This is a genomic window from Streptomyces sp. NPDC002446, assembly GCF_053595675.1.
In genome coordinates this window covers 1-115,343 of record NZ_JBSFYC010000012.1, presented here as the reverse complement: position 1 = coordinate 115,343, position 115,343 = coordinate 1, and the positions used below count along the sequence as shown (strand labels likewise).

General features: G+C 71.6%; 95 protein-coding genes and 2 riboswitches (1 of these 97 running past the window's edge). Of the genes, 46 read left to right on the top strand and 49 right to left on the bottom strand.

The window, feature by feature from the left end; all coding sequences use genetic code 11:
* From ACWD6P_RS10130 to mnmA, 8 genes are all read right to left on the bottom strand, one after another.
* A protein-coding gene (locus ACWD6P_RS10130; RefSeq protein ID WP_451443570.1) for a methionine synthase crosses the window boundary here: on the bottom strand, positions 1-657 show its 5' portion. 357 nt of this gene lie to the left of the window's left edge; 657 of the gene's 1,014 nt are visible here — the first part of the coding sequence; its start codon is at positions 655-657; its stop codon lies off the left edge, out of view.
* 91 nt (positions 658-748) lie between these two features.
* Positions 749-2,170 (bottom strand): MFS transporter, encoded by a 1,422-nt coding sequence (locus ACWD6P_RS10125; protein WP_451443569.1) that lies wholly within the window; start codon positions 2,168-2,170, stop codon positions 749-751.
* Positions 2,171-2,293: 123 nt separating this feature from the next.
* Positions 2,294-2,683: a MarR family winged helix-turn-helix transcriptional regulator gene (locus tag ACWD6P_RS10120; RefSeq protein WP_451443593.1), complete on the bottom strand. Its 390-nt coding sequence runs from the start codon at positions 2,681-2,683 to the stop codon at positions 2,294-2,296.
* A gap of 134 nt (positions 2,684-2,817) precedes the next feature.
* Positions 2,818-3,507 carry an SDR family oxidoreductase gene (locus tag ACWD6P_RS10115; protein WP_451443568.1) on the bottom strand — a complete coding sequence of 230 codons (690 nt, stop codon included), beginning with the start codon at positions 3,505-3,507 and terminating at the stop codon, positions 2,818-2,820.
* A gap of 89 nt (positions 3,508-3,596) precedes the next feature.
* Positions 3,597-4,139 (bottom strand): LOG family protein, encoded by a 543-nt coding sequence (locus ACWD6P_RS10110; protein WP_451443567.1) that lies wholly within the window; start codon positions 4,137-4,139, stop codon positions 3,597-3,599.
* Positions 4,140-4,236: 97 nt separating this feature from the next.
* Positions 4,237-5,613 carry an NADP-specific glutamate dehydrogenase gene (gdhA, locus tag ACWD6P_RS10105; RefSeq protein ID WP_451443566.1) on the bottom strand — a complete coding sequence of 459 codons (1,377 nt, stop codon included), beginning with the start codon at positions 5,611-5,613 and terminating at the stop codon, positions 4,237-4,239.
* Between the two features lie 407 nt (positions 5,614-6,020).
* A complete protein-coding gene (locus ACWD6P_RS10100) occupies positions 6,021-6,743 on the bottom strand; it encodes a VC0807 family protein (protein ID WP_451443565.1) in 723 nt (240 codons plus the stop codon).
* A 208-nt stretch (positions 6,744-6,951) separates the two neighbouring features.
* Positions 6,952-8,091 (bottom strand): tRNA 2-thiouridine(34) synthase MnmA, encoded by a 1,140-nt coding sequence (gene mnmA / locus ACWD6P_RS10095; protein WP_451443564.1) that lies wholly within the window; start codon positions 8,089-8,091, stop codon positions 6,952-6,954.
* Between the two features lie 45 nt (positions 8,092-8,136).
* Here mnmA and ACWD6P_RS10090 point away from each other — a divergent pair, with 45 nt between their 5' ends.
* Complete coding sequence (locus ACWD6P_RS10090; protein ID WP_451443563.1) at positions 8,137-8,871, top strand: N-acetylmuramoyl-L-alanine amidase; 735 nt, start codon at positions 8,137-8,139, stop codon at positions 8,869-8,871.
* 15 nt (positions 8,872-8,886) lie between these two features.
* On the opposite strand, the gene ACWD6P_RS10085 is transcribed toward ACWD6P_RS10090, so the two are convergent.
* Positions 8,887-10,056 carry a cysteine desulfurase family protein gene (locus ACWD6P_RS10085; protein WP_451443592.1) on the bottom strand — a complete coding sequence of 390 codons (1,170 nt, stop codon included), beginning with the start codon at positions 10,054-10,056 and terminating at the stop codon, positions 8,887-8,889.
* Positions 10,057-10,192: 136 nt separating this feature from the next.
* Here ACWD6P_RS10085 and ACWD6P_RS10080 point away from each other — a divergent pair, with 136 nt between their 5' ends.
* Positions 10,193-11,041, top strand: coding sequence for an alpha/beta fold hydrolase (locus ACWD6P_RS10080; RefSeq protein WP_451443562.1), 849 nt, complete (start codon positions 10,193-10,195; stop codon positions 11,039-11,041).
* Positions 11,042-11,096: 55 nt separating this feature from the next.
* Here ACWD6P_RS10080 and ACWD6P_RS10075 read toward each other — a convergent pair whose 3' ends face one another.
* From ACWD6P_RS10075 to ACWD6P_RS10055, 5 genes are all read right to left on the bottom strand, one after another.
* A complete protein-coding gene (locus ACWD6P_RS10075; protein ID WP_451443561.1) occupies positions 11,097-15,596 on the bottom strand; it encodes an SAV_2336 N-terminal domain-related protein in 4,500 nt (1,499 codons plus the stop codon).
* The gene (locus ACWD6P_RS10070; RefSeq protein ID WP_451443560.1) at positions 15,593-16,606 is read right to left on the bottom strand and encodes an AAA family ATPase; all 1,014 of its coding nucleotides are present in this window, start codon (positions 16,604-16,606) and stop codon (positions 15,593-15,595) included. The genes ACWD6P_RS10075 and ACWD6P_RS10070 overlap by 4 nt, the downstream gene beginning before the upstream one ends.
* A gap of 43 nt (positions 16,607-16,649) precedes the next feature.
* The gene (locus tag ACWD6P_RS10065; RefSeq protein WP_451443559.1) at positions 16,650-18,836 is read right to left on the bottom strand and encodes a VMAP-C domain-containing protein; all 2,187 of its coding nucleotides are present in this window, start codon (positions 18,834-18,836) and stop codon (positions 16,650-16,652) included.
* Entirely contained in the window at positions 18,833-19,273 is a 441-nt protein-coding gene (locus tag ACWD6P_RS10060; protein ID WP_451443558.1) for a CU044_2847 family protein, read from the bottom strand. The genes ACWD6P_RS10065 and ACWD6P_RS10060 overlap by 4 nt, the downstream gene beginning before the upstream one ends.
* A 137-nt stretch (positions 19,274-19,410) precedes the next feature.
* Positions 19,411-20,259 (bottom strand): thioesterase family protein, encoded by an 849-nt coding sequence (locus tag ACWD6P_RS10055; RefSeq protein ID WP_451443557.1) that lies wholly within the window; start codon positions 20,257-20,259, stop codon positions 19,411-19,413.
* 104 nt (positions 20,260-20,363) lie between these two features.
* Between ACWD6P_RS10055 and ACWD6P_RS10050 the strand changes: the two genes are divergently transcribed.
* A complete protein-coding gene (locus ACWD6P_RS10050; protein ID WP_451443556.1) occupies positions 20,364-20,999 on the top strand; it encodes a trimeric intracellular cation channel family protein in 636 nt (211 codons plus the stop codon).
* Between the two features lie 25 nt (positions 21,000-21,024).
* Here the strand turns inward: ACWD6P_RS10050 and ACWD6P_RS10045 are convergent, their stop codons facing one another.
* The 9 genes from ACWD6P_RS10045 to ACWD6P_RS10005 form a co-directional block, all read right to left on the bottom strand.
* The gene (locus ACWD6P_RS10045) at positions 21,025-22,455 is read right to left on the bottom strand and encodes a M1 family metallopeptidase (RefSeq protein WP_451443555.1); all 1,431 of its coding nucleotides are present in this window, start codon (positions 22,453-22,455) and stop codon (positions 21,025-21,027) included.
* Positions 22,456-22,558: 103 nt separating this feature from the next.
* The gene (locus tag ACWD6P_RS10040; protein ID WP_451443554.1) at positions 22,559-23,674 is read right to left on the bottom strand and encodes an ABC transporter ATP-binding protein; all 1,116 of its coding nucleotides are present in this window, start codon (positions 23,672-23,674) and stop codon (positions 22,559-22,561) included.
* A complete protein-coding gene (locus ACWD6P_RS10035) occupies positions 23,671-24,825 on the bottom strand; it encodes an ABC transporter ATP-binding protein (protein WP_451443553.1) in 1,155 nt (384 codons plus the stop codon). The genes ACWD6P_RS10040 and ACWD6P_RS10035 overlap by 4 nt, the downstream gene beginning before the upstream one ends.
* Positions 24,822-25,832: an ABC transporter permease gene (locus tag ACWD6P_RS10030; protein WP_451443552.1), complete on the bottom strand. Its 1,011-nt coding sequence runs from the start codon at positions 25,830-25,832 to the stop codon at positions 24,822-24,824. The genes ACWD6P_RS10035 and ACWD6P_RS10030 overlap by 4 nt, the downstream gene beginning before the upstream one ends.
* Before the next feature lie 78 nt (positions 25,833-25,910).
* Positions 25,911-27,662, bottom strand: coding sequence for an ABC transporter substrate-binding protein (locus ACWD6P_RS10025; protein WP_451443551.1), 1,752 nt, complete (start codon positions 27,660-27,662; stop codon positions 25,911-25,913).
* A 93-nt stretch (positions 27,663-27,755) separates the two neighbouring features.
* A complete protein-coding gene (locus tag ACWD6P_RS10020; protein ID WP_451443550.1) occupies positions 27,756-28,754 on the bottom strand; it encodes an ABC transporter permease in 999 nt (332 codons plus the stop codon).
* Between the two features lie 414 nt (positions 28,755-29,168).
* Positions 29,169-29,969: an enhanced serine sensitivity protein SseB C-terminal domain-containing protein gene (locus ACWD6P_RS10015; RefSeq protein WP_451443549.1), complete on the bottom strand. Its 801-nt coding sequence runs from the start codon at positions 29,967-29,969 to the stop codon at positions 29,169-29,171.
* Between the two features lie 73 nt (positions 29,970-30,042).
* The gene (locus tag ACWD6P_RS10010) at positions 30,043-30,840 is read right to left on the bottom strand and encodes an enhanced serine sensitivity protein SseB (protein WP_451443548.1); all 798 of its coding nucleotides are present in this window, start codon (positions 30,838-30,840) and stop codon (positions 30,043-30,045) included.
* Between the two features lie 107 nt (positions 30,841-30,947).
* Positions 30,948-31,673 carry an AAA family ATPase gene (locus ACWD6P_RS10005; protein WP_451443591.1) on the bottom strand — a complete coding sequence of 242 codons (726 nt, stop codon included), beginning with the start codon at positions 31,671-31,673 and terminating at the stop codon, positions 30,948-30,950.
* A gap of 227 nt (positions 31,674-31,900) precedes the next feature.
* Positions 31,901-31,996: riboswitch (glycine riboswitch) on the top strand.
* A riboswitch (glycine riboswitch) is annotated at positions 31,997-32,114 on the top strand.
* Between the two features lie 33 nt (positions 32,115-32,147).
* Here ACWD6P_RS10005 and gcvT point away from each other — a divergent pair.
* The 7 genes from gcvT (at position 32,148) to ACWD6P_RS09970 (ending at position 39,311) form a co-directional block, all read left to right on the top strand.
* Positions 32,148-33,275 (top strand): glycine cleavage system aminomethyltransferase GcvT, encoded by a 1,128-nt coding sequence (gene gcvT, locus ACWD6P_RS10000; protein ID WP_451443547.1) that lies wholly within the window; start codon positions 32,148-32,150, stop codon positions 33,273-33,275.
* A gap of 130 nt (positions 33,276-33,405) precedes the next feature.
* Positions 33,406-33,783 carry a glycine cleavage system protein GcvH gene (gene gcvH / locus ACWD6P_RS09995; RefSeq protein ID WP_451443546.1) on the top strand — a complete coding sequence of 126 codons (378 nt, stop codon included), beginning with the start codon at positions 33,406-33,408 and terminating at the stop codon, positions 33,781-33,783.
* 77 nt (positions 33,784-33,860) lie between these two features.
* Positions 33,861-35,120: a serine hydroxymethyltransferase gene (gene glyA / locus ACWD6P_RS09990; protein WP_451443545.1), complete on the top strand. Its 1,260-nt coding sequence runs from the start codon at positions 33,861-33,863 to the stop codon at positions 35,118-35,120.
* Positions 35,121-35,358: 238 nt separating this feature from the next.
* Positions 35,359-37,011, top strand: coding sequence for an APC family permease (locus ACWD6P_RS09985; RefSeq protein ID WP_451443544.1), 1,653 nt, complete (start codon positions 35,359-35,361; stop codon positions 37,009-37,011).
* A 105-nt stretch (positions 37,012-37,116) separates the two neighbouring features.
* Positions 37,117-38,499, top strand: a complete 1,383-nt coding sequence (locus ACWD6P_RS09980; RefSeq protein ID WP_451443543.1) for an L-serine ammonia-lyase — start codon at positions 37,117-37,119, stop codon at positions 38,497-38,499.
* Between the two features lie 153 nt (positions 38,500-38,652).
* On the top strand, positions 38,653-38,922 hold the full coding sequence (locus ACWD6P_RS09975; protein WP_451443542.1) for a hypothetical protein: 270 nt from the start codon (positions 38,653-38,655) through the stop codon (positions 38,920-38,922).
* Positions 38,919-39,311, top strand: a complete 393-nt coding sequence (locus ACWD6P_RS09970; RefSeq protein WP_451443541.1) for a type II toxin-antitoxin system VapC family toxin — start codon at positions 38,919-38,921, stop codon at positions 39,309-39,311. The genes ACWD6P_RS09975 and ACWD6P_RS09970 overlap by 4 nt, the downstream gene beginning before the upstream one ends.
* Positions 39,312-39,333: 22 nt before the next feature.
* Here ACWD6P_RS09970 and ACWD6P_RS09965 read toward each other — a convergent pair whose 3' ends face one another.
* Both ACWD6P_RS09965 and ACWD6P_RS09960 read right to left on the bottom strand, forming a co-directional pair.
* A complete protein-coding gene (locus ACWD6P_RS09965) occupies positions 39,334-39,630 on the bottom strand; it encodes a hypothetical protein (RefSeq protein WP_451443540.1) in 297 nt (98 codons plus the stop codon).
* Positions 39,631-39,822: 192 nt separating this feature from the next.
* The gene (locus ACWD6P_RS09960) at positions 39,823-40,551 is read right to left on the bottom strand and encodes a phosphatase PAP2 family protein (protein ID WP_451443539.1); all 729 of its coding nucleotides are present in this window, start codon (positions 40,549-40,551) and stop codon (positions 39,823-39,825) included.
* 243 nt (positions 40,552-40,794) lie between these two features.
* On the opposite strand from ACWD6P_RS09960, the gene ACWD6P_RS09955 reads away from it, so the two are divergent.
* From ACWD6P_RS09955 to ACWD6P_RS09940, 4 genes are all read left to right on the top strand, one after another.
* The gene (locus ACWD6P_RS09955; RefSeq protein WP_451443538.1) at positions 40,795-41,223 is read left to right on the top strand and encodes a BlaI/MecI/CopY family transcriptional regulator; all 429 of its coding nucleotides are present in this window, start codon (positions 40,795-40,797) and stop codon (positions 41,221-41,223) included.
* Between the two features lie 418 nt (positions 41,224-41,641).
* Positions 41,642-42,196, top strand: a complete 555-nt coding sequence (locus tag ACWD6P_RS09950; RefSeq protein WP_393497956.1) for a GH25 family lysozyme — start codon at positions 41,642-41,644, stop codon at positions 42,194-42,196.
* A gap of 109 nt (positions 42,197-42,305) precedes the next feature.
* Positions 42,306-43,136, top strand: coding sequence for an ammonia-dependent NAD(+) synthetase (gene nadE, locus ACWD6P_RS09945; RefSeq protein ID WP_451443537.1), 831 nt, complete (start codon positions 42,306-42,308; stop codon positions 43,134-43,136).
* Positions 43,137-43,314: 178 nt separating this feature from the next.
* Complete coding sequence (locus ACWD6P_RS09940) at positions 43,315-43,671, top strand: hypothetical protein (RefSeq protein ID WP_451443536.1); 357 nt, start codon at positions 43,315-43,317, stop codon at positions 43,669-43,671.
* A gap of 14 nt (positions 43,672-43,685) precedes the next feature.
* Here the strand turns inward: ACWD6P_RS09940 and ACWD6P_RS09935 are convergent, their stop codons facing one another.
* From ACWD6P_RS09935 to ACWD6P_RS09905, 7 genes are all read right to left on the bottom strand, one after another.
* Positions 43,686-44,528, bottom strand: coding sequence for a cytochrome c biogenesis CcdA family protein (locus ACWD6P_RS09935; RefSeq protein ID WP_451443535.1), 843 nt, complete (start codon positions 44,526-44,528; stop codon positions 43,686-43,688).
* Positions 44,525-45,301 carry a DsbA family protein gene (locus ACWD6P_RS09930; RefSeq protein ID WP_451443534.1) on the bottom strand — a complete coding sequence of 259 codons (777 nt, stop codon included), beginning with the start codon at positions 45,299-45,301 and terminating at the stop codon, positions 44,525-44,527. Before ACWD6P_RS09930 ends, ACWD6P_RS09935 begins: the two co-directional genes overlap by 4 nt.
* A 56-nt stretch (positions 45,302-45,357) precedes the next feature.
* Positions 45,358-45,759 carry a hypothetical protein gene (locus ACWD6P_RS09925; protein WP_451443533.1) on the bottom strand — a complete coding sequence of 134 codons (402 nt, stop codon included), beginning with the start codon at positions 45,757-45,759 and terminating at the stop codon, positions 45,358-45,360.
* Positions 45,760-45,869: 110 nt separating this feature from the next.
* The gene (locus tag ACWD6P_RS09920) at positions 45,870-46,397 is read right to left on the bottom strand and encodes an ATP-binding protein (protein WP_451443532.1); all 528 of its coding nucleotides are present in this window, start codon (positions 46,395-46,397) and stop codon (positions 45,870-45,872) included.
* A gap of 276 nt (positions 46,398-46,673) precedes the next feature.
* Positions 46,674-47,441 carry an enoyl-CoA hydratase/isomerase family protein gene (locus ACWD6P_RS09915; protein ID WP_451443531.1) on the bottom strand — a complete coding sequence of 256 codons (768 nt, stop codon included), beginning with the start codon at positions 47,439-47,441 and terminating at the stop codon, positions 46,674-46,676.
* 113 nt (positions 47,442-47,554) lie between these two features.
* Positions 47,555-48,796, bottom strand: a complete 1,242-nt coding sequence (locus ACWD6P_RS09910; RefSeq protein ID WP_451443530.1) for a L,D-transpeptidase — start codon at positions 48,794-48,796, stop codon at positions 47,555-47,557.
* 190 nt (positions 48,797-48,986) lie between these two features.
* Positions 48,987-50,297: an Ig-like domain-containing protein gene (locus ACWD6P_RS09905; RefSeq protein WP_451443529.1), complete on the bottom strand. Its 1,311-nt coding sequence runs from the start codon at positions 50,295-50,297 to the stop codon at positions 48,987-48,989.
* A gap of 260 nt (positions 50,298-50,557) precedes the next feature.
* Between ACWD6P_RS09905 and glgX the strand changes: the two genes are divergently transcribed.
* The 11 genes from glgX (at position 50,558) to glgB (ending at position 73,577) form a co-directional block, all read left to right on the top strand.
* Positions 50,558-52,813, top strand: a complete 2,256-nt coding sequence (gene glgX, locus ACWD6P_RS09900) for a glycogen debranching protein GlgX (RefSeq protein ID WP_451443528.1) — start codon at positions 50,558-50,560, stop codon at positions 52,811-52,813.
* Positions 52,814-52,897: 84 nt separating this feature from the next.
* A complete protein-coding gene (locus tag ACWD6P_RS09895; protein ID WP_451443527.1) occupies positions 52,898-54,793 on the top strand; it encodes an ABC transporter ATP-binding protein in 1,896 nt (631 codons plus the stop codon).
* The gene (locus ACWD6P_RS09890) at positions 54,790-56,700 is read left to right on the top strand and encodes an ABC transporter ATP-binding protein (protein WP_451443526.1); all 1,911 of its coding nucleotides are present in this window, start codon (positions 54,790-54,792) and stop codon (positions 56,698-56,700) included. The genes ACWD6P_RS09895 and ACWD6P_RS09890 overlap by 4 nt, the downstream gene beginning before the upstream one ends.
* A 24-nt stretch (positions 56,701-56,724) precedes the next feature.
* On the top strand, positions 56,725-58,509 hold the full coding sequence (locus ACWD6P_RS09885) for an ABC transporter transmembrane domain-containing protein (RefSeq protein WP_451443525.1): 1,785 nt from the start codon (positions 56,725-56,727) through the stop codon (positions 58,507-58,509).
* A complete protein-coding gene (locus tag ACWD6P_RS09880; protein WP_451443524.1) occupies positions 58,506-60,374 on the top strand; it encodes an ABC transporter ATP-binding protein in 1,869 nt (622 codons plus the stop codon). The genes ACWD6P_RS09885 and ACWD6P_RS09880 overlap by 4 nt, the downstream gene beginning before the upstream one ends.
* A gap of 321 nt (positions 60,375-60,695) precedes the next feature.
* Positions 60,696-62,963 (top strand): M4 family metallopeptidase, encoded by a 2,268-nt coding sequence (locus ACWD6P_RS09875; RefSeq protein ID WP_451443523.1) that lies wholly within the window; start codon positions 60,696-60,698, stop codon positions 62,961-62,963.
* A 287-nt stretch (positions 62,964-63,250) separates the two neighbouring features.
* The gene (locus ACWD6P_RS09870; RefSeq protein WP_451443522.1) at positions 63,251-64,882 is read left to right on the top strand and encodes a M4 family metallopeptidase; all 1,632 of its coding nucleotides are present in this window, start codon (positions 63,251-63,253) and stop codon (positions 64,880-64,882) included.
* Between the two features lie 737 nt (positions 64,883-65,619).
* Entirely contained in the window at positions 65,620-67,623 is a 2,004-nt protein-coding gene (locus ACWD6P_RS09865) for a maltotransferase domain-containing protein (RefSeq protein ID WP_451443521.1), read from the top strand.
* Positions 67,620-69,338, top strand: a complete 1,719-nt coding sequence (gene treS, locus ACWD6P_RS09860; RefSeq protein WP_451443520.1) for a maltose alpha-D-glucosyltransferase — start codon at positions 67,620-67,622, stop codon at positions 69,336-69,338. The genes ACWD6P_RS09865 and treS overlap by 4 nt, the downstream gene beginning before the upstream one ends.
* Before the next feature lie 328 nt (positions 69,339-69,666).
* Complete coding sequence (locus ACWD6P_RS09855) at positions 69,667-71,148, top strand: maltokinase N-terminal cap-like domain-containing protein (RefSeq protein ID WP_451443519.1); 1,482 nt, start codon at positions 69,667-69,669, stop codon at positions 71,146-71,148.
* Between the two features lie 26 nt (positions 71,149-71,174).
* Positions 71,175-73,577, top strand: a complete 2,403-nt coding sequence (gene glgB / locus ACWD6P_RS09850) for a 1,4-alpha-glucan branching enzyme (protein ID WP_451443518.1) — start codon at positions 71,175-71,177, stop codon at positions 73,575-73,577.
* Positions 73,578-73,658: 81 nt separating this feature from the next.
* Here the strand turns inward: glgB and ACWD6P_RS09845 are convergent, their stop codons facing one another.
* Positions 73,659-75,065 carry a cation:dicarboxylate symporter family transporter gene (locus ACWD6P_RS09845; protein ID WP_451443517.1) on the bottom strand — a complete coding sequence of 469 codons (1,407 nt, stop codon included), beginning with the start codon at positions 75,063-75,065 and terminating at the stop codon, positions 73,659-73,661.
* A 144-nt stretch (positions 75,066-75,209) separates the two neighbouring features.
* Between ACWD6P_RS09845 and ACWD6P_RS09840 the strand changes: the two genes are divergently transcribed.
* The 8 genes from ACWD6P_RS09840 (at position 75,210) to ACWD6P_RS09805 (ending at position 85,317) form a co-directional block, all read left to right on the top strand.
* Positions 75,210-76,877, top strand: coding sequence for a sensor histidine kinase (locus tag ACWD6P_RS09840; RefSeq protein ID WP_451443516.1), 1,668 nt, complete (start codon positions 75,210-75,212; stop codon positions 76,875-76,877).
* 37 nt (positions 76,878-76,914) lie between these two features.
* The gene (locus ACWD6P_RS09835) at positions 76,915-77,604 is read left to right on the top strand and encodes a response regulator (protein WP_451443515.1); all 690 of its coding nucleotides are present in this window, start codon (positions 76,915-76,917) and stop codon (positions 77,602-77,604) included.
* A gap of 93 nt (positions 77,605-77,697) precedes the next feature.
* Positions 77,698-79,062, top strand: coding sequence for an extracellular solute-binding protein (locus tag ACWD6P_RS09830; protein WP_451443514.1), 1,365 nt, complete (start codon positions 77,698-77,700; stop codon positions 79,060-79,062).
* Positions 79,059-79,976, top strand: coding sequence for a carbohydrate ABC transporter permease (locus tag ACWD6P_RS09825; RefSeq protein ID WP_451443513.1), 918 nt, complete (start codon positions 79,059-79,061; stop codon positions 79,974-79,976). Before ACWD6P_RS09830 ends, ACWD6P_RS09825 begins: the two co-directional genes overlap by 4 nt.
* 39 nt (positions 79,977-80,015) lie before the next feature.
* Positions 80,016-80,849, top strand: coding sequence for a carbohydrate ABC transporter permease (locus ACWD6P_RS09820; RefSeq protein ID WP_451443512.1), 834 nt, complete (start codon positions 80,016-80,018; stop codon positions 80,847-80,849).
* Between the two features lie 101 nt (positions 80,850-80,950).
* The gene (locus tag ACWD6P_RS09815; RefSeq protein ID WP_451443511.1) at positions 80,951-81,652 is read left to right on the top strand and encodes a helix-turn-helix domain-containing protein; all 702 of its coding nucleotides are present in this window, start codon (positions 80,951-80,953) and stop codon (positions 81,650-81,652) included.
* 197 nt (positions 81,653-81,849) lie between these two features.
* On the top strand, positions 81,850-82,650 hold the full coding sequence (locus tag ACWD6P_RS09810) for an ABC transporter ATP-binding protein (RefSeq protein WP_451443510.1): 801 nt from the start codon (positions 81,850-81,852) through the stop codon (positions 82,648-82,650).
* Between the two features lie 75 nt (positions 82,651-82,725).
* Complete coding sequence (locus ACWD6P_RS09805) at positions 82,726-85,317, top strand: ABC transporter permease (protein ID WP_451443509.1); 2,592 nt, start codon at positions 82,726-82,728, stop codon at positions 85,315-85,317.
* Positions 85,318-85,412: 95 nt separating this feature from the next.
* On the opposite strand, the gene ACWD6P_RS09800 is transcribed toward ACWD6P_RS09805, so the two are convergent.
* Positions 85,413-86,363 (bottom strand): SUMF1/EgtB/PvdO family nonheme iron enzyme, encoded by a 951-nt coding sequence (locus tag ACWD6P_RS09800; protein ID WP_451443508.1) that lies wholly within the window; start codon positions 86,361-86,363, stop codon positions 85,413-85,415.
* Between the two features lie 62 nt (positions 86,364-86,425).
* Positions 86,426-87,199: an aminotransferase class IV family protein gene (locus tag ACWD6P_RS09795; protein WP_451443507.1), complete on the bottom strand. Its 774-nt coding sequence runs from the start codon at positions 87,197-87,199 to the stop codon at positions 86,426-86,428.
* A gap of 426 nt (positions 87,200-87,625) precedes the next feature.
* Here ACWD6P_RS09795 and ACWD6P_RS09790 point away from each other — a divergent pair, with 426 nt between their 5' ends.
* From ACWD6P_RS09790 to ACWD6P_RS09770, 5 genes are read left to right on the top strand one after another with little or no spacing between them, the layout of a single operon-like run.
* Positions 87,626-88,651, top strand: coding sequence for a radical SAM protein (locus ACWD6P_RS09790; RefSeq protein ID WP_451443506.1), 1,026 nt, complete (start codon positions 87,626-87,628; stop codon positions 88,649-88,651).
* A complete protein-coding gene (locus ACWD6P_RS09785; protein ID WP_451443505.1) occupies positions 88,648-89,283 on the top strand; it encodes a dTMP kinase in 636 nt (211 codons plus the stop codon). The genes ACWD6P_RS09790 and ACWD6P_RS09785 overlap by 4 nt, the downstream gene beginning before the upstream one ends.
* The gene (locus ACWD6P_RS09780) at positions 89,276-89,785 is read left to right on the top strand and encodes a hypothetical protein (RefSeq protein ID WP_451443504.1); all 510 of its coding nucleotides are present in this window, start codon (positions 89,276-89,278) and stop codon (positions 89,783-89,785) included. Before ACWD6P_RS09785 ends, ACWD6P_RS09780 begins: the two co-directional genes overlap by 8 nt.
* Complete coding sequence (locus ACWD6P_RS09775; RefSeq protein WP_451443503.1) at positions 89,782-90,573, top strand: STM4013/SEN3800 family hydrolase; 792 nt, start codon at positions 89,782-89,784, stop codon at positions 90,571-90,573. The genes ACWD6P_RS09780 and ACWD6P_RS09775 overlap by 4 nt, the downstream gene beginning before the upstream one ends.
* A 21-nt stretch (positions 90,574-90,594) precedes the next feature.
* The gene (locus ACWD6P_RS09770) at positions 90,595-91,044 is read left to right on the top strand and encodes an NUDIX hydrolase (RefSeq protein ID WP_451443502.1); all 450 of its coding nucleotides are present in this window, start codon (positions 90,595-90,597) and stop codon (positions 91,042-91,044) included.
* Between the two features lie 184 nt (positions 91,045-91,228).
* On the opposite strand, the gene ACWD6P_RS09765 is transcribed toward ACWD6P_RS09770, so the two are convergent.
* A complete protein-coding gene (locus ACWD6P_RS09765) occupies positions 91,229-92,254 on the bottom strand; it encodes an ATP-dependent 6-phosphofructokinase (protein WP_451443501.1) in 1,026 nt (341 codons plus the stop codon).
* Positions 92,255-92,486: 232 nt separating this feature from the next.
* Between ACWD6P_RS09765 and pta the strand changes: the two genes are divergently transcribed.
* The 3 genes from pta (at position 92,487) to pyk (ending at position 97,323) form a co-directional block, all read left to right on the top strand.
* Complete coding sequence (gene pta, locus ACWD6P_RS09760) at positions 92,487-94,583, top strand: phosphate acetyltransferase (RefSeq protein ID WP_451443500.1); 2,097 nt, start codon at positions 92,487-92,489, stop codon at positions 94,581-94,583.
* A 39-nt stretch (positions 94,584-94,622) separates the two neighbouring features.
* Entirely contained in the window at positions 94,623-95,834 is a 1,212-nt protein-coding gene (locus tag ACWD6P_RS09755) for an acetate kinase (protein ID WP_451443499.1), read from the top strand.
* A 61-nt stretch (positions 95,835-95,895) separates the two neighbouring features.
* Positions 95,896-97,323 carry a pyruvate kinase gene (gene pyk, locus ACWD6P_RS09750; RefSeq protein WP_451443498.1) on the top strand — a complete coding sequence of 476 codons (1,428 nt, stop codon included), beginning with the start codon at positions 95,896-95,898 and terminating at the stop codon, positions 97,321-97,323.
* A gap of 100 nt (positions 97,324-97,423) precedes the next feature.
* On the opposite strand, the gene ACWD6P_RS09745 is transcribed toward pyk, so the two are convergent.
* The 4 genes from ACWD6P_RS09745 to ACWD6P_RS09730 all read right to left on the bottom strand — a co-directional run bounded on the left by ACWD6P_RS09745 (position 97,424) and on the right by ACWD6P_RS09730 (position 101,687).
* Positions 97,424-98,728, bottom strand: a complete 1,305-nt coding sequence (locus ACWD6P_RS09745; protein ID WP_451443497.1) for a hypothetical protein — start codon at positions 98,726-98,728, stop codon at positions 97,424-97,426.
* Positions 98,718-99,278, bottom strand: a complete 561-nt coding sequence (locus ACWD6P_RS09740) for a DUF6114 domain-containing protein (protein WP_451443496.1) — start codon at positions 99,276-99,278, stop codon at positions 98,718-98,720. Before ACWD6P_RS09740 ends, ACWD6P_RS09745 begins: the two co-directional genes overlap by 11 nt.
* Before the next feature lie 211 nt (positions 99,279-99,489).
* A complete protein-coding gene (locus ACWD6P_RS09735; protein WP_451443495.1) occupies positions 99,490-100,107 on the bottom strand; it encodes a DUF6230 family protein in 618 nt (205 codons plus the stop codon).
* Positions 100,108-100,715: 608 nt separating this feature from the next.
* A complete protein-coding gene (locus ACWD6P_RS09730) occupies positions 100,716-101,687 on the bottom strand; it encodes a tetratricopeptide repeat protein (protein ID WP_451443494.1) in 972 nt (323 codons plus the stop codon).
* A gap of 262 nt (positions 101,688-101,949) precedes the next feature.
* On the opposite strand from ACWD6P_RS09730, the gene ACWD6P_RS09725 reads away from it, so the two are divergent.
* On the top strand, positions 101,950-102,588 hold the full coding sequence (locus ACWD6P_RS09725; RefSeq protein ID WP_451443493.1) for a TetR/AcrR family transcriptional regulator: 639 nt from the start codon (positions 101,950-101,952) through the stop codon (positions 102,586-102,588).
* A gap of 75 nt (positions 102,589-102,663) precedes the next feature.
* Here the strand turns inward: ACWD6P_RS09725 and ACWD6P_RS09720 are convergent, their stop codons facing one another.
* Complete coding sequence (locus tag ACWD6P_RS09720; protein ID WP_451443492.1) at positions 102,664-103,671, bottom strand: GDP-mannose 4,6-dehydratase; 1,008 nt, start codon at positions 103,669-103,671, stop codon at positions 102,664-102,666.
* On the bottom strand, positions 103,668-104,834 hold the full coding sequence (locus ACWD6P_RS09715; protein WP_451443491.1) for a UDP-N-acetylglucosamine--N-acetylmuramyl-(pentapeptide) pyrophosphoryl-undecaprenol N-acetylglucosamine transferase: 1,167 nt from the start codon (positions 104,832-104,834) through the stop codon (positions 103,668-103,670). The genes ACWD6P_RS09720 and ACWD6P_RS09715 overlap by 4 nt, the downstream gene beginning before the upstream one ends.
* Before the next feature lie 57 nt (positions 104,835-104,891).
* Here ACWD6P_RS09715 and ACWD6P_RS09710 point away from each other — a divergent pair, with 57 nt between their 5' ends.
* Positions 104,892-105,626 carry a response regulator transcription factor gene (locus tag ACWD6P_RS09710; protein WP_451443490.1) on the top strand — a complete coding sequence of 245 codons (735 nt, stop codon included), beginning with the start codon at positions 104,892-104,894 and terminating at the stop codon, positions 105,624-105,626.
* Positions 105,623-107,026 (top strand): sensor histidine kinase, encoded by a 1,404-nt coding sequence (locus ACWD6P_RS09705; protein WP_451443489.1) that lies wholly within the window; start codon positions 105,623-105,625, stop codon positions 107,024-107,026. Before ACWD6P_RS09710 ends, ACWD6P_RS09705 begins: the two co-directional genes overlap by 4 nt.
* Before the next feature lie 72 nt (positions 107,027-107,098).
* On the opposite strand, the gene ACWD6P_RS09700 is transcribed toward ACWD6P_RS09705, so the two are convergent.
* From ACWD6P_RS09700 to ACWD6P_RS09690, 3 genes are all read right to left on the bottom strand, one after another.
* Positions 107,099-107,458, bottom strand: coding sequence for a hypothetical protein (locus tag ACWD6P_RS09700; RefSeq protein WP_451443488.1), 360 nt, complete (start codon positions 107,456-107,458; stop codon positions 107,099-107,101).
* 41 nt (positions 107,459-107,499) lie between these two features.
* Positions 107,500-108,615 carry a WXG100-like domain-containing protein gene (locus ACWD6P_RS09695; RefSeq protein ID WP_451443487.1) on the bottom strand — a complete coding sequence of 372 codons (1,116 nt, stop codon included), beginning with the start codon at positions 108,613-108,615 and terminating at the stop codon, positions 107,500-107,502.
* Positions 108,616-108,709: 94 nt separating this feature from the next.
* The gene (locus ACWD6P_RS09690; RefSeq protein WP_451443486.1) at positions 108,710-109,048 is read right to left on the bottom strand and encodes a hypothetical protein; all 339 of its coding nucleotides are present in this window, start codon (positions 109,046-109,048) and stop codon (positions 108,710-108,712) included.
* Between the two features lie 288 nt (positions 109,049-109,336).
* On the opposite strand from ACWD6P_RS09690, the gene ACWD6P_RS09685 reads away from it, so the two are divergent.
* Positions 109,337-109,855 carry a hypothetical protein gene (locus tag ACWD6P_RS09685; RefSeq protein WP_451443485.1) on the top strand — a complete coding sequence of 173 codons (519 nt, stop codon included), beginning with the start codon at positions 109,337-109,339 and terminating at the stop codon, positions 109,853-109,855.
* 77 nt (positions 109,856-109,932) lie between these two features.
* Here the strand turns inward: ACWD6P_RS09685 and ACWD6P_RS09680 are convergent, their stop codons facing one another.
* From ACWD6P_RS09680 to ACWD6P_RS09665, 4 genes are all read right to left on the bottom strand, one after another.
* Positions 109,933-111,633, bottom strand: a complete 1,701-nt coding sequence (locus ACWD6P_RS09680; RefSeq protein WP_451443484.1) for an acyl-CoA mutase large subunit family protein — start codon at positions 111,631-111,633, stop codon at positions 109,933-109,935.
* A gap of 172 nt (positions 111,634-111,805) precedes the next feature.
* Positions 111,806-112,138: a DUF3817 domain-containing protein gene (locus tag ACWD6P_RS09675; protein ID WP_451443483.1), complete on the bottom strand. Its 333-nt coding sequence runs from the start codon at positions 112,136-112,138 to the stop codon at positions 111,806-111,808.
* 64 nt (positions 112,139-112,202) lie between these two features.
* Positions 112,203-112,712, bottom strand: coding sequence for a MarR family winged helix-turn-helix transcriptional regulator (locus ACWD6P_RS09670; protein WP_384432075.1), 510 nt, complete (start codon positions 112,710-112,712; stop codon positions 112,203-112,205).
* A gap of 93 nt (positions 112,713-112,805) precedes the next feature.
* Positions 112,806-114,101: an MFS transporter gene (locus ACWD6P_RS09665; protein WP_451443482.1), complete on the bottom strand. Its 1,296-nt coding sequence runs from the start codon at positions 114,099-114,101 to the stop codon at positions 112,806-112,808.
* A gap of 74 nt (positions 114,102-114,175) precedes the next feature.
* Here ACWD6P_RS09665 and ACWD6P_RS09660 point away from each other — a divergent pair, with 74 nt between their 5' ends.
* Positions 114,176-115,156 (top strand): DUF5937 family protein, encoded by a 981-nt coding sequence (locus tag ACWD6P_RS09660; RefSeq protein WP_451443481.1) that lies wholly within the window; start codon positions 114,176-114,178, stop codon positions 115,154-115,156.
* The last annotated feature ends 187 nt before the right edge of the window (positions 115,157-115,343 follow it).

Here is a 115,343-nt window from a genome sequence, read left to right as displayed (position 1 = left end):
GGAGTGGACGACCACGGGGCCGCCGTCCGCGACCGCGACAAGGCCGCGCAGCGCGTCCTCCACGACCGCCCGGTCCACGGCCCGGTGGGTGCGGTAGCCGCTCGCGGTCCGCACCCGCCCCTGGAGCACGGCCGTCAGCGACGGCTCGTCGAGCTGCAGCACGACCCGCGCGCCCGGCACCCGCCGCCGTACGTCCGCGAGATGGCCGCGCAGCCCCTCGGCCAGCGAGGCCGCGAGGTCCCGGCAGGCCCCGGGGTCGCCGAGGGCCGCCTCGCCGCCGCGCAGCTCCAGGGCGGCGGCCAGCGTCCAGGGCCCGACCGCCGAGACCTTCAGCGGGCCCTCGTACCCCTGGGTGAACTCCTCCAGGGCATCGAGGTCCTCCCCCAGCCAGGAGTGCGCGCGCCGGGTGTCACGGCCGGGCCGGTCGCTGATCCGCCAGCCGCTGGGCTCCACATGGCCGTAGACCTCGACGAGCAGCCCGAGGGTCCGCCCGATCATGTCGGCGCCGGGCCCGCGCGCCGGGAGCTCCGGCAGGTACGGGAAGGCCTCCAGCGACCCCGTGACCGTCTTCGCCGCCTCCCGCGCGTCGCCGCCCGGCATCGACCCGATCCCGGTCGCCGCACCCGCGGCCCACTTCTGCGTGCTGTTCTCGCTCACCCAGGAAGGGTATGCGGCGGCGGGGCGGACGCGCCCGGCAAGGGTGTGCGGCCGAGGGGGGTGCGCCGGGGCACGGGGGCGGCCCGTACCGTCAGCCGCGGTGCCGGATGCCCAGCCGGCCGGCCACCGCCGCGAGTGCCAGTGCGCCCGCCGTCAGCGCGAAGGCGTAGGTCGCGCCCAGGTAGCCGCCGCCCGCCCCCGTCAGCACCGCGCCCATCCCGGCGATGCCGACCAGGGAGCCGATCTGCCGGTTGGCGTTGAGAGTCGCGCTGCCGATATCGGCGTGCTCACGGCCCGCGGCCGCCATCAGGACACCGGTCATCGCCGGGGAGCTGACCCCGCTGCCGATGTTGGCGACGGCCAGGATCAGCGCGATCGCCCAGTACGGCAGGCCGGGCCCGAGGAGCAGGAAGAGCAGGACATAGCCCGCGGCGGAGAGCGCCAGGGAGGCGGTGAGTGCGGTCCGGTTGCCGATGCGCGGGGCGATCCGGGCGTAGAGCATGTTGCCGAACGGGACGACCAGAACGGCCGGCAGCATCTGCAGCCCCGCGGTCACCGGACTCGCGCCGCGCGCCGTCTGGAGGAAGAGCCCGAGGACGAACAGCGCCCCGTAGAAGGCGAAGTTGAAGAGGAAGCCGACCAGGTTGGCCGCGGAGAAGCTGCTGTCCGCGAAGAGCGAGACCGGCAGGACCGGGGTACGGGCGGCCCGTTCGCGGACCACGAATCCGGCCGCCGCGAGCGCCGCCACCGCGAACGCCGCCAGGACGAGGGGCGCGGACCAGCCGAGGTCGGGCCCCTCGATGAGCGCGAAACTGAGTGATCCGAGGGCGAGCAGGCCCAGGACGTGGCCGCTGCCGCCGAGCGCCGAGGCGCGGGCCGGGACCGCCGCGACGACCCGCCGGGTGAGCAGCAGCCCCACGATGCCGATGGGGAGGTTGACCAGGAAGATCGAGCGCCAGCCGAGGGTTCCCACCAGCAGGCCGCCGACGGTCGGGGCGAGTCCGACGGACGTGGAGACGATCGCCGACCAGAGGCCGAGGATCTTCGCCCGGCGCGCCGGCTCCGGGAAGGCGTGCATCAGCAGCGACAGCGAGCTCGGCATGAACAGGGCCGCGCCCGCGCCCTGTACGAAGCGGGCCGCCACCAGGACGGCGCCGTTCGGCGCGACGGCGCCCAGGAGGGAGGCGGCGGTGAACACGGCGAGCCCGATGAGGTAGATCCGGCGGGCACCGAACCGCTTCGCCAGCGAGCCGGCGAGCAGCAGCAGCGATGCGAAGGCCAGGACATAGCCGTCGACGACCCAGGTGAGGCCGGACATGCTCAGCCCCAGCCTGGCCCGCAGGTCGTTCGAGGCGACGTTCATGATGCCGGTGTCCAGGCTGGCCATCACGAACCCGAGCGCCAGGACGAGGAGTTGGAGCCCGCCGACGGGCCGCCGCCGGGGCCGGCCGGGGGTCGGTGCGGGCTGCTCCCCATGCGCCGTGCCGCGCGGCGCCGCCTTCTGATTGATCATGCATTTAGTTAAAGCTGTAGCTATCTCGGGGGCAATGATTACAGCTATAACTTTACTGAATGCATACGGAACCCCGGACGAGCCCGCGCAAGGTGGCTCAGCCGTCCCGCCGCGTACAGCCGTTCAGCCGTCCCGCCCCAGCGCCTTGAGCAGGTCGTCGCGCAGCGCGGCCCGCTCCTCGTGCGAGAGATGGTCCAGCGGCGACGCGGTGCCCATCCTCCGCAGCAGGTCGAGCCGCAACTCCCGCCCCGCCTCGGTCAGTACGAGCTGCTTGGCCCGGCCGTCCAGCGGATGCGGCTGCCGTACGACCATGCCCTGCTTCTCCAGCTTGGAGATGACATAGGTGACGTTCGGCGGTTCGCAGCACAGCACCCCGGCCAGCTCCCGCGCGGTCTTCGGCTCGCCGAGCTCCTCCAGCGCCTTGGCCTGCGTCGGCGTCAGATCCAGCTCGGCGATCCGGCTGCGCTGATGGGCGTCCAGGCGGCGGCCCAGCTCCGTGACGAGCCCCCGGATCTCCCGGAACCCGCACCCCGCCGCCGCGGTCGACTTCGCTTCAGTGGTCACTCATGCAGCGTACGTCGCCGCGGCGCGGAGCAGCGGTGGCCGTGGCGGGCCCGCCGTCCCGGCGCACGGGCCGTCTGCGGCGGTCAGCGCCCCGGGCGCACCGACACGTCGTTGATCTCCGCGTCCCGCGGCAGATCGATGGCGGTGATGATCGCCGTGGCGACCGACTCCGGGTCGATCCAGCGGGACGGGTCGTACTCCTTGCCCTCCTGCTGGTGGGTGCTCTCCTGCATCGGCGTGGCCGTCCGTCCCGGGTAGACCGAGGTCACCCGGACACCGTTGCCGTGCTCCTCCGCCCGCAGCGAGTCTGCCAGCGCCTTCAGGCCGTGCTTGCTCGCGGCGTACGCGCTCCAGTTGGCGTGCGCGTTCAGGCCAGCACCCGAGTTGACGAAGACGACATGCCCCTGGGCGACCCGTACCAGCGGCAGCAGCAGCCGGGTGAGCTCGGCGGGCGCGACGAGGTTGGCGGCGAGCTGCCGCTGCCAGGCCTTGGCCGGCAGATCGCCGACCGCGCCCAGCTCGATGACGCCCGCGATGTGCTGAAGGGAGTCGAGACGGTCCGGCAGCGGCTGCTGCCCGAAGGCCCAGGACAGCTTCTCGGGGTTGCCGAGGTCACCCACGAGCGTGCGGGCGCCGGGGAACTGCGCGGCCAGCTCCTTCGCGCGGACCGCGTTGCGCGCCAGCAGCCACAGGTCCTCCCCGCGCTCGGCGAGCCGCCGCGCGACCGCCGCTCCGATGCCCGACCCTGCGCCCGTGATCAAGTGCGTACCCATGCTGCCGATCCTAACGAGCGGCCGGGCCGGGGACGGGGACACGGGGCGGCGGACGCCGCCGTCGCGGCCTGCCGGGCGGGATGGGCCGCTCAGCCCTGGATGCCCGCCCGCTCCTCCAGGTAGGCCAGCGCGCCCACGCCGTCCGCCGCGAAGAAGACCAGGTCGGACAGGGGAATCGGCAGGAACCCCTCGGACTCCATTCGCTGGAACTGCTGCCGCAACCCGTCGTAGAAACCAGCGGTGTTCAGCAGCACCACCGGCTTGGTGTGCATCCCGTGCTTGCGCAGCTCCAGGATCTCGGTGGCCTCGTCCAGCGTGCCCGTACCGCCGACCATGATCACGATGGCGTCGGCGCGCGCCAGCATCTGCGCCTTGCGTTCGGCGAGATCCTTGGTGACGACCATCTCGTCCGCGTTCGCGCGCGCCTTGTGCGCGAGGAACTCCACGGAGACGCCGATCAGCTTCCCGCCGGCGTCCTGCACCCCGTCGGCCATGACCTTCATCAGCCCGGTGTCCGAGCCGCCCCAGACCAGCGCATGGCTGCCCTTGCCGATCAGCTCGGCGAACTGGCGGGCGGGGATGACATAGCGGTCGTCGAGGTCGGCGGCGGAGCAGAAGACACAGATGTTCATGCGCCTCACCCTACGAGCCGGGACCCGGGCCCGGGGATGGACCGGGGAAGGACCGGGGAAGGTCGCGACCCCGGCCCGGCCCCCGGCCCCCGCCCCGTCAGATCAGCCCCTGGTCCAGCATCGCGTCCGCCACCCGCTCGAAGCCGGCGATGTTGGCGCCCGCGACATAGTCGCCCGGCAGGCCGAAGCGTTCGGCGGTCTCGTAGCAGGTGCGGTGGATACCGCGCATGATCGCCGCCAGTTCGCCCTCCGTACGGTCGAAGGACCAGGCCTCGCGCGAGGCGTTCTGCCGCATCTCCAGCGCGCTGGTGGCGACCCCGCCCGCGTTGGCGGCCTTGCCGGGGCCGAAGGCCACACCGGCCTCCTTCAGGAGCGTGACCGCTTCCGGCGTGGTCGGCATGTTCGCGCCCTCGGAGACTGCCTTGACGCCGTTGCGGACCAGCACCCGGGCGGCGTCCGCGTCCAGCTCGTTCTGGGTCGCCGACGGCAGCGCCACATCGCACGCGACATCCCACACCCGGCCACCGGGAACGTAGCTGGCCGACACCCCGCGCCGCTCGGCGTACGCGCTGACCCGGCCCCGCTCGACCTCCTTGATCTGCCGCAGCAGCGCGAGGTCGATGCCCTTCTCGTCGACGACATAGCCGCCGGAGTCCGAGCAGGTCAGCACGTTGGCGCCGAGCGCCTGAGCCTTCTCGATGCTGTAGATCGCGACATTGCCGGACCCGGAGACCACGACCTGCTGCCCGTCCAGCTCCTCCCCGCGCTGCTGGAGCATCTCCTGCGTGAAGAGCACATTGCCGTAACCCGTGGCCTGTGTACGGGCCTTGGAGCCGCCCCAGGCCAGTCCCTTGCCGGTGAGCACCCCGGCCTCCCAGCGGTTGGTGATCCGCCGGTACTGGCCGAAGAGATAGCCGATCTCGCGGCCGCCGACACCGATGTCGCCCGCCGGTACGTCGGTGTGCTCGCCGAGATGGCGGTGCAGCTCCGTCATGAACGACTGGCAGAAGCGCATCACTTCGGCGTCCGACCGGCCGTGCGGATCGAAGTCGCTGCCGCCCTTGCCGCCCCCGATGTTCAGCCCGGTCAGGGAGTTCTTGAAGATCTGCTCGAAGCCGAGGAACTTCACGATCCCCAGATTCACGGAGGCGTGGAAGCGCAGCCCGCCCTTGTACGGGCCGAGCGCGCTGTTGAACTCCACCCGGAAGCCGCGGTTGACGTGAATCGCCCCGGAGTCGTCCTGCCAGGGAACCCGGAACATGATCTGCCGCTCGGGCTCGCAGATCCGCTCCAGGATCTTCGCCTCGGCGAACTCGGGACGGGCGGCCAGCACCGGGGCCAGCGTCTCCAGCACCTCCAGAGCCGCCTGGTGGAACTCGGGCTCCCCGGGATTGCGCCGGACCAGCTCGGCGTAGAGGGCCGCCGGCCCACCCCCGCGAACGCCCGTCTTGACCTCGGATTGAGCAGTCGACATGACTTCCGTTCCCTTCGTGGCCGAGGAAAGGCCGCCCGCAGTGCGGACCGAGACGCCCCCTCGCACGGCGTTCAACTCCCCGCGAGCCCTCGGCGTCACCGGTCCCCGGCTCAGCTGTCTCTGACGTCCATCGCTCCGCCGACACTATGCGCCGACCCCACCGGGCGGCTGTGGGATGGGCGACACCTCGCTCCGGTATGCCGATCCGCCAGCTCCGCCACCGTCCCGGCCGCCCCCTCCCCCGCGGCATGAGCGCAGGTCAGCGCATCACCACCGCCACCTGGAGGCGCACCCTCCGGCGCGCCGTGTGCGGCACCTCACAGCGGGGGCCGGCGCGCCGGCGCCGTACGCCATGTCGCGCGCGGGGCCCTGGGCCAGCGGTTCCGCGAAGCCACCCGACTGCCGGACTACCGGGCCGCTGCGGCAACTGCCTCCGGTTCTGCGTGAGTTGGCGCGGCGTTGCGCTCGATCTCGGCCTTGACCATCTTCTCCATCGGGTCGGCGCAGCTGCCCCCGGCGACGACGGTGGCCAGGAGGATGGCCACCACGGTCAGCACCGTGCCCAGCCAGACCATGGTGTGCACCGGCAGGGTGTATGCGCCGACGACCTTCAGCACGCACTCCGTCAGCAGCAGGCTGCCCCATATCGCCGAGAACCTCCGCTCGGCCCGCCGGAAGCGCTCCGAGCCGGCCATCAGCCGCTCCCAGGCGGCGTTCCCGGCCGCGCTCCCCTTGGTGACCCACGGCTTGAGCCCCGCGGTCATCAGCGGCCGCTTCGTCCGCACGGAGAGCAGGACCGCGAGGCCGACGGTGCTGCTCACGGCGCTGTCCTTGGCCAGCATCAGCCGCGCGTCACCGGCCACCGCGCTCATCGCCAGCCCGACGACGTTGACGATCAGGATCAGCAGGGCGAGGCCGTTGACCCCGCGGCCGGCGATGACGCCCCACGCCGTACGCAGCGCGGGCACCACGCTGCTCCAGCCCAACGCGGCCACCGTGCTCAGCCCGAACACATCGCTGAGGAGGTAGAACGAGGCCACCGGAATCCCCGCGTCCACGATCAGCGGCGCAAAGCTCTGGACGAGCGGATTGCCCGGCTTGCCCTCGGCGACTGACTGGTTCCGACTCACGGCGTACTCCCCCACGTTGGACTGTGCACTGCTGCTGGTGCCGCTGATCTCGCGGCACCTTCAGCTTCGTGCACGGCCCGAGCCGGCGGCAGTTCCGTCTGTCCTGCGTTCGGCATGACATTTGTCAGTGGTCACCGCCGCCGTGACGCGGGACGACGTGGGACGACGTGGGACAAGGCGGAACGCCGGCCGGCGCCCCCGGCGCCCGTCAGGCTCCGGAGGTCGCTGCCCGCGCCCGGCGCTCCGTGGTGGCGATCGTCGCCGAGCCGACCACCCGTGTGCCGTCGTAGAGGACGATCGCCTGGCCGGGGGCCACACCGCGGACCGGCTCGGTGAAGGCGACCTGGAGTTCGCCGCCGTCGGTCAGCTCTGCGGTGACCTCGGTCTCGCCGCCGTGGGCGCGCAGCTGCGCGGTGTACGCGGCGGGGCCGGCAGCCGGGGGGCGGCCGCACCAGCGGGGGCGGATGGCCGTGAGGGCCGTGACGTCGAGGGACTCGGCGGGGCCGACGGTGACGGTGTTGTCCACCGGGGAGATGTCCAGGACATAGCGCGGCTTGCCGTCGGGGGCGGGGCGGCCGATGCGCAGGCCCTTGCGCTGGCCGATCGTGAAGCCGTAGGCGCCCTCGTGGGTGCCGACGCGGTTGCCGTCCTCGTCGACGATGTCGCCCTGGGCCGCGCCGAGCCGCTTGGCGAGGAAGCCCTGGGTGTCGCCGTCGGCGATGAAGCAGATGTCGTGGCTGTCCGGCTTCTTGGCGACGAACAGGCCGCGGCGGGCGGCCTCTTCGCGGATCTCGGCCTTGGTCGTGAGGGTGTCGCCGAGCGGGAACATGGCGTGCGCCAGCTGGCGGTCGTCGAGGACGCCGAGCACATAGGACTGGTCCTTGGCCATGTCGGAGGCGCGGTGCAGCTCGCGGCTGCCGTCCTCGTTCACCACCACCGTCGCGTAATGGCCGGTGCACACCGCGTCGAAGCCGAGGGCGAGGGCCTTGTCCAGGAGGGCGGCGAACTTGATCTTCTCGTTGCAGCGCAGGCACGGGTTCGGGGTGCGCCCGGCCTCGTACTCGGCGATGAAGTCGTCGACGACGTCCGCGCGGAACCGCTCGGCGAGGTCCCAGACGTAGAAGGGGATGCCGATGACGTCGGCGGCGCGGCGGGCGTCGTGCGAGTCCTCGATCGTGCAGCAGCCGCGGGCGCCCGTACGGAACGACTTCGGGTTCTCGGAGAGCGCGAGATGCACGCCGGTCACATCATGGCCGGCCTCGGCGGCGCGGGCCGCGGCGACGGCGGAGTCGACGCCGCCGGACATGGCGGCGAGTACGCGGAGGCGGCGGGGGGCGTCATCAGTCATAGCCCGTCCAGAGTAGACGGAACCGCCGACAGCGCGGAAAGCGTTATGCAGCGCATGGGGAGAACGGCTGGACAGACGGGTGGCGAGGGCGACGGCGCAGGCGGCGCGTCCGGCGTCACACGGCGGCGGGCGCTGTGGCTCGCGGGCGGCGGGACGGTGGCCGCCGGGGCCGTGGCGCTGGCCGCGCGCGACGAGCTGCGGCACTGGTGGTGGCAGCTGCCGTGGAACGACACACCGCGCAAGCCGGGCGAGGTCGACTACCGGGGCGCGCGGTGGGTGGCGGCGTCCTCGTGGAACTACCGGCTGGCCGACCGGCCCTCGGACTACGACGTCGACCGGGTGGTCATCCACGTCGTGCAGGGCAGCTTCGCGACCGCGCTGAAGGTGTTCCGCAACCCGCTGCACGAGGCCGCCGCCCACTACGTCGTCCGCAAGGACGGGCAGGTCGCCCAGGCGGTGCGCGAGCTGGACGTGGCGTTCCACGCGGGGAACCGGGGCTACAACGAGCGGAGCATCGGGATCGAGCACGAGGGGTTCGTGGACCGCCCGGAGTCGTTCACGGCCGCCATGTACGCGTCGTCGGCCCGGCTGACCGCGGGGATCTGCCGCCGGTACGGGTTCCCCGCCGACCGGGAGCACATCGTGGGGCATGTGGAGGTGCCGGGGACGGACCACACCGACCCGGGGCCGCACTGGGACTGGAGCCGCTATCTGGAGCTGGTCCGCGCGGAACTGCGCAAGCCGGAACGCCCGCCCCGCCCGGCGAGCACGCCCGGCTGACCCATCGGAGAGGCCCTAGCTCAGGCCCGCGCTGCGCGCCCGCTCCACCACCGGGCCGATCGCCTGGGCCAGGGCCGCCACGTCCTCCGCGGTCGAGGTGTGCCCCAGCGAGAAGCGCAGGGTGCCCCGGGCGAGGTCCGGTGACATGCCCGTCGCCAGCAGGACATGGCTGGGCTGGGCCACACCGGCGGTGCAGGCCGAGCCCGTGGAGCAGGCGATGCCCTGGGCGTCCAGGAGGAGGAGCAGGGAGTCGCCCTCGCACCCGGGGAAGGAGAAGTGGGCGTTGGCCGGGAGGCGGCCGGCGGGGTCCGGGTCGCCGCCGAGGACGGCGTCCGGGGCGGCGGCGCGGACGGCCTTGATCAGGTCGTCGCGGAGTGCGCCGATGTCGCGGGCGAAGTCCTCGCGGTGCGCGGCGGCGTACCGGCCGGCGGCGGCGAAGGCGGCGATGGCGGGGGTGTCGAGGGTGCCGGAGCGCACCTGCCGCTCCTGGCCGCCGCCGTGCAGCACCGGCACCGGGGCGTACTCACGGCCCAGCAGCAGGGCGCCGACGCCGTACGGGCCGCCGATCTTGTGGCCGGATACCGTCATCGCGGCGAGCCCGGAGGCGGCGAAGTCGACCTCCAGCTGGCCGAACGCCTGCACCGCGTCGGCGTGCAGCGGGACCCCGAACTCCCTGGCCGCCTCGGCGAGTTCACGGACCGGCTGGATGGTGCCGATCTCGTTGTTGGCCCACATGACGGTGGCCAGCGCGACATCGGCGGGGTTGCGGGCGATGGCCTCGCGCAGCGCGTCGGCGTGCACCCGCCCGTAGGTGTCGACCGGCAGCCACTCGACCCGGGCGCCCTCCTGCTCGGCGAGCCACTCCACGGCGTCCAGGACGGCGTGGTGCTCCACGGGGCTGGCGAGCACACGGGTGCGGGCCGGGTCGGCCGCCCTGCGCGACCAGTACAGGCCCTTGACCGCGAGGTTGTCGGCCTCGGTGCCGCCCGACGTGAAGACGATCTCGCTGGGGCGCGCGCCGAGCGAGTCGGCGAGGGATTCCCGCGCCTCCTCGACGGTGCGCCGGGCCCGCCGGCCGTCGGCGTGCAGCGAGGACGCATTGCCGGTGACGGTCAGCTGGGCGGTCATCGCCTGCACCGCCTCCGGGAGCATCGGGGTGGTGGCGGCGTGGTCGAGGTAAACCATGGTGCGCACGATTCTACGAGCTGGCGCGGCGGGCCCCGGGGGCGCATGCGCAGCGCGCGGGAGCGCCGTACGCCGGGGCGCTTCGACCGTCCGGAAGGCTCGACAGCCCCTGTAAGGAGTCACTAGCCTGACACTCATGACAGAGTGGCTTCTGGACCGCACCTTCCGCACCTCGGCGGGCGACGACGTGCGCTGGGCCGTCCTCGGTGCGGGCGACGCCGCGGCGCCGCCCGTCGTCCTGCTGCACGGGACGCCGTTCTCGTCGTACATCTGGCGGGGCCTCGCCCGCGCCCTCGCCGCGCGGCACCGGGTGTTCGTCTGGGACATGCCGGGCTACGGCGCCTCCGGGAAGCGGGCCGGGCAGGACGTCTCGCTCGGCGCGCAGGCGCGTGTGTTCGGGGAGCTGCTGGCGCACTGGGAGCTGGCCGGCGAACGGTCCCGGCCGGCCGTCGTCGCGCATGACTTCGGCGGTTGTGTCGCGCTGCGGGCGCATCTGCTGCACGGCGCGCGGTACGAACGGCTGGCGCTGGTCGACCCGGTGGCGCTGGCCCCCTGGGGCTCGCCCACGTACCGGCTGCTGGGCGGCCACCCCGACGTCTTCGGGCAGCTGCCGGCCGCGCTCCACCGGGCGCTGGTCCGCGAGTACCTCTCCTCCGCGAGCCATCCGGGCCTGCATCCGGCCGTCCTCGACCGGCTGGCCGAGCCCTGGTGCACGGACGAGGGGCAGCCGGCGTTCTACCGGCAGATCCAGCAGAACGACCAGCGCTTCACCGACGAGATCCAGGGGCGTTACGGCGAGATCGAGCTGCCGACGCTGATCTGGTGGGGCGCGCAGGACACCTGGATCCCGGTGGCGAAGGGGCATGAGCTGGCCTCCCGTATTCCCGGCGCGCAGCTGCGCGTCATCGAGGGCGCGGGGCATCTCGTCCCGGAGGACGCGCCCGCGGAACTCGCCGCGGCCGTGGCGGGGTTTCTGCGACCGTAGCGGGGCCCTAGCTAGGGGTGGGCGAACGGATTCCGTAGGGGATGCCGGGCGCGCCCTAAGGCGTAAGGCGCCGGGCCAGTTCCATGAGCCGATTGGTGAGGTCGTGGACCGTGGCGGCCGCGTCGAGGGTGTCGCGGTCGGGGGGCGGCTTGGGCAGGGCCTCGCGGGAGGTCACCGCCTCCAGGGAAGCGCACAAGGGCGTGAATCCGGTGCACGGGGGGCGGCCCGTGCGGGCGAAGTCGGCGGTGTGGGCGGCGAGTTCGGCCTCCAGGGCGGCGAGGGTGGCCAGGGCCGGCTCGCTGGGCGCGGTCTTCGTCCTGAGCCGGTCGCGCAGCAGGCCGACGGCCGCCGTCAGGTCGCGCAGGACCGTGCCGGTGGTCGCGGTGTCCGCGGTGCGCGACGCCCGCGGTCTGCGCGGACCGCCGGCCGAGGGGGCCGGCGTGTCCCGTAGCAGCGCCCGCACGCCCTCGGCCTCCGGGGCGCCGAACGCCTCGTAGACGCCGAGCGCGTCGCGCCAGTGCGCCTGGCCGCCCTGCTTGCGGCCAAGCGCGGTCTCGGCGTGCCCCAGCGCGGTCAGCGCGTCGGCGCGCCACCGCTCGCCGCCGGGCACCAGCAGCCGCTTCGCCGCGTCCTGACCTGCGGACGCCGCCTCGTTGGGCCGGATCAGCGCGACCATCTCCTGGGCCATCCGGCAGCGGACGCGGCCCGCCCACAGACGCTGCCCGTCGTCCTCGAAGAGCGGCAGCGCCTCGAACAGCGTGCGGAGCGCCTCGGTGTGCCGGCCGGCCGACGACAGCGCCTCGGACAGCGCGTACAGGCCGTGTGCCAGGCGCGGGGAGCGGCCGCCGTCGCGGCGGTGGATGTCCACGCTGCGCTCGGCGAACAGGAGGGCGTCCCCGCTGTTGCCGACCGCCGCCCACAGCCGCGCCAGGGCGGCGAGCGCGACGGCCTCGCCCGCCTCGTCCTTGCGGTCGCGGCAGTGCACACAGGCCGTGGTGAGATACCGCCCCGCTTCGTCGTGCCGCCCCTGGTGGAGGGCGATGACACCGCGGAGGTACGGGGCACGGGCGCGGGTCAGGGCATCGCCGGAGCGGTCCGCCAGCTGGTCCGCGCGCCGCGCCGCGGGCTCGGCCTCGGTGATCTTGCCCAGGGCGAGGTAGGCCTCGGCGAGCGCGACCCGCGCCCGGCCCTCCGCCTGGCCGTCGCCCTTCGCGGCCGCCCGCTCGGCCACGGTGCGCGCGGCCGTCTCGAACGCGGCGGAGCCCGCCCCGCAGTCCGCCGTCGCCTGGGCCAGCAGGAGCAGGTCGGCGGCGGGCCGCAGGAGGGCCGGGGCGCGGAGCGCCGCCTGGCGGACGAGCGCGAGGAGGTGGGGCACCTCGTCGGCCCAGGCGGCCAGCTCCTCGGCGGCATCCTTCGGCTCGGGCAGGGACGGGGAGGAGACGCGGCCGAGGCGGCTCAGCCACCGCTCGCCCGGATACCGGGACTCGTGCAGCCGGCGGCCCATGGCCAGATACAGCTCCAGCAGCCGGGAGAGCGCCTTGTCGCGCCGGTCCCGGGGCAGTTCGCGATCGGCGATGCCCTCGGCGAAGGCCCGCAGTCCGCCCAGGTGGCGGTAGTGGCCGCGGGCCGTCCGCTCCACCGCGCCGATCGTCTGCAGCGCATACAGATGCGTACGGGCCCGCTTCGGTGTCGTGGCCAGCAGCGCGGAGACGGCCGGGAGCGACAGCGCGGCGCTCTCGGGAACGGCCAGGAGGCAGAAGGCGCGCATGGCGTCCGGGTCGAGCTGGGCGTCGAGCCACCGCAGCAGCAGGTGCTCGGGCAGCGCGGCGTGCGCCTCGGTCGCCGGCAGCCTGGTCAGCGCGAGGTCGCCGGTGAGCCCGTCGAGTTGCGGGCGGCTCCGGCCGGTGAGCAGTACGGCGCCGGCCCAGCTGCCCGGTTCCCCCAGCAGGCCGGCGAGCTCCTCCTCGTCGTCGCAGACGCCGTCCAGGACCAGCAGAACCCGCCGCCGGCCCAGCACCGCGCGGCAGTGCGCCCACCGCTCGGGGCCGGCCTCCCGCATGTCGACGAAGAGCAGCCCGTCGGGGAAGTCCCCGGCGACCTCGTGCGCGACCCGCAGCGCCAGCGCCGTCTTCCCCGCCCCGGGCGGCCCGTGCACGGCCCAGCAGGGCTTCTCGGCGCCGGTGTCCCGCAGCGCCGCCGCCAGCTCGGCGATCTCCCGCGTACGGCCGAAGAAGTGCTCGGGGACGGGCGGCAGGGCCGCGGAGCCGTCCTCGGCCAGGGGCCGGTAGCGGCCGGCCAGGAGGTCGGCGCGCCAGCGTGCCAGGCGCTCGCGGGGCGCCTCGGCGATCTCCTCCGGGAGGCCGGAGAGCGGCTCCCCGTCCCACAACGCCAGGGCGGCGTCGCCCAGTTGGCGCGCCTCGGCCGGGTCTGCGGCGTTGCGGGCGTGCGCCACCAGCCGCTCGGCCAGGTGTAGGTCGAGGGCGAAGTCGGGCGCACCGCCGTCGGGGCGGCGCAGCCCGTAGCCGTCGTCCGCGTCACCGGCCACCAGGTCCCAGGCGAGCGCCCGGCCCAGCCGGGTGGCGTGGTCGTCCAGCAGCCCGCGGGCCGCCAGCGGCGGCGCAACGCCCCAGATGTCGGCGATCAGTTCGTCCGCCGTGGCCGTGTGGCCGGGCCGGAGCAGCAGACAGGCCAGCAGCGCCCGCGCCCCCCGGCTGTCCAGGGAGACCTCCGTCTCCTCCCGCCAGGCACGCACCGGGCCGAGCACCGTGAAGCGCAGCGGCGACGCCGGCGGCTCGGGCGCCGGCCGGGGCCGCGGCCCGCCGGTGCCGGCCGCCGGCTGCTCCGGCACCACGCCGCCCATCCGTTCCAGCACCGGACTGGCGAGTACGGCGAACGCCCGGGCCGACGCCTGCAGCCGCAGCTCGCCCTCCTCGTCGCCCATCAGGACCGGGAAGTCCGGCAGCCGTCCCAGATAGGGCTCCAGGGAACGGCCGACCGCCTCGACGACCTCCACGGCCTGTTCGGTGCCGAGCCCGCTGAACAGCAGCTCCCGTACGCCGGGGCGGAAGTCGTAGACGGGCTGGGGCGGTCGGCCCGCCGGCGGTGCGCCCAGGGCGCGGTCCAGGGTCCTGGCGGCGGCCGTGTCGCGTAGCTGGTCGGTGCGCTCCAGCAGGCCGCCGAGCAGGATCTCCGCGACGTGTGTGGGCCCGGCGTCGCGCATCGTGGCGGCGCGGACCAGCTGCATCAGCGGGGTGGTCAGCGGACGGACCGCGGAGAGGCGGACGGCGAGGCGGTAGGCCTGGGGCGAGAACGCGCCGCGGAAGTGGGCCAGCAGCTCCTCGGCGGTGCCGTGCGGTTCGGGCGGCGCGCCGGCCGGCGCCGCCTCGTCCAGCAGCGCCGTTTCGAGCAGATGCGGCACTCCGGGGCGGGTGAGGAGCCCGGCCCACTGCTCCAGCGCGGAGGCGGTCGGGTGCAGGACGGGCAGCGCGAGCCGGCCGTGCGCCTCCGGGTCGGGCTCGCCGCTGAGCGGATCGCAGACGGTCAGCCGCCCGACGGGGTCGAACTCGCCGGGCGCGGCGAGGAGTCGGGACCGGGCGTCCAGGGCCGTGCCGCGCCACAGCCGGCGGGGCAGCGGGTTGAGGACGGCCACCGGGCCGCCGCGGCTCCATGCGGACAGGGCGCGGACGGCCCGCGGGCCGCGCCATCCGGGGTTCGTCCCGTCGGTGAGGAGGAAGGTCACCGCCGCGCCCGCGGCCTGCCGGCCCAGCAGGGGGCCGCCGGGGTCGCCGGGGTCGACGGGGTGGACCTGGACGGAGCGGAAGGCCGTACTCCGGGTGAGCAGTGCGCGGAGTTCGGCGGCGAGCGAGCCCCACACCTGCATGGACGGCGAGCAGTCCACCAGCAGCACGGCCGACCAGCGCCGTTCCTGCTCCGGGCGGGCGACGACATCGAGGAAGCCGGTCTCGGCGGCGAGGCGGACGGTGGCCTCGATGTCGGTGACGGTGCGGTGCGGGTGGTCGCGGGAGCGGCGCAGCGGGCGCAGCGCACGGCCCAGCTGCTGGGCGTCGGACAGTGCGCGCTGCCCGGGGACCCGCGCGGGGCGCGCGCGGTCCGCCCCCGGGGCGCCGCCCTGGCTCCCCATGGCGTACAGCGCGCGGCGGGGCGGCCCTGCGGGGGCCGGGGGCCCGGCGGGCTCATGGCGGTCGACGGGGTCGGCCTGCTCGGCGAGGTCGCCGGGGCCGGTCTGGTGGGCGGAGGCGTGCGGGCCGGTGGAATCGTGCGGGCCGGTGGGGTCCGCGGACTCCGGGTGCGCGGCGGTCCCGGCGGCCTCCGCGTGATCGGCGGGGACGGCGGGCGCGGAGCCGTCCGCGCCCAGGGGCCCGGGCGCGGCGCACTCCTCCTCCCCCGGTGTCCCCCGCCCGCCCGGCTCCTCCGTCTTGCGGGATGCCTCCGCGCCCCCCTCCATCGCCCGCGCCAGCCACAGCACATCGAGGAGTTCGGTGGCTCCCAGGTCGAATCCGGCGGCGGACATCGCCTGTCTGAGTCGGTCGATCATGGCGACATGGGCTCGTCGAGGCGGTGCAGAACGGCGGCGAGGAGCTCTTCCCTGGTGAGGTCGGCGCCGCTGATGCGCAGATGGACGGCGGCCAGCAGCTGGTCGGTGGCCAGGGTCTGGGTCTTGGCGCGCTGGTGGAAGACCTCGATGAGGTCCTCGGCCGCGGCGAGGGCCCGCTCCCCGAGGTTGTGCTCGATGATCTTCCGCAGCCGGTCGCCGGTCGGCTCCGGGAGGTCCAGCCGTACGCAGCGGCGCATGAACGCGGGCGGGAAGTCCCGTTCGCCGTTGCTGGTCATGATGACGATCGGGAAGTGGGTGCAGCGCACCACGCCGCGCCGGACCGTGACCCGCTCGCGGCTTCCGCTCAGCAGGACCTGGACCTCCTGCTGGTGCTCGGGCAGCCGGGCCAGCTCCGGGATCTCGAACTCGCCCTCCTCCAGGACGACCAGCAGGTCGTTGGGCAGGTCGATATCGGCCTTGTCGAGCTCGTCGACGAGCAGTACCCGGGGGCGGTCGGCGGCCAGCGCGCTGCCCAGCGGGCCCAGGCGCAGGTACTGGCCGATGTCGCCGGCCGCCGCGGCGCGCCGGGCCCTGGGGCGGCGGCCGGAGCCGCGGGGCGCCTCGCGCTCGCGGCGCAGCGAGGCCTCGCGCAGCCGGCCCACGGCGTCGTAGCGGTAGAGGGCGTCCTGGAGCGTGGAGCGGCTGTTGACCGACCAGCGCAGTACGTCACCGAGGCCCAGCTCGTCGGCGACGGCGCGGGCCAGTGAGCTCTTGCCGGCGCCGGGGCGGCCGGTGACCAGCAGCGGGCGGTGCAGATGCAGGGCGGCGTTGACGACGGAGATCTCGTTGCGCTCCAGGAGGTAGGGCGCGGGGGCCGCCGTGCCGCGGGTGGCCGGAAAGCGACGCCAGGGCGGCGGGGCGGGCAGTTCGGAGGGGCCGCGGAAGACCCACCAGTCCTCCGGCTCCGGCTCCAGGCCGTCGGGGGCGCCTGCTGCGCTCTGTCCGGTCACCGCGCGTTCTCCTCGTTCATGGCGTGCGTCCGCACACGGGCGTTCATGGCTGTGTCAACACCCAGGCGTCGGGGGCGAGTTGCGGGGGCCGGTGGTCCGGCGCGTCGTACAGCAGGGACAGCCGGCGGCCGTGGTGGGTGACGCTCTCGGGCTCGGCCATGGCCTTGGCCCGCTCCAGGCGCACCACTTCGGGGACCTCGGTGTGGTCGGCGCCCTCCACCAGGGCCAGCAGGTCCTGGGCGATGTGTGCGCCGTGTTCGGCGCGGTGCCACAGCACGGTGTGCACACCGGCCTGGACGCACTGGCGCAGCAGCGTGCCGTGGTGGTGCGGTTCGCAGCACACGATCACCGTGCCGGCGTCGCGGTGCACCTCCAGCTGGGCGCGGGCGACCTTGCGGTCGGTGTGCCGGTGGTCGAGGACCAGGCGCTTGGCGTGCGGCAGGGCCGCGGTGCGCTGTTTCCAGCCGGCGTAGCTCTCCCGGGAGCGCTCGGTGGTGCGCACCACCACCCGGCGGGTGATGCCCGGTGCGAACGGCCCGTCCTCGTCGCTGTCGGGCGACTCCCAGGAGTCGACGTCGAGTCCGAGCCAGGCGGGCGGCAGGAAGTACTCCACCAGGGCGGTCTCCGGGTCCTCCCGCACCTCGGTGCGCAGCACCCGGCGGATGTCGTCGACCACCTGCTCGCTGCCCGCCTCCGCGTCCCGGACCAGCGCGAGGCGGTGCGCCTGGCCGTCGGCGAAGGTCCAGATCTGATATGTGAAGCGGCGCCCTGTGGGGGTGGGCAGCAGCTCCACCTGGACGCGCGGGGCGACGGCGCACGGGCGCGCGCCGGGGGCCGGCGGGGCGGCGGCAAGGCCGCGCGGCGGCGCCGAGGCGGCCTCGACGTCGGCACGGAACTGGCTGATCGCGGCCTCGTCCACCCCCGACCGGGCGGCCACCCGCTCGACCCAGGCGTCCAGGTCCTCGGCCGGGTACACCTCTCCGGCGGCGCGCTCCTCGACGCTGATCCGCACCACCCCTTGCAGCAGCGGCGGCACCGGCGCGCCGGTCGTGGAGCTGAAGCCCTCCAGTGCGTCCATGGCGTCGGCGAGGCCCGCGACGGCGGGGAGTTCGGGGGCGTGCGGCAGTACGCGTTCGAGCAGGGCGCGGGGGTCCGTACGCGTGCAGTGCGCCAGCAGGCCGGACAGGTCACGGCGCTGATGGGTGGTCAGGTACTCGCCGGGGCGGACCGTGTGGGCGGCGCGGCGCAGCCGTTCCCAGTCCTCGCGGGCGCCGTAGGGGCCGGTTCGGGCATGCGGGTCGTACGGGCCGGCCGGCGCGGATGGTTCGTAGTCCCTGACCAGGTCGAGGAGTTCGGGGATGCCGCGGCGGACGCCGACCGCGAGGCCGACGAGCCGTTCGAGGTCGGCCGCCTGGCCCGCCGAGGGTCTGCCGAGCCGGGCGGCGAGCCGCTGTTCGCAGGCCAGGACCGCCTCGCGGCCTTTCAGCACCCGCTCCAGGGCGGTGAGCAGCTGCTGTACGCCGCGGCGGGCGGTGGGCACCGCCGAGGGCGGGAGCGCGGGGAGTTCGGCCTCGATGGCGGGGACGCTGATGGCGTACATCGTCGCCGGCGGTGTGCCGGGGGCCGGTGTGCCGGGGGCGCGGTGCACGGCGGCGACCAGGCCGACGACGGCCTGCCGCTCGCGGTCCCACAGCGGCCCGCCGCTGAAGCCCTCGGTGACCTCGGCGCCGCCGAGCACGTCCAGCGCGATCCAGGGCGGCGCCGAGACCCGGGGCACCGCGCGGACCGTGGGCAGCGGATTGCCGCTGGCCCATAACGCGATGGTCTCGCCCGCGTAGTTGTGCTGCAGGAACGGCGCCGGCTCGGCTCCCGGCGGCGGGGCGTCCGTCAGCTCCAGTACGGCGAGATCGCCGTGGTAGGGCAGCTGGCCGGGCCGGACGGGGTCGTTGCCGAAGGCCCTGGCCCGCGGGGGCACCCACATCTCCCGCACCACCCGGGCCGAGAGGTCGGTGGCCGCGGCGACATGCGGGAGCCGGAGGGTGACCGTGTCGCCCGGTCCGGGGGTGTGCTGGGTGAAACGGTCCCTGCCCAGTGCGCTGTTGACGACATGGGCACAGGTCAGGACGAGCCGCTCGGCGACCAGTACGCCCGCGCCGACGGCCCGCTCGCCGTCCCGTACGGAGGCGAAGGACAGCTGGAGCGGGAGGTCCGGACCTGCGCCCGCGATCACGGTGCCGCCCCGCCCGGTTCCCCCGTGTCCTGGGTGAGGTTCCAGGTGGCGGAGACCTTGAAGCTCGCCTCGCCGTTGCCGGAGAACACGCCCAGGCGCAGATCGGATCCGAGGGTGACGCCGAACTCCACGGTGACCTCGTCCGGGCGGTGCGCACCGCTGGAGATCGAGCGGTGGATCTGGCCGAGGACGCCGCCGAGCGGACGCAGGGCCTCCTCCAGGACCTGTCCGCCACGGGTCAGCGCACGGCCCATCCGGCCGTCCACGCTGACCGGCTGGGCGGAGCCGAACGCGTCGGGAAGCTCCAGTCCGCCGTCAGCGCCGTCCTCGGCGGTGTGCGCGGAGCGGCCCTCGCCCGACGGGGCGCCGGCAGCCGGCTCTTCGGCCCGCAGCCATACGACGGTCCCGTCGTCCATCTTCAGTGCCACGTCCCCCATGTCGATCAGTCTGACATGGGGCACAGGGCCCACGCGCGCACTTTTGCGTCACTCTCCGCCCTTCCATACCGGTGGCCACCTGCGAAAAGAGGCCTCCACAGGGGCCGGCACGGCAGGTTCCGGCCAGGCGTGCCGCCCTATGCCGAAAGCAGGACCCTGGCCAACTGGCGTGATTGCGCCACCAGTCGGTCCTCGGTGTCCCAGACCTCCGCGTCCTCCTCCAGGAAGCCGCCCGCCAGATTGCGGGTGGTGATGGCGACCCGCAGCGGGCCGGGGGCGGGACGGCGGCGGATGTGGGTGGTCAGTTCGACGGTGGGGACCCAGCCGGACAGGCCCATGTCGAAGGCGGTGGGCGGCAGCGCGTCGACGGTCAGCAGGAGCGAGAGCGGGTCGGGCTCCCGGCCGTCGGCGAGACCGAACCAGGCGCGCATCTCGCCCTTGCCGGACGGCGTCCCGACGGCCCAGCCCGCGGTCGCCGGGTCCAGCCGGAGCGCGAGGCGGTCGGCGATGGCGGTGCTGCCGGGGATGGCGGGGCGCTCGCCGGGGGCGCTGTCGGCGCCCAGGCAGTGCTCGTACGGCGGGATGGCGGGCGGCTTGGCGGTCGTGCGCACGTCGTCGGGCAGCGCGCCGAGGTCGCCGTACGAGGCCAGCACCCGCAGCCGCTCGACCTCGCTGCCGTCGTCGGCGAACTGCACCAGGCTGGCGGTGCCGGTCGACATCGTGCGGCCGGCCCGGACCACCTCGGTACGGATCACGGCGGGGCCCGGGACCGAGGCGGTGAGGTAGTGCGCGGTGACCGACATCGGGTCGGGGTGCGGCAGGGCGTCGCCCAGTGCCCGGCCCATGAGGGCGAGCAGATAGCCGCCGTTGACCGCCTGGATGATCGTCCAGCCTGCGGAGAGGTGCGCGTCGTAGACGCCGGGCGCGCGCCGGGTCACCGCGGTGTCGCGGTCGAACTCGCTGTTACCGATGGTCGCCATTGCCATGGCGGCACGCTACACCGAATAGTTACCGACCGGTAGTGTCAGTTTTAACGATCGTGAACGACCGGGAGCGGAGGCGTCCCTTCCGGGCTGCGATGATGAGCGCCATGCTGCATGTGCTCTACCTGGTCGGCGTCTCCGCCTTCGCCGCGAGCGGGGTGCTGGCCGCCTACCGCGCCAACATGGACCCCTTCGGCGGCCTGGTGCTCGCCTTCGCCGCCTCCATCTCCGGCGGGACGCTGCGCGATCTCATCCTCAACCGGCAGCCGCTGTACTGGACGCACGACTGGGTACTGCTGACCGTGATCATCTCGGTCGGCGTCGGCACCATGGTCTATCTGCGGTTCTGGTCGCTGCCCCGCAAGGCGCTGCTGGTCGTGGACGCCATCGGGCTCGCCGTCGTCACGGTCATCGGCGCCCGCGCCGCCATACAGGCGGGCGCCACCCCGCTCGCCGTGATCATCCTGGCCGTGCTGACCGGGGTCGCCGGCGAGGTCATCCGCGATGTGCTGTGCGGGGAGTTCCCCCCGCTGCTGCTGCGCGAGGACGTGTACGCGATCGCCGCGCTGGCCGGCGGCTGCTGCTATCTGCTCCTGCACCACCTCGGCACGGGCGCCACCCCCGCCGCGGCGATCTCGGCGGGGGTGGTCTTCGCCCTCCGGATGGGCGCGGTCTACCTGGGGCTGCACCTGCCGCGGCCGCAGCAACTGCGGCCGCGGCAGGGCCCCAAGGACACCGACTGACCCGGCCGGGGAACGCCTACAACGCCTACTTCCCGGGCAGCGCCGGCTTGCGGGCCGTGTACAGCCAGGCGTCGAAGAGATCGTCCAGCTGCTGGCCCGAGATCTTCTCGGCCAGCTTGATGAACTGCGAGATCTCCGCGTTGCCGTAGCGGTGCTGACGCGTCCAGGTGGGCAGCAGGTTGAAGAACGCCTTGTCGCCGATGCGCTCGCGCAGCGCCTGCAGCGTCATCGCGCCCCGCTGGTAGACGGCGCGGTCGAACATCGTGTCCCGCTGCGGATCGCCGACCTTGATCTTCCAGAACGGGTCGTCGGCGGGGCGGGAGGCGTAGGCCTTGCGGAAGGCGTCATGGGCGCTGGTGCGGCCCTTGTGCTCCTCCCACAGCCACTGGCTGTACGTGGCGAAGCCCTCGTTCAGCCAGATGTTGGGCCAGGTCTTCACCGACACCGAGTCGCCGAACCACTGGTGCGCCAGCTCGTGGACGATGGTCGTCTCGTCGCGGACGGCCGAGTAGACCGGCTTGGACTGCACCTCCAGCGAGAAGCCGGCCTGCGGCATGTCGTCGACGATGGCGCCGGTCTCCTCGAAGGGGTACGGGCCGAACACCTTCGACCAGTAGTCGGTGGCCTCGGCGGTGATGCCGTAGACGTCGACCTTGCCGGTGGGCAGCGTGGGGTCGGTGGCGACGTAGATGGGGATGCCGCCGGGGGTGGTGCCGGTGCGCACGTCGAACTTCCCGATGGTGGCCGTGGCGAGGTACGTCGCCATCGGCTTGGTCTCGCGCCAGTGGGAGTACGAGCGGTCCCCCTTGACGTGCGAGGAGACCAGACGGCCGTTGGAGACGCCGGTCAGCCCCTTGGGGGCGTCGATGCGGATGTCGTAGGTGGCCTTGTCGCCGGGGTGGTCGCTGGAGGGGAACCACGTCGAGGCGGCGTTCGGCTGGCAGGCGACGAAGACGCCGTCCTTGGTCTTCATCCAGCCGTAGTCGGAGCCGAACAGGATGGGACCGCCGAGCGGCTTCGGTATGCCGCCGTAGGTCACCGTCACGGTGAACCGCTCGCCCTTGCGCAGACGGGCCGCGGGGGTGACGGTGATCTCGTCCCCGGACCTGGTGAAGGCGGCCTTCCGCCCGTTCACCTTGACCGCCTCGACCGTGAGCTTGTGCAGGTCGAGATCGAAGGTGCGCAGACTCTCGGTGGCCTTGGCCTTGAGGGTGGTACGGCCGTCCAGGAGGCCGCTCTCGGGGTCGTAGCTGACGCCGAGGTCGTAGTGCAGGGCGTCGTAGCCGCCGTTGCCCAGCTTGGGGAAGTACGGGTCGCCGACCCCGGGAGCGCCGGGCGTTGCGCCGGGCGCGGCCGCGGACACACCGGACGCGGTGGCGAGGGTGGCGGCCGAGGCGACCGCGATGGCGAGGGCGATCAGGCGGGGGGTGCGACGCACGGAACGGGAGAGTGCCACGAGCCGTCCTTTCGAACACGCGAATGAATGATCAATCGCGCCAACTCTGCACTCTCCCGCCCTGTTTCGCCCGGGATTTTCCCAAGTCCTCAGGTGTTAATGATCACTTGAGGGCCTTACCGGCCGCGGCCGGCTCGGCCGGGGCGTTCTCCGGATGGTGGCAGGCCACCTGGTGCCCGGTCCGCAGCGCGACGAGCGGCGGTTCGGTGGTGGCGCACACCTCGGTCGCCTTCCAGCAGCGGGTACGGAACCGGCAGCCGGAGGGCGGGTTGATCGGCGAGGGCACATCGCCCTTGAGCAGGATCCGGTCGCGCTGGGTGCGCCGCTTGGGGTCGGGCACCGGCACGGCGGACAGCAGCGCCTTGGTGTACGGGTGCATCGGCTGCTCGTACAGGCCCTTGCGGTCGGCCAGCTCCACGATCTTGCCCAGGTACATCACCGCGATCCGGTCCGAGACGTGCCGGATGACCGAGAGGTCGTGGGCGATGATGACGTACGTCAGGCCCAGCTCCTCCTGGAGGTCGTCCATGAGGTTGACGACCTGGGCCTGGATGGACACGTCCAGCGCGGAGACCGGCTCGTCGGCGACCACCAGCTTCGGCTTGAGCGCCAGCGCACGGGCGATGCCGATGCGCTGCCGCTGACCGCCGGAGAACTCGTGCGGATAGCGGTTGTAGTGCTCCGGGCTCAGGCCCACCAGCTCCAGCAGCCGCTGCACCTCCTTCTTCACCCCGCCCTCGGGCTCGACGCCCTGGAGGCGGAAGGGGGTGGAGACGATCCCGCCGATGGTGTGCCGGGGGTTCAGCGAGCCGTACGGATCCTGGAAGATCATCTGGACGTCGCGGCGCATCGGCCGGAGCTTCCCGGCCGACAGATGGGTGATGTCCGTGCCCTGGAACTCGATGGAGCCGCCGGTCGGCTCGTCGAGCCGGGTGATCAGCCGTCCCATCGTCGACTTGCCGCAGCCGGACTCGCCGACCACGCCGAGCGTCTCGCCGGGCCGGACGTCGAAGTCGATGCCGTCGACCGCCTGCACCGCCCCGACCTGCCGCTTGAGCAGGCCCTTGGTGATCGGGAAGTGCCGTACCAGACCGCGGACCTTGAGCAGCGGCTCGGCGTCGGAGGCGGACCGGGCGGCGGGCTCCTTGGCGCTCTGGGCCGCCGCCGGCTCCTTCTGGAGCGGGATCTTCTTGTTCTGGTCGTCAGTCGTCTCGGTCACAGCTTCGGCGCAATCTCTTCGGTCCAGATACGCTCGCGCTCCTCAGGCGCCATGTGGCACGCGGAGAAGTGCCCTCCCCCGCCGGCTACGCCCCCATTGGCGGGGGTGCCCCCACTGCCGGCCTCGCGCAGCTCGGGGCGGACCGTACGGGTGAGGTTGTCCTTGGGCACATCCGCGTACGGGCAGCGGGGGTTGAAGGCACAGCCGGACGGGACGTTGATCAGGCTGGGCGGGGAGCCCTTGACCGGGATCAGCCGCTCGGTCTGGTCGCGGTCGATGCGCGGCATGGAGCCGAGCAGGCCCCAGGTGTAGGGGTGCTGCGGCTGGTAGAAGACCTTCTCGGCCGGACCGCGCTCGACGCACCGCCCGCCGTACATCACCAGCAGGTCGTCGGCGAGCTCGGCGACCACCCCGAGGTCGTGGGTGATGATGATGACCGCCGAGCCGAACTCCTTCTGCAGATCGCGGATCAGGTCCAGGATCTGCGCCTGGACGGTGACGTCCAGCGCGGTGGTCGGCTCGTCCGCGATCAGCAGCTCGGGGTTGTTGACCAGCGCCATCGCGATCATGGCGCGCTGGCGCATACCGCCGGAGAACTGGTGCGGATGGTCGTCCACCCGCTTGTCGGGCTGCGGGATGCCGACCCGGTCGAGCATCTCGATGGCCCGCTTGCGCGCGGTCTTCTTGTCGACGTCGTTGTGGACGCGGTAGGCCTCCATGATCTGGTTGCCGACCGAGTAGAACGGGTGCAGCGCGGACAGCGGGTCCTGGAAGATCATCGCCATCTCGCGGCCCCGCAGCCGGCGCACCTCGTCCGGGTCGGCGGAGACCAGCTCCTTGCCGTCCAGCCAGATCTCGCCGGACATCCGCACCCGGCTGCGCTGCTGGCGCGAGGCCCGGTGCAGGCCCATCACGGCGAGCGAGGTCACGGACTTGCCGGAGCCGGACTCGCCGACGATGCCGAGCGTCTTGCCCTTCTCCAGGCTGAAGGTCAGCCCGTCGACGGACTTCACCAGGCCGTCGTCGGTGGGGAAGTGGACCTTGAGGTCCCGCACCTGGAGGAAGGCCTCGGTCCGCGGGGCCGCCTCGGTGGGCGCCGCGGCGGACCCGGCCGCCGCGGCCTTCGTCTTGTCCTCGGAGGAGTCGGTCACGAGAGCCTCACCCGCGGGTCGACGGCGGCGTACAGAACGTCCACCACCAGATTGCAAATGACGATGAAGAACGCGGCGAGCAGGGTGACGCCGAGAATGTTCGGCAGGTCGTTGGCGGTGATCGACTGGACCGCGAAGGCGCCGACTCCCTGGAGCGAGAAGACCTGTTCGGTGATGAGCGCACCGCCGAGCAGCAGGCCCAGGTCCATGCCGAAGACCGTGATGATCGGGGTGAGCGCGGCGCGCAGGCCGTGCCGTACGACCACCTTGCGCTCGCGCAGGCCCTTGGCGCGGGCCGTACGGATGAAGTCCTCGCTCAGCGTCTCCAGCATGCCCGCCCGGGTGAGCCGGGCGTAGAGCGCGGAGTAGAGGAAGGCCAGGGTGACCCAGGGCAGGACCAGGGTCCGGGCCCACAGGAACGGATCCTCCAGCAGCGGTACGTAGTCGCTGCGTTCGAAGATCGGCCACTGGTAGGTGAACAGGGCCAGCGCCAGGGCGCCGGTGAAGAACATCGGGAGGGAGACACCGGCCAGCGCGACGCCCATCGCCATCCGGTCGAAGACCGAGCCGGGGCGCAGCGCGGAGAGCACGCCGGTGGCGACACCGGAGACGACCCACAGCACGGCCGCGCCGGCGGCCAGCGAGAGGGTCACCGGGAGCCGGGACTGGATCTCCGGCCAGACCTCGATGTGCGTCTTGAAGGAGTAACCGAAGCACGGCACGTTGCACTTGGCCGCTTCCGGACCGAACTTGTAGTCGACGCCGACGAAGATGCCCTTCAGGAAGTCCCAGTACTGCTCGTACACGGGCTTGTCCAGGCCGAGGTTCTTCTTCACCGCGGCGATGTCCGCGGGCGTGGGGGCCTTTCCGATGTACTGCTGGGCAAGCTGGTCGGTGGTCTGCCCGGCCAGTTTCGGCAGCAGGAAGAAGATGCCGAAAGTGACCGCGCTGACGATCAGCAGCAGGATCACTGCGCTGATCAACCTGCGGATGATGTACGAGAACACGGGGATGCGGCGTCGGCGCCGCGGACCGGCCCAGACCGGCCCGCGGACACCAATGCCTTCACCTGCCTTCCAGGGCTGCTACTTCTTGACGCCGATGTTGAGGTAGTCGTACTGACCGCTGAAGGCCGAGGTGGACACCATGTTGGTGGCCTTGGGCGAGCGGTACATCAGGACCTTGAAGTAGGTGAGCGGGACCAGCGCCGCCTGCTCCATCGTCTTCTTGTCGATCTCGGCGTACGCCTTCTCGCGGGCCGCCTTGTCGGTGTTGGCGATGGCGGTCTCGAGCAGCTTGTTGATCTCCGGGTCGTCCAGCTCCGACAGGTTGGTGTTGCCGGACTTGCTGATCGCCTTGCCGTTGAGGATCTGCTGGAGGTAGCCGTAGCCGGTCGGGAAGTCCGAGCCCCACTGCATCATGATCAGGCCGACGTTGTTCTTCTTGTTGAACTCCGGCACACCGGCGTAGTCCGAGAAGTACTTGCTGGTCGGGTACGACTGGATCTTGGCCGTGACGCCGATCTTCTTCAGCGACTCGATGACCGAGGTGGCCGCGTCGACCTCGTCCTGGCGGTCGTTGCGGGCCAGGATCGTGGTGGTGACCTTGCCGGCGCCGCACTTGTCCCAGTGCTTCTTGGCCTCGGTCAGGTCCAGCTTGTCGCCGTTGTACTTCTGCGGGTACAGGTCGTACTTCTGGTAGCCGTCGATGTCGGTCGGCAGGACCGTGGACGCCAGCTCACCGCGGATCGGGCCGCCGAGCGAGGTCTGCACGGCCTTCTTGTCGATCGCGTACTCGATGGCCTTGCGGCACTCCAGCTTGTCGAACGGCTTCATCGTGGTGTTGATCGCCGTGTAGACCAGGCGCTGACCGAGCGCGTTGTCGGTGTTGGCCTTCTCCTTGGGGTCCGTCAGGAGCTGGGCCTGGGTCTGGCCGTCGACACCGCGGCCGGCCAGGTCGACCAGGGTGTTGCCGGACTGGAGGTCCTTGTCGATGGTCGACTGGGCGACCTTCAGCTTCAGGACGATCTTCTCGGGCAGCTGCTTGCGCAGCGGGTCGGTCTTCGCGGACCACTGCGGGTTGCGGACGAGGGTGAGCTGCTTGCCCTCCTGGTAGCTCTCGAACTTGTACGAGCCGGTGGACAGCACGGACTTGGTGTAGTCCGCGCCCTTGTCCTTGGCCTGCGGGACCGGAGCCGTCTGCGGGGCGCTGACCAGGTAGTCGAACTCGGCGAACGGCTTCTTCAGGTGGAAGACGACCGTGTGGTCGTCAGGGGTCTCGATGGACTTGAGCCCCTCTTTGCTCTTGTCCTTGTAGGGACCCTTGTAGCCGCCCTCGTTGTCCTTGAGGAACTGCTGGAAGTAGTTGGGGCCCAGCGAGAGGGTGTCGCGCGCGAAGTTGGAGCGCTCGACCGCGTACTTGACGTCCTGCGCGGTGACCGCGGAGCCGTCCTCGTACTTCACGCCCTTGCGGATCTTGTACGTCCAGGTCCTGCCGCCGTCACTGGGCTTGCCCATCGACTCGGCGAGGTCCGGGACCAGCTCGTTGCCCTTGGTGCCGGGGCCCGGCTTGAAGGTGGTCAGCGGGCGGGCGTAGAGCCGGCTGAAGTTGTAGATGAAGGCGTAGTACGTGTTGCCCGGGTCGAACGACTCGGGGGCGTCGCTGATCGCGTAGTTGACCGTGCCGCCCTTCGCGTCCGAGGCGTTGACGATGCCCTTGGTGGCGGCGTTCGCCTCGGACGAGCCGTCCGCGGAGCCCTTGCCCCCGCTGCAGCCGGCCAGCAAAAGGCCCGCACTGGTGATGGCCGCTATCGCCGCGACCGGAACTGACCTTCGCATGTTGGTCCGTGTCCCCTTCGTTCGTCGAGAAACGTCAAACGTCAAAACTTCATACGCGGTTGAGACTTGCGGGCGCCGGTGGCGGCGGGGCCGTCAGCGGCTGCGCGGGTCCAGCGCGTCCCTCAGGCCGTCACCGAGCAGGTTGAACGCGAGCACGGTGACGAAGATCGCGAGGCCGGGGACGATCATGTACTGGGGGTCGACCTCGTAGTACTTGACCGCCTGGTTGAGCATGCCGCCCCAGGACGCCTGGGGCGGCTGGATGCCGACGCCCAGGAAGCTCAGCGCCGCCTCGAAGAGGATGTTGGAGGGGATCAGCAGCGTCGAGTAGACGATGACCGGACCCACCAGGTTGGGCAGCAGCTCCCGGAAGAGGATGAACGGTCCGCGCGCGCCCATGCCGCGGGCCGCGTCCACGAATTCACGTTCGCGCAGCGACAGGGTCTGGGCGCGCACGATCCGCCCCATGTAGGGCCAGTTGAAGAAGCCGATCACGAAGATCAGCACCGAGATGTGCAGCGGCAGGCCCTCCAGGCCGAAGGCGCCGCCCTGCAGCGAGGCCGAGATCGCGATGGCGAACAGCAGCAGCGGGAAGGCCAGGAAGACGTCCATCATGCGGCTGATGAAGGCGTCCACCCGTCCGCGGTAGAAGCCGGCGATCACACCGAGGACGGTGCCGATGGCGACCGACAGCAGCGTCGCGCCGAACGCCACGATCAGCGACACCCAGGAGCCCTCCAGGATCCGGGCGAGCAGATCGCGGCCGAACTTCGGGTCCACGCCGAGCGGGTGGTCCCCGCTCATCCCGCCGAAGTCCCCCTTGGGCAGCGTGGTGTTGGGGTCGATCAGCGCCTGGTTGGGGGTGTTGGGGTCCAGGCCGAGCAGGGCCTGGAGGGGGCGGGAGAGCGCGGCGACGACGACGAGCAGGATGACAACGATGGCACCCGCCACCGCGACCTTGTCCCGCCTGAAGCGCAGCCATGCGATCTGACCGAGCGAGCGCCCTTCGATGCGCTTGCCCTCCACGCCTTTCAGCACCGCTTCCGGCTGCGCCTCGGCAGCCGCCCCGGTGGTCTCGATCGGTGCGGTCACGGTGCGTTTGACCCCTCTCGGCCGACGGTGGCCGGCCCCTGCCCGCCGCGGTAGCGGCCTGATTCACATCACTGGTGCATGTCCGTGCAAGTCCTGCGGGCATCGCGGAAGTTCACAGTGCGGAAGTCGGAGATTCACGCGACGCCGTACGGGATGACGCTCGATGGCGCTCGTACAAAGGACCGAGCACCTCGTTGTTTCCGGAGTCTTCATCCCCTTCGCGATCAGTCACCAGCCCTGACGGGGAAAGGATGCGCAACTGTGATGTGCTCCACGGCTTTCCGTTATACGGACAGGAGTTCGGCCTGAGCGGAGCGAACGCCCGCGGGAGGGAGCCTCAACCGCGGTGAATACGTGGGGAATACGGATCGAATCCACCCCGGAACCGGCGCCCGGGGCGGGAGAGACGCGCTGTCAGTAAGGGCGCGGCTGGCCGTAGCCGTACGCGGGCGCCGGGGCGGCCTGGCCCGGCATCTGGGTGTAGCCGTCACGGTCGAAGAACGGCCGGGCGCAGGCCCGCATCCACATCCCGACCGGGTCGTACTCGTCGTTCATCGCGACCGTGGAGACCGGCAGACCGTCCGGAACCGCGCCGATCGACTGCTGGATCATCAACCGGGCCGAATCCACCGCTTGTTGGCCGGTGTCGTACAGATCCAGCCCGATCGCCAGATACGGGGCACCGAGCGCGGGCTGCACCCAGGCCCGGCGCAACGACCGTACGGCGGGGGTGCGGTGGGCGTTCTGCGCCAGCAGGGCGTAGAACTGCGGGATGTCGATGACCGGCTCCGAGATCCGCAGCGGCCCGGCGGGCAGCCGGTCCAGGCCGCCGGCGATACGGCGCAGATCGAGCCAGGGGATGCCGACACCGCCGCCGGGGGCGTGCGGATTCAGCCACAGGCCCCAGCGGTCGGGGAAGAGCGAGGCGGCGATCTCCAGGCCGCCGACGACCTCGTGGTCGCGGGTCCAGCCGGAGGCGGCGAGCTCGGGCGCCGAGGTCACACAGGGCGCGTAGCCGAGGCCGTCGACCTCCATGTTCCCGTACTGCGCATCGGGCATACCGGCCCGGCCCTGCCAGAGCAGCATCCAGACCTGACCTGCGGCGAGCGCCTGCAGCAGCGCCTCATAGGCGTCGTAGCGACCGGGCGAGACCTGCTGCAGCAGCTGCTCCAGCTGCCCGGCCGCCGCCGGTCCCTGATGCGCACCCGCGCTCACGTGGTCCGTCCCTTCTGTCGGCAGGGCACGTAGGGGTGCGCCCGCTCGTCGTCCAACAAGCTTAGGGCTTGCCCTACGAGTGGTCCCGGGAGTAGAAGGGCCGGACGCGCTCCAGCATCCAGTCGCAGACCGGGTCGCCCTGGGCCAGATCGAGCATCACGAGCTGCACCGGCCAGGGCACCGGCACCGCGCCGAGCGCACGTCCCAGGGCTGACAGGACCGTCTCGCGGGCGGTGCCGTCGTGCAGCGCGGCGGGGGACGTCGCGACCTGGACACCGACGAACAGCGCGGGCGTGTCGCCCTCCACACTGGCCAGGGCACGCCGGGCAGTCAGGACAATTCCGGCACCGGAGAACTCCAGTCCGGCGGCGGCCAGGAAGTCCACCGGCTCCTCCTGCCAGTCCGGCTCGAAGAGCCGCACCCGCCCGCCGCTGGGCAGCGACTCGGCCTCATGGCGGCCCGGCCGGCACAGCTCGGCCACCGCGGGCGGCGGCAGCGGGACGCCGACCACACCGTCCGGGTTGACGGCGATCCCGATCTTCGGCGGCAGCCCGCGAGCGAACTCCGCGGCCGGCGCGACGGTGAAGGACATGTGCGAGCCGACCACCCGCAGGAACTCCTGCTCGGAGCTGTAGACCGGGACATGGGCCAGCCCGTCGACCTCGACCGTGGGCAGATCCAGGCCGCGGGCGCCGAGGCCCGCGCTCTGAGGGCCGCCGCCGTTGGGCAGCGGCACCCACACCCGGCTGCGGCGCAGGACCTCGACGATCCGGGCACCGGCGCCCGGATGCCCGACCGAGGCGGCGAGCACCTCTTCGAGCTCGTTCGCCGGCCACGCCAGCTGCGGTATCCCCTGCTCCGGAAAGTTCATCTGTACCCATCCGTCCCCGACGCTCTCTGGCCAACGACCCTAGACGAGGAAACGGGAGGTCGGGCGTACGGGGGCGGGGCGCGGCGCGCCCGGAACCGGCAGTCCGCTCAGCGGAAACCGATCCGCTCCAGCGTGCTCGCCGCCGGCCGGTCCAGCAGCACCGCCGAGCGGAACCCCTTGGGCAGCCCGGCCTCCTCCGCCCGGCCGACCAGCCGGCCCACCGCCCTGCGGTGCCGCGCGAAGGCGTATCCGGACACCCCGCGCCCGCGCGCTTCCTGCCCGGACCGGGCCACCTCCGGCGCCACGTCGAGCAGCACGAGATGCAGCCCGCGGCCGCCGCGCGCGGCCGACCGGGCGATCCAGCGGCGCACCCAGGCCAGCGTTCCGCAGTCGTGCACCACCACGCTGTCGCCGGAGCGCAGCGCACGGCCCAGCGCCAGATAGTGCGCGGCCCGCACCAGCGGCCGGTACAGGCCGTACGGCAGCCGGCGCAGCCTGCCGCGCTCCCAGCGCTCGCGCACGTCCTGCGAATCGATGCGGTGCACCGCGGCGCCCCGGCTGTCCAGCGGCGGCACCACCCGGCGCATCAGGGTGCTCTTGCCGCTGCCCGGCAGCCCGGAGACCACGACCAGGTCACCGGCGCGGAACCGCAGCTCGGCGGTGTCGCGGGTGCGCTTGCCGGCCCGCAGGTCGACGACGGTGTGGCCGCGCCCCGGCCGTACGACGGACCGCGCCGCGCGCCTGGTCCGGGACACGGCGGCGGATGCCACCGGCGCGTCCGGGGGTACGGCCCCTGCAGTGGCCGCGAATGCCGCTTCCCTGTGCACCGTGATCGCCCTCCCCGTCCGGTTCCGGTCCGTTCCGAGTCCGTCCCTTACCCGCAGAGTGTCAAGAAAAGGTAATGCCCATCAAGGCGATTGTCCGATCTGTCGGCGTGGCGGAGGTGGTCCTGGACGGGGTGGCGACCGGGGCTCCTCGAACGGGCGATCCCGTGTAATGATGTGGCCGCCACGTGCACATCTCAGCTCACCCGTGCACCGCCAACTCCATACCGGCCGCTTGAATCCGCGCGGGAGAGTCCCCGGCCGTCATGGCGGGGCGCCGAAGGAGCAAGTCCTCCCTTGAATCTCTCAGGCCCCTATACCGCGCGGGCGAGGCAGATCTGAAAAGCGAGCCACTGCCCGGGCTACGGGGCGGCTCCACCCAAGGTGCAAACCGGGTCCGTTCGCGGGATCCCGGTGAACCTCTCAGGTTCCGATGACAGATGGGGAGAACGTCTTGTCACCCATGCCTGGGAGCCCAGAACCATGACTGATGCCCCCCGTCGCACCGCGCTGGATGCCACCCACCGCGCGCTCGGTGCGACCATGACCGACTTCGCCGGCTGGGACATGCCGCTGCGCTACGGCAGCGAGCGCGACGAACACGTCGCCGTCCGCACCCGGGCCGGCCTCTTCGACCTCTCCCACATGGGTGAGATCACCGTCACCGGCCCGCAGGCCGCCGACCTCCTCGACTATGCGCTGGTCGGCAACATCGGCGGCGTCCAGACCGGCCGCGCCCGGTACACGATGATCTGCGAGGCCGGGGGCGGCATCCTGGACGACCTGATCGTCTACCGCCTCGCGGACCAGGAGTACATGGTCGTCGCCAACGCCTCCAACGCCCAGGTGGTGCTGGACGCGCTGACCGCGCGGGCGGGCGGTTTCGACGCCGCGATCCGCGACGACCGGGACGCCTACGCGCTGCTCGCGGTGCAGGGCCCGGAGTCGCCCGGGATCCTCAAGAAGCTGACGGACGCCGATCTGGACGGCCTCAAGTACTACGCCGGTCTGCCCGGCACGGTCGCCGGCGTCGACGCGCTGATCGCCCGTACGGGATACACCGGCGAGGACGGCTTCGAGCTGTTCGTCCGGCCGGCGGACGCGGTGGCGCTGTGGGAGGCGCTGACCGAGGCCGGCAAGGACGCCGGTCTGGTGCCCTGCGGCCTGTCCTGCCGCGACACGCTGCGCCTGGAGGCGGGCATGCCGCTGTACGGGCACGAGCTCACCACCGCCACCACGCCGTTCGACGCGGGCCTGGGCCGGGTAGTGAAGTTCGAGAAGACCACCAACGGCGGTGACTTCGTGGGCCGCGCCGCGCTGGAGGCCGCGGCCGGGCGCGCCGAGACGGTCCCGCCGCGCAAGCTGGTCGGCCTGGTCGCCGAGGGCCGCCGGGTTCCGCGCGCCGGATACCCGGTCGTCACGGCCGACGGCACGGTGATCGGCGAGGTCACCTCCGGTGCTCCCTCCCCCACCCTGGGCAAGCCGATCGCCATCGCGTACGTCGACGCCGCGTACGCCACACCGGGCACCGAGGGTGTCTGCGTGGACATCCGTGGAAGCCATGAGCCGTACGAGGTCATCGCGCTGCCCTTCTACAAGCGGCAGAAGTAGCGGATCGCCGACGGCGGCCCGGCAGGGGCGCGCACCAGCGTGTCTCACTGTGCAAGACGCTCCCCCGGACTCCGTCCGGGAGGGGTGCCCCCATTCACGACCACACCCTCGCGTACAGGAGAATCGAGCCATGAGCAACCCCCAGCAGCTGCGCTACAGCAAGGAGCACGAGTGGCTGTCGGACGCCGAGGACGGCGTCTCGACGGTCGGCATCACGGAGCACGCGGCCAACGCTCTCGGCGACGTCGTCTTCGTGCAGCTCCCCGAGGTCGGTGCCACGGTCACGGCGGGCGAGTCCTGCGGTGAGCTGGAGTCGACCAAGTCGGTCAGCGACCTGTACTCGCCCGTGGACGGCGAGATCGTCGCGGTCAACGACGACGTCGTCAGCGACCCCTCACTGGTGAACACCGCCCCGTTCGAGGGCGGTTGGCTGTTCAAGGTGAAGATCGGCGGCGAGCCGGAGGACCTGCTCTCGGCCGACGAGTACACCGCCTTCACCGCCGGCTGAGCCCGCCCGTCGCCCGACTCCGCCCCGGAAGACAGCGCCGCGCGCTGCCCCTTCTCGCCTCTCCTCCAGGAAGCCTCATGTCTGTTCTCAACAGCTCCCTGCACGAGCTCGACCCCGACGTCGCCGCCGCCGTCGACGCCGAGCTGCACCGCCAGCAGTCCACCCTCGAAATGATCGCCTCGGAGAACTTCGCTCCGGTCGCCGTCATGGAGGCCCAGGGCTCCGTCCTCACCAACAAGTACGCCGAGGGCTACCCCGGCCGCCGCTACTACGGCGGCTGCGAGCACGTCGACGTCGTCGAGCAGATCGCCATCGACCGCATCAAGGCGCTCTTCGGTGCCGAGGCCGCCAACGTGCAGCCGCACTCGGGCGCGCAGGCCAACGCCGCCGCCATGTTCGCCCTCATCAAGCCGGGCGACACCATCCTGGGTCTCAACCTCGCCCACGGCGGGCACCTGACCCACGGTATGAAGATCAACTTCTCCGGCAAGCTCTACAACGTGGTGCCCTACCACGTCGACGAGAAGACCAACCTCGTCGACATGGAGGAGGTCGAGCGCCTCGCCAAGGAGCACCGCCCCAAGCTGATCGTCGCCGGCTGGTCCGCCTACCCGCGCCAGCTGGACTTCGCGGCCTTCCGCCGGATCGCCGACGAGGTCGGCGCGTACCTGATGGTCGACATGGCGCACTTCGCCGGCCTGGTGGCCGCGGGCCTGCACCCCAACCCGGTGCCGCACGCCCATGTCGTGACCACCACCACCCACAAGACGCTGGGCGGCCCGCGCGGCGGTGTCATCCTGTCCACCCAGGAGCTCGCCAAGAAGATCAACTCCGCGGTCTTCCCCGGTCAGCAGGGCGGTCCGCTGGAGCATGTGATCGCGGCGAAGGCGGTCTCCTTCAAGGTCGCCGCCTCCGAGGACTTCAAGGAGCGCCAGCAGCGCACCCTTGAGGGCGCCAAGATCCTCGCCGAGCGCCTCGTCCAGGACGACGTCAAGCAGCACGGCGTCTCCGTCCTGTCCGGCGGCACGGACGTCCACCTCGTCCTGGTCGACCTGCGGGACTCCGAGCTCGACGGCCAGCAGGCCGAGGACCGCCTCCACGAGGTCGGCATCACCGTCAACCGCAACGCGATCCCGAACGACCCCCGCCCGCCGATGGTCACCTCCGGCCTGCGCATCGGCACCCCGGCCCTGGCCACCCGCGGCTTCACCGCGGAGGACTTCCGCGAGGTCGCCGACATCATCGCCGAGGCGCTCAAGCCCTCCTACGACACCGGGGCCCTCAAGGCCCGGGTCACGGCGCTCGCGGACAAGTACCCGCTGTACCCGTCGCTGTGACGCGTCTCATGCGGTGATCCGCCGACCGCCCGCCGGCCGGCGGGCGGAGGCTGAACGGGCCGTGAGCCCGGGGCCGTTGGTCCCGGGCTCATCGTCTGCGTGCCCGCGTTCCCCGCCACCCGCACGCAATCGCGGGGGAATTCCGGTGATACGCGAGAAATAAGGTGTCAGCGGCAGACAGCAGCGGCCTCCCACCGCAAGGGGGCACATCACGACGGCAGGACGGACGACACATCCCATGGACATGAGCGCGGGCGACCGCAAGGGGCTCAGCCTCTTCGCCCTCATCATGATCGGCATAGGCTCGATCTTCGGCTCCGGCTGGCTCTTCGGCGCCGGTGCCGCCGCCCAGGTGGCGGGCCCCGCGGCGCTGGTCGCATGGGTGATCGGCGCCGTCTTCATCGGCATGATCGCGATGTCCTACGCGGAGGTCGGCTCGGCCTACCCGATCCCCGGCGGCATGGCCCGCTACGGCCACCTCTCGCACGGACCGGTGCTCGGCTTCCTCACCGGCTGGGCGGTGTGGATCGCGGTCGCCTCGCTCATCCCGATCGAGTCGATCGCCGCCACCCAGTACATGACGTCCTGGGGCTTCGGCTGGACGAAGGGGCTGGTCGACCCGGCCACCCACCACCTCACCGTCGCCGGCACCGGCGTGGCGCTGGCGCTGACCGTCGCGCTCTGGCTGACCTGCTACTGGTCGGTCCAGCTGCTGGCCCGCGCCAACACGGTGCTCACCCTGGTCAAATTCGCCATCCCGGTGCTCGCCGTCGCCGCGCTGATCGGGTCCGGCTTCCACACCTCGAACTTCACCTCGCACGGCGGCTTCGCCCCGTACGGCTGGCCGGCCGTGCTCACCGCCGTCACCACCTGCGGAGTGATCTTCGCCTTCAACGGTTTCCAGGCCGTGGTCAATCTCGGCGGCGCCGCGAAGAACCCGGGCCGGGCCATCCCGATCGCCCTGGTCGGCGCGCTCGCGCTCGGCCTGGTGATCTACCTGGCGCTGCAGACCGCGTTCCTGGGTTCGGTGCCGCCCGAGCAGCTGGAGCGGGCCGGCGGCTGGCAGGGCGTGAACCTCAGCTCCCCGTTCGCCGATCTCGCCAAGCTGCTGATGCTGCACTGGGTCGTCACGATGCTGCAGTTCGGCGCCTTCATCTCGCCGGCCGGCTCCAACATCGCCAATGTCGCCTCGGCCGCGTACATGGTCACCAACCTCGCCGAGACCGGCTTCTTCCCGAAGAAGCTGGCGGCCGTGCACCCTCGCTACGGCACCGCGCGCCCGGCGATGTGGCTCAACCTCGGCTTCTCCGTCCTCCTGCTGCTCACCGTCGGCCGCAGCTGGCAGGCGCTGGCCGGGGTGGTCTCGGCGGCCATGGTCATCTCGTATCTGATCGGTCCGATCGCGGTGGGCGTCCTGCGCCGGACCGAGCCGGATCTGCCCCGGCCCTTCCGGCTGCCCGCCGCCGGGATCCTGTGCCCGGTCACCTTCGCCTTCGCCGCCTGCGCCCTGTACTGGTCGAAGTGGCCGGACACCGGCAAGGTCGCGGTGCTGACGCTGGTGTCCGTGCCGGTCACGGTGCTGGTGCTGCGGCGCAAGGGCGAGCGGTCGCTCGCGCGGCAGTTCCGCCCGGCCTGGTGGATGGTCCTCTTCCTGGTCTGGATGGCGGCGCTGTCGGCGCTGGGCAGCCCGGACTTCGGCGGCCGCGGCATCATCCCCGACGGCCTGGACATCGCCCTGGTCGCGCTGACGGCCCCGGCCTTCTATTTCTGGGCCGTACGTGCCGGAGTCCAGGCACGCGCGACGGGCCTGACCGGCGCGTCCTCCGGCTCCGCAGCCGTCCCGTCACCCGCTGTTAGCCCTGAGGACGGACGACCGATGGTCTCCGTCTGACGGCACCGCGCCGGGTCCGGGTTACTCTCGACAAACGGCGCAGATACGTACCTCCTGCCCCATTGCTCCACCGTCCACCACGAGCAGACAAGGGAGTCCGCCCCCGTGGCCATCTCCGTCTTCGACCTCTTCTCCATCGGCATCGGCCCCTCCAGCTCCCACACCGTCGGCCCCATGCGCGCCGCCCGGATGTTCGTCGGACGCCTCAAGAAGGACGGTCTGCTCGCCCAGGCGGTCAAGGTACGCGCCGAGCTCTTCGGCTCCCTCGGCGCCACCGGCCACGGCCACGGCACCCCCAAGGCCGTCCTCCTCGGCCTCGAAGGCCACTCCCCCCGCACCGTCGACGTCGAGACCGCCGACGACGAGGTCCAGCGCATCCGCGACACCAAGCGCCTGCGCCTGCTCGGTGCCGAGATCGGCACCGCCCACGAGATCGACTTCGACGAGTCGACCGAGCTGATCCTGCACCGCCGCCGCGCCCTGCCGTACCACGCCAACGGCATGACGCTCTTCGCCTACGACGCGGCGGGCGCCCCGCTGCTGGAGAAGACCTACTACTCGGTCGGCGGCGGCTTCGTCGTCGACGAGGACGCGGTCGGCGAGGACCGCATCAAGCTCGACGACACCGTGCTGACCCACCCCTTCCGCACCGGCGACGAGCTGCTGCGGCTGTCCCAGGAGACCGGCCTGTCGATCTCCGCGCTGATGCTGGAGAACGAGAAGGCCTGGCGCACCGAGGAGGAGATCCGCACCGGGCTGCTGGAGATCTGGCACGTCATGCAGGCGTGTGTGACCCGGGGCATGTCCCGCGAGGGCATCCTGCCCGGCGGCCTCAAGGTCCGTCGCCGCGCCGCCAACGCCGCCCGCGCCCTGCGCTCCGAGGGCAATGCCCCCGCCCACGCGATGGAGTGGACCACCCTCTACGCCATGGCCGTCAACGAGGAGAACGCGGCCGGCGGACGGGTCGTGACCGCCCCCACCAACGGCGCCGCCGGCATCATCCCGGCCGTCCTGCACTACTACCTCAACTTCGTGCCCGGTGCCGACGAGGACGGTGTGGTCCGCTTCCTGCTGGCCGCCGGCGCCATCGGCATGCTCTTCAAGGAGAACGCCTCGATATCGGGCGCCGAGGTCGGCTGCCAGGGCGAGGTCGGCTCCGCCTGCTCCATGGCCGCCGGCGGTCTGGCCGAGGTCCTGGGCGGCACCCCCCAGCAGGTCGAGAACGCCGCCGAGATCGGCATGGAGCACAACCTCGGCCTGACCTGCGACCCCGTCGGCGGCCTCGTCCAGATCCCCTGCATCGAGCGCAACGGCATGGCGGCCGTCAAGGCCGTCACCGCCGCCCGGATGGCACTGCGCGGCGACGGCCGCCACCACGTCTCCCTCGACAAGGTCATCAAGACCATGAAGGAGACCGGCGCCGACATGAGCGTCAAGTACAAGGAGACGGCGCGGGGCGGGCTGGCGGTCAACATCATCGAGTGCTGAGCTTGCGGGCCCTGACCAGCGCGTTTGCATCTTTCAGCGCGGTCAGGGCCTGCCCTGCTCAGGCGGCGGAAAGTCCCTGTGCCTACACGGAGGACCGGGCACAGACAGCGACCTACAGCGACCTAATAACAAGAGTCTTGTTAAATTGGATCCATGGCCACTTCCCCCGCTCCCGGCGAAGGCCCCGTCCGTCCGGTCTCCGTCTCCCTCCACGAAGGCACCATCGCCGCCCTCAAGGCACGTACCGGCAAGCGGGGCATGTCCGCATACGTCGAAGCGCTCATCCAGCGCCAGCTGGAGCGGGACCGGCTACGCGAACTCATCGAAGACGCCGAAGCCGAACACGGCCGTGTGGACCACGTCGCAGTCGAGACCAAGCGAGCCATCCTGCGCGGTGACACGGCCGGCTCGGACGCCGCGTGAGCGGGACACTCATCCTGGACTGCGAGGGGCTGTCCGAACTCGTACGGCGCTCACCTGAACTCACCGAGTGGCTGGCTGCGGCCGAGGCCGAGGACATCCGCGTGGTCACCAGCTCCGTCACGCTCGTCGAAGCACGCGACCCCAAGGTCAACCAGGCCCGCTTCGACTACGCCGTCTCCCGCGTGAACATCGTCCCGCCCACCGAAGCCGTCGCCCGCCACGCCAGCAAGCTCCTCGCCGCTGCCGGCCTGCACGGCCACAAGTACGCCCTCGACGCCATCGTGGCCGCCACCGCACTCATCTCACCCGCGCCAGTGACCGTTCTGACGTCGGACCCCGAGGACCTCCTCATGCTGTGCGGCCGCGGCGTCCGCATCGTCAAGGTCTGAGTCTGCGCGGCCGCGCCCCAACCTATCTGCCGATCTCCCAGGCGAAGGGCGGGAGTTCGCGGGCCCGGGAGTAGATGTCCAGGGCCTGGTCCGCGGGGACGAAGGGGTGGACGCGGCCGCCGTCGAGGCCGGCCAGGAGGCGGGCGCAGTGCTGGACGCAGCCGGCGACCTCGTTGCCGTGCCGGTCGAGGATGGTGGCGGCGTCCGGCGGCCCCTCGCACGGGGTGGGGTCCTTGGCGGCGGCGGCCGGGCAGCGGCCTGCGGGTGCCTTCCGGCCCGCCGCCGGGTCCGGGACCGGAGCGTCGATCGGCTGATTCATCTGCGGTGTCCCCCTGGCGGTGCGGTGGTACGTGCGTGAGCCGGGGCCGGTGGCGCGATTGCTGCGGTCCGGCCCCAGGACAGTGGTGCTCGCCGCGGGAGGGGTCCATGCCGCCTTGGGGAAGACCTGGCCCGATCGTCAGCTGTTCATGGGATGGCGGGAGCGTGCGGCGGCTCCGGCGCACCGGGCGGGTCAGCGCCGGCCGGGGCGGGGGAAGGCGTACGGCTCCAGGAGGAGGGCGAGGGCGAGCACCGTCGCGGCCAGCAGCCAGCCGGCGAGGACGTCGACGGCCCAGTGGACGCCCAGGTAGACGCGGGTGAGGCCGACACCGGCGGCCCACAGGGCGAGCACCGCGCACCAGGTGCGGGCGATGGCGGGGCGGGTACGGCGGGCGATGCCCCAGGCCAGGATTCCGGCCGCCAGCGCCGCGGTGGTGGTGTGGCCCGAGGGGAAGGCATGGCCGGTGGCTTCGCCGGCCCAGTCCAGGGCCGGCGGGCGGGGGCGGGTGAGCAGCTCCATCAGGCCGTACCGGATCGCCTGGCCGACGGCGAGGACGGCGACGGCGCACAGCACCGCCCGGATCCGGCCGGGCAGACCACGACCGGCCAGCAGTCCCGCGAGCACGGCCGCCAGATACGGGGGCAGACCGGTCCCGGTGTCCGTCAGGGCGGTGGCCAGCGACCGCAGCGGCTCGCCGCGGTGCGCCACGGACCAGCGCAGGGCGGCCTGTTCGGCGGCGAACGGGGCGCCGTGCCGTACGGAGACGGTGACGGCCATGGCGACGAAGAGCACCGCGCAGACCGAGGCGACGGCGAGCAGCACTCCGGTGGCGGGCCGCGGTCCCGGCCCGGGTGACGGTTCGGGCCCGGGTGACGGTTCCGGCCCCGCCCCCGGCTCCGGGTCGCGCCCCGGCGCCGTCACCGCGCCCTCGCCCGGGTGTGCGGCACGGCGGCGCGGACTTCTCCGACGCCCTCCGCCGGCCCGCCCGTCACCTGCGCACCTGCGGGGGCTGCGGCCATGTCAGTGGGCCCTCCCATAATGGGTTGCGGGCCTGCCGGACGGCCGGGCCCGACCGACTACAGACCCGTAGACGGCCTAGGGCAGCTTAGAGCCTGTCCGATGGGTCGTGGTGCGGCAGACGACGTACCGGTGAGGGGGTGTGCCATGCCGGAGACATCGCGCGTGCGGCGGCGCCCCGCGGGCGAGCTGGAGGCGAGCGTGCTCGCGGCGCTCTGGGCGGCCAAGGCCCCGCTGAGCCCCGCCGAGGTGCAGAGCGCGCTGGGCGGCCGGCTGGCCCGTACGACCGTCACGACGATCCTGTCCCGGCTGTACGGCAAGGGCGCGGTGTCCCGCTCCCGCGCGGGCCGCGGCTTCGCGTACTCGCCCATACAGGACTCCGCGGGGCTGACCGCCCGGCGGATGCGCAGCGAGCTCGACAAACAGTGCGACCGCGGCACCGCGCTCGCCCGCTTCGTCGCACAACTGACCGCCGAGGACGAGCAGTTGCTGCGCTCCCTGCTGGAGGGCGCGGGGGACGACGGGCCGGGCGGGACGGAAGCCGGCCGCCGGCCGGGCCCTGGCACCGCACAGTGACCCGGGGGGGGAGGCGCCCCGGGGGCGGCCGGCGGTGCGCCGAGCGCATGAGCGGTTTCTGCCGCACCCTCAATATGCCTGTTCTGCAAGGAACTTCTTGTCCTTGTTCTGGCGTCCCCGCTAGCGAACATGCTGAACTGCTGGCACGAACTGGCCGGGACGAACGGGAACGAATCCGCATCGCGCGGGGCACACAGAACGTACGGAACGCAGCACGGCAGGAACGAACACAGGAACACAGGAACGCGCAGAACGCAGGCACGGAACGCAGGTACAGAACGCACGCACGGAACGCAGGCACGGAACGCAGGGAAATCGCTGCGGCGCGGTGGTCACGGGACCCGACGGCCGGCCGGCGCAGCGGCCAGTTCGCAGTTGGCGCTTCGAATCCGCAGGTCCGATCGGCAGGAGGCCGTTCATGCTGCACGGTGTCGATGTCAGCTCCTACAACACCTCGTATTCCACGGAAGGGCTGGACTTCGTTTTCGTCAAGGCCACCGAGGGCCGCTCCTACATCAATCCGCACCAGAACGCGCAGGCCGCGAAAGCCCGTAAAGCCGGCTGCGTGGTCGGTTTCTACCACTTTCTGTGGCCGGGGAATATCGCCGCCCAGGCCCGGTATTTCGTCGAGAAGTGCGCATCGGTCCAGGGCGACATCCTGGCCTGTGACTGGGAGCGCACCGGCGAGGGCACCTATGCGAGCAATGCACAGAAGGACCAGTTCCTCGTCGAGGTGAAGAAGCTGCGTCCCACGCACCGCGTGATGCTCTACTGCAACCGCGACTTCTGGCTCAACCACGACACCACGTCCTATGCCGCCGACGGCCTGTGGATCGCCGACTACGTCTCCGCCGGGCATCCGCGGATCAAGGCGAAGTGGCGCATCCACCAGTACACCGACCGCCCGCTGGACAAGGACGTCGCGGACTTCTCCAGCAAGGCCGCGCTGAAGAAATGGGCGCACCCGGCATAATTTCCTACCGGCACGCGGATTCACGTAATCCGGGAACCGTGCGTACGCACCAGGCAACAGGCCGTGCCGCACACCACGCGGCGCGGCGGGAGAACAAGAGGAGCAAGTCGTGACCGACCCGGCGTCCAAGGCCCTGCAGCAGGAGATCGCCCGGGATCTCCAGGTGACCGCGTCCTTCGACGCCGAGCAGGAGATCGAGCGCCGGGTGGCCTTCCTCACAGAGCGGCTGACCTCCACGGGCCTGCGCTCGCTGGTCCTGGGGATCAGCGGCGGCGTCGACTCCACGACCACCGGCCGGCTCTGCCAGCTGGCCGTCGAGCGGGCCCGCGCCACCGGGCACGAGGCGACGTTCCACGCGATGCGGCTGCCCTACGGCGTCCAGGCGGACGAGAAGGACGCCCAGCGGGCGCTGGAGTTCATCCGCGCCGACCGGGAGCTGACCGTCGACATCCGCCCGGCGAGCGACGCGGCGCTGCAGGCCGCGCTGGACGGCGGGCTGACCTTCCGCGACGCGCACCACCAGGACTTCGTCCAGGGCAACATCAAGGCGCGCCAGCGCATGATCGCGCAGTACGCGGTCGCGGGTGCCCACGACGGCCTGGTCGTGGGCACCGACCACGCGGCCGAGGCGGTGTCCGGGTTCTTCACCAAGTTCGGTGACGGCGCGGCCGACGTCGTACCGCTCACCGGGCTCACCAAGCGCCGGGTGCGCGCGGTGGCGGCGGCCCTGGGCGCCCCCCAGGAGCTGGTCTCGAAGGTGCCGACCGCCGACCTGGAGACGCTCGACCCGGGCAAGCCCGACGAGGTCGCGCTCGGCGTGAGCTACGACCAGATCGACGACTTCCTGGAGGGCAACCCGGTCGAGGCCACCGCCTTCCAGGCCATCGTCCGCCGCTACCGCCTCACGGACCACAAGCGGGCACTTCCGATCGCGCCGTGAGCCGCGGGCCGGGGCGCCCTCGCCGGGGCGCCCCACCCGGCGTGTCATGCACCAGTAAGGGGACGGTCACCGTCCCGGTGCTAAACCGTCGGCCCGAGCGGGCATGCATGCGGCCATGGGAAGCCGCGAAGTGCGATCGGAAGATCAACTGTCAGTGGGGCCGCCTACGCTCCGGGACATGGGTTACGCAAACCTGCGCGAACTCCAGACCGCGCTGACCACCGCCTCCGACCTTGCCTCCGCTCTGCAGTCCGCACCGACCCGGCACGACGCGGACCAGCTCGTCGACGTCCTGCGGCAGGCACTGACCGCCGCCAGCTCGCTGGGCGCCGAGACCGGCCCGACCGGCTGCGCCCTCCATCCGCACGGCGCGGTCGACCCGCTGTACGGCGATCCGGAGGACCCCCTCCCGCCGGGGTACGGCAAGTGCCTGCTGTGCAACGACCGCCGCCGCCGGGCCGACGCCCACCACCCGCATCCGCGGCCCCACCGGGTGCACCCCCGCTGGCGGCGGCGGATCGGCGCCCAAGGCTGACCCGGCCCGGCGGGCTATCCGTCCCCGTCCCGCGGCCTGCCTCCCGGCCGCAGCGCGATCCGTCCCAGCACTGCGGCGACGACCAGCGCGCCCACCGCGATCAGCACATAGTCCGGTACGCCGTTCCCGATCCGGGTCGCCCACTCCTCGACCCGGAATTCGGTGTCCGCGTCCAGGATCCCGGGCAGCGCGCTGGTCCCGTTGAAGCGCAGGAAGAGGACGCCGATGCCGATGAAGAAGGCGCCGGACAGCAGCGAGGTGGTGTGCAGCCGCAGCCTGCCGAGGGTGACTTCACGGCCGCGCAGCCAGCTGCGGGTGCCGAGCTTGAAGCGGTCCCACAGCAGTGCCAGGACGAACAGCGGCAGCGCCATGCCCAGCGCGTACACGGCCAGCATCGAGGCGCCGTACACGGGGTTTCCGCTGACCGCCGTCACCGTCAGCACCGCGCCGAGGATCGGGCCCGCGCAGAAGCCGGCCAGGCCGTAGACACAGCCGAGCAGGAAGGTGGAGACGGCCGAGCGCGGGGTGATCCTGGCCGCGGCCTCCTGGGCGCGGCGGGAGGCGAAGCCCAGGCCCAGGATCTGGGCGAGGCCCATCGCGATGACGACCCAGCCGCCGACGGCGATCAGCAGATCGCGGTGGCCGTTGAAGAGCCGGCTGGCCGCCGTACTCGCCGCCCCCAGCGGCACCAGCGTGGTGGCCAGCCCCAGGTAGAACACCCCGGTGCGGGCCAGCAGCCGGCCCGGGCTGGCGAGGGAGTAGGCGAAGAACGCCGGCAGCAGCAGCGCGCTGCACGGGCTGAGCAGGGCGAGCGCCCCGCCCAGGAACGCCGCGAGGTAGCCGATGTCGGTCGTCACTTGCCGGCCCCCGCGCCCTTCGCACCCGCCTTCGCCGCGGCGTCCTCGACGGCCTGCGCGAAGACCGCGGTGGGCTGTGCCCCGGCCACCGGCCGCCCGTTGACGAGGAAGGACGGCGTGGACTGCACACCGAGCCGGTAGCCCTCGTCCTGGTCCTTCTTCAGCGCCCGCTCGGCGCCCGCGCCGTTCAGATCCCTGCGGAACTTCTCGATGTCCGGCACCCCGCTCTCACGGGCCATCTCGACGAGCTTGTCCTCGGCCAGCTCGCCGCCCTTGCGGGTCTTGGCGTACAGCACGTCGTGCAGCTGCCAGAACCTGCCCTGCTGCCCGGCGGCCCAGGAGGCCCGGGCGGCCCGCTCGGAGTCGGCGCCGAAGACGGGGAAGTTGCGGAACTCGATCCGCAGGGTGCCCGCGTCGACATACTTCTTGATCAGGTCGGGCTGGGTCTCCCGGGTGAAGCGGCCGCAGAACGAGCACGCGTAGTCGGCGTACTCGACCAGGACGACGGGGGCGTCCTTCTTGCCGACGGCCAGCGGATCGCCCGCCACCCGCCGGCTGGTCTTCTCGGCGAGGTCGTCGAACATCTTCTGCTGTGCGGCGTCCTCCTGGGTGCCGGCGGAGGCGGCGGCCCCGGGCGCGCCGGTGCCGCCGGTGCCGCGGCCGCCCTCGACGGCCTTTCCTACGGCGATCCCGATGGCGATCACGGCCACGACGAGGGCGATGACCGCGCCTATCGCGGCGAGTTTGCGGGTGGGCGAGGCGGAAGCGGGCATGCGAAAGCTCCAGACGTACGGAGAGGGATGGATGGCCTTGTGCGTCGGGACGCGGCCTATATCCGCAGTACGGGCAGGAGCGTGGTGTGGTCGGCGGCACAGGTGCCGTCCGTCGGGGGCCGGGCGAGCGCGAACTGCGCGGGCAGGTCGGCGACGAGCGGGCCGGGGCCGGTGGTCGCGGGGGCCAGTGGCTCACCGCGGTGCGACACGGGCAGCGGGGCGGGCTCCGCGGAGCCGGGCGCGTGGCGGTCCGAACACCTCTTGGGCGCATCGGCCACCGCGACCGGGGCCGCGCCGTCGAGCTGCTGGCCCGGGTGCGCCGCGGCCGCCCGGACGCTCGCGCCGGCCCGGCCCTCCGCCCGGGCCTGGTCGCCCCCGGTCCGGCACAGCAGCGGAGCGAAGGCCACCGCGAGAAGGAGCAGCAACGTCATCACGGCCGATCGGCGTATGGCGTGCATGTCCCTCCTCTTTGTACCTGCCGCGGGCATGGACGACCCATCCTACGGACCGCCCCGGCGCGGCCGGAGCACGGACCGGCGCACGGCCGCACGCCCGCGCAGCCGGCCGCTCAGCGGTCGGCGACGCGCATCTCGAACCAGGTGGTCTTGCCGCGGGGCAGCAGGTCCACGCCCCAGCGGTCGGAGAGCTTGTCGACGAGGAAGAGGCCGCGGCCGCTGGTGTCCATTTCCTGGACGGGCATGAGACAGGGCAGCCCGCGGGACGGGTCGCGCACCTCGATGCGGATCCAGCCGCGGCGGCGGAGCATCCGCAGTCCGAACGTACGGGCGCCGGTGTGGCGTACGGCGTTGCCGACGAGCTCCGAGACGAGCAGCACGGCGTGCTCGGCGAGCTGGGGGGGCAGGGACCACTGCCGCAGCAGCACGGAGGCGGTCAGCCGGCGGGCGATACCGGCGGACTGGGGGCGCGAGGGCAGCCGGACCTCGCCGATGTTCGGGTCGCCCATGAGATCGAGCGCCGCGGACACCGGGCCGCGGGGGACGGGAGCCGGGCTCCGGTCCGCACCGGGAATGCCCCAACGTGCGGCGGCCGGATCGCTCCGCGGCCGCGGCTGCTCCATTCCTTCGAGGCCCGCCATGCCCCCCATCATGGCTGCTACTTGGCGGTCGCGGGGGCGGAACCGACGGAATCCGTTCCCCGGAATCGTCGGCTCCGGACCCCCTGCGGGACATATGCCAATGGCAGTTAAGGTTCCGGGATGCCCCGGCTGACCTGCGGCGACGTCCCGCGTGCGGCCGCCTGGGCCGATGTGTCAACAAGGCTGCCTTAAGGCGTAATTAAGTTTTCCGCAATTCGCCCACACGAGGCATCCAGTACCGGCCAAACCTCATCCGCCCCGTCAACACCAGTCGTTTCAGAGGAACTTGGCCTTGCCCGGCCCCTCCTCGACGAAGCTGCGCATACCGGTCTCCCGGTCCTCGGTCGCGAACAGGCCCGCGAACCAGTTGCGTTCGATCGTCAGGCCGGTGTCGATGTCGGCCTCCAGGCCCGCGTCGACGGACTCCTTCGCGGCGCGCAGGGCCAGTGCGGGGCCGGCCGCCAGCCGCGCCGCCCAGGCGTGCGCCTGCTCGTAGACCTCGGCGGCCGGCACCACCCGGTCGACCAGACCGATGGCCAGCGCCTCCTCCGCCTTCACATGGCGGCCGGTGAAGATGAGGTCCTTGGCCTTGGAGGGGCCGACGAGGCGGGCGAGCCGCTGGGTGCCGCCGGCGCCCGGGATGAGCCCGAGCAGGATCTCCGGCTGGCCGAGCCTGGCGTTGTCGGCGGCGATCCGGAAGTCGGCACAGAGCGCCAACTCGCAGCCGCCGCCGAGCGCGTAGCCGGTGACCGCGGCGACCACCGGCTTGGGGATCCGGGCCACCGCGGTGAACGAGTCCTGCAGGTCCTTGGAGCGCGCGACCATGGCGGGGTGGTCCATGGCCTGCATCTCCTTGATGTCCGCACCGGCCGCGAACACCTTCTCGCCGCCCCAGACGACGACGGCGCGCACGTCGTCGCGGCGGGTGACCTCTTCGGCCAGCTCGCGCAGCCGGTCCTGGGTGGCGATGTCCAGCGCGTTCATCGGCGGGCGGTCCAGGCGGATGGTGCCGACGCCGTCGGCGACCTCGAGATTCACAGTCATGGTGGAAGGTTAGTCCCCGTTAACGAGGTGGCGGCCGGTGCACTTGGTCACAGTGCGGCACCGGCCCCCTCCGGGTCCTGCCGTCCCCGCCCGTCCGCTCGCCCGTCAGTCCGTCACCGGCCGGCCTTCCACCGCTCCCAGGACAGGTTCCAGTCGCTGAAGCCGTTGTCGGGCTGGATCGTTTCGTCATGGGAGTTCCTGACGATGACGACGTCGCCGACGAGGGAGTGGTCGAAGAACCAGGCCGCCGGGGTGGCGGGGTCGCCGCCGCCGCGCGCGTCGAACAGGCCCACACAGCCGTGGCTGGCGTTGCGCGTGCCGAACGTCGCCCGGCCCGCCCAGTAGTTGCCGTGGATGAAGGTGCCGGACGTGCTCAGCCGCATCGCGTGCGGTACGTCCTTGATGTCGTACTCGCCGCCGAAGCCGACGGTGTCGCCGTTCATCCGCGTCACCACGTGCTTCTCGCTGATCACCATCGTGCCGTTGTACGTCTCGGTGCCCGGCGCGCCCGACGTGATGGGGATGGTCTTGATCTTCCTGCCGTCGCGGACCACGGTCATCCGCTTCGACCCGGCGTCGACGGTGCTCACCTGGCTGCGGCCGATGGTGAAGGAGACCTCCTTGGCCTGGGTGCCGTAGACGCCCGGGCGGCCCTCGACGCCGTTGAGGTTCAGCTTGAGGGTGACCTTCGTCCCGGGTGCCCAGTACTTCTCGGGGCGGAAGTCGAGCCGGTCGTTGCCGAACCAGTGGCCCTCGATCGGGACGGACGGCTCGGCGCTGACCGAGATGGCGTCCTCGACGGCCCCGGGGTCGGTGATGCCCCGGGTGAAGTGGATCGAGACCGGCATCCCGACGCCGACCCGCTGGCCGTTCTCGGGGCTGTAGCGGCCGATGAAGGTGTTCTTGGGGACGAGTGTGGTGAACGTGGCGTGCTCGGCGGCCTTACGGCCCTGGCGGTCCACCGCCACGGCATCGACGGTGTACTGCGTCGCGGCGCCCAGATGGCCGCTCGGCTGCCACCGGGCTCCGTCGCCGGATATCTTCCCGTCGACCTCGTTGCCCTTGCCGTCCTTGACCCTGACGGACGTGAGCCGGCCCTTGCGGGCGGTCACCTTCAGCGCGCCGCTGGTGGCGACGTCGTCCGCGCCGTCCTTGGGCGCTATCGTCACCGCGGCCTGGGAGGCGGCCTTGTCCCCGCCCGCCGCGCCGGCCGGCTTCCCGCCGCCGTCGTCATCACCGCCGCACCCGCTCGCCAACAGCAGCACCGCGCCGAGCAGCAGGGCGAGCGGGCCCCGGCCCCCGCCTGGCCACCGGTGCCGGCGCGCCGGCACCCCCCGAATCGGCTGGACGTCCACGACTGGCCCCTTTCCCCCTCGCACGGCCCGCGGTACCCGGCGCGCCGCTGCGGACAGCCGCGCCCCTCCCGTCAGGTAACCACACCGCGGTGACAGTGAACTCCCCGCGGATGTCACCGTTCAGTCCCAAGTACGAGGGTGGCGCGGGGGTGCGCGCCGACGTGGGCGCGCGCCGCCGGGCCCGCCCCGGTCAGCCCAGCGCCGATCCGGCCCGCCACTGGTCCCACGACATGTTCCAGCCGCCGAGGCCGTTGTCCGGGGCGACCGTGCGCTCGGGGGAGTTGTGGACCACCACGACGTCGCCGACGATCGAGTTGCCGTAGAACCAGCCCGCCGGGGTGCCGCGGCCGCCGCCCCTGACGTCCTTGAGGCCGACACAGCCATGGCTGGTGTTGCTGCCGCCGAAGACCTGGGGCGGCGCCCAGTAGTTGCCGTGCAGAAAGGTCCCGGACCTGGTGAGGCGCATGGCGTGCGGGACGTCCGCGATGTCGTACTCGCTGCCGAAGCCGACGGTGTCGCCGTCCATCCGCGTCACCGCATGCCGTTCCAGGATCACCATCCGCCCGTTGTACGTGGGGTTCTCGGCGTCGCCCGCGGTGATCGGCAGCACCGCCACCACCCGGCCGTCGCGCCGCACCGTCATGGTGTGCCGCGCGGCGTCGACGATGCTGATCTGGTCCCGGCCCACCCGGTAGCGGACGGTGCGGTGCTGTGTCCCGTAGGAGTTCGGTCCGGACTTCACCCCGCGCAGCCGCAGCTGCACGGTGATCTCGGTGCCGGGCCGCCAGCGGTCGCGGGGCCTAAAGTCCAGCCGCCGGCGGCCGAACCAGTGGCCGGAGACCGCGACGGCCGGGTTGGCGCTGACCTTGACGGCCCGTTCGACGGCGGCCCGGTCGGCGATCGGCCGGTTGAAGACCATCGAGAAGATCAGGCCGGTGCCGACGGTGGCGTCGCTCTGGGGCGAGAAGTGGGCGGCGAAGCGCCGGGTGGGCGGGGAGGTGGTGAAGGTGGTGCGGCGGGCCGAGCGGTGGCCGGCGCCGTCCAGGGCCACCGCGTGGACGGTGTACTTCGCGCCGAGCTGGAGGGGGCCGGGGGCCGGGCGCCAGACCGTGCCGTCCGTCGAGATCCGGCCGGCGACGGGCTGCTGGCCGGCGCCGCCGCTGCGGCTGACCTCCACCCGCTCCAGCCGCCCCTGCGGGACCCGGATCTCGAACCGGCCGTCGGCCCGTACGCCGTGCGCGCCGTCGTGCGGGACGATGCTGATGGGCTCCTTCGGGGAGCGTGGTGTGCCGTCGTAGAACGCCGCCGAGTCCGCGCAGCCGGCCAGCGCCGCCGCCCCGGCGAGCCCGGCCACGGCGGCGAGCGCGACCCGGACCCGGACCGCCGGCCGCGCCCCGCGGCCCGGCCCGGACCGCACCCGGCCCGGCGTCCGGACCCGCACACGGACGCCGCCGCGGCTCGTGCCTCGGTCCTCTGCTCGGTCCTGGTGATGGGCGGTCATATACCGGATTGTGACGGATGATGCCTGGATTTAGAGGTATGTCGCATAACGGAATGTCACGGGCCCCCTCGGCAGGGCATGGACAGAACAATGAGCCCCCACGGCGGGAAACGTGAGGCAACGCCCGGTTGCGGGCAGAACAACGGGGAGGGCGGAGACACACGCACGGCCGGGACTCCCCCGGCCAACGCCGCGAGGTGCCCCCGTGCGCCGTGTCTGCGGACCGCCCGACCGAGCCATGAGCCGCAGGAGGCCGGCACGTGTCGAGCGCACCCGAGCAGGAGGCGGTGGCGGACGAGCCGCTCGCCCCACCGGCGGACGTCCGCCCCGGCAGTCCCACGCCACTGGGGGCCCGCTACCGCACCGGGCCCGACGGCGTCGCGGGCACCAACTTCGCCCTGTGGGCGGGCGGGGCCGAGGCCGTGGAGCTGTGTCTGTTCGACGAGGAGGAGCGCGAGACGCGCCATCCGCTGACCGAACTCACCCATGAGATCTGGCACGGCTTCGTGCCCGGTGTCCGCCCCGGCCGGCGCTACGGCTACCGGGTGCACGGCCGCTGGGACCCCTGGACCGGCGCCCGCTGGAACCCGGCGAAGCTGCTGCTCGACCCGTATGCCAGGGCCGTGGACGGCGACTTCGGGACGTGTACGGAGCCGGCCGGCGCCGGCCTCGCGCTGCCCGCCCAGCTCTACGGGCACGTCCGCGACTGGCCGCAGCAGCAGATCGCCGACACCGTACGCGACGACCGGGACTCGGCCCCGTACGTCCCCAAGGGCGTCGTGGTCGGCGACGACACCGGGGACGAGGGCGGCGAGGACGAGTGGCGGGACGACCGGCGCCCCAAGACGCCCTGGCCGGATTCCGTCCTCTACGAGCTGCATGTGCGCGGCTTCACGATGCGCCACCCCGGTGTCCCGGAGCATCTGCGGGGCACCTACGCGGGCCTGGCGCACCCCGCCGCGCTGGAGCACCTGGTCCGGCTCGGCGTCACCGCCGTCGAGCTGCTGCCGGTCCACCAGTTCGCCCACGAGGACCACCTGGTGCGCCGGGGGCTGCGCAATTACTGGGGCTACAACTCCATCGGCTACTTCGCGCCGCACGCCGGCTACGCCGCCACCGGCACCCGCGGGCAGCAGGTCGGCGAGTTCAAGCGGATGGTGCGGGCGCTGCACGACGCCGGTATCGAGGTGATCCTGGACGTCGTCTACAACCACACCGCGGAGGCAGGCGAACTGGGCCCGACGCTGTCCCTGCGGGGCATCGACAACCGCGGCTACTACCGGCTGGCCGGGGACGCCCGGCGCTACGCCGACTACACCGGCTGCGGCAACACCCTGCACGTCGTGCAGCCCCAGGTGCTGCGGCTGATCACCGATTCGCTGCGCTACTGGGTCACCGAGATGGGCGTGGACGGCTTCCGCTTCGACCTGGCGGCGGCGCTGGCCCGCTCCATGCACGACGTGGACATGCTCTCGCCGTTCCTCGCCGTGATCGCCCAGGACCCCGTACTGCGCCGCGTCAAACTGATCGCCGAACCCTGGGACGTGGGCTCCGGCGGCTATCAGGTCGGCGCCTTCCCCCCGCTGTGGACGGAGTGGAACGACCGCTACCGGGACACCGTCCGCGACTTCTGGCGCGGCGCGCAGCACGACGTGCGCGACCTGGGCTACCGGCTCTCCGGGTCCAGCGACCTCTACGCCTGGGGCGGCCGCCGCCCGTACGCCTCGGTCAACTTCATCACCGCGCACGACGGCTTCACCCTCCGCGACCTGGTCACCTACGAGCACAAGCGCAACGCCGACAACGGGGAGAACAACCGCGACGGCACCCACGACAACCGGTCCTGGAACTGCGGCGCCGAGGGCGAGACCGACGATCCCGAGGTCACCGCGCTGCGCCACCGCCAGCTGCGCAACCTGCTGACCACCCTCCTGCTGTCCACCGGAGTGCCGATGCTGGTGGCCGGCGACGAGATGGGCCGCACCCAGCACGGCAACAACAACGCCTACTGCCAGGACAACCCCACCAGCTGGGTGGACTGGTCGCTCCTCGACGATCCCGAATGGCGCCCGCTGGCCGGCCTCACCGCCCGCCTGATCGCGCTGCGCCGCGCGCATCCCGTCCTGCGCCGCCGGGCGTTCTTCTCCGGCCGGCCGCACCATCAGGGCGGTCTGCGCGACCTGGCCTGGTTCACCGCGGACGGCACGGAGATGGCCGAACAGGACTGGTACACCCCGGGCGCCACCCTGGGCATGTACCTCTCCGGGAACGACATCTCGCAGCGCGACGCCCGGGGCATCCGCATCGTCGACGACAGCTTCCTCGCCGTCCTGCACGCCGCCGCCCGCCCCCGCCAGGTCACCCTCCCCGGCCCGCCGTGGGCGCGGGCGTACGAACTCCTCGTGGACACCGCCCAGGAGGATCCGTCGGGGCCGGCGCGGCCGCCGTACCCGGCGGGCGGCGCCGTCACGCTCGCCGGGCGGTCGGTGATGCTCTTCCGGGCCCTGCCCGGCTGAGCCGGACCGGCCGCCGCCCGGCCGCGGGGCCCGGCGAAAAATCCTGAGGAGAGTTGTCAGTGGTGCGCCGTACGCTCGCGAGTGATGGCCGACACCGCGCACACGACGCCCCAGACCGACCGGACCGCCTTACCCCAACCCTCCGCCGTACGCTCGCTGTTACGGCTGTGGCCGTATGTCCGCCCCGTGCGGGCACGGCTGTTCACGGCCGCGTGCGTCGCGGTGATCGCCTCGTGTCTGAGCCTGGTCATCCCGCTGGTCCTCAAGTGGCTGGTGGACGGTCCGGTCGCGGAGCGCGACGCGGCCGGGGTGTGGCTGGGCGGCGGATATCTGCTGTTGCTGGGGCTCGCGGAGGCGCTGCTGTTCGGGCTGCGGCGCTGGCTGGTGGCGCGCCCGCTGGCCGGGGTCGAGGCGGCGATGCGCGCGGCGCTGTACCGCCATCTCCAGCGCCTGCCGGTCGCCTTCCACGACCGCTGGCCGTCGGGCCAGTTGCTGTCGCGGGGCACGACCGACCTTCAGATGCTGCGCATGTTCTTCACCTTCCCCCTGACGTTCCTGCTGGTCAACGGCGTGACGATCCTGGTGGGCTGGGTGGTCCTGCTGGCCCAGCACTGGCTGCTGGGCCTGGTGCTGCTGTCGCCGGTGCTGCCGCTGATGGTGTTGTGCTCGCTCTTCGAGGCGAAGTACGCGCGCGTGACGCGCCGGGCTCAGGACCAGGTGGGTGATCTGACGACGGTGGTCGAGGAGTCGGTCCTCGGCATCCGCGTCATCAAGGGCTTCGGACGCCACCGCAGCCAGGCCCGCGCCTTCAAGGAGCTGACCGGCGCGCTGCGTACGTCCGAGCTCCGCAAGGCGCGGCTGCTGGCCTGGATCCAGGCGGTCAACACGGCGCTCCCGGAGACCGCGATCGGCGCCGCCCTGGTGCTCGGCACGCTCCAGGTGGCCGACGGCGCGCTGTCGGCGGGCACCCTCGTCGCGTTCCTGTCGACCGCGCTGGCGCTGCGCTGGCCGGTGGAGTCGATCGGCTTCCTGCTGGCCATGTGCAATGAGGCGGCGACGGCCGCGGACCGCTTCTTCGAGGTGATGGACGAGCCCGCGGTGACGGACGGCCGGGACGCGGCCGGGAGCGGGGACGGGGGCGGACGGGCCGAAGCCGGTGACGGCGCCGGGGCGGGCGACGGCGCCGGGGCGGGGCGCGGCGGCGGGGGCGACGGCGGCGCCGGGGACGGTTCCGCCGGCGGTCTGGTCTTCTCCGGCGTCGCGTTCCGCTACCCCGACGCGGCGCCCGGCAGCCCGCCCACCCTCAGGGACGTCACGCTGCACATCAGACCCGGCGAGACGATGGCGCTGGTCGGGGCGACGGGCAGCGGCAAGACCACGCTCACCGCGCTGGTGCCGCGGCTGTACGACCCCACCGCCGGCCGGATCACACTCGACGGGCGGGATCTGGCCACGATCGGCCGGGACGAGGCCCGCTCCCTGGTCGCGGTCGCCTTCGAGGAGCCGACGCTCTTCTCGGCGACCGCCGCGGAGAACGTCCTGATGGGCGGGGAGCGGGTCCACGAGGCGGACCTGCGGCGGGCGTTGGAGGTGGCGCAGGCCGACGGGTTCGTCGACGCCCTCCCCGAGGGCAGCGCCACCCAGGTCGGCGAACAGGGCCTGAGCCTGTCCGGCGGACAGCGGCAGCGGCTCGCCCTGGCCCGCGCCGTCGTCGGCCGGCCCCGCTTCCTGATCCTCGACGATCCGCTCTCGGCCCTCGACGTGCACACCGAGGCCCTGGTGGAGGCGGCGCTGCGCCAGGTCCTGGCCACGACCACGGCGCTGGTCGTCGCGCACCGCCCGTCCACGGTCCTGCTCGCCGACCGGGTGGCGCTGCTGTCCGACGGCCGGATCGCCGCCGTCGGCACCCACCACGAACTCCTCCGGGACAACCCCGAGTACGCCGCGCTGATGTCCGGCGGGGAAGAGGGCGCCCGATGACGACCACCACGGCCGGCCACCCGTCCGACGGCCCCGGGGACCGCCCGGGACCGCACGGGCAGGAGCCGCCCCGGCCGGACGGCGACCAGCAGCAGCCGCAGCCGCGCCCCGGCCCCGCGGACGCCTTCGCGCAGGACCAGCTGCCCGCTCCCAGGGGCGCCGCCCGCGCGCTCCTCGCCTCCCTGCTGGCACCGCACCGCCCCCGCGTCTGGGCGGTGGCCGTCCTCCTGCTCCTGCAGCAGGCCGCCGTGCAGGCCGGGCCGCTGCTGGTCGCCTATGCGCTGGACCGTGCGGTACCGGCCCTGCGGGCGGGCGAGCACGGGCCGCTGATCGCCGTGGCGCTGGCCGCCGCGCTGTGCGCCGCGGCGTCCGGCGCCCTGCAGTTCGGCTTCATCCAGGTCTGCGGCCGGGTCAGCCAGGACGTACTGCGCACCCTCCGGGGCCGGATCTTCCGGCACGGCCAGGCGCTGAGCCTGGACTTCCACGAGCGCTACACGTCCGGGCGGCTGATCGCCCGTGCCACGACCGATGTCGAGGCGCTGCGCGATCTCCTGGAGGAGGGGCTGCAGGAGCTGATGGCGATCGCCCTCGGGACGGTCTACATCACCGTGACCCTGATCGGCCTGGACTGGGGCCTCGGGGCGGCCGCCGTGGCCTCCGGGGTGCCCCTGTACCTCCTCGTACGCTCCTACCGGCGCCGTACGCACCGGGTCTACAGCGCGAAGTCCACGGCGATGGCGGACGTCATCGTGACGTTCGCCGAGACCCTGGGCGGGATCCGGCCGGTGCAGGCGTTCCGCCGTGAGCGGCTCAACGACGCCGTGTTCGCCCGGCTGAACCACCGCCATGAGCGGGTCAACGGCGATGCGTTCCTGGAGATGGCGCGCTATGTCCTCGGCTCCCGTCTGGTGGCGAACACCGCGGTGGCCGCGATCGTCCTGTGGGGCGCCTACCGCGTGGCCACCGGCGATCTGGCGCTCGGCGTACTGGCCGCCGCGGTGCTGTATCTGCGCCGGCTCTACGACCCCATCGACCGGCTGGGGATGTTCCTCAACGCCTATGAGTCCGCGGCCGCTTCGCTGCAGAAGATCGCCGGTCTGCTCGCCCAGCGCCCCGCGGTCCCGGAGCCGGCGGCGCCCGCCGCGCTGCCGTCCCCGGCGCCCGGCCGGCCGGGGCGCGAGGTCGCCTTCCGCGAGGTCCGCTTCGCCTACCGCACCGGCCGCGAGGTGCTGCCCCGCTTCGATCTGACCCTCGCGGCCGGTACGACCGTCGCCGTGGTGGGCGCGACCGGCGCCGGCAAGTCCACCCTGGCCAAGCTGCTGGCCCGCTTCTACGACCCCACCGAGGGCCGGGTGCTGCTCGACGGCGTCGACCTGCGGGAGCTGTCCACCGCCGAGCTGCGCCGCGGCATCGTCATGGTCACCCAGGAGGCGTTCCTGTTCAGCGGTACGGTCGCCGAGAACATCGCCCTCGGCCGCCCGGACGCCACCCGTGCGGAGATCGAACGCACCGCGAAGACCATCGGCGCCCATGACTTCATCAGCGCCCTGCCGGACGGCTACGACACCGACGTCCGCAAGCGCGGCGGCCGCATCTCGGCCGGCCAGCGCCAGCTCGTCGGCTTCGCCCGGGCCCTGCTCGCCGACCCCGCCGTGCTGATCCTCGACGAGGCGACCAGCTCCCTGGACATCCCCGGCGAACGTGCCGTGCAGGCCGCCATGGACACTGTCCTCCAAGGCCGCACGGCCCTGGTCATCGCCCACCGCCTGTCGACCGTGGAGCGAGCCGACCGGGTCCTGGTCATGTCCGAAGGACGGATCGTCGAGGACGGCCCGCCGGACCAACTCATCGCCGACCAGGGCCGGTTCGCCGAGCTGCATCAGGCGTGGCGGGACAGCGTGGGGTAGGCGGCAGGACGTGAGGGGGCACGGATGAAGCACATCTCGGCCGGGGCGGATGCGGGGGCGCCGCGCCACCGCAGTGCCTGGCGCTATCTGTGGTGGCTGGTGGCCAGTCAGCGGGGGCGGGTCGCGGCGGGAGCGACGTACGGGAGTCTGTGGATGGCGGGGCTGATGCTGCCGCCGTATGTGCTCTCACGGGCGATCGACGAGGGGCTGGCGCCGGGCCGGATGCCGGCGCTGGCCGGGTGGGCGGCGGTGCTGCTGGGCGTCGGGGTGCTCAACGCCTGGCTGGGGATGCTGCGGCACCGCACGATGACCAGGATCCGGATGGACGCCACCTTCCGCACGGTGCGGGCCGTCGTGGCGCACACCCTGCGGCTGGGCGCGGCGCTGCCGGAGAAGGTGACGGCCGGGGAGGTCGTCACGATCGGCATCGGCGATGTCGGGGTGATCAGCCAGACGCTGACGATGACCGGGCCCGGGGTGGGCGGGGTGCTGGCCTACGGGGTGGTCGCCGTGCTGCTGCTGGGTGTCTCCCCGCTGCTCGCCGCGGTGGTGCTGCTGGGCGTGCCCCTGCTCGCGCTGCTGGTGGGGCCGCTGCTGGGCCGGCTGCAGGGGGCGGAGTCGCGGTATCGCGAGCGGCAGAGCGGGCTGGCGGCGCGGCTTGCGGACCTGGTCGGCGGGCTGCGGGTGCTGGGCGGTCTGGGCGGCAAGGACGTGTTCGCCGACCGGTACCGGCGCGAGTCGCAGAAACTGCGCCGTGAGGGCTATCGGGTGGGCGCGGCCACGAGCTGGATCCAGGCGCTCGGGGTGGGGCTGCCGACGCTGTTCCTGGCCGCGGTGACCTGGCTGGCGGCGCGGATGGCGGCCCAGGGGGACATCACCGTCGGCGAGTTGGTGGCGGTCTACGGCTATGCGGCGGCGCTGGTGGTGCCGGTGTCGTTCTTCATCGAGGGCGGCTACGACCTGACGCGGGGCCTGGTCGCCGCCCGGCGGGTGGTCCGGTTCCTGCAGCGGGAGCCGGAGACGGCGGACGGCCGGCGGACCGGGGGCGAGGGGGCGCAGGCGCCCGAGGCGCCGGCCGTACTGCGGGATCCGGTGTCCGGCGTCGAGGTGGTGCCCGGCCTGCTGACCGCGCTGGCCGCCGCCCGGCCGGCCGAGTCCGCGGCGGTGGTCGACCGCCTGGGCCGGTTCGCGGACTCGGCGGCGACCTGGGGCGCGGTGCGCCTCGACGAGATCCCGCTGCACCGGGTCCGCGACCGCATCCTGGTCGCCGACAACGAGGCGGACCTCTTCGCCGGGACGCTGCGCGAGGTCGTCGCCGGACGCCGGGACCCCACCGACGACGAGATCGGCCGCGCCCTGCGCACCGCGCTTGCCGAGGACATCGTCCGCGGTCTGCCGGACGGCCTCGGCTCGCCCATCGAGGCGCAGGGCCGCAACCTCTCCGGCGGGCAGCGCCAGCGCCTGCGTCTGGTACGGGCGCTGCTGGCCGACCCCGAGGTGCTGCTCGCGGTGGAGCCGACCTCGGCGGTCGACGCGCATACCGAGGCGGCCGTCGCGGCCCGGCTGCACGCCGCGCGGGCGGGCCGTACGACCGTCGTCACCAGCACCTCACCGCTGCTGCTCGACCGGGCGGACCGGGTGTGCTTCCTGGTCGACGGCGAGGTGGCCGCCGTCGGCAGCCACCGTCAACTCCTCGAAGAACAGCCCGGATACCGCCGTCTGGTCTCGCGCGGTGACGAGAGCGCGGACGGTGACGGCGGCCCGGCTCCCCGGCCCGCATCGCCCCTGGTGGACGGAGCCGCACGATGACCGCGACCACCGCCCGGCCCCGGTCGGCCGGCGCCGATGACCTGCCCGGCGGCCCGGCCCTGCCGGTCGCCGGCCGCGCCGCGACCCGGCGGGCCGCGCTGCGCCTGATCCGGCTGGACGGGCGGGCGTTCGCCCTGACGCTCGCGCTGAACGCGCTGGCGGCCGGTGCGGGTCTGGTCGGCCCGTGGCTGCTCGGCCGGATCGTGGACACGGTGCGGGACGGCGGCGGGGTGCACACGGTCGACCGGCTGGCGCTGGTCATCCTGGTGTGTGCGCTGGCGCAGCTGCTGCTGGCGCGGTACGCCCGCTATGCGGGGCACCGCTTCGGCGAGCGGACCGCGGCGCGGGTGCGCGAGCAGTACGCCGAGCGGGCGCTGGCGCTGCCCGCGGCGGCCGTGGAGCGGGCCGGCAGCGGGGATCTGACGGCCCGCGGCACGACGGACGTCACTTCGGTCGCCCGGACCCTGCGGGACGCCGCGCCCGAGGTCTTCGTCGCGGCGGTGCAGTCCCTGTTCCTGCTCGGTGCGGTGGTGGCGCTCGATCCCCTGCTCGGGCTCTGCGGGCTGGGCCTGCTGAGCGGTCTGCTGGCGGTCCGGTGGTATCTGCGGCGGGCGCACGCGGCGTATCTGGCCGAGGGGGCGGCGACCTCGGCGCTGGCCGAGCTGCTGGCGGCCACCGCGACGGGCGCCCGGACCGTCGAGGCGCTGGGGCTCCAGGAGCGCCGGCGGGCGGCGAGCGAGCAGGCGATCGAGCGGTGCCGGCACACGCGTACCAGGACGCTGTTCCTGCGCAGCGTGCTGATCCCCGCCGTGGACGTCTCGTATGTCCTCCCGGTGGTCGGTGTACTGCTGGTCGGCGGGGTGCTGCAGGGGCGGGGCGGGATCAGTCTGGGGGTGGTCGTCAGCGCGGCGCTGTATCTGCGGCAGCTGTCCGAGCCGCTGGCGACGGTCCTGCTCTGGGTCGAGCAACTCCAGAGCAGCGGCGCCGCGTTCGCCCGGGTCGAGGGGCTGGGCCAGGCCGCGCGGCCCCCGCGGGCCGCCGCCGCGCCGGCCGTCCTGCCCGCCGGCGACCGCATCGAGGTGACGGCGGTCCGCTACGCCTACGACGTCGCGCACGGCAGCGGACACGAGGGCGGGGACCCCGCGCCCGGCGCGCACCCCGCCCCGCGCGACGTCCTCCATGACGTCACCCTGACCATCCGCCCCGGCGAGCGGATAGCCCTGGTGGGCCCCTCCGGGGCCGGCAAGTCCACCCTGGGCCGGCTGCTGGCCGGCGTCGACGCACCGCGCAGCGGCTCGGTGACGGTCGGGCGGGTGCCGATCGCCGAGCTGGATCCCGGGGTGCTGCGCCGCCAGGTGGTCCTCGTCACGCAGGAGCACCATGTGTTCCTGGGCACCGTCCGCGACAATCTGCGGCTCGCCGCGCCCGATGCCGATGACGCCGCCCTGCGCGCCGCGCTGGCCGCCGTGGGTGCCGACTGGGCCGCGGAGCTGCCGGCCGGGCTGGACACCGAGCTGGGCCCCGGCGGGTACCGCCCCGACGGCGCGCAGTCGCAGCAACTCGCCCTGGCCCGCGTGGTGCTGGCCGATCCGCACACGGTGATCCTGGACGAGGCGACCGCGCTGCTCGACCCGCGCACGGCCCGGCACGCGGAGCGGGCGCTGGCCGCCGTCCTCCAGGGCCGTACGGTCATCGCCGTCGCCCACCGGCTGCACACCGCCCATGACGCGGACCGGGTGGCCGTGCTGGAGAACGGCCGGCTCACCGAACTGGGCACGCACGACGACCTGGTGGCGGCCGACGGCGCCTATGCGGCCCTGTGGCGCTCCTGGCACGGGCGGGGCGCGGCCGGCGAGACGGAGTGAGACCGGCCACCGGCCGTCCGACTTCCGGACGCCGATTCCGCGCAACGGACGTTTTCCGGCCAATTAGTTGATCGGCCCCTGACAACAAGCCAGCTGTGGTGGGACTCTTCCCCGCAACCGCCGCACGGCCCCCACGGCACCACGCCGCGCGGCAGCCGGTTCCACCCGCACCACCCCGTTCCACCAGTACGTCAAGCACCTTGCGTACGTCTCCCCCCACACGCTCCATGAGTTCTGCCTCGATCTGCCCGGACGGCCGCACTGCCGCCCGGTCCCCCTCGGCCGCACCGTCACGTAGCGGCCACCGCAGAAGGAGTCAGTGTGAGACGCACCCCCCATAGACGCGCCGTTGCGACCGGCGCGCTCGTCGCCGTCACGGCGATGCTGGCCGTCGGTGTACAGGCCGGCACCGGTACGGCGGCCGCCCCGCGGCCGGGCACCGCGCACGCCGCACCCGATCCCGGCGCCCTGCCGGCCAAGCTGTCCCCGTCCCAGCGTGCGGAGCTGATACGGGCAGCGGCCACCACCACCGCCGAGACCGCGCGGCAGCTGAAGCTCGGCGCAAAGGAGAGGCTGGTCGTCAAGGACGTCTCGAAGGACGTCGACGGCACCGTGCACACCCGCTATGAGCGCACCTACGACGGCCTGCCCGTCCTCGGTGGCGACCTGGTCGTGCACGAGAGCAGGGGCGGCGCCCTCCAGGGCGTCACCAAGGCCGTCCGCTCGCAGCTCAAGGTGACGGGCACCACCGCCGCGATCAAGCCGGCCGCCGCCGAGGCGAAGGCCGTCAAGTCCGCACAGGCGCAGGGCTCGAAGAAGACCGAGGCCGCGAAGGCGCCGCGCAAGGTGGTCTGGGTCGCCGACGGCAAGCCGGTCCTCGCCTACGAGACCGTGGTCGGCGGGCTGCAGCACGACGGCACGCCCAACGAGCTGCACGTCATCACGGACGCCACGACCGGCGCCAAGATCTTCGAGTACCAGGGGATCGAGAACGGCACCGGCAACAGCCAGTACAGCGGCAAGGTCACGCTCGGCACCGCGCCCTCGTACACCCTGACCGACACCGGCCGCGGCAACCACAAGACGTACAACCTCAACCACGGCTCGTCCGGCACCGGAACGCTGTTCTCCGACCCGGACGACAACTGGGGCGACGGCACCCCGGGCAACGCCCAGACCGCCGGTGTGGACGCGCACTACGGCGCCGCGCTGACCTGGGACTACTACAAGAACGTGCACGGCCGCAGCGGCATCAGGGGCGACGGGGTCGGCGCCTACAGCCGGGTGCACTACGGCAACAACTACGTCAACGCCTTCTGGAGCGACAGCTGCTTCTGCATGACGTACGGCGACGGCAGCGGCAACGCCAAGCCGCTGACCTCCATCGACGTCGCGGCGCACGAGATGACGCACGGTGTCACCGCGGCCACCGCCAACCTCACCTACAGCGGTGAGTCCGGCGGTCTGAACGAGGCCACCAGCGACATCTTCGCGGCCGCCACGGAGTTCAACGCGAACAACCCGAACGACGTGGGCGACTACCTCGTCGGCGAGAAGATCGACATCCGCGGTGACGGAACCCCGCTGCGCTACATGGACAAGCCCAGCAAGGACGGCTCGTCCAAGGACTACTGGTACTCCGGCATCGGCAACATCGACGTCCACTACTCCTCGGGTGTCGCCAACCACTTCTTCTACCTGCTGTCCGAGGGCAGCGGCGCCAAGGAGATCAACGGCGTCCGCTACGACAGCCCGACCTACGACAACCAGCCCGTCCCGGGCATCGGCCGGGCCAACGCCGAGAAGGTGTGGTTCAAGGCGCTGAGCCAGTACATGAGCGCCAACACCAACTACGCGGGCGCCCGCACCGCCACCCTCCAGGCGGCGGCGGACCTGTTCGGCCAGGGCAGCGCGACGTACAACACCGTGGCCAACACCTGGGCGGCGGTCAACGTCGGCTCCCGCGTCCCGGACGGCGGGGTGTCCGTCACCAACCCGGGCAACCAGACCAGCACCGTCGGCCAGGCGGCGAGCCTGCAGATCAAGGCGACCAGCGGGACCGCCGGCGCGCTGTCGTACGCGGCGACCGGGCTGCCCGCCGGGCTGTCGATCAACGCGAGCACCGGCCTGGTCTCCGGTACGCCGAGCACGGCCGGCACCAGCAGTGTGACGGTGACGGTCACCGACGCCGCAAAGAAGACCGGTACGGCCGCCTTCACCTGGACGGTCAACCCGGCCGGCGGCGGCAACGTCTTCGAGAACGCGGACGACGTCCAGATCCCGGACGCCGGCGCGGCGGTCACCTCACCGATCACGGTCAGCCGCAGCGGCAACGCCCCCAGCGCGCTGAAGGTGGCGGTGGACATCGTGCACACCTACCGCGGTGACCTGGTCATCGACCTGATCGCCCCGGACGGCACGGCCTACCGGCTGAAGAACGCCAGCGCGACCGACTCGGCGGAGAACGTGAAGACGACCTACACCGTCAACGCCTCCGCGAAGGCGGCGGGCGGCACCTGGAAGCTGAAGGTCCAGGACGTCTACGGACAGGACACCGGCTACATCAACGGCTGGAAGCTGACGTTCTGACCCGGCCTCGCCACTCAGCCGTCACCTTCGTATGACATAGGCCGGCCGGCGGTCTCCGCCGATTCACAACTGGCCGAAAAATCAAGGACGTTGGGCGTCGCTCCCGGAGCTCCGGGGGCGGCGCCCAGCTCCGTTATGCGAACAGCGATCACCTCTCTACGAACGATTTTCAGCCAACCTCTTAACAACCTCCTGACATGAACGCGTTCGAATGGCAGTCTTCCCGACGCATGTCACACCCGCATCGCTTTGCACCCCCACCACTTGGCAAAGTTGAAGGAGCACGCGTGACCCCCCGCATATCCCGTAAGACCCGTGTGACCGGTGGCGCCCTCGCGGCCGCCGCCCTCCTGGCCGCCGGCATCACCGTCGGCACCGCCGGCGCCTCGCCGGCCCCGGCCGCCAAGAAGGACGCCTCGCCCCTCCAGCTCAGCGCGTCCCACCGCGCGGAGCTGCTGCGTGACGCGAGCGCCACCAAGGCGCAGACCGCCAAGGCACTCGGCCTCGGTGCGCAGGAGAAGCTGGTCGTCAAGGACGTCATCAAGGACGCCGACGGCACCACGCACACCCGCTACGACCGCACCTACGCCGGGCTGCCGGTCCTGGGCGGCGACCTGATCGTGCACACCGCCAAGAGCGGCGCCGTCAAGTCGACCACCAAGTCGACCGACAAGACCATCAAGGTCGCCTCCACCACGCCGAAGATCGCCGCGCAGGCCGCCGCGAAGTCGGCGCAGGGCACCGCGGCGAAGTCGCTCGCCGCCAAGAAGGGCGACGCGCAGGCGCCGAAGAAGGTCGTCTGGGCCGCCACCGGCAGCCCCGTCCTCGCCTACGACACCGTCGTCAAGGGCGTCCAGAAGGACGGCACGCCCAGCCGGATGCACGTCATCACCGACGCCAACACCGGCAAGAAGCTGTTCCAGTACGACGAGATCCACACCGGCAAGGGCGAGAGCCAGTACAGCGGCGGCGTCGAGCTGGGCACCTCCAAGGAGGGCAACGGCTTCACGCTGACCGACGGCGAGCGCGGTGGCCACAAGACCACCAACCTGGAGAACGGCGAGTCCGGCGACGGCAAGGCCTTCACGGACGAGGACGACAAGTGGGGCACCGGCAAGCCCGACGAGCCGCAGACCGCGGCCGTCGACGCGCACTACGGCGCCGGCGTGACCTGGGACTACTACAAGAACGTGCACGGCCGCAGCGGCATCAAGGGTGACGGCAAGGGCGCCTTCTCCCGCGTCCACTACGGCGACAGCTACGTCAACGCCTTCTGGGACGACAGCTGCTTCTGCATGACGTACGGCGACGGCGAGGGCAACAAGAAGCCGCTCACCGCCCTCGACGTCGCGGCGCACGAGATGTCGCACGGTGTCACCTCCGCCACCGCCAACCTCACCTACAGCGGCGAGTCCGGCGGCCTCAACGAGGCGACCTCGGACATCTTCGGTACCTCGGCCGAGTTCTACGCCAAGAACGAGAAGGACCCGGGCGACTACCTCATCGGCGAGAAGATCGACATCAACGGTGACGGCTCCCCGCTGCGCTACATGGACAAGCCCAGCAAGGACGGCCAGTCGCAGGACAACTGGGACTCCAACACCGGCGGTCTCGACCCGCACTACTCCTCGGGCGTCGGCAACCACTTCTTCTACCTGCTGTCCGAGGGCAGCGGCGCCAAGGAGATCGGTGGCGTCAAGTACGACAGCCCGACGGCTGACGGCTCCAAGGTCGAGGGCATCGGCCGGGACAAGGCCGAGAAGATCTGGTTCAAGGCCCTGACCGAGTACATGACCTCGAACACCGACTACAAGGCCGCGCGCGAGGCGACCGTCAAGGCCGCCACCGACCTCTACGGCAAGGACAGCGCCGAGGTCAAGGGCGTCGAGGCCGCCTGGACGGGTGTCGCCGTCAAGTGACGCGGCACGCCGCAAGGCGCTGATCGTCCCGGGGTGGGCTGACCCCGAAAGCGGGCGGTGTCCGGAGACCCTCCGGACACCGCTTTCGCGTGCCCGGCTGCGGGGCACGGTGACCCGCACCCGGCGGCGCCCCGGCCGCCACCCACCGCAGCCCCGAACCGACGCACACGGAGCGGGAGTTGACCGCCGTACGGCGGCAGGTACGGCGAGCCCCGAGCGGACCCCTCACCCGTACGCCAACTCCCCCTCCTTTAAAGGGAGTTCACCGCCCCACCCGCCCCTCCGGGCCGTGGGCTACCGCCGCGTAGGCCGATATGGCTGATTCCACCCCCTCATGCGCTCTTGTACGGACTCCCTCCTGGGGGGAGGCTGCGGTGTGGCGCCGACGGGCCCCGGCGCGACACCGGACATCCGCACACCGCAACTCCGCTGTGTTCACACCGAGTTGAGGAGGCGAACGCCGACCGTGTCAGCGCAGCCGCGCAGCCGCCCGCGAGCGGCCGGGAGCACATCCGCAGGGCCACGACGGGTGAGCGGTTACGTACCAGTAGTTCACATTGCAGCGGATTTCCGGGTCGCCACACGAGGGAAGGCTCACCGAGTACGCCCCGGCCGGCCGTGCCATCCGCCAGCCGGGTGAAAGCGGACTGGAGCGCCCCTGCCCGCACCCGGTCACCCCACCGTAAAGCGGATACAAAGGACAAAATCCCGCAAAGCATCACAAGCCAGGTGAGCCCATGATCGGTCGCATCCCTGTTCTGGACATCCGCCCGCAGATCGATTGCGGCCGCCGCCCGGCGAAGGCCGTGGTGGGCGAGGCCTTCGAGGTCTCGGCCACGGTCTTCCGCGAAGGCCATGACGCGGTCGCGGCGAATGTGGTGCTGCGCAACCCCGCGGGGCGCTGCGGCCCCTGGAACCCGATGCGGGAGCGGGCGCCCGGCAGCGACCGGTGGAGCGCCGAGGTCACCACGGACATCGAGGGCCGCTGGACCTTCACCGTCGAGGCCTGGTCCGACCCGCTGACCACCTGGCGCAGACATGCCTCGATCAAGATCCCGGCGGGCATCGACACCGAGCTGGTCCTCGCCGAGGGCGCCGAACTGCACGAGCGGGCGGCCTCCGAGGTCCCCAAGAGCGACGGCCGGGAGTCGGTGCTCGGCGCCGTGGACGCACTGCGCGACCCCGCGCTGCCCGCCGCCGCCCGCCTCGCCGCGGCGCTCGCACCGCAGGTCGTCGAGGCGCTGGAGCGCCATCCGCTGCGCGAACTGCTCACCGTCTCGCGCCCCATGCCGCTGCTCGTCGAGCGCCGGCGGGCCCTGTACGGCTCGTGGTACGAGCTCTTCCCGCGCTCCGAGGGCGCCGTCGTCACCCCCGGCGGCACGGCCGTCAGCGGCACCCTGCGCACCGCCGCCGAGCGGCTGCCGGCCGTCGCCGCGATGGGCTTCGACGTGGTCTACCTCCCGCCGATCCACCCCATCGGCACGTCCTTCCGCAAGGGCCCCAACAACGCGCTGTCGGCCGGGCCGGACGACGTCGGCTCCCCCTGGGCCATCGGCTCGGCGGCCGGCGGCCATGACGCCCTCCACCCGGACCTGGGCACCTTCGAGGACTTCTCGCACTTCGTCCGTACGGCCCGTGAGCTGCGGATGGAGGTGGCGCTGGACTTCGCCCTGCAGTGCTCCCCCGAGCACCCCTGGGTCACCCTGCACCCGCAGTGGTTCCACCACCGCCCGGACGGCTCGATCGCGTACGCGGAGAACCCCCCGAAGAAGTACCAGGACATCTACCCCATCGCCTTCGACGCGGACTTCCGGGGGCTGGTCCGCGAGACCGAGCGGGTGCTGCGCTTCTGGATGGCCAGGGGCGTACGGATCTTCCGGGTGGACAACCCGCACACCAAGCCGGTGGCGTTCTGGGAGAAGGTGATCGGCGACATCAACCGCACCGACCCGGACGTGCTCTTCCTCGCCGAGGCGTTCACCCGCCCGGCCATGCTGCACACCCTCGCCCAGATCGGCTTCCAGCAGTCGTACACGTACTTCACCTGGCGCAACACCAAGCAGGAGCTGACCGACTACCTCACCGAGCTGTCCGGCGAGTCCGCCGCCTATCTGCGGCCCAACTTCTTTGTGAACACCCCGGACATCCTGCACGCCTACCTCCAGGAGGGCGGCCGCCCCGCCTTCGAGATCCGTGCCGTGCTGGCCGCCACCCTCTCCCCCACCTGGGGCGTCTACGCCGGATACGAGCTCTGCGAGTCGACGCCGGTACGCCCCGGCAGCGAGGAGTACCTCGACTCGGAGAAGTACCAACTCAGGCCGCGCGACTGGGATGCGGCGGCGAAGCAGGGGCGCACCATCGCGCCGCTGATCACCGCGCTCAACCGCATCCGCCGCCGGCACCCTGCCCTGCAGCAGCTGCGCAATCTGCGTTTCCACCACGCCGACAACGACGCCGTTCTCGCCTTCTCCAAGCGCGCGGGACACGGCGACGGTGCCGACACGGTGCTCACGGTGGTCAACCTCGACCCGCACCACACCCACGAGGCGACGGTGTCGTTGGACATGCCGGAACTCGGCCTCGGCCGGCACGAGTCCTTCCCGGTGCGCGACGAGCTCACCGGCGATACCTACCACTGGGGCAGGGACAACTATGTGCGCCTTGAGCCGGGCCGCTCGCTCGCGCCCGCTCATGTGCTGTCGCTGCGACCGTCCTCACCGATCGGAGGGTCACCCAATTGATCGTCAATGAGCCAGTCCCCGACACGTTCGAGGACACCCCGGCGAAGGACCGCGATCCCGACTGGTTCAAACGCGCCGTCTTCTACGAGGTCCTGGTGCGCTCTTTCCAGGACAGCAACGGCGACGGCATCGGCGACCTCAAAGGCCTCACGGCCAAGCTGGACTACCTGCAGTGGCTGGGGGTGGACTGTCTCTGGCTCCCGCCGTTCTTCAAATCCCCGCTGCGGGACGGCGGTTACGACGTCGCCGACTACACCGCGGTGCTCCCGGAGTTCGGCGATCTGGCGGACTTCGTGGAGTTCGTGGACGCCGCGCACCACCGCGGCATGCGGGTCATCATCGACATGGTGATGAACCACACCAGCGATCAGCACCCGTGGTTCCAGGAGTCGCGCACCGACCCGGAAGGCCCGTACGGCGACTACTACGTCTGGGCGGACGACGACAAGCAGTACGCCGACGCGCGGATCATCTTCGTCGACACCGAGGCCTCCAACTGGACCTTCGACCCGGTCCGCAAGCAGTACTACTGGCACCGCTTCTTCTCCCACCAACCGGACCTCAACTACGAGAACCCGGCGGTCCAGGAGGAGATGATCTCCGCCCTGCGCTTCTGGCTCGACCTGGGCATCGACGGCTTCCGGCTGGACGCGGTGCCGTACCTCTACGCCGAGGAGGGCACCAACTGCGAGAACCTGCCGGCCTCGCACGCCTTCCTCAAGCGGGTCCGGGCCGAGATCGACGCGCACTATCCGGACACCGTGCTGCTGGCCGAGGCCAACCAGTGGCCGGAGGACGTCGTCGACTACTTCGGCGACTACGCCGTCGGCGGCGACGAATGCCATATGGCGTTCCACTTCCCGGTCATGCCGCGCATCTTCATGGCGGTGCGCCGCGAATCGCGCTACCCGGTCTCGGAGATCCTCGCCAAGACCCCGGCGATCCCGTCCGGCTGCCAGTGGGGCGTCTTCCTGCGCAACCACGACGAGCTGACCCTCGAAATGGTCACGGACGAAGAGCGCGACTACATGTACGCGGAGTACGCCAAGGACCCGCGGATGCGCGCCAACATCGGCATCCGCCGGCGACTGGCGCCGCTGCTCGACAACGACCGCAACCAGATCGAGCTCTTCACGGCCCTGCTGCTGTCGCTGCCCGGCTCGCCGATCCTCTACTACGGCGACGAGATCGGCATGGGCGACAACATCTGGCTCGGCGACCGCGACGCGGTGCGCACCCCGATGCAGTGGACCCCGGACCGCAACGCCGGGTTCTCCTCCTGCGACCCGGGCCGGCTCTTCCTGCCGACCATCATGGACCCGGTCTACGGCTACCAGGTCACCAATGTCGAGGCGGCGATGAGTTCACCGTCGTCGCTGCTGCACTGGACCCGCCGGATGATCGAGATCCGCAAGCAGAACCCGGCGTTCGGCCTCGGCAGCTACACCGAGCTGTCCTCCACCAACCCGGCGGTGCTGGCCTTCCTGCGGGAGTCGCCGGGCACCGGCGGCGCGGACGACGACCTGGTGCTGTGCGTGCACAACTTCTCGCGGTTCGCCCAGCCGACGGAGCTGGACCTGCGGTCCTTCAGCGGCCGGCACCCGGTGGAGCTCATCGGCGGCGTCCGCTTCCCGGCCATCGGGGAGCTGCCGTACCTGCTGACCCTGGCGGGCCACGGCTTCTACTGGTTCCGGCTGCGCAGAAACCCCGCTTAGCGCCCCCGCCCTGACCGGGCACGGGCGCCGAGCACACCGCCCGTACGCGGCCGCACGGCGCGTACGGGCGTTTTTCGACCTTTCGCTCGGGCAGTCTCCCTACTACCGCACGGGCCGGGTGAGCCATCGTCGGTCCCCCCGGCTCGGGTGGGTGACCGCCGCGCGGCGGAAGCGCGCACGCCGAAGACACCCCCCGAAGCCTCTCCCTTCGGGGGGACCCGCACAGCCTCCGTACGGGGGTACCGCCACCGCGCCACCGCACAGTGAAGGCCGCATTCCGGGACACTTTGCCCTACCTGTCGTGTGCCCGGGGAAAGGACGCGACGCCATGTCGGACACCGCCCCGACCCGTGCCACCCGTAACACCCCTGACCGCCGCCCGCTCGTCACCGCCCCCGATCTGCTCTCCTCCCTGGTCCCGCTGCTCGCCGACTGGGTGCCGCGGCAGCGCTGGTTCGCCGGCAAGGGACGGCTGCTCACCGGCTTCACGCTGCTGTCGGCCACCGAACTGCTGCCGTGCGCCGGCGACGGCACCGCCCCGGGCCTGCTCCAGCTGCTCGTCCGCGCCCAGCAGAGCGCCCCGCCGAGCCGCACACCGGCCGGCGGCGACTGCTACCAACTCCTGCTGGGGGTGCATCCGGCACCGCCGCCGCAGCTGGCGCCGGCGGTGATCGGCCGGCCGCAGGGCGGCCCGCTGCGCGGCCGTACGGTCTATGACGCGCTGCTCGACAACCGGCTGTGCGGGCTGCTGCTGGAGCGGCTGCGGGTACCGGGACGCCTCGGCGGGCTGCGCTTCTGCCGCGAGCCGCGGGCGGACATCCCCTCCGGGCTGCCGGCCCGGCCGATCGCCGTCGAGCAGTCCAACTCCTCGATCGTCTACGGAGATTCGTTCATCCTGAAGGTCTTCCGGCGCATCGAGCCGGGCGTCAACCCGGATCTGGAGCTGCCGCGGGCGCTGGCGGACGCCAAGTGCGCGCGGGTGCCGGCGCCGGCCGCGTGGTTCGAGTCGGCGGCCACCGGCGAGAACGGCGAGGCGACGACGCTGGGCGTGCTCCAGCCGTTTCTGCCGGGGTCGGCGGACGGCTGGCAGCTGGCGCTGAACGCGCTGGCCGTGCGCGCCGACTTCACCGGCTCGGCGCGGGCGCTCGGCCACGCCACCGCGGAGGTGCACACCGCGCTCGCCCAGACACTGCCGACCACCGAGCTGCGCCGCCCGCAGCTCGAGGCGATCGCCGCGCAGATGATCGCGCGGCTGGAGGCCACCGCGCGTGCCGTGCCCGTACTGCAGCCCTACCGCGCCCGGCTGCGCACCGCCTTCGACGCGCTGGCCGCGGTGGGCCACGACGGCCGCAGCTGGGCCGCCCAGCGCATCCACGGCGATCTGCACCTGGGGCAGACGCTGCGCTCCGCCGACGAGGGCCGCTGGTCGCTGATCGACTTCGAGGGCGAACCGGCCCGCCCGCTGGCCGAGCGGCGGCGGCCGCAGCCGGCGGTGCGCGATGTCGCGGCGATGCTGCGCTCCTTCGACTACGCGGCGCGCGTCGGGCCGGCCGGCGGGGACCCCTGGTCGCTGGAGTGGGCCCGGCGCACCCGCGCCGCCTACTGCCGGGGTTACGCCGAGGCCGGCGGGCTCGACCCGCGCTCCGCGCCCGAACTGATGCGCGCCTACGAGACCGACAAGGCCGTCTACGAGGTGCTCTACGAGGCCCGGCACCGGCCCGACTGGCTGGCCGTCCCGATGGCCGCCGTCCGACGGCTGGCGGCGGGCGGAGAGCCGGCCGTGGGCGCCCGCCCGTACGACTCGCCGTGATCTACCCGCCCCTGAGGAGGCCCTTCGTGACCGCCCGCCCGTCCCCTGCCACCACCCCAGCCGGAACCTCCCCCAGACCTCCGGGGGGACCCCCCTCGCGATCCCCCTCCGCATCGCCGTCACCCGCCACCGCCGCCGCACCGCCGCCGACGCGCCGTACGCCGTCCGGGACCGCGGGCGCCGGGGCCGCCGCCCGCTCCCGCGCCGCCGCGGAGCCGTCGTCCGGCGGGCGCGGGGTGCGGGCCGCCGCTCCGCTGTCCGATGAGGACCGCGGGCGGCTGCTGGACGGTGCGCACCACGACCCGCACGGGCTGCTCGGCGCGCACCCCGTGCGCGGCGGGCTGCTCGTCCGGGTCCTGCGGCCCTACGCCCGGCGCGTCACGGTCGTGGCGAAGGGGCTGCGCGCCGAGCTGCGCGCCGAGGGCGACGGGCTGTTCGCCGGGGTACTGCCGCTGCGCACCGCCCCGGCCTACGAGCTGCTGGTCGACTACGGCGAGCACACCCTGACCGTGCCCGACCCCTACCGCTTCCTGCCCGCGCTCGGCGAGCTGGACCTCCATCTGATCGGTGAGGGACGGCACGAGCAGCTGTGGCAGGCGCTCGGTGCGCGCACCATGGAGCACCAGGGCACCACCGGCACCCGGTTCACCGTCTGGGCGCCGAACGCCCGGGGCGTGCGGGTGGTCGGCGACTTCAACTACTGGGACGGCACCGCGTTCCCGATGCGGTCGCTGGGCTCCTCGGGCGTCTGGGAGCTCTTCCTGCCCGGCATCGGCGCGGGCGAACTGTACAAGTTCGAGATCACCCGGCCGGACGGATCGAAGACCGTACGCGCCGACCCGATGGCCCGGCGGACCGAGTGCCCGCCCGCCAACGCCTCGGTCGTGGACGCGTCGCACTACCGCTGGGGGGACGCCGACTGGATGGCCCGGCGCGGCGAGCGGCCCGTGCACCAGGCGCCGTTCTCCGTCTACGAGGTGCATCTGCCGTCCTGGCGCCCCGGCCTCACCTACCGCCAGCTCGCCGCCCAACTACCGGCCTATGTAAAGGACTTGGGCTTCACCCATGTCGAGTTCATGCCGGTCTCCGAGCACCCCTTCGGGGGCTCCTGGGGCTACCAGGTGACCGGGTTCTACGCGCCCACCGCCAGGATGGGCACCCCGGACGACTTCCGGTTCCTGATCGACGCGCTGCACCGGGCCGGGATCGGCGTCCTGATGGACTGGGTGCCGGCGCACTTCCCGCGCGACGACTGGGCGCTGGCGGAGTTCGACGGCCGCCCGCTCTACGAGCACCAGGACCCGGCGCGGGCCGCGCACCCGGACTGGGGCACCCTGGAGTTCGACTACGGGCGCACCGAGGTCCGCAACTTCCTGGTCGCCAACGCCGTGTACTGGTGCGAGGAGTTCCATATCGACGGGCTGCGGGTGGACGCCGTGGCCTCGATGCTCTATCTCGACTACTCGCGCGAGGACGGCGGCTGGACGCCGAACGCCCACGGCGGCCGGGAGGACCTCGACGCGGTGGCCTTCCTCCAGGAGATGAACGCCACGGTCTACCGCCGCTGCCCCGGGGTCGTCACCATCGCCGAGGAGTCCACGGCCTGGGACGGCGTCACCCGCGCCACCCACCACGTCGGGCCCGGCGGCTTCGGCGGTCTGGGCTTCGGCCTGAAGTGGAACATGGGCTGGATGCACGACTCGCTCGGGTATGTCGAGCACGAGCCGGTGCACCGCAAGTTCCACCACCACGAGATGACCTTCTCGATGGTGTATGCGTACAGCGAGAACTATGTGCTGCCGATCTCCCACGACGAGGTCGTGCACGGCAAGCGGGCGCTGGTGTCGAAGATGCCCGGCGACTGGTGGCAGCAGCGGGCCAACCACCGTGCCTATCTGGGCTTCATGTGGGCCCATCCGGGCAAGCAACTCCTCTTCATGGGGCAGGAGTTCGCCCAGGGCGCGGAGTGGGCGGAGAGCCACGGCCCGGACTGGTGGCTGCTCGACCCGTCCTACGAGGCGGCGGCGGACCACCGGGGCGTACGCGATCTCGTCCGCGATCTGAACCTCCGCTACGCCGCCACCCCCGCCCTGTGGGAACGCGACACCGACCCCGCGGGCTTTGGCTGGATCGACGGCGACGCGAGCGAGGACAACGTGTTCTCCTTCCTGCGCTTCGCCGCCGACGGCGCCCCGTTGATCTCGGTCAGCAACTTCTCGCCCGTCGTGCGCCACGCCTACCGGCTCGGCGTCCCGGACGACGTCCCCGCCTGGCGCGAGGTCCTCAACACCGACGAGGTGCGCTACGGCGGCAGCGGCGTGGCCAACCCCGGCCCGCTCAAGCCCGAACCCACTGCCTGGAACGGCCGCGGCTCCTCCCTCGCGGTCGTCCTCCCCCCGCTGGCGACGGTCTGGTTCGCCCCGGCCTGAGCGCCACGCCGCGTCCGCGGACGCGAAGGGGCGGGCGCCGCATGCGGCGCCCGCCCCCTCTCCCCTCCTGCGTGGTGTGGCTCAGACCTTGGCGGACTCCTTCGCGCCGCCGTCGCGCGGTTCGACGAGCTGGGCGCCGAGCGGGTCGGCGTGGGCGTCGTCGACCAGCGTCTTCTCGTCGAACGGGATCCGGCCGGCCAGCACCTCGGCCGCCCTGGTCTTGTCGATCTCCTTGGTCCAGGTGCCGACCAGGACGGTGGCCACCGCGTTGCCCGCGAAGTTGGTCAGGGCGCGCGCCTCGCTCATGAAGCGGTCGATGCCGACGATCAGACCGACGCCGTCGACCAGTTCGGGGCGGTGCGACTGCAGGCCGCCGGCCAGCGTGGCCAGACCTGCACCGGTGACCCCGGCGGCGCCCTTGGACGCGATGATCATGAAGACCAGCAGCGAGATCTGCTGGCCGAGCGAGAGCGGCTTGCCCATCGCCTCGGCCACGAACAGCGAGGACATCGTCAGGTAGATGGCGGTGCCGTCGAGGTTGAAGCTGTAGCCGGTCGGGACGGTGATGCCGACCACCGGCTTGCTGACGCCCAGGTGCTCCATCTTGGCGATGAGCCGGGGCAGCGCGGACTCCGAGGAGGAGGTGGACAGGATCAGCAGGAACTCGCGGGCGAGGTACTTCAGCAGGATGAAGATATTGATCCCGGCGACCAGCCGGAGCAGCGTGCCGAGCACCACGAGCACGAAGAGCAGACAGGTCGTGTAGAAGCCGATCATGATGATGGCCAGCGACTTCAGCGCGTCCAGGCCGGTCTCGCCGACCACCGCCGCGATGGCGCCGAAGGCACCCACCGGCGCCACCCACATGATCATGGCCAGCACCCGGAAGACCAGCTTCTGGAGGTGTCCGATGCCGCGCAGCACCGGCTCGCCCGCCGAGCCCAGCGCCTGCAGGGCGAAGCCGACCAGCAGCGCCACCAGCAGCGTCTGCAGCACCTCGCCATGGGTGAAGGCGGAGACCAGGGTGGTGGGGATCATGCCGAGCAGGAACTCGGGCAGGGACTCGGCGTCGCCCGAGGTCTGGGCCTGGCCGGCATGGCGTACGGACTCGGTCAGGTGGAGGCCGGAGCCGGGATCCAGGATGTTGCCGACGAGCAGGCCGATGGCGAGCGCCACGGTGGACATCACCATGAAGTAGCCGAGGGCCAGTCCGCCGACCGCGCCGACCTTGGCGGCCTTACGGACCGAGCCGACGCCCAGCACGATGGTGCAGAAGATGACCGGCGAGATCATCATCTTGATCAGGTTCACGAACCCGGTACCGAGCGGCTTGAGCTCGACGGCCACGCCGGGGGCGGCGAAGCCCACGATGATGCCGAGCAGCACCGCCCCGATCACGGCGATGTAGAGGAAGTGGGTCCGGTCCCGCTTGGCCGGCGCGCTCTCCTTGGTGGTGCCCCCGGACGGCGGGGTCTGTGCAGCAGCCACGGCTGCCTCCTCGGGTCTACGGTTCTGCGCCCGGTCTGCGGCTCCGGCGCACAACAAGTCCCGGCGACTATGCACGCCCGTGTGGCGCCCGTCACCCTTGCGTACATTTCGTTCACGCAAAAGTGACCGGGCAGACTGTTACGCATGCGACTCCCCCGACCCCGGCCGCCCCGGCGGCTGCGCGGCCCCCGCAGCCTCGCCGGGCAGCTCTTCGCCATGCAGGTCGTGCTGGTGGCGGCGGTCGTCGTGGGCTGCGCCGTCTTCGCGTACGTCAGCGCCGGCCGGCAGGCGGAGGAGACCGCGCGGCGGCAGGCGACCGCGGCGGCCACCGCCGTCGCCGACTCCCCGGCCGTCGTCGCGGCGGCCCGCACGAAGGACCCCACCGCGGCGCTCCAGCCGTACGCCGAACGGCTGCGGCGTGACGCGGGCGTCGACTTCGTGGTGGTGATGGCTCCGGACGGCACCCGCTGGACGCATCCGGAGCCGACCGCGATCGGCGGGACGTACCTGGGGCACATCGGCCCGGCGCTGCGCGGCGAGATCTTCCCCGAGACGCACATGGGGGTCCTCGGACCGTCCGTGCGGGTCGTCGCGCCGGTCCGCGACCCGCAGCGCGGCGGGAAGATCACCGCGCTGGTCAGCTCGGGGATCACCGTCAAGACGATCAGCGAGCAGCTGCGCGAGCAGGTCCTGGCGCTGGTCGGGGTGGCGGCCGCGGCGCTGGCCCTCGGAGGACTGGGCACCTACGTGATCAACGCCCGGCTGCGGCGGCACACCCATGGGATGAACGCCCAGGAGCTGAGCCGGATGCACGACTACCACCAGGCCGCGCTGCACGCCGTACGCGAGGGGCTCCTGATGCTCGACGGGCAGCGCAGGGTCGCCCTGATCAACGACGGCGGACGGGAGCTGCTGGGGCTGTCGCAGGACGCGGTGGGGCGCCCGGTCGCCGCGCTGGGGCTGCCGCAGCCGCTGACCGAGGCGCTGCACTCGCCCGGTCCGCGGGTCGACGAGCTGCATCTGACCGGCGAGCGGGTGCTGGTCGTCAACTCCTCCCCGGTCTCCGGCGGTGAGCGGTGCGGCAGCGTGGTGACCCTGCGCGACCACACCGAACTCCAGGCGCTGTCGGGCGAGTTGGACTCGGTACGCGGCTTCGCCGAGGCGCTGCGCTCGCAGGCGCACGAGGCCGCCAACCGGCTGCACACGGTCGTCTCGCTGATCGAACTGGGGCGGACACCGGAGGCCGTGGAGTTCGCCACCGCGGAACTGGAGCTGGCGCAGGCGCTGACCGATCAGGTCGTCGGCGCGGTCGCCGAGCCGGTGCTGGCCGCGCTGCTGCTCGGCAAGGCCGCGCAGGCCAACGAGCGCGGTGTCGAGCTGACCCTGACGCCGGACAGCCGGATCGACGACGGACTGCTGCCGCCCGCGCTGCCGGCCCGCGATCTGGTGACGGTGCTGGGCAATCTGGTGGACAACGCCATCGACGCCGCCGCCCCGCCCCAGGAGCACGGCGCCACCGAGCCGCCGCGGGTGCACGTCACCGCGCGGGCGGCCGGGGGTGAGCTGCTGCTGCGGGTGGCGGACAACGGCCCGGGGGTGGCCGCGGACGCCGCCGAGGAGATCTTCCGGCGGGGCTGGACCACCAAGCAGCCGGCCGCCGCGCCCGCCCGGGGCCCCGGCCACGGCCTGGGCCTGGCCCTGGTCCGGCAGGCCGTACACCGCAACGGCGGCACCCTCACCCTGGACCGCGCGCCGGAAGGCGGCGCGCGGTTCACCGTGCGGCTGCCGCTGCGGACGGGGGCGACGGCGTGAGCGGGTCGAGCGCCCGGAACCGCCCGGCCGCGAGAGGATGTGGCCGGTGAGCCCCTCCGACATCCGGGTCCTGGTCGTCGAGGACGATCCGGTGGCCGCCGCCGCGCACGCCCTGTACGTGGGGCGGGTGCCCGGCTTCACCGTCTCCGGCACCGTGCACTCCATGGGCGACGCCCGCCGCCACCTCGACCAGCACGCCGTCGATCTGCTGCTGCTCGATCTGTACCTGCCCGACGGCCACGGTCTGCAGCTGGTGCGGTCGCTGCGCGCGTCCGGGCACACCGCCGACATCATCGCGGTCACCTCGGCCCGCGATCTGGCGATGGTGCGCGAGGGCGTCTCGCTCGGTGTGGTGCAGTACGTGCTGAAGCCGTTCACCTTCTCCACGCTGCGCGACCGGCTCACCACCTACGCGGAGTTCCGCGCCACGACCGGGGAGGCCAGCGGCCAGGACGAGGTGGACCGGGCGATCGCCGCGCTGCGCGCACCGCGCCCGGCCGAGCTGCCCAAGGGGCTGACCGCGGCGACCCTGCGGGCGGTGACCGATGTGCTGCGGGCCGCCGGGAGCGGGCTGACGGCCACCGAGGCGGCCGCCGACGTGGGGATCTCCCGGATCACCGCGCGGCGCTACCTCGAACACCTCGTGGAGAGCGGCCGGGCCGTCCGCGCCCCGCAGTACGGCCAGGTCGGCCGCCCCGAACTGCGCTACCGCTGGTCGGGGCATTGACCCGTTGTGACCGGTGACTTACTTTCAGCGGGCAGTACGCAGTGGCTAGTTGACCCACGCCAGTCGCCCTGGTCCGTCGCTGGAGGTCGTGCCGTGCGCCCCACCGCCCCGCTGATCCTGCTCGCCGCCGCCGTCGTCGCCGCCGGTACTCTCACCGCCTGCGGCGGCGGGTCCGGAAACGGGAAGAACACCGTCAAGGTCGCCTTCATCAAGGACACCAACGCCAAGGTCACGGTCCGGGACGACTACATCCGCCTGGTGGCCCGGCAGTTCGAGAAGGACCACCCCGGCAAGAAGGTCCGGCTCATTCCGATCCAGGCGTCGGAGAACGACTACTACACCAAGATCCAGCAGATGATGCGCTCCCCCAGGACCGCGCCGGACCTGGTCTACGAGGACACCTTCCTGGTCAACTCCGACATCACGGCGGGGCTGTTGCGGCCGCTGGACCCGTACGTCGACAAGTGGGACGACTGGCGGCAGTTCGAGCCGGCCGCGAAGGCCGCGGCGAAGGGGCAGGACGGGAAGGTCTACGGCGTCCCGGACGGTACGGACACCCGCGGGCTGTGGTTCAACAAGAAGATCTTCCAGCGGGCCGGGCTGCCCGCCGACTGGCGGCCCCGGACCTGGGACGAGGTGCTGGACGCGGCCCGGACGATCAAGAAGAAGGTACCCGGTGTCATCCCGCTGAACGTCTTCACCGGCAAGGGCGCGGGCGAGGCCGCCGTGATGCAGGGCTTCGAGATGCTGCTGTACGGCACCGGGAAGGACCAGCTCTACGACCCCAAGAGCAAGAAGTGGGTCACCGGCACCAAGGGCTTCAAGGACAGCCTGGCCTTCATCGACACGGTCTACAAGGAGCGGCTCGGGCCCGAGGTCTCCGATGCGCTCAGCCCCAACATCCAGACGAACGTGGCCGCCGAGCTGCTGCCCGAGGAGAAGCTCGCCATCGACCTCGACGGGTCCTGGCTGGGCCAGCAGTGGCAGAAGACGGGCGGCGGCAACCCCTGGCCGCAGTGGTCGACGACGCTGGGGCAGGCGCCGTTCCCCACCCAGCACGGCGCCCCGCCCGGCAGGGTCAGCCTGGCCGGCGGCTGGACCTGGTCGGTGCCGCAGAAGTCCCAGCAGCCCGATCTGGCCTGGGAGTTGATCGAGACCTTCCAGTCGAAGGCGAATGCGCTGGAGTGGTGCGTACGGGGCGCCCAGATCGCGGTCCGCAAGGACGTCGCGGCCGATCCGCGGTATCTGCGGTCCGTTCCCGGCATCGGTTTCTTCACCGGCCTGGTCGAGGTCAGCCAGTACCGTCCTGCGCTGCCCGAGTACCCGAAGGTCGCCGCGGCGATCGGGGAGGCGATGGAGGCGGTCACCGCCGATGACTCCTCGCCGCGGCAGGCGGCCAGGGACTACGACGAGGCGCTGACGTCGATCGTGGACGGCCGGACGGTCAAGCGGCCATGACGGTCCGCGCCGCCGAGCAGGAAGCGGCCGCCGCCCCGGCACGCCGTACCGCGCCGGCACGTACCCGGCTGCTGCGCTGGTCGCCGATCGTCCCGGCCACCGTCCTGCTGCTGCTCTTCCTCGCCGGCCCGATCGGCTACTGCGTCTGGATCGCCTTCACCGACACCCAGCTGACCGGCCAGGAGTCGGCGTCCTTCGTCGGGCTGGCCAACTTCCGCCGCGCCCTTGGCGACCCGGCGTTCCACCACGCGGTCGTCCTGACCCTGGTCTTCACGGTGCTCTCCTCGATCCTCGGCCAGAACACCCTGGGGCTGGCGCTGGCCGGTCTGATGCGGCGCGCCTCGCGGCCCGTGCGGTCGGTGACCGGCGCGCTGGTGATCACCGCCTGGGTGCTCCCGGAGATCGTCGCGGGCTTTGTGCTCTACACCTTCTTCGCGCGGCGCGGCACCCTCAACGCCGTGCTGGAGTGGCTCCATCTGCCCGCCCAGAACTGGCTGTTCACGCTGCCGATCCTGGCCGTGTCGTTCGCCAACGTGTGGCGCGGGACGGCGTTCTCGATGCTGATCTACTCGGCGGCGCTCTCCGGGATCCCCCAGGAGGTCACCGAGTCCGCCGAGGTCGACGGCGCGGGCGGGCTGCGGCGGCTGTGGCACATCACGCTGCCGATGATCCGCCGCTCCATCGGCACCAATCTGATGCTCAACACCCTGCAGACGCTCTCCGTCTTCGGGCTGATCTGGACGATGACGCGGGGCGGTCCGGGAGGCCGCAGCCAGACGCTGCCGGTGTTCATGTACGACCAGGCGTTCCTGAAGTCGCTGATCGGCTACGGCACCGCGGTGGCGCTGCTGTTGCTGCTGGTGGGCGCGTTGTTCTCGGTGGTCTATCTGCGTCTGCTGCGCGAGGAGGTCTGAGCCGTGCCGCTTCCCCGCCCCCGAGGTCTTCGGCCCGCCGTGCGCAGGGGGCGCCGCCCTGCGCTGCGCCGTCTGGCCGCCGACGCCGGGCTGCTGGCCGTGGCGGTGGCGTTCGCCGTGCCGCTCCTGTGGCTGGTGCTGTCGTCGCTGGACGCGGAGGCGACGCTGCGGGTGCGGCTGCCGAAGTCCCCGACGGCGGCGAACTTCTCAGCGGTGCTGACCGACGAGATCACCTTCACCCCGATGCTCAACAGCCTGCTGATCTGCGGCGGCGCCACCGCGCTCACGGTGGTCTGCGCCGCGCTGGCGGCCTATCCGCTGTCCCGCTTCCGCTCGCGCCTGGCCCGCCCGTACCTGCTGACGGTCCTGTTCGCGACCTGTCTGCCGATCACCGCGGTGATGGTCCCGGTCTACGGGCTGTTCGTGCAGGTCGATCTGATCGACACCCGCTACGGCACCGCACTGTTCCTGGCCGCGGCGCAGCTCCCGTTCGCCGTCTGGCTGACGAAGAACTTCATGGACGGGGTGCCGACGGCCTTGGAGGAGGCGGCGTGGACGGACGGCGCCTCCTGGCCGCAGACGCTGCTGCGGGTGATCCTGCCGCTGATGGGGCCCGGTCTCGCCGTCGTCGCGATCTACACCTTCATCATGATGTGGGGCAATTTCTTCGTGCCCTTCATGCTGCTGCTCTCCCCGGAGCAGCTGCCCGCCTCGGTGAGCATCTTCAATTTCTTCGGCAATTACGGCGCCGTCGCCTTCGGCGAGCTCGCGGCGTTCTCGATCCTGTACTCGACACCGGTCGTCCTGCTGTACATCCTGATCTCGCGGCGGCTGGGCGGCGGCTTCGCGCTCGGCGGGGCGGTGAAGGGGTAAAACCGGCGCCTCCCGGCGAAACGTACAGGCTGGTAGGTTTCTACGACTTTCAACCTTGGCTGTCCGCACCATAGGAGCCGCACCGCGGTGTCACCTACCGTGTGCCGATGAACACGCACGCCGGCCAGCCGCGCAGGCCCCCCTTCAATTCCGAGGCGGCCCGCCGCTTCCGCGAGTCTCTCGGCATGACCCCGGCCCATGTCGCCTACGGAATCTGGGCCGCGTACGGGATACAGATATCGCCCGCGGCGGTGGCGTCCTGGGAACTGGGGGAGGCCGCCCCCACGGAGGCCGAGCTGACCGCGCTGGCCGGCGCCCTGTGGTGCGCGCCCGGCGACCTGCTCGGCGCACCGGACACCCTGCGCGAATACCGTCTCGCACTGGGCCTCGCCCCGGACGGCCTGGCGCTGGCCATCGGCATGGACCAGGCCGCGTACGAGCGGCTGGAGGCCGGCGGGAAGTGGCAGGGCAACGACCGGCAGGCCGCGGCGCTCGCCAAGACGCTCGGACTGCCGCTGCCCGCGATGATCCGTTTCACCGGCCGGCAGGAGAAGCTGACCGAGCTGCTGACCAGCGCCGTCACCACCCGCTGGCAGGCCTACGTCCGGCCGCTCGGCAAACTCGTACCGCTTCCCAAGGCGGACCTCCAGGGCGCCCTGGAGGGGCTGCACGCCGACTATCAGGCGACGATGACGGCTACGCTCAACTGGGGCGGCGGGGACGGCACCGGGGAGTCCGGCGAGGCCGGGCGCGCCTTTCTGGACGGCATCGTCGCCGAGTTCTGGACCCGCGTCGGCCCGTAGCGGCCCGGGGAGTCCGGGTGCCCCTGACACATACCGTCGGCCCCAGGTCGGAGTCGCGTCCGTCCAGAGAATGACGCCGGCGGCCTGGATGGCACTTCCGGCCGGTACGGTTTTCGGTCCTCCCGGCTGAGGTAGGGGCTGACCTGCGCATTCAAGAATGGAGAGGTCGAGTCTTCCGCCCCTCTCCAGGAGTCCCCGTGTCCCACGCGGCAGCCTTTCCCGGCTTCCCCGGTTCCCCCGCCCCCACCCGCGCCACCGCCGCCGTCGCCGCCCGCGCGACGGACCTGAGCAAGGTCTACGGCCAGGGGGAGACCCGGGTCGTGGCCCTGGACTCCGTCTCGGTCGAGTTCGGCAAGGCCCGGTTCACCGCCATCATGGGCCCGTCCGGCTCCGGCAAGTCGACGCTGATGCACTGCATGGCCGGCCTGGACACGATCTCCGCCGGCTCGGCCCGGATCGGTGACGTGGAGCTGGCCTCGCTGAACGACAAGCAGCTGACGCGGCTGCGCCGGGACAAGATCGGCTTCATCTTCCAGGCGTTCAATCTGCTGCCGACGCTCTCGGCACTGGAGAACATCACCCTGCCGATGGACATCGCGGGCCGCAAGCCCGACCGGGAGTGGGTCAGCGCGGTCATCGAGACCGTCGGCCTGTCCGGGCGCCTGGCGCACCGGCCCGCGCAGCTCTCCGGCGGCCAGCAGCAGCGGGTCGCGGTCGCCCGTGCGCTGGCCGCCCAGCCGGAGATCATCTTCGCGGACGAGCCGACCGGCAACCTCGACTCCCGCTCCGGTGCCGAAGTGCTGGGCTTTCTGCGGGAGTCGGTGCGGGCGATGGACCAGACGGTGGTGATGGTCACCCATGACCCGGTCGCGGCCGGCTACGCGGACCGGGTGGTCTTCCTCGCGGACGGCAAGATCGTCGAGGAGCTCCACGAGCCGACCGCGGACGCCGTCCTGGACCGGATGCGGCTGTTCGACGCCAAGGGCCGTACCAGCTGACGCTCCGCGCGCCCTACCGCGCCCCGGGGCGCGGCCCCTCATCCCGAGAACCGGACCAGGACTGACACCACCACCATGCTGCGTACTGCCCTGCGCAATGTCCTTGCGCACAAAGCCCGACTGATGATGACCGCGCTGGCGGTGCTGCTCGGCGTCGCCTTCGTCGCCGGCACCCTCATCTTCAGCGACTCCGTCGCCGAGGCCGTCAAGAACGCCTCCGCCAAGAACCTCAAGGACGTGGCCGTCTCCGTCCAGGCCGGCGGCGACGCCCCCGACGCCCCGGACGCCGTCGACGCGGAGAAGGACGGCAAGCGCGCCACCGCCCTCGACGACAGGCTCGCGGACCGGATCCGCGCCCTGCCCGGCGTCGCCTCCGTCCGCTCGAACGTCACCGGGGAGGCGACCCTCGCCGGCCCCGACGACCAGCCGATCGGCAACGGCTGGCAGAACCTCGCCGTCAACTACCAGCCGGGCAAGGACGGCAAGGACAGCCGCTATCCGCTGGTCCAGGGCCGCGGCCCGGCGGGCGAGGGCGAGATCGCGCTGGCCGAGTCCACCGCGAAGGCGGCCGGCGTCGGGCTCGGCGACACCGTGCGGTTCGCCACCGACGGCCCGGTGCTGAAGAAGAAGCTGGTCGGCATCGTGGCCAGCGACGATCCGCAGGTGACCGCGGGCGGCAGCCTGGCGCTGTTCGACACCGCCACCGCGCAGAAGCTGTATCTGCACCCCGGCCAGTTCGACGAGCTGATCGTGAGCGCCACCCCCGGCACCGACGAGAAGGCGCTGACCGCGAGGGTCCGCGACGTACTGCCCAAGGACCGGGCCGAGGCGACCAGCGGCAGCGAACTGGCCGCCGAGCAGTCCCGGATGATCGCCGAGCAGAACAGCGCACTGAGCCAGACCCTGCTGACCTTCGCCGGGATCGCCCTGTTCGTCGGGGTGTTCATCATCGCCAACACCTTCACCATGCTGATCTCCCAGCGCAGCCGCGAGATCGCGCTGCTGCGCGCGGTGGGTGCCGCACGCCGGCAGGTCGTGCGCTCGGTGCTCGCCGAGGCGGCCCTGCTCGGGCTGATCTCCTCGGTCGTCGGCTTCGCGCTCGGCCTGGGGATCGCGGTGGGCCTGCGGGCCGTGCTGGACGCCAACGGCGCGGGCTTCCCGGACGGGCCGGTCGTCATCAGCCCGTCCACGGTGCTGGCCGCGCTGGGTGTGGGTGTCGTGGTGACCGTACTGGCCGCCTGGCTGCCCTCCCGCAAGGCGGCGAAGATCGCGCCGGTGGAGGCGCTGAACAGCGTCGAGGCGGCGCCCGCGCCGCGCAGCCTGGTCCTGCGCAACACCATCGGCGCGGTGATCACCGCTCTGGGCGTCGCGGTGATGCTCTATGTCTCCACCCTCAAGTCCGGCGACGATCTGCCGATCGCCATGCTGGGCTCGATGCTGACGCTGACCGGCGTGATCATCCTGGCGCCGCTGCTGTCCCGTCCGCTGGTCTCGCTGGCCGGCGTGGTCACCACCCGGCTCTTCGGGGTCGGCGGAAAGCTGGCCAAGGAGAACGCGCTGCGCAATCCGCGCCGTACGGCGGCGACCGGGTCCGCGCTGATGATCGGGCTCACCCTGATCACCGGTATGACGGTCGTGGGCCACTCCGCGCAGCTGGGCATGGACAAGATGGCGGGGCACGGGCTGACCGCCGACTACCAGGTCTCCACCTCGACCTTCGTCGGGCTGGACCCCACGCTGTCGAAGAAGGTGGCGAAGGTGCCGGGCGTGACGGCGATGGCCCCGCTGCGCGGCACCGGCTTCAGCACCGGTGACGGCGGCACCGGCGACGGCGGGTTCGGCTATCTGCGCGGCACCGACCTGACGCAGATCGACAAGGTCACCCGCCTCGACTTCACCCAGGGCTCGCTGGCCGACGTCCGGGCCGCCCGCGGCATCGCCGTCTCCCAGAAGGGCGTCAAGGAGCACGGCTGGCACGTCGGCGACACGGTGAGCGTCGTCTTCGACGAGAAGAAGAAGACGAAGACGAAGCTGAAGGTCGCCGCCGTCTACAAGGAGAACGACGTGCTGGGCGAGGCCTTCGGCGATGTGTCGCTGGTCGACCCGTATCTGCCCCGGTTCAAGAACGACGAACTGCTGGTGAAGACCGCCGGCGGCGCCTCCCCCGCGCTGGTCAAGGACATCCGGCACGCGCTCGGCGACAGTCCGCTGCTGAAGATCCAGAGCCGCGACGATCTGCGCAAGGAGAGCGCCGGCCAGATCGACACCGTGGTGAACATGGTCTACGGGCTGCTGGGCATGGCCGTCATCATCGCGGTGGTCGGCGTGGTCAACACCCTGGCGATGTCGGTGTTCGAGCGGACCCGGGAGATCGGGATGCTGCGGGCGATCGGCCTGGCGCGCAGCGGCATCAAGCAGATGGTGCGGCTGGAGTCGGTGGTCATCTCCCTCTTCGGCGCGGTGCTCGGCATGGGCGTGGGCATCTTCCTGGCCTGGGCCGGCGGCAGCCTGGTCGGCTCGTCCTTCCCGACCTACGAGATGGTCCTGCCCTGGGGCCGACTCGGACTGTTCCTGCTGATCGCGCTGGTCGTGGGCGTACTGGCAGCCCTGTGGCCGGCCCGCCGGGCGGCACGGCTGAACATGCTGGAGGCGATCGGGGCGCAGTGAGGCCCCATGGGAAAGCGGCGGCGCGCCTCCCCTCGGACAAGGGGAGGCGCGCCGCCGTGTGGCATACAGACTGACGCCCAGCCAGGGCCCTGAGGTCATGATCTCCGGGACTTCAGCAACAGGTGCAGTGCCGCCTCCGTAATGCAGCACCGAAATCCCGTGTCGTCGTCAAGCATGGTCGACGATGCATCATTGAACGACGATGGAGTGGCCCTGGAAAACGGGCTGGTGAAGGCGCCGCCCTTCAACTCGTACCGATGCACTTCGGTCCGGGTGCTGCACCATTCCCACGTGTTGCCGCACATGTCGTACACACCGTAGGGGCTTACGCCGCTGTGGAAGCGACTCACGGGAGTCGTCGTGCCGATCCCGCTCTCTCTGGCGTTGCACTTTGCCGGCGTGGGCTGGTTTCCCCATGGATAGGCATCGCCCCTCACACCCCTGGCGGCCTTTTCCCACCTCTGAGCGCTCGGGATCTCCTTGCCTGCCCACGAGGCGTACGACGCTGCGTCGTGCCACGTGACGAACGTCACCGGGTGATCGAAGAGCGAGTCCGGACACTTTCCCTTCCGCCAATGCTCCGGAGGTTGATGTCCCGTCGCGGCCACGAACCGTGCATAGTCAGCATTTGTCACCGGGAAGACATCAATGTAGAAGGCAGGAAGCCAGACAGGCTTATTAGCCTCCCCGCTCAAATAGACCCCGGCATCGACGAGAGCCATTTGCTTACCGTCTTTCGGGTTCCTTTCTTGCTGCTGAGTGGGCAGCTCACACCCTCCGCTCGCGCCCTGCCCTGACAAGACCGATTGGTAACCACCCGTGAGTCTCACGAAACGCTCATGAACATCTGGACTGGAAGCCTTCAACGACGTATCGAGAGCAGCCTGGTTCACCTCACGAATGCTGATGTCCGCACCTCGGTGCTCCCAGGTGGAAAGCGTGCGCTCACTGACTCCAAGATGAGACGCGAACGCTTCAAGGCTCATGCGCTTTGCCTTGCGTAAAGCCTTGGCCTCAAGGCCTGTCCAGCGCTCAACCGTGGCCACGTGTCCCCTCCTTCTGCCGTTACTGCCGAGCCTGGGAACCTGCCCCACGCTCGGGTCCCGGATCAGATGGATTCACCCGATACATTCATGTACTCCTTGCGGAGGGTGTCAATGATCCAGTGATCGCCAGGCAGTTCAATGGCGTCAATGCAGGTAATGGCACGCACACCGATGGCGGCGTTTGTCGCGAAGGCCGCCTCCATGGAGTCAATGCCTCCGAGGGGAACGGGCAAAACGCTGTGCTCGTGGGCCTCTTGGAGGAGCCGCATCGTGACGCCTGGGAGGCAGTCAGCCGACGGCCAGACCACTCGGTCGCCGTCGAAGAAGCCGACGTTCCATGTGCCGCCTTCTGAGACAGCGCCGTTCTCATCTACGAAGAGCGCGTCATCGAATCCGTTGAGCTGCGCCGCGCGCCGGTGGCGGAGGAGGCTGAAGAGCCCCACGCTCTTCACCTCAGGAGCATCTCGGGCGAGCAAGGATGACTGGACGCGGAGCGGTGGAAGCGGCAGCTTGGCGGCCGGCCTGTGCGTGACGAGGATCTGAGGATCCGTGGCACGGTCCGGGCGCCCCAGGTCCATGGCCGGGTCGAACACCGTAACGCGGATCGTGGTCGACCCGCGGGCCGGCGCCACCCGCCGGATGAGTTCGCGGACATAGTCGATGTCGAGTTCCGCCCCGAACAGCGCTCGGCAGTCACGGGCAAGCCTCTCGAAGTGGAGCGAGAGACCGCGGACACGCCCCTCGTCGACCCGGAGACTGGTGAAGTGGCCGTAGTTGGTGAGAGCGAGCACCTGAAGGTGGTCCACGCCGACGGGGCGACCGTTGAGTTCTGCCATGCAGCCCAGCATGGCAGCGGCACCCTCTCCCCACCGCACCACCGGCCCTCGTACAGGCTTGAACTTCAGCGAAACTTCAGTGCCACGACGGTGGGACGACATTCCGGACGCATCACTCTGCGCGCCAAGCTGGTTACCAAGCGTTGAGGACTCACTCACAGGCTTCCGCGCTCAGTCCTCACGATCGGCCCAGGCTCCGTAAGCGCAGGGTTTCCCATACGACTTGGACTGCCACGCAAGGGACCCCCGCGACCGTCCGACCGGCCGGACGAGATCCGCCGCCATCCCCACCCGAAGCGGGGGCACTGCTCCTGCCCATAGCCCCCGGCAGGGGCGGAGTGCCCCTCTGCGGCTCATCACCGAAAAGTCACCGTCCTTCGTCTTCTGCATCCGTATCGAGAGTCGACTCCGTCCGTGGAGGCTGCCATGCACTCCCCTTACACCTCGATCGCCACACCCCAAGTCGACTGGACCGCTCTACAGAACTTTGCGGCCCTCCGGGGCCAGTTGCGGGTCTCGTTCGGCCCCCGCTGCAACATCGCATGCTGGTTCTGCCACAACGAGGGGGACGTGCCGCCTCCGCTGACCCGCGTGGACCGCACACATCAACCGCGTCCCCGCGGCCTCGACCCGGCCGGATACCTCACGCTCATCTCGTCGCTGATGGAAGCCGGACTGAAGCGTGTCTACTTCACTGGCGGCGAACCTCTGACCTCCCCCTTCGCCCGGCCCGTCCTGGAACACCTCCCCGAGCCCGGACCAGACGCCTCCTACACCCTGATCACCAACGGAACCCGCGTTCGCACTCACCGGTCGTGGTTGTCCAAGACGCACTTGGACAAGGTGAAAGTGTCCCTCCACTACTTCTCCGACGAGTCCTTGAAGGCCATTGCCGGAACCCGGATCGGGATCGCCACTGTTCTCGACGGGATCGAGGCCGCGCGGGAGATCTTCGAGCGAGTCGAACTGAACACGCTTCTCCAGAAGGAGAACAGGCACGAGGTCAGGCAGATTCTCGACTTCGCGCTTGACCGGCGGATGCCGGTTCAGTTCATCGAACTCGTGGGCACCGACTTCAACGAGGGGCGCGCCTCCTCTGCAGTGGCAGCCGACGACATCGTCGCCCACCTGCGCTCGCTCACGAACGATGAGCACACGGAAGTGGCCGGCGTCGGACAGGGGCGCCGTGTCTTCCGCGTCGACGGCATCGAGATCGATGTCATCCACCGCAACTTGGGCCGCCATCACGTCGGTCAGTGCGGCGTCTGTCCCCTGCGAACGAAGTGTGTCGAGGGGTTCTGGGCCCTCCGCGTCGACCACGACGGCGGATTCCAGCCGTGCCTCCTGCGCGAAGACCTGCGCTTGGACGTGAAGGAACTGCTGACCGATCCGGCTCGGCTCGCCGAGGCGGTCGCCGGACACATCGCATCGTTCACGGAGGGGACCTTATGAGCCTGCCGCCCGCCTACCTGCCCATCAAGCACAACGGCTCTCCAGGGCCGGTCATCGTCTTCGAGGGCGTATCCGGGATAGGGAAGACCACACTCGTCAACAACGTGACCCGGCGCCTCAAGGCGACGAGCCTGCACACACTGCCGCTCCCCCACTCGGGCTGGTCGGGTGCCGTGAGCTCACGACTGCGTTCCCTCCCGCAGTTCGCCTTCTTCCTCTCGGGCGTACTGCACGCCTCCGACTTGATCCGGCACGCCCGAACGACCGGACCGGTTATGGCCGACAGATACGTCTCCTCCGTGATCGCATGCCACGCAGCCGTACACGGCGTTTCAGTGGAGACCGTAACCAGGCTTCTGGAGCCGTTCCGTCCCTACCTGGTACAGCCGACCCTCACCCTTTACCTCCGGTGCTCTGAGTCGACGCTGCGACAGCGTATGGCCGACAAGCAGGACGTGAAGCAGGACGACACCGACCTCTTCGCCATCCCAGGCCGACTTCCGCGCCTGCTGGCGAACTTCGAGACGGTGGCCGCCTCGGACCCCACAGCCGCCGTCGTCGATACCGACGACAAGACACCCGACGAACTCGCCAATTGGGTCATCACCCACCTGGAGGCCAACGGTGCTTAACCCCATCGACACCGATGCCGTGATCCGCGACGGCGGCGCTGTCGGACGGTTCCCCGGCGAGATCCACGAGGGAGTCGCGTGGTGGCTTGGCGCCTGCCTCGTCGTCACCCAGAAAGCCCGGCGGATCGGTGTCGCCCATGATGGTCACCCTGCCATCGCCGAGTTCGCGAGCCGCTTCTGCCGAGGTGCGATCAATGCTCAGCACTACGCCTGCAACGTACGCTTCCTCGGCCACCAGAGCGAAGAGAAGCTGCTGATCGCGCTCAAGACCTTTCAGGGAGTGCCCGGTGCCTGGCTCTCGACGAGCACCGACGACAACGCCCTCACGATTCGGATCAGGCTCTACAACCGGCAGGGGCTTGTCCTGGACGAGGCAAACGGCCTCGTGGAGATCCGGCGGATGATCGCCGAGGATCACGTCCCCATCCCCGTCAATGACCAGGCCCGAGGGGCCATCGAGCCCTGGCACCACCAGTTGACCAGGCCGGAGGGCGTCTCATGATCGACGCATCCGAGATCATCCGAACCGGGACCAGCATCCTCTTCGTCACCCTCGATTCGCTGCGGTACGACGTAGCTCGCACCGCACTTGACGACGGGCTGACACCACGGCTGGCGGACCTCCTGCCCGAGGGCGGCTGGGAGCGTCGGCACACTCCGGGCAGCTTCACGCTCCCCGCCCACATGGCGTTCTTCTCCGGGTTCCTGCCCAAGCTCCCGCAGCCGAAGCAGCCGCCCCGCCTCTGGGAGTGCCGCCCGCCGACCTTCAAGACTGTCCCGAGGGAGACGTTCGTCTTCGAGGCATCGAACCTCCTCATGGGACTCGCCGGACACGGCTACCGGAGCGTCTGCGTGGGCGGCGTCACCTACTTCTCACGCGAAACACCGCTCGGTTCCGTCCTCCCCGACATGTTCGACGAGGACCACTGGCGGCCCGAGTTCGGTTCACCCGAGCCGGACTCCGCACGCCACCAGGTCGACCAGGCCCTGGAGATCGCCGAGAAGTACGACGACCGTCCGCTGTACCTCTTCGTCAATCTCTCGGCCACTCACGTCCCCCACGGTCACTACCTGGGTGACAGCCTGGACACCCTCGCCTCCCAACGCGCCGCGCTGGCCTACGCTGATGACCACCTGGGACGACTGATCTCCGTCCTGACCACGAAGCGTCGCTGGCTCGTCATCATCTGCGCCGACCATGGCGACGGCTTCGGAGAAGACGGCTTCCATGGCCGAGGAATCGCACACCCCGTCGTCATGAACGTGCCGTTCGCCGCCATGGTGCGCTGATGGCCGCTACTCTCGCCAGGCATGAGCGACGACCTCCAGAGCCGCGAGCCGGTCCGCGATGCATCGGTTGTGGTGGCGCGCGACGCCGATGGCCTGGTGGCCATCTTGAGCGCCGGCTTCCCCCAACACGGCGGCGAGTACCTCTTCCTTCCCGGCGGCCGTAAGGAGCCCGGCGAGAGCGAAGAGGACTGCGCGCGCCGCGAGCTTCGTGAAGAGGCCGGCGTGACAGCCGGGGTGTGGAAGCCGCTCGGCTCGTACGCCATCTCTCTCCGCTCAACGGCGCACGTACATCTGTTCGAGGCTCACGACCTGGCCTTCGAGCCGCAGGAGCTCACGCCTACCGAGGAGGACTTCAAACTCTCCTGGTGGCCCATGGAGGCAGCAATCACCGCAGCAGCGGAAGGTCGCTTCCTTCTGCCAGCAGGCCCGCTGGCCCTCTTTCTGGCACAGAGGTCAGGCCGACTGCAGTGAGTTTCGTGCTCCGCCCACAAGGGCTCCGAGCCGAGCGCCGTAGCCCGTGATCGCGGTCCGTCGCTGCGGTCATGGCGAGAACTCCGGGCTCTCGCCATTGCCTGCACATACGTGGACGGCGCGCATGGTGCCACCGACGTTCCTCGTGCGTACGGGCTACGCACACGGAGTCATGCGACGGCCCTCAGAACACCGACTCCGCCTCGTCCATCCGCCACGCCGGCACGGTCTTGAGCTCGGTGACCGCCTCGGCGAGCGGCACCATCGTGATGTCGGTGCCGCGCAGCGCGGTCATCTTGCCGTAGTCGCCGCGGTGCGCGGCCTCGACGGCGTGCCAGCCGAAGCGGGTGGCGAGGACCCGGTCGTAGGCGGTGGGGGTGCCGCCGCGCTGGACGTGGCCGAGGATGACCGGGCGGGCCTCCTTGCCGAGGCGGTGCTCCAGCTCGCGGGCGAGGGCGGTGCCGATGCCCTGGAAGCGCTCGTGGCCGAACTGGTCGATCTCGCCCTTGCCATAGTCCATGGTCCCCGGCGCCGGGTGCGCGCCCTCGGCGACGCAGATGACCGCGAACTTCTTGCCGCGGGCGAACCGCTCCTCGACCATCGCGCACAGGTCGGCCGGGTCGAAGGCGCGCTCGGGCAGGCAGATGGCGTGCGCGCCGCCGGCCATGCCGGATTCGAGGGCGATCCAGCCCGCGTGCCGGCCCATGACCTCGACGACCATGACGCGCTGGTGCGACTCCGCGGTGGTCTTGAGGCGGTCGATCGCCTCGGTCGCCACGCCGACGGCGGTGTCGAAGCCGAAGGTGCGGTCGGTGGAGGAGATGTCGTTGTCGATGGTCTTGGGCACGCCGACGACCGGCAGTCCGACGTCCGAGAGCATCCGGGCCGCGGTGAGGGTGCCCTCGCCGCCGATCGGGATCAGCACGTCGATGCCGTAGTCCTTGGAGTGGTCCCTGGCGTTCTCGCACGCCTCGCGGAGCCGGGCGCGCTCCAGCCGGGACGATCCCAGGACGGTGCCGCCGCGGGCGAGGATGCCGCTGACCGCTTCGAGGTCGAGCTTGCGGAAGCGACCGTCGAGCAGACCGGCGAAGCCGTCCTCGAAGCCGATGACCTCGTCGCCGTGGCCGGTGAGGGCCCGATGGACGACCGACCGGATGACAGCGTTGAGGCCGGGGCAGTCGCCGCCTGCGGTGAGGACTCCGATACGCATCGTGCTGTGTCTCCTGTGCTCGCTGTCGGTTCCTGAGCCGGTCCGATTGTTTCACGATCCGACGGACCGCTGCCTCGCGCACGGACCCCACCCCTACCTGTCACCGCCCGGAGCCGACCAGGGAAACTGGAAGAGCGGCTTAGCCACCCGCGCAGGTATTGTCAAGAGGGGCGAGCCCACAATAACGGCTGAATTTGACCTTGCGAGACACGGAATGGATCGGAGAGCACGCGTGACGCGCAGCGTGTACGTGACCGGTATCGACCGCGGCGACGGCCGCCAGGTCATCGAGCTGGGAGTCATGGAGCTCCTGACCCGCCATGTCGACCGGGTCGGGGTCTTCCGCCCGCTGATGCACGACGACGGGCCCGACCGGCTCTTCGACCTCCTGCGGGCCCGCTACCGGCTCACCCAGTCCCCCGACACCGTGTACGGCCTCAGCTACGGGGAGGCCGCCACCCTCCAGGCCGAGCGCGGCACCGACGAGCTGGTCTCCCGGCTCGTCGACCGCTTTCACGCCGTGGCCAGGGACTATGAGTACGTCCTGGTGCTCGGCTCGGACTACGCCGACACCAGCCTCCCGGACGAGCTGAGCCTCAACGCCCGGCTCGCCAACGAGTTCGGCGCCTCGGTGCTGCCCGTCGTCGGCGGCCAGGGCCAGGAGGCCGAGTCGGTACGCGCCGAGGCCCGCAACGCCTACCGCGCCTACCAGTCGCTGGGCTGCGACGTGGTCGCCATGGTCGTCAACCGGGTGGCTCCCGAGCTGCGCGAGGCGGTCGTCGAGCGGCTCGCCGCCCGCCTGCCCGTGCCCTGCTACGCACTGCCCGAGGACGGTTCGCTCTCCGCGCCCACGGTCGGCCAGATCGTGCACACGCTCGGCGCCGAGGTGCTGCTGGGCGACGACTCCGGCCTGGCCAGGGACGCCCGCGACTTCGTCTTCGGCGGCGCCATGCTGCCGACCTTCCTCAAGGCGCTCACCCCCGGCTGCCTCGTGGTGACCCCCGGGGACCGCGCCGACCTGGTCATCGGCTCGCTCGCCGCGCACAGCGCCGGCGCCCCGCCGATCGCCGGTGTGCTGCTCACCCTCGACGAGCGGCCCGGCCCCGACATCATGGCGCTGGCCGGCCGGCTCGCCCCCGGGACGCCGGTGGTCTCCGTACCCGGCGGCTCCTTCCCGACCGCCGCCGAGCTGTTCGCCATCGAGGGCAAGCTCAACGCCGCCTCGCCGCGCAAGGCGGAGACCGCGCTGGGGCTGTTCGAGCGGCATGTGGACACCGCCGAGCTGACCAACCGCATCTCCGTCGCCCGCTCCGGCCGGGTCACCCCGATGATGTTCGAGCACGAGCTGATCGAGCGCTCCCGCTCCGGCCGCCGCCGCGTCGTCCTGCCGGAGGGCAGCGAGGAGCGGGTGCTGCGCGCCGCCGACGTACTGCTGCGCCGCGACGTATGCGATCTGACGCTGCTGGGCGAGGAGGAGGCGATCCGCAAGCGCGCCGCCGACCTGGCCATCGACCTGGCGGACGCGCAGATCATCGACCCGCAGACCTCCGAGCTGCGCGAGCGGTTCGCCGAGCTCTACGCCAGGCTGCGGGCCCACAAGGGCGTCTCCTACGAGCTGGCCTACGACGTGGTCGCGGACGTCTCGTACTTCGGCACGCTGATGGTCCAGGAGGGCCTCGCCGACGGCATGGTCTCCGGCGCGGTGCACTCCACGGCGGCCACCATCCGGCCCGCCTTCGAGATCATCAAGACCAAGCCGAACGCCCAGATCGTCTCCTCGGTGTTCTTCATGTGCCTGGCCGACCGGGTCCTGGTCTACGGCGACTGCGCGGTCAACCCGGACCCGAACGCCGAGCAGCTGGCGGACATCGCCATCCAGTCGGCCACCACCGCCGCCCAGTTCGGCGTCGAGCCCCGGATCGCGATGCTGTCGTACTCCACCGGCACCTCCGGCTCCGGCGCGGACGTCGACAAGGTCCGCAAGGCCACCGAGATCGTCCGCGAGCTCCGCCCCGACCTGCTGGTCGAGGGCCCGATCCAGTACGACGCGGCGGTGGACGCGGCGGTCGCCAAGACCAAGCTCCCCGGCTCCGACGTGGCCGGCAAGGCCACCGTGCTGATCTTCCCGGACCTCAACACCGGCAACAACACCTACAAGGCCGTGCAGCGCTCGGCCGGCGCGGTCGCCGTCGGCCCGGTCCTGCAGGGTCTGCGCAAGCCGGTCAACGACCTCTCGCGCGGCGCGCTGGTCCAGGACATCGTCAACACCGTGGCCATCACGGCCATCCAGGCACAGGGCGCCCAGCCCGGCGCCGGACACACCGCCTGATCCCCCCGAACGCTCCCCCCACCCACCGGAAAGCGCTACATGACTGCCAACGCCACCCGCGTCCTCGTCCTCAACTCCGGCTCCTCGTCGGTGAAGTACCAGCTGCTCGACATGCGTGACGGAGCACGGCTCGCCGTCGGCCTGGTCGAGCGGATCGGCGAGGAGAGCTCGCGCCTGGTGCACACCCCGCTGGCCACCGGCGGCGCCAAGCGCGAGACCGGGGGCGCGATAGCCGACCACGAGGCCGCGCTGAAGGCCGTCGCCGCAGAGCTGGCCGCCGACGGCCTGGGCCTGGACTCCCCGGAACTGGCCGCGATCGGGCACCGGGTGGTGCACGGCGGGCTGAAGTTCACCGCGCCGACCGTCATCGACGACGCGGTGCTGACGGAGATCGAGCGGCTGGTGCCGGTCGCCCCGCTGCACAACCCGGCGAACATCACCGGCATCCGCACCGCCCAGGCGCTGCGCCCCGACCTGCCGCAGGTCGCGGTCTTCGACACCGCCTTCCACACCACGATGCCGGAGTACGCGGCCCGCTACGCCATCGACGTGGAGACCGCCGACGCGCACCGCATCCGGCGCTACGGCTTCCACGGCACCTCGCACGCGTACGTCTCCCGCAAGACCGCCGCGCTGCTGGGCAAGGACCCCTCCGAGGTCAACGTCATCGTGCTGCACCTGGGCAACGGCGCCTCCGCGTCCGCCGTCCAGGGCGGGCGGTGCGTGGACACGTCCATGGGCCTGACCCCGCTGGAGGGCCTGGTCATGGGCACCCGCTCCGGGGACATCGACCCGGCGGTCACCTTCCACCTCAAGCGGGTGGCGGGGATGGACGAGGACGAGGTCGACGTCCTGCTCAACAAGAAGAGCGGGCTGATCGGGCTGTGCGGCGACAACGACATGCGGGAGATCCGGCGCCGCATCGACGAGGGCGACGAGCGCGCCCGGCTCGCCTTCGACATCTACATCCACCGGCTGAAGAAGTACATCGGCGCCTACAGCGCGGTGCTCGGCCGGGTCGACGCGGTCGCCTTCACCGCGGGTGTCGGCGAGAACGCCGCCCCGGTGCGCGAGGCCGCCATCGCCGGCCTGGAGGAGATGGGCATGGCCGTGGACGCCTCGCTCAACGCCGTACGGTCCGACGAGCCGCGGCTGATCTCGCCGGACTACGCCCGGGTCGCGGTCGCCGTGGTGCCGACGGACGAGGAACTGGAGATCGCTCAGCAGACATACGCCCTGGTCAACGCGTAGTACTCGGTGTTTTCACCTACCGAAATATTCCGCTGCTAAACAAACCGATAGGATTCCGCCCATGCGCCGTTCCAAAATCGTCTGCACCCTGGGCCCCGCCGTCGACTCCTACGACCAGCTGAAGACGCTGATCGAGGCCGGCATGAACGTGGCCCGTTTCAACATGAGCCACGGGACCCAGCCGGAGCACGAGGAGCGGTACCACCGCCTTCGCAAGGCCTCCGAGGAGACCGGCCGCGCCGTCGGCGTGCTGGCCGACCTCCAGGGACCCAAGATCCGCCTGGAGACCTTCGCCGACGGCCCCGTGGAGCTGGTGCGCGGCGATGAGTTCGTCATCACCACCGAGGACGTCCCCGGCGACAAGACCATCTGCGGTACGACCTACAAGGGCCTGCCCGGCGACGTCTCCAAGGGCGACCCGGTCCTGATCAACGACGGCAATGTCGCGCTCCAGGTCGTCGAGGTCGACGGCCCGCGGGTGCGCACCATCGTCATCGAGGGCGGGGTCATCTCCGACCACAAGGGCATCAACCTGCCCGGCGCCGCGGTGAACGTCCCCGCGCTGTCCGAGAAGGACATCGAGGACCTCAAGTTCGCCCTGAAGATGGGCTGCGACATGGTCGCGCTGTCCTTCGTCCGCGACGCCAAGGACGTCCAGGACGTGCACCGCGTCATGGACGAGGTGGGCCGGCGGGTCCCGGTCATCGCCAAGGTGGAGAAGCCGCAGGCGGTGGCCAACATGCAGGAGGTCGTGATGGCCTTCGACGCGGTCATGGTCGCCCGCGGTGACCTGGCGGTGGAGTACCCGCTGGAGAAGGTCCCGATGGTGCAGAAGCGCCTGGTGGAGATGTGCCGCCGGAACGCCAAGCCGGTGATCGTCGCGACCCAGATGATGGAGTCGATGATCACCAACTCCCGGCCGACCCGCGCCGAGGCCTCCGACGTCGCCAACGCCATCCTCGACGGCGCGGACGCGGTGATGCTCTCCGCGGAGTCCTCGGTCGGCCAGTACCCGATCGAGACCGTCAAGACGATGTCGAAGATCGTCGAGGCGGCCGAGCAGGAGCTGCTCTCCAAGGGCCTGCAGCCGCTGGTGCCCGGCAAGAAGCCGCGTACGCAGGGTGGCGCGGTGGCCCGCGCGGCCTGCGAGATGGCCGACTTCCTGGACGGCAAGGCGCTGGTGGCCTTCACCAAGTCCGGTGACACCGCCCGCCGGCTCTCCCGCTACCGCGCGGCCCAGCCGATCCTGGCCTTCACCACCGACACCGCCACCCGCAACCAGCTCACGCTGAGCTGGGGCGTGGACGCCTTCGTCGTCCCGCACGTCGACAACACCGACGCGATGGTCGACCTGGTGGACGCCGAGCTGCTCAAGCTCAAGCGCTACAACGAGGGCGACACCATGCTGATCACCGCCGGTTCGCCCCCCGGCGTCCCCGGCACCACCAACATGGTCCGGGTGCACCACCTGGGCGGCGAGCACGCCTGACGCGCAGGTCAAAAGCGGCGGTGGGCCGCCCCTCCTGGAGGGGCGGCCCACCGCCGTTCTCTGCGGCTCCCGGAAAAGCCCGGCCGGGCGGCCGCGCCGGTCAGTCCTCTATGGTCACGTGCATGCCCGGGACGGTGAGATTGCCGCCGAACTGGCCCGCCTGGTCGAGCTTCACCTTGGTGAAGTAGGCGAAGGGGACGTTGAGCGGCGGCGGGTGCTCGGGGTCGAAGACGATCGGGATCAGACCGAAGAGATTGCCCTGCAGCCGCTCGGTGTACAGCGTCACCTTGCCGCCGCGGATGGTGGACGTGGACCCCGGTGTCGAGCGCACGTGGTACTTCTTGCCGGACGCCCGGTCATCGACGATCTGGTGGAGGTCACCGATGTCGATGCTGTCGGCCGTGAACTTCAGGGCCTGCTTGGTACGGCCGCCCTGTGTCGTGACGTTGACGACGCCCACGTAGTCCAGACCGCGCAGGGTGAGCCCGCTGGACTCCAGGTGCCAGGGGTCGTCGGGCAGGGTGACGGGCGTCTGCTCGTCCTTGCCCTTCTGCTTGTTCTCGACGACGCAGGGGTAGGACTTCTTGCCGTCGGCGTCCTTGCCGTCCAGGCCGCCGCCGGGCAGCGCGTTGTCCGCCGCGCCGACCGCGCCGTGCACGGTGTCGTTGACCGTCTTCGACCCGTCCTTGACCGGCTCGGTGACCTTGTCCGCACCGTCCTTGACCCCGTCAAGGGTCTTGTTGACCGGCTCGGTGAGCTTGTCGGCGGCCGAGCCGTCGGACGCGGTGTCCTTGGCCGCGGTCTCCGTTGCCTCCGGTTCCTTGGACTCGGACGCGGACGGCGAGGGAGTCGGCGAGGCGCTCGGCTCCTCGGACTTGTCGCCGCCCAGGAGACCGCCGAGGGCGTCCTTGATGCCGCCCAGCAGACCCCCGTCGTCCTTCTCCTCCTCGGAGGCCGACGGCGACGGCGTCGCGGGAGCCGAGGGCTCGTCGGTCTTCTGGGAGGCGGAAGGCGCGGGTTCCGGCTTCTCGTCCGCGTCCTTGCCGGCGGAGGGTGCGGGCGAGGGCGGTGCGGAGGGCTCGGCGGACGGCTGGGTGGTCGCCTTGCCGCCCGGCTCGTCCTTCGCCCCGTCCTTGGACTGGGCGTCCTTGCCCTCCACCTTGTCCGGAGCGGTGACGCACGGGCCCTTCTTGAAGGGACTCTCGGGCGGCCCCGGCTTGGCGATCGCCATCTGGGGCGTCAGCCCCATCCCCATGAGCACGGCAGAGGGCATGGCGGCGATGGCTATCGCCTTCCCCGCGGGCACATGCAGCCGAGTCAGCAGCGGCTTCCTCGGCGCCGCGTGCCTCGGCCCGGTTCTCGCCCCGGCGGCTGCGTTCTCCTCATGCAGCTCGTCACCCGGCACGGTGCCTCCCGTTCGTTCCGTTGGTCGGGCTCGTTCCTGACAGGCCGTCCAGTCCGCCGCCCAGCCCGGGACCGGCCGGGGCCGGGTCGGCGGCGACCACGGGCCCGGCGACGGTGCGGGCCGGCTCATCGGCCTCGTCCCCGCCGCGTTCGGCCGTGCCCGGTGCCCAGGAGACGCCCAGCGCACCGCCGATCAGCCCCATCAGGAAGCCGACCAGGAAGGCGCCGAAGTTCGAGACGACCAGGGAGACCAGGGCGAGCAGGATCGCCGCCACGCCCGCGAAGACGCGCGAGGCCGGCTGGAACCACATGGTCAGGCCGAGCACGACCAGCAGTACGCCGATGATCAGCGAGCCGGCACCGGCGGTGGTTGCCATGCGGACGGTCAGGGAACCGATCGTGAGGTTCGCGTAAGGGATGTACATGATCGGGATGCCGGCCAGCAGTGTCAGCAAACCGCCCCAGAACGGGCGGTGTCCGCGCCACTCCCGGAACGAAATCCGCTTCCGGCCAACGGAATCGATCAGCCGTGGTCGCGTCTCGGCGCTCATGCCGGAACCTCGCTTCGCTCGGCCTTGCATTCGCGCGGCGCGCACATATCGATAATTCGCTCGCGAGGCTCGCTCATGTCGTTCAGCTCCTCGGGACTGGCAAATCGGTGGTTCTGAGCTGGAGTGTCCTCTTGGCGCTACCCGGCGTACGGGCACGGGGAACGGCTTGTGTCACCGCGGGCTCTGCCCCCGCACCCGTACGCTCAGTGCGTCAGAAGCACTCGTTCTTGCCCTTGGCGACGCTCATCTTCAGGCCGCTGAGCTTGAACGTGCCGGCCGTGGTCGCCCAGGCCGTCTGCTTGACGTGGGTGAGCGTGGCCGAGTCGGCCTGCTGGGCGAACGAGCCCGGGTCGGCCTTGTCGCCCTTGTGCATGCCCGGACCCTTGGTCGCCGAGCCCGCAGCAACACCGATGTCGATGTTGTTGAAGGTCGCGTCCGCGTCCAGCTGGTCGAGGTCGATGTAGAGGTTCTTCGCCTCGACGGGCGTGTCACCGCCACCGGCCGACAGCTTCATCGACACATCGCCGAAGACCGGGACCGGAACGACCACCGACTGGCACAGATTCTTGATCTTGGCGCTCGAGAAACCCGAGACCGCGACCGGGATCTGCTTGCCGCCCTTCTGGGCGTCAATGGCTCCGTACTGGACGAAGCCGGTGCCGTCCAGCCGGTCCGTAGTGACCTTGAACTGCTGGCCGGACACGCTGAACGACGCCGCGAGCGCACCCTGCGAGAGGGCGACACCGATCGCGGCGGTCGCCGCCACGCTCGGCACCATGACAACGGCGAACCGCTTCCATCTGGTCCCGCCACGAGCCAGGGACTCCATGACTTTCCTCCTTCTCGGACGTACATCTCCGGTACCGGCCGCCGTATCGGGGCGGTACCTGGGATGGGAGAAGTGCTACGTCCTCGGGAAGGAGAGCGCCCGTTCTCGGAGGCACATCGTGTTCCGAACACCGGCGATCACCCCCGAGCGACAACCACTGGCCACGCTCTCGCGCAACCTCCTGGACAGGCCCTGCCGGATGGGGCAGAGACCCCCCTGTCCACGGCCGGCACCACTGCCGCCGGCCACTCGGTGGGGACCCAAGTGCCCCGCGGCGCCGACCGGATGCCGGGCTGCGGGAATGGACCGAGCGTCGCCGATCGTGGTCCATTCACGCTCTGGACACAAGAGGCTCGTTACTTGCGGGTAACGGCCAGATAACCGAGGTTCGACGGACCGGGATCGCCCAGGCACACAGGGTCGTCGCTGACCGCGAACAGACACGCGGCAATTGCGGACAGAACGCCGCAAGGGGGTGGGGAAGACTTACTCCAAGTAACAGCGGCCACGTTTACCAAGTTTTGGTAAAACGTGGCCGCAGCGCCGTTTGTTCGGTCAACTCACGGAGCCCGTACAGGTCAGAAGCGGGCACCCGGTAGGACAGTGGGTCAGAACAGCACTCTGGCAAGCGCGGTACGCGCCGCCGTCACCCGCGGATCGTCCGTCCCGATGACGTCGAACAGCTCCAGCAGCCGCACCCGCGCGGCGTCCCGGTCCTCGCCGGCCGTCCGCCGCACCGCGTCGATCAGCCGCCCGAACGCGTCCTCGACATGACCGCCGACCAGGTCGAGGTCCGCGGCCCGGATCTGCGCCGGCACATCGGCCGGGTTGTCCGCGGCCTCCTTGCGCACCGCCTGCGGATCCAGGTCCTGCACCCGGCGCAGCAGTTCGGCCTGCGCGAGGCCGAGCTTGGCCTCCGGGTTGGCCGGGTCGTCGGCCAGCACGTTCTTGTACGCCTGGACGGCACCGCCCAGATCGCCGGAGTCCAGCGCCTGGCTCGCGGCCTCCAGCAGCGCGTCGTACGGACCGGCCGGCACCGGCGCCTCGGCCGCCGCCTGCTCACCCGCGGCCTCCGGGTCGACGGGCGCCCCGACGATGCCGAACTGCTGCTCGGCGGCCTGCACCAGCTGGTCGAGGACCTGCCGGATCTGCGCCTCCGGAGCCGCGCCCTGGAACAGCGGGATCGGCTGGCCGGCGACCACCGCGAAGACCGCCGGGATGCCCTGCACCCCGAACTGCTGGAACAGCATCTGGTTGGTGTCGACGTCGATCTTGGCCAGCACGAACTTGCCGGCGTACTCCCCCGCGAGACGCTCCAGCAGCGGACCCAGCTGCTTGCACGGCTCGCACCACTCGGCCCAGAAGTCGATGACCACCGGGACCTCGGTGGAGCGCTGCAGGACGTCCTGCTGGAACCCCGCCTCGTCGACGTCGAACACCAGGCGGGCACCGCTCGCCGGCGCCCGGCCCGTGCGGGCGGCCTCGGCGCGGGCCTGCTCCGCCTTCTGCTTCGCTTCGCCGGCCGCCTTCACCGCGGCGAGGTCGACGACTCCACTCATGGACATATTGCGTGGCTGCATGGGTCCATCCTCCCCCCTGGGCGGTCCGTTCCGAAAAGCGATCCGGAAAGCGATGCGGTCGGCGACGCGGCATGTGCGGTGTTCGGTACTGCATCGGCCCGAGCAGGGCCGCCCTGCGCGGCCATGGGTCCCCACCCACGGCCAGTGGTTATCGCTCTTACGCTACGACCCGTAGCGTAACTCGCCACCGCCCCGCGCGGGACCGGTTCCCGCGCCATGCGCAGTGATCTCCCTCACGGCCGCCGTTCGCCTACCGGCCGGTATGGTCGCCCGCATGTGCCACTCCGCCAGCCCCCGGAAAGGCCGCACGGGCCGCCCGCGCAGCGCCGAGACCGGCCAGGCGATCCTCCGCGCCACCCGTGCCGCGCTCGTCGACCTGGGCTGGGGGCGGCTGACCATGAGCGAGGTGGCGGCCCGCGCCGGCGTCGCCAAGACGACGCTCTACCGGCGCTGGGCCAACAAGAACGAGCTCGTCGTGGACGCCGTGGCGGTCCTCTTCGACGAGCTCGAACTCCCCGACCGGGGCTGTCTGCGGGCCGATATCGAGGGGGTGGTGCTCCAGTTCGGCGCGCTGCTCGCGCGGCCCGAGACCAAGACGGCGCTGATGGCCGTGGTCGCCGAGTCCACCACCGACGAGGCGCTGCGCGAACGGATCCGCTCGGCGATCGTCGACCGTCAGAAGCGGCTGGTGCTGAGGGGGCGCTCGCGGGCCCAGGAACGGGGCGAGCTGCCGCCGGAGACGGACCCCGCGGCGGCCGCCGCCACCGCGGACCTGATCTTCGACGTGGTGGCGGGCGCGGTGGTGCACCGGGTGCTGGTGAGCGCGGAGCCGGTGGACGAGGAGTGGTCGCGCGGCTTCACGGCGCTGCTGCTGGGCGGTCTGGCCGGACGGGCCGAATGACGGCCCGCCCGGGGTCCGGAGTGCGGCAGACCGGACCGGCCGGTCAGACCTGGTAGCGGTCAGACCTGGTAGCGGTCAGACCTGGTAGCGGTCCGCCGCGAAAAGGTGCAGGTTCTCCGCGACCCACGCCGAGGTCCGCTTCAGTCCCTCCTCCAAGGAGACCTCCGGCCGCCACGAAGCCCACTCGCGGGCCCGGGAGTTGTCCGAAAGCAGTCGCTCGACCTCGCTGCCCGAGGGCCGCAGCCGCGCCGGATCGACGACCACCTCCGCTTCCCGGCCGGAGGCCGCGATCAGCGCCTCGGCGAGCGCCCCGATCGAGATCTCGCGTCCGGTACCGAGGTTGACGACCTGCCCCAGCGCCCGGTCGCAGTCCGCCATCGCCAGGAATCCGGCCGCGGTGTCCGTGACGTAGGTGAAGTCCCGGGTCGGGGTCAGCGACCCGAGCCTGATCTGCCGGGCGCCGGAGTGGAGTTGCGCGAGGATCGTGGGGATCACGGCGCGCGCGGACTGCCGGGGCCCGTACGTGTTGAAGGGCCGCACCACCGTCACCGGCAGCTCGAACGCGTGCCAGTGCGACAGCGCCATCATGTCCGCGCCGATCTTCGACGCGGAGTACGGCGACTGCGGCTGCAGCGGGTGGTCCTCGCCGATCGGCGCGGTCAGCGCGGTGCCGTAGACCTCGCTGGTGGAGGTGTGCACCAGCCGCCGTACGGCGTGCCGGCGACAGGCCTCCGCGACGTTCTCCGTACCCACCACGTTCGTCTGCACATACGCGCCCGGTGAGTCATAGCTGTACGGGATCCCGATCAGTGCGGCCAGATGGAAGACGGTGTCGCAGCCCGCGACCGCGTCCATCACCCGGCCCGCGTCCCGGACGTCGCCCGCGACCATCTCGACCCCGCTGCCCGGCCCGAGGTAGCGCGCCAGGCTGCCCTTCTCCGCGTACGGCTTGTAGTGCACCAGGGCGCGCACCTCGGCACCCGCCTCGACCAGCAGGTCGACCAGGGCCGAGCCGATGAACCCCTCCGCCCCGGTGACCAGGACCTTGCGGCCCGCCCACTGCTGTGTACTGCTGCTGCTCATGCTGACTCCTTCAGGTTGGTGCTCAGGTGGGGTGCGTGGGGGTGCCCGGCCAGTGCCAGCGCCTTGGCGGCGAGCAGATCGGCGGCGCGCGCATGGGTGCCGGGGTCGGCGGCCGCGCCCATCGCGGCGAGCCGGCGGGGATCGTCGAGCAGCGGGGTGACCAGCGCGTCCAGCCGCTCGGCCGAGGTCTCGGCGTCGGGCAGCAGCAGCGCCGCCCCGCCGTCGGAGAGCACCCGGGCGTTGTGTGTCTGGTGGTCGCCGGGCGCATGGGGGTACGGCACCAGGACGGCCGGCATCCCGATCGTGGCCAGCTCGGCGACGGTCGCCGAACCGGCCCGGCACACCACGAGGTCGGCGGCGGCGTACGCCAGATCCATCCGGTCCACATACGGCACGGCCTCGGCCACGGCCGCGCCTCCGTTGGCCGCCAGCAGGGCCCGGGTCTCCTCCAGTGCCGCGGGCCCCGTCTTGATCAGCAGCCGCAGGTCGGTACGCGCCCGGTGGCGGGCGGCGAGTCCCACCGCGGCCTCGGTGAGCCGGGCCGCGCCCAGGCTCCCGCCGTTGACCAGCAGCAGCCGCGCCCCGTCCGGGACGCCCAGCGCCCGCCGGGCGGCCGGCCGCAGGGCCGCACGGTCCAGCTCGGCCAGCGGTCCGACCAGCGGCATCCCCACCGTCTCGGCGCGCTCCCCGCCGGCCAGATACGGCCGGCTGCGGTCGAAGGCGAGGGCGAGGTGCGGGGTGAGCCGGGCGGCGAACTTGTTGGCCCGGCCGGGCACCGCGTTGGACTCATGGATCAGGCTCGGCAGCCCGGCCAGCCGCGCGCCGACGATCACCGGGGCGCTCGGATAGCCGCCCATACCGACCGCGACCTGCGCGCCCTGCTCTTTGAGGATGGCCCGGCACTGGGCGCCGGACTTCAGCAGCGCGGCCGGCAGCAGATAGCGCCGGGCGCCGAGCGAGGGGTCGAAGGGGATCATGTCGACGGTGTGCAGCCGGTACCCGGCCTGCGGGATCAGCCGCGTCTCCAGCCCGCGTTCGGTGCCGACGAAGGAGATCACCGCATCGGGGACGGCCCGGCGGAGCGCGTCGGCGAGGGCGAGGCCGGGATAGATATGGCCGCCGGTGCCGCCCGCACCGATCACGACCGAGAGTGGTGTGCGCATGGCCGCCACGCTCGCGAGGCGCCCTAAGAACGTTCTAAGAGAGGTGTTTGGCAGCCTATGACCATGCCCTTGCCCCCGCCGCCCCAGCCCGGCGCCACCCCGGCCCCCAAGATCCTGGTCGTCGACGACGAACCGGAGGTACGCGCCGCCGTGGCGGACGGCCTCGCCGTGGAGGGCTATGCGGTACGCGGCGCGGCCGACGGCCTGGCCGCCCTCTCGGAGGTCGCGGCCTGGCAGCCGGACGCCCTCGTGCTGGACGTGATGATGCCCGTCCTGGACGGGCTGGCCGTGTGCCGCCGGCTGCGCGCCGTGGACGACCGCACGCCGATCCTCGTCCTGACCGCGCTGGACTCGGTCAGCGAACGGGTCGACGGACTCGACGCGGGCGCCGACGACTACCTCGTCAAACCGTTCGCGCTGGACGAGCTGGTGGCCCGGGTCCGGGCCCTGCTGCGCCGCGCCTCGGTCAGCGCGGCCGAGGACACCCGGCTCTCGTTCGGGGATCTGGTCGTCGACCCGCTGACCCGCAGCGGCCACCGGGCGGGCCGCCCCCTGGAGTTCAGCCGCACCGAATGGGCGCTGCTGGAACTCCTGCTGCTGCACCCCGGCCAGGTGCTGCCGCGCGAGATGATCCTGGAACGCGTCTGGGGCCACGACTTCGGGCCCGACTCCAACTCCCTGGCCGTGTACATCGGCTATCTGCGCCGCAAACTGGAGGCCGGCGGCGAGCCGCGCCTGGTGCACACCGTGCACGGCGTCGGCTACCGCCTGGACCACCCGGAGGTCCGGTGACCGGCACCCGCGGCCTGGGCGGCAGATGGCGGCGCCGCAGACCCCTGCGCACCCGTCTCGCGCTCGCCGCCTCCGCCGCCGTGGCCGTGGTGGCCCTCGGCGTCTGCGCCGCCGCGTTCGTCATCATCAACTACCAGATGACCCGTCAGCTCAAGCTGAATCTGGCCCAGGTGGCGACCCAGTACGCCCAGCAGACCCGCGACTGGGGGCCGACGGCGGGCGAGACGACCTGCCGCTACCCGGCCTCGCCGTGCATCCAGATCGTCCCGGCCGACCGGGCCGCGGACCCGCGCAAGCCGTACGCGCTGCCCGTCACCGACGACACCCGGAAGGTCGCGTCCGGCCGGCAGGCGGCGTACTACGGCGAGTTCACGATCGCCGGGCACCCGGTCCGCGTCTACACCACCCGCCACCCCGGCAAGGACCTGGCGCTCCAGGTCGCGCTGCGCTCCGACACCGTCGACCGCGGCGTACGGCAGGCCGCCGGGGCGCTGCTGGGGGTCGGCGGGGCCGGCGTCCTGCTGGCCGCCGCGCTGGGCTACTGGGTCTCCCGTACGGGCCTGGCCCCGGTCGCCCGCCTGACCGCCACCGCGGAGCGCATCGCCGCCACCCGCGACCCCCGCCACCGCATCGAGCTGCCCGCCGGTCCGGCGGCCCGCGAAGACGAGGTCACCCGCCTCGCCGCCACGTTCAACAGCATGCTCGGCGCACTCGAACAGTCCGTCACCGCCCAGCGCCGGCTGGTCGCCGACGCCTCCCATGAGCTGCGCACACCGCTGACCGCGCTCCGTACCAACGCCGAACTGCTGGCCCGCGCCGACCGTTTGACGGCCGCGCAGCGCGACCGCGCCTCGTCCGCCCTGGGCCGCCAGCTGCGCGAGGTCACCACCCTCGTCAACGATCTGATCGAGCTGGCCCGCGACGAGGAGCCGCAGCCCCTGGTCGAACAGGTACGCCCGGCCGCCCTCCTGGAGCATGCGGTGGCCGCCGCCCGCGAGCACTGGCCGGAGGTCGCCTTCACGACCGACATCGAACCGGCCGCCACCGAGGTGGCCGTCCCCGGCGTGCCCGCCCGCCTCACCCGGCTGCTGTCCAACCTCCTCGACAACGCCGCGAAGTTCTCCCCGCCCGGCGGCCCGGTGGACACCGCGCTCACCGCCGTACCGGGTGCGCTGGAGCTGACCATCAGGGACCACGGCCCCGGCATCGCCCCCGAGGACCTCCCCCACGTCTTCGACCGCTTCTACCGCGCCGACTCGGCCCGCGCCCTGCCCGGCTCCGGCCTGGGCCTCGCCATGGCCCGCCAGATCGCCCACGCCCACGCCGCCGACCTCACCGCCGAACGCGCCCCGGGGGGCGGGGCGGTGTTCCGGCTGCGGATGTCGGCCGGGAAGCCGTAGCCGACGTGCCTCCCGGTGTGGCGGACGCCGTGCCGCCCAGCGCGGCCGTGCCGTTCGACGCCGCCGTGCCGTTCACCGAGGCCGGTACGCGGCACCGGCACCGTCGGCCGCCGCCTCCTCGGCCTTCTCCTCGACCCTCGCCCGCACCGCCTGCCGGTCCTGCGGCGACATCGACCGCCAGCTCTCCCGCATCCCGGCGATCCCGTCGGTGAGGACCCGGTACCCGGCCGGATCGTCGAGGACGTCCTTCATCTCCAGCCGCCCGCCCAGCATCTTGCGCGCGAGGTCCTGAAGGGCGGGCGGTGCGGAGGGGTTGTTCCGCACGGCCCGCAGAGACGTCGTCAGATGCTCGTTCTGCTCCTCGGAGAGGTCCCGCTCCTCGACGGGGTAGTCGCGGTCGCCGGGCGCGGTGAAGGCGCTGTTGGTGCTCATGGGGTTCTGGGGGTTCCTCTCCGTGGGGGCCGACCGGTGTGTCAGCCGAAGGCGTTGCGGACGCGCGCGGCCTCGCCCTGGTCGCTCTCGCCGTCCTGGTCGGCGGCTTCGGTGTCGGGAATGCCGTCCGCGAGGCGGGACCTCGTACCGCCCGCCGGGGCGGCCGACGACCCGTCGGCGCCACCGCCGGAGGAGGATGAACCGCCGGAACCGCCGTCGGACGACGAGCCCGACGAACCCCCGGAGCCCGCATCGCCGTCGGACGACGAGCCGCCGCCCGTACCGTCGCCCTCGGCCGGCGCCTCCCCCTTCTTCTTGTAGGCGATGTCGTAGACGCTCTTGGCGCCGTCGGCGGTCTCCTGCTGCCCCGCGAGGAAGTCCTTGCCGCCCTTGGCGAAGTCGCCCTGCGCCATCTCGCCGACGCCCTCGGCCATGTGGTACGCACCGGTGCCGACCTTGCCGACGTCCTTGGCCTTCTCCACCACGGGGTTGGCCGCCGCCTTCGCCGCGTCCTTGACGTCGAGCCCGTCCTGCGCCCCGAAGTAGTTCTTGATGCCCTGCGAGGCGAGGTTTCCCCCGAGCTTCTTGGCCGCGTCCTTGGCGAGGTCCAGGCCCAGGTCCTTGAGCATGTCCTTCCAGTTCTTCCGCAGCTCCTTCGCCAGGGCCTCCTTGACGGCCTGAACGATCTTCGTCTTCGCCTCGTCGAAGATCTTGCGGACGATCGTCCGGGTGGTCGCGGTGGCCGCGGCCGCCCCGGCCTCGGAGGCGCCCAGCGTGACCGGCGCGGCGGCCTGGGCCATCGCCAGCTCGATCGCCAGCGCGATGAGCTGCACGATCACCGCGATCTTCATGATCATGACGATCATGGCCACCACCTGGAGCAGGACGGCGATCGTCTCGGCGGCGTCGGCAGCGTCGTCGAGGAACCCGGCGTCGCCCGCGAACTTGTTCCAGTGGTTGTTGAACCCCTCGACGGCCTCACCGGAGTTGGCGCCGCGCACGGTGTTCGCGGCGGTGGCGCCGTCCGATGCCGCCTGCCGGCAGGCCTCGGCGAAGTGGCTCCAGGCCTCGGCCGCCTCCCGCATCTTGTCTTCGTCGACATTGGGCCACTGGAAGCCCAGGAGGTCGAGGATCCAGTCGACCTCTGTCGGAAGCATGATGGTGGCCACGGTGAGTCACTCCCCCGGAAGCGCGTGATCGTTGGAACGTCGGTGCGGTGGCACAGGTGGGGCGGACCGGACCGATGCCGCGTCAGCCCGTGATGTCGGGACGGCTGGCCGCGTATGTGTCGAGGTGCTGCTGCTGGTCGTGCTCGATGGCGGCATAGCGCGCGCCCATCGCAGCCAGCTTTTCGCCGATCTTGGAGATTTCCTCACCGAGATGCGGCATCGAATCGACGATGCCCTCACTCACCGGCTTGTAGAAGTCATTGAAGATCGTGACGAACTCGTCGCTGCCCCACTCCTCGGCATCCTTGAGAGCCGCCTTCAACTTCTTTGCGGCCGTACCGAATTCGGAGCCGATATCACCGAAAACGCCGCCCTGCGTCTTGAGGACGGCCGGATCGACGTCGTACCCGGAGCCTGCCATGAGTCCCCCTTCATCTGCGGCGTAAGGATCGGATAAATCGCATGGCGTACGGTATCCGATGCCCGCCGCGGCGGAAGTGACCGAGCCGTGAAGATCCTTTTCACATGTGACGCACCACTTCCGCCCGACGCGCTACCGGAAATGGACGTCGCCCCCGTCAGCCACCAGGAAAGGGAACAATCCGCCATGCCCACGCCCCGCCGCATGTCCGGAAAAACCTCATTCAGGATGCGATGGATCGGATGGGGGCTCCTCATCATCGTTCTGCTGGCGAGCACCGTATTTGTCATGAAAGGACTGACCGCGGCGGGCCTCACGGGCACCCACGGAACATTCACGGTCAAGGAGTGCACGGAGGAAGCCCCCACCAGGCGTTCGAACAAACCCACGAATGAATTCGAATGCTCCGGAGTCTTCCGCCCGGACGGCGGGAGCACCGTCGACGACAAGGCGTCCCTGGACAGCTTCAACAAGGACTACGACGCAGGCACCAGCCTGTCGGTCCAGCACAACGACGCCGGCGTTCTCGGGCTCCTGACGTCGGGCTACCTCCTGGCCGACGGCGCGCAGGTCTCGGCGAACTTCATGTGCGCCTTCGGGGTCCTGCTCTACATCCCCGTGGCGCTCTTCGTCAGGCTCACCGGCTTCGGCTCGGACGGCGTCACCTTCCGGCAGTTCCGGGAGACCTGGCGCGCGACCGCGGGTACGCGAACCCGCACGATCGTGCTCACCAGCACGGCAGCGGTCCTCGTCGGCACGTTCGTCGTCAGCAACGTGCTGGGACACGTCCTGCCCGGACTCGGCTGAGCGGGCCTGCCGGCGCGCCACACGGGCGACGCCCCGGGGGCGGGTACCCCCGGGGCGTCGCACACGGTGAGGGCGCGTCAGAACCCCGCCGGTTCGGTGTAGATGCCCCACTCGTCCCGCAGCGTCCCGCAGATCTCGCCCAGCGTCGCCTCGGCCCGTACGGCCTCCAGCATCGGCTCGATCATGTTGCCGCCGTCCCGGGCCGCGGCCAGCATCGCCTTCAGCGCGGCCTCGACCCGGGCGTCGTCGCGGGCCGCCTTGCGCTCCGCGAGCACCCGCACCTGCTCCCGTTCGACCTCGTGGCTGACCCGCAGGATCTCCAGGTCGCCGGTGACCGAGCCGTGGTGGCAGTTGACGCCGACGACCTTCTTCTCGCCCTTTTCCAGCGCCTGCTGGTAGCGGAAGGCGGACTCGGCGATCTCGCCGGTGAACCAGCCGTCCTCGATTCCCCGCAGAATTCCGGAGGTCATCGGCCCGATGGGGTGCTTTCCGTCCGGCACCGTGCGGGCGCCGCGCTCCCTTATCTGGTCGAAGATCTTCTCCGCGTCCGCCTCGATCCGGTCCGTCAGCTGCTCGATGAACCAGGAACCGCCCAGCGGATCGGCGACATTGGCGACGCCGGTCTCCTCCATCAGCACCTGCTGGGTGCGCAGCGCGATTTCCGCGGCCTGCTCACTGGGCAGTGCGAGAGTTTCATCCAGGGCGTTGGTGTGCAGCGAGTTCGTACCGCCCAGCACCGCCGCCAGCGCCTCGACCGCGGTGCGTACGACGTTGTTGTACGGCTGCTGCGCGGTCAGCGAAACACCGGCCGTCTGGGTGTGGAACCGCAGCCACTGCGCCTTTTCGCTCGTCGCGCCGTATACGTCGCGCATCCAGCGGGCCCAGATTCTGCGGGCCGCCCGGAATTTGGCGATCTCCTCGAAGAAATCGAGATGCGCGTCGAAGAAGAAGGAAAGCCCGGGAGCGAAGGTGTTGACGTCCAGGCCGCGGCTGAGGCCCAGTTCCACATAGCCGAAGCCGTCCGCCAGGGTGTACGCCAGCTCCTGCGCGGCCGTGGCTCCCGCCTCGCGAATGTGGTAGCCGGACACCGACAGCGGCTTGTACGCGGGGATTTCGCGCGAGCAGTGCTCCATCAGGTCGCCGATCAGCCGCAGATGCGGCTCCGGCTGGAAGAGCCACTCCTTCTGCGCGATGTACTCCTTGAAGATGTCCGTCTGGAGCGTGCCGTTGAGGACGCCCGGGTCGACCCCCTGCCGCTCGGCGGCCACGAGGTACATGCAGAAGACGGGGACGGCGGGCCCCGAGATCGTCATGGAGGTCGTGACGTCGCCCAGCGGGATGTCCTTGAAGAGCACCTCCATGTCGGCCGCCGAGTCGATGGCCACACCGCAGTGCCCGACCTCGCCGAGCGAGCGCGGATCGTCGGAGTCGCGGCCCATCAGGGTCGGCATGTCGAAGGCGACGGAGAGGCCGCCCCCGCCCGCCTTCAGGATCATCTTGTAGCGCTCGTTGGTCTGCTCGGCGTTGCCGAAGCCGGCGAACTGGCGGATCGTCCAGGTCCGCCCCCGGTAGCCGGTCGGGTACAGACCCCGTGTGAAGGGGTACTCGCCCGGCCAGCCGATCCGCTCGAACCCCTCGACCGTGTCGCCGGGCCGGGGCCCGTACGCGGGCTCGACGGGATCACCCGAGAGCGTGGTGAAGTCCGCGTCCCGCTTCCGGGCAGCGTCATACCGAGCCTGCCAGCGACGGCGGCCTTCATCGATCGCGTCAGCGTCCATACCTTCGAATTTACTAGGACGTCCTAGTAATTGTCGACGGGAGAGGCGCGAGTCGGGGGTGCGGGGCGCGGTCGATTACGGTGCGTAGCCGACCCGGAGCGGCCGCGGGAACGCGAAAAGCGCCCGTCCAGGAGGGGACGGGCGCTGGGAGCTGCGGCTGCGGCTGCCGCCGTCAGACCTTGACCGGCTCCGGAGCGTTACCGGCGATCAGCGGCTCGACCTCCCGCACGACCTTGCGCTCGACGAAGAACGCGGCGGTGGGGATCGTGCCGGACACCAGCACCCACAGCAGCTTGCCGAACGGCCACTTGGCCTTGGAGCCCAGGTCGAAGGCGAAGACCAGGTAGATGATGTAGAGCACGCCGTGGACCTGGGAGACGACGAGGGTGAGGTCCTTGCCCATCCCGAAGCCGTACTTGAAGATCATGCACGTGCTGAGCACCAGCAGCATCACGGCGGTGATGTAGGCCATCACCCGGTAACGGGTCAGGACGCTTCGCTTCATGCCCCCGAGCGTAACCACCCGTTCCGGGGCGATCTTCACCGCCCCCTGGGAGACCGGGCGCCCGTCACTCGTCCTTGAAGTCCTCCGCCGCGACCCGCAGCGGCCGCAGCATCGCGAAGATCTCCGCGCACTCCTCGGCGTCGTACGCCCCCAGCCCGAAGTCCATCGCCATCAGGTCCCGGGTCGCCGCGTCGCACACCTCGCGCCCCTTGTCCGTGATCGAGGCGAGCGTGCCGCGACCGTCGTTGGGGTTGGGCCGCTTGGCCACCAGCCCGGACTTCACCAGCCGGTCGACGGTGTTGGTCACCGAGGTCGGGTGCACCATCAGCCGCTCGCCGATCTTCGACATCGGCAGCTCACCGGCCTTGGAGAAGGTCAGCAGCACCAGCGCCTCATAGCGCGCGAAGGTCAGCCCGTACGGCTTGACCACCGCGTCCACCTCGGACAGCAGGATCTGATGGGCGCGCATGATCGAGGTGATCGCGGCCATCGAGGGCACGGCGCCCCATCGCTGCTGCCACAGTTCGTCGGCGCGCGCGATGGGATCGAAAGCAAGGCTGAGCGGCTTCGGCACGCCTCCGACACTACCCGGCGGTCACATTGTGGTCAGCCTTGTCTCAGTTTTCGGTCTCCGCACGACCGCTGAGCGTGCGGAGACCGGACGCGCTCAGCGGCCGGTCCGCGTACGCCGCACCTCGGCGATCACCGCCCCGACGCACACCACCCCCACCACTCCCGCCGCCGGCATCACGATCCGCAGGGGCGCGTACTCCGCGGCGACGCCGGCCGCGCCCATGGCCAGGCCCATGACCGTCATCCGTCCCGCCTGCGTCAGCGTCATCGCCTGCCCCAGCAGCTTCTCCGGGACCGCGGCGACGAACCAGCGGTCGACACCGAAGTTGTACGAGATCCCGGTGCCGGTCAGCACCAGCAACAGCACCGCCCAGCCGAGCGAGGGCTGCGCGGCGAAGCCCAGGGAGGGCAGCACGGCGAAGACGCCCATCGGGAAGGTGAGCCGGGCGCGGCCCCTGGCGCCGAGGAGCGAGCCGGCCAGGCTCTCGGCGAGCACCGCGCCGACGGGCATGCTGCACATCAGCAGCCCGGCGGCCGCCGGGCCGGCGCCGAGCAGGTCGGCGTAGGGGATCAGCAGTGCCTCGGGGACGACGACGAACGCCGGCGGCAGCCACGTCAGCAGCAGCAGCGCGCGGACCCTGCGGTCGGACAGCAGCCGGCGGACACCGCCCAGGGAGGCCCCCAGCAGCGTGCTGCGCTCTGTGCCCGGGGCGCGGTTCCGCGGCGGGCGGGCCAGCGTCCCCAGCCGCAGCAGCAGCGCCGAGCCCAGGAACGTCCCGGCGGTGACCGCCAGCACCGCCCCGGGGGAGGCCACGGCGAGCAGCAGGCCCCCGGCCCCGAACCCGGCGAGCTGCGCGCTCTGGTTGACGATGCGGATCACCGAGCGCCCCAGCACGAAGAGTTCGCCCTCGCCGAGGATCTCGCCCAGCGTCGCGGCACGGGTGCCGGCGAAGACCGGTGCGATGGCGGCGATCACACAGCGCAGCGCGAGCAGCGCCACGACCGGCGCGCCGGGCACCACCATCCCGGCCGCGGCCAGCGCGCACAGCACATCGCAGACCACCAGCACCCGGCGGGCCGGATACCGGTCGGCGACGGCCGACAGCAGCGTGCCGCCGACGACGTAGGGCAGCAGCCCGAGGGCGAACGTCAGGGCGCTGAGCAGCGGCGAGTCGGTCAGCTCGAAGACCAGGACGGACAGCGCGATCTCGCAGACGACCACGCCGAGGCTGGACAGCAGGTGCGCGGCGAAGACGCAGCGGAACTCGGGGACGGCGAAGACGGCGCGGTAGCCGGGCGGGCGGCCGGGTCCGGCACCGGCGGAAGCGCCCTCGTCAGGGCAGGGCGGCGTGCGGCCCGGTGGTACGGGCCCCGTGGTCCTCCTGGGCATGGCGGCAGCCTGCCGGGCGCCGGCCTGGCGCCGTAGTCTTTCGGCTACCGCCGAATCCTGGGGGGCACTCGGCCATGCCACTGCATCTGCACTTCGGCGCCGACGATCTGCTCCGTATCCGCTTCGCCGTCTCGCCGCTGTGCGAGACGCACGAGGCGGTACGGACCCTGCGGCGCGCCGACCGGCACGGCTATCACACACCGTGGCTGCGCCGGATGCGCGAGACGCTGGCGGGGCTGGATCTGACGCCGCTGTGGCTGTTCATGCCGTCGCCGCCGCCCGGCTACACACCGGACTTCCTGGGCCGCCCGCCGGACACCCCGACGGCCGGTTTCGACGAGGAGCTGGCGCGGCTGCGGGCCACCGATCCGGCGCTCGCCCGCGCCGAGATGGCCAAGTCCCTGGCGTGCACGCCCGGTGCCCTGGAGTCGGAGCGCGGCCGTGCGGCGCTGGCGGATCCGGCGGCGGCGATCCGCGAGCTGGCCGAGGTCACCGAGCGGGCCTGGCAGGCGCTGCTCGCACCGGACTGGCCGCGGCTGCGGGCGCTGCTGGAGGCCGAGATCGCCTACCGGTCACGCCAGTTGGCGAGCGGCGGACTGCAGCGGCTGTTCGCCGATCTGCATCCGCTGGTGTCCTGGTCGGGCGACACGCTCACGGTGCGGACGCGGATCGACTTCGTCCAGATGCAGGACCTGGAGGGCCGCGGGGTGCTGCTGCTGCCCAGCGTCTTCGTATGGCCGGACGTGGTGAGCGGCTTCGATCCGCCGTGGCAGCCGACCGTCATCTATCCGGCGCGCGGGATCGGCGGACTGTGGAGCGAGCCGGAGACGGGCCCGGCGCTGGCCCGGCTGCTGGGCGCGAACCGCGCCGCCGTACTGGCCGCCCTCGACGCGCCCTCGACGACGACCGCCCTGGCCCACCGCCTCGCCCTGGCCCCGTCGTCGGTCTCGGCGCACCTGTCCGTACTGCGCGATGCCGGTCTGCTGGTCGCGCGGCGCCACGGACACGAGGTCTTTTACGAGCGCACGCCGTTGGGGATGGCGCTGCGTGGTTGACTCCCCAACATTTTTGTCTGCGGCGCCGTGGGGGTTTCTCGCCGTTGCGCCTGCGGCGAGCGGTGCCGCTGCGCGGGGCTGTTCGGCTGCCGGTGACGGTCCTCCGGGGCAGGGTGTCCGGACTGCTTCGCTTTACGTCCGGACATCGTTCGCCTCGATGTCGCCCCAGGAGTTGGAGACGATGTCC

Excerpts from the sequence above, each read along its gene's own strand:
- ACWD6P_RS09715 (WP_451443491.1), bottom strand. The coding sequence starts at position 104,834 with ATGCGCACACCACTCTCGGTCGTGATCGGTGCGGGCGGCACCGGCGGC.
- ACWD6P_RS09795 (WP_451443507.1), bottom strand. The coding sequence starts at position 87,199 with ATGGCAGAACTCAACGGTCGCCCCGTCGGCGTGGACCACCTTCAGGTG.
- ACWD6P_RS10050 (WP_451443556.1), top strand. The coding sequence starts at position 20,364 with ATGCTGCATGTGCTCTACCTGGTCGGCGTCTCCGCCTTCGCCGCGAGC.
- ACWD6P_RS09965 (WP_451443540.1), bottom strand. The coding sequence starts at position 39,630 with ATGAATCAGCCGATCGACGCTCCGGTCCCGGACCCGGCGGCGGGCCGG.
- ACWD6P_RS09675 (WP_451443483.1), bottom strand. The coding sequence starts at position 112,138 with ATGAAGCGAAGCGTCCTGACCCGTTACCGGGTGATGGCCTACATCACC.
- ACWD6P_RS09865 (WP_451443521.1), top strand. The coding sequence starts at position 65,620 with ATGATCGGTCGCATCCCTGTTCTGGACATCCGCCCGCAGATCGATTGC.
- pyk (WP_451443498.1), top strand. The coding sequence starts at position 95,896 with ATGCGCCGTTCCAAAATCGTCTGCACCCTGGGCCCCGCCGTCGACTCC.
- ACWD6P_RS10085 (WP_451443592.1), bottom strand. The coding sequence starts at position 10,056 with ATGGTTTACCTCGACCACGCCGCCACCACCCCGATGCTCCCGGAGGCG.
- ACWD6P_RS09885 (WP_451443525.1), top strand. The coding sequence starts at position 56,725 with ATGAAGCACATCTCGGCCGGGGCGGATGCGGGGGCGCCGCGCCACCGC.
- ACWD6P_RS09710 (WP_451443490.1), top strand. The coding sequence starts at position 104,892 with ATGACCATGCCCTTGCCCCCGCCGCCCCAGCCCGGCGCCACCCCGGCC.
- ACWD6P_RS09730 (WP_451443494.1), bottom strand. The coding sequence starts at position 101,687 with ATGCAGCCACGCAATATGTCCATGAGTGGAGTCGTCGACCTCGCCGCG.
- ACWD6P_RS10075 (WP_451443561.1), bottom strand. The coding sequence starts at position 15,596 with ATGATCGACCGACTCAGACAGGCGATGTCCGCCGCCGGATTCGACCTG.
- ACWD6P_RS09725 (WP_451443493.1), top strand. The coding sequence starts at position 101,950 with ATGGTCGCCCGCATGTGCCACTCCGCCAGCCCCCGGAAAGGCCGCACG.
- ACWD6P_RS09770 (WP_451443502.1), top strand. The coding sequence starts at position 90,595 with ATGAGCGACGACCTCCAGAGCCGCGAGCCGGTCCGCGATGCATCGGTT.
- ACWD6P_RS10080 (WP_451443562.1), top strand. The coding sequence starts at position 10,193 with ATGACAGAGTGGCTTCTGGACCGCACCTTCCGCACCTCGGCGGGCGAC.
- ACWD6P_RS10025 (WP_451443551.1), bottom strand. The coding sequence starts at position 27,662 with ATGCGAAGGTCAGTTCCGGTCGCGGCGATAGCGGCCATCACCAGTGCG.
- ACWD6P_RS09735 (WP_451443495.1), bottom strand. The coding sequence starts at position 100,107 with ATGGAGTCCCTGGCTCGTGGCGGGACCAGATGGAAGCGGTTCGCCGTT.
- ACWD6P_RS09755 (WP_451443499.1), top strand. The coding sequence starts at position 94,623 with ATGACTGCCAACGCCACCCGCGTCCTCGTCCTCAACTCCGGCTCCTCG.
- ACWD6P_RS09930 (WP_451443534.1), bottom strand. The coding sequence starts at position 45,301 with ATGCCCGCTTCCGCCTCGCCCACCCGCAAACTCGCCGCGATAGGCGCG.
- ACWD6P_RS10090 (WP_451443563.1), top strand. The coding sequence starts at position 8,137 with ATGCAGCGCATGGGGAGAACGGCTGGACAGACGGGTGGCGAGGGCGAC.
- ACWD6P_RS09880 (WP_451443524.1), top strand. The coding sequence starts at position 58,506 with ATGACCGCGACCACCGCCCGGCCCCGGTCGGCCGGCGCCGATGACCTG.
- ACWD6P_RS10115 (WP_451443568.1), bottom strand. The coding sequence starts at position 3,507 with ATGGGTACGCACTTGATCACGGGCGCAGGGTCGGGCATCGGAGCGGCG.
- ACWD6P_RS09890 (WP_451443526.1), top strand. The coding sequence starts at position 54,790 with ATGACGACCACCACGGCCGGCCACCCGTCCGACGGCCCCGGGGACCGC.
- mnmA (WP_451443564.1), bottom strand. The coding sequence starts at position 8,091 with ATGACTGATGACGCCCCCCGCCGCCTCCGCGTACTCGCCGCCATGTCC.
- ACWD6P_RS09685 (WP_451443485.1), top strand. The coding sequence starts at position 109,337 with ATGAAAGGACTGACCGCGGCGGGCCTCACGGGCACCCACGGAACATTC.
- ACWD6P_RS09765 (WP_451443501.1), bottom strand. The coding sequence starts at position 92,254 with ATGCGTATCGGAGTCCTCACCGCAGGCGGCGACTGCCCCGGCCTCAAC.
- ACWD6P_RS10125 (WP_451443569.1), bottom strand. The coding sequence starts at position 2,170 with ATGATCAATCAGAAGGCGGCGCCGCGCGGCACGGCGCATGGGGAGCAG.
- ACWD6P_RS09905 (WP_451443529.1), bottom strand. The coding sequence starts at position 50,297 with ATGACCGCCCATCACCAGGACCGAGCAGAGGACCGAGGCACGAGCCGC.
- ACWD6P_RS09825 (WP_451443513.1), top strand. The coding sequence starts at position 79,059 with ATGACGGTCCGCGCCGCCGAGCAGGAAGCGGCCGCCGCCCCGGCACGC.
- gcvT (WP_451443547.1), top strand. The coding sequence starts at position 32,148 with ATGACTGATGCCCCCCGTCGCACCGCGCTGGATGCCACCCACCGCGCG.
- ACWD6P_RS09920 (WP_451443532.1), bottom strand. The coding sequence starts at position 46,397 with ATGGCGGGCCTCGAAGGAATGGAGCAGCCGCGGCCGCGGAGCGATCCG.
- ACWD6P_RS09740 (WP_451443496.1), bottom strand. The coding sequence starts at position 99,278 with ATGAGCGCCGAGACGCGACCACGGCTGATCGATTCCGTTGGCCGGAAG.
- ACWD6P_RS09690 (WP_451443486.1), bottom strand. The coding sequence starts at position 109,048 with ATGGCAGGCTCCGGGTACGACGTCGATCCGGCCGTCCTCAAGACGCAG.
- ACWD6P_RS09840 (WP_451443516.1), top strand. The coding sequence starts at position 75,210 with ATGCGACTCCCCCGACCCCGGCCGCCCCGGCGGCTGCGCGGCCCCCGC.
- ACWD6P_RS10010 (WP_451443548.1), bottom strand. The coding sequence starts at position 30,840 with ATGAACTTTCCGGAGCAGGGGATACCGCAGCTGGCGTGGCCGGCGAAC.
- ACWD6P_RS09665 (WP_451443482.1), bottom strand. The coding sequence starts at position 114,101 with ATGCCCAGGAGGACCACGGGGCCCGTACCACCGGGCCGCACGCCGCCC.
- glyA (WP_451443545.1), top strand. The coding sequence starts at position 33,861 with ATGTCTGTTCTCAACAGCTCCCTGCACGAGCTCGACCCCGACGTCGCC.
- ACWD6P_RS09985 (WP_451443544.1), top strand. The coding sequence starts at position 35,359 with ATGGACATGAGCGCGGGCGACCGCAAGGGGCTCAGCCTCTTCGCCCTC.
- ACWD6P_RS10110 (WP_451443567.1), bottom strand. The coding sequence starts at position 4,139 with ATGAACATCTGTGTCTTCTGCTCCGCCGCCGACCTCGACGACCGCTAT.
- ACWD6P_RS09775 (WP_451443503.1), top strand. The coding sequence starts at position 89,782 with ATGATCGACGCATCCGAGATCATCCGAACCGGGACCAGCATCCTCTTC.
- ACWD6P_RS09940 (WP_451443536.1), top strand. The coding sequence starts at position 43,315 with ATGGGTTACGCAAACCTGCGCGAACTCCAGACCGCGCTGACCACCGCC.
- ACWD6P_RS09925 (WP_451443533.1), bottom strand. The coding sequence starts at position 45,759 with ATGCACGCCATACGCCGATCGGCCGTGATGACGTTGCTGCTCCTTCTC.
- gdhA (WP_451443566.1), bottom strand. The coding sequence starts at position 5,613 with ATGTCGACTGCTCAATCCGAGGTCAAGACGGGCGTTCGCGGGGGTGGG.
- ACWD6P_RS09720 (WP_451443492.1), bottom strand. The coding sequence starts at position 103,671 with ATGAGCAGCAGCAGTACACAGCAGTGGGCGGGCCGCAAGGTCCTGGTC.
- ACWD6P_RS09835 (WP_451443515.1), top strand. The coding sequence starts at position 76,915 with ATGTGGCCGGTGAGCCCCTCCGACATCCGGGTCCTGGTCGTCGAGGAC.
- ACWD6P_RS09895 (WP_451443527.1), top strand. The coding sequence starts at position 52,898 with ATGGCCGACACCGCGCACACGACGCCCCAGACCGACCGGACCGCCTTA.
- ACWD6P_RS09695 (WP_451443487.1), bottom strand. The coding sequence starts at position 108,615 with ATGCTTCCGACAGAGGTCGACTGGATCCTCGACCTCCTGGGCTTCCAG.
- ACWD6P_RS09700 (WP_451443488.1), bottom strand. The coding sequence starts at position 107,458 with ATGAGCACCAACAGCGCCTTCACCGCGCCCGGCGACCGCGACTACCCC.
- ACWD6P_RS09790 (WP_451443506.1), top strand. The coding sequence starts at position 87,626 with ATGCACTCCCCTTACACCTCGATCGCCACACCCCAAGTCGACTGGACC.
- ACWD6P_RS09975 (WP_451443542.1), top strand. The coding sequence starts at position 38,653 with ATGGCCACTTCCCCCGCTCCCGGCGAAGGCCCCGTCCGTCCGGTCTCC.
- ACWD6P_RS09915 (WP_451443531.1), bottom strand. The coding sequence starts at position 47,441 with ATGACTGTGAATCTCGAGGTCGCCGACGGCGTCGGCACCATCCGCCTG.
- ACWD6P_RS09955 (WP_451443538.1), top strand. The coding sequence starts at position 40,795 with ATGCCGGAGACATCGCGCGTGCGGCGGCGCCCCGCGGGCGAGCTGGAG.
- ACWD6P_RS10055 (WP_451443557.1), bottom strand. The coding sequence starts at position 20,259 with ATGGCAATGGCGACCATCGGTAACAGCGAGTTCGACCGCGACACCGCG.
- ACWD6P_RS09785 (WP_451443505.1), top strand. The coding sequence starts at position 88,648 with ATGAGCCTGCCGCCCGCCTACCTGCCCATCAAGCACAACGGCTCTCCA.
- ACWD6P_RS09805 (WP_451443509.1), top strand. The coding sequence starts at position 82,726 with ATGCTGCGTACTGCCCTGCGCAATGTCCTTGCGCACAAAGCCCGACTG.
- gcvH (WP_451443546.1), top strand. The coding sequence starts at position 33,406 with ATGAGCAACCCCCAGCAGCTGCGCTACAGCAAGGAGCACGAGTGGCTG.
- ACWD6P_RS10060 (WP_451443558.1), bottom strand. The coding sequence starts at position 19,273 with ATGGGGGACGTGGCACTGAAGATGGACGACGGGACCGTCGTATGGCTG.
- ACWD6P_RS09680 (WP_451443484.1), bottom strand. The coding sequence starts at position 111,633 with ATGGACGCTGACGCGATCGATGAAGGCCGCCGTCGCTGGCAGGCTCGG.
- ACWD6P_RS09855 (WP_451443519.1), top strand. The coding sequence starts at position 69,667 with ATGTCGGACACCGCCCCGACCCGTGCCACCCGTAACACCCCTGACCGC.
- ACWD6P_RS09660 (WP_451443481.1), top strand. The coding sequence starts at position 114,176 with ATGCCACTGCATCTGCACTTCGGCGCCGACGATCTGCTCCGTATCCGC.
- ACWD6P_RS09950 (WP_393497956.1), top strand. The coding sequence starts at position 41,642 with ATGCTGCACGGTGTCGATGTCAGCTCCTACAACACCTCGTATTCCACG.